101 protein-coding genes and 1 tRNA gene (2 of these 102 only partly in view) are annotated in these 115,343 nt (G+C 72.5%); 66 read left to right on the top strand and 36 right to left on the bottom strand.

Going from position 1 to position 115,343, the window contains the following annotated elements:
• Both HUN58_RS18005 and HUN58_RS18000 read right to left on the bottom strand, forming a co-directional pair.
• Positions 1-509, bottom strand: partial view of a copper resistance CopC family protein gene (locus HUN58_RS18005; protein WP_180225517.1) — the 5' portion only. Its footprint begins 106 nt before the window's first position; 509 of the gene's 615 nt are visible here — the first part of the coding sequence; its start codon is at positions 507-509; the stop codon falls past the left edge of the window.
• Between the two features lie 56 nt (positions 510-565).
• Positions 566-1,279 (bottom strand): YcnI family protein, encoded by a 714-nt coding sequence (locus HUN58_RS18000; RefSeq protein ID WP_141860721.1) that lies wholly within the window; start codon positions 1,277-1,279, stop codon positions 566-568.
• A gap of 180 nt (positions 1,280-1,459) precedes the next feature.
• Here HUN58_RS18000 and clpX point away from each other — a divergent pair, with 180 nt between their 5' ends.
• The gene (clpX, locus tag HUN58_RS17995; protein ID WP_141860723.1) at positions 1,460-2,740 is read left to right on the top strand and encodes an ATP-dependent Clp protease ATP-binding subunit ClpX; all 1,281 of its coding nucleotides are present in this window, start codon (positions 1,460-1,462) and stop codon (positions 2,738-2,740) included.
• Positions 2,741-2,934: 194 nt separating this feature from the next.
• On the opposite strand, the gene HUN58_RS17990 is transcribed toward clpX, so the two are convergent.
• The 4 genes from HUN58_RS17990 to valS all read right to left on the bottom strand — a co-directional run bounded on the left by HUN58_RS17990 (position 2,935) and on the right by valS (position 8,741).
• Positions 2,935-4,962: a M3 family metallopeptidase gene (locus HUN58_RS17990; protein ID WP_180225516.1), complete on the bottom strand. Its 2,028-nt coding sequence runs from the start codon at positions 4,960-4,962 to the stop codon at positions 2,935-2,937.
• Positions 4,963-5,034: 72 nt separating this feature from the next.
• The gene (locus HUN58_RS17985) at positions 5,035-5,613 is read right to left on the bottom strand and encodes a TetR/AcrR family transcriptional regulator (protein ID WP_254631544.1); all 579 of its coding nucleotides are present in this window, start codon (positions 5,611-5,613) and stop codon (positions 5,035-5,037) included.
• Positions 5,614-5,800: 187 nt separating this feature from the next.
• Positions 5,801-6,052 (bottom strand): hypothetical protein, encoded by a 252-nt coding sequence (locus tag HUN58_RS17980; protein WP_114849195.1) that lies wholly within the window; start codon positions 6,050-6,052, stop codon positions 5,801-5,803.
• A 97-nt stretch (positions 6,053-6,149) separates the two neighbouring features.
• The gene (gene valS / locus HUN58_RS17975) at positions 6,150-8,741 is read right to left on the bottom strand and encodes a valine--tRNA ligase (protein ID WP_254631543.1); all 2,592 of its coding nucleotides are present in this window, start codon (positions 8,739-8,741) and stop codon (positions 6,150-6,152) included.
• Between the two features lie 310 nt (positions 8,742-9,051).
• Here valS and proP point away from each other — a divergent pair, with 310 nt between their 5' ends.
• Complete coding sequence (gene proP, locus HUN58_RS17970; protein WP_254631542.1) at positions 9,052-10,629, top strand: glycine betaine/L-proline transporter ProP; 1,578 nt, start codon at positions 9,052-9,054, stop codon at positions 10,627-10,629.
• A gap of 107 nt (positions 10,630-10,736) precedes the next feature.
• Here the strand turns inward: proP and HUN58_RS17965 are convergent, their stop codons facing one another.
• The 4 genes from HUN58_RS17965 to HUN58_RS17950 are packed head-to-tail and all read right to left on the bottom strand — an operon-like array spanning position 10,737 to position 15,959.
• Entirely contained in the window at positions 10,737-12,341 is a 1,605-nt protein-coding gene (locus HUN58_RS17965) for an ABC transporter ATP-binding protein (protein WP_254631541.1), read from the bottom strand.
• Positions 12,342-12,352: 11 nt separating this feature from the next.
• On the bottom strand, positions 12,353-13,243 hold the full coding sequence (locus HUN58_RS17960; protein WP_254631540.1) for an ABC transporter permease: 891 nt from the start codon (positions 13,241-13,243) through the stop codon (positions 12,353-12,355).
• On the bottom strand, positions 13,240-14,268 hold the full coding sequence (locus tag HUN58_RS17955) for an ABC transporter permease (RefSeq protein ID WP_254631539.1): 1,029 nt from the start codon (positions 14,266-14,268) through the stop codon (positions 13,240-13,242). Before HUN58_RS17955 ends, HUN58_RS17960 begins: the two co-directional genes overlap by 4 nt.
• A 23-nt stretch (positions 14,269-14,291) precedes the next feature.
• A complete protein-coding gene (locus HUN58_RS17950; RefSeq protein ID WP_180225515.1) occupies positions 14,292-15,959 on the bottom strand; it encodes an ABC transporter substrate-binding protein in 1,668 nt (555 codons plus the stop codon).
• Positions 15,960-15,990: 31 nt separating this feature from the next.
• On the opposite strand from HUN58_RS17950, the gene HUN58_RS17945 reads away from it, so the two are divergent.
• Together HUN58_RS17945 and HUN58_RS17940 are read left to right on the top strand one after the other, a co-directional pair.
• Positions 15,991-16,590 carry a TetR/AcrR family transcriptional regulator gene (locus HUN58_RS17945; RefSeq protein WP_058742996.1) on the top strand — a complete coding sequence of 200 codons (600 nt, stop codon included), beginning with the start codon at positions 15,991-15,993 and terminating at the stop codon, positions 16,588-16,590.
• A 132-nt stretch (positions 16,591-16,722) separates the two neighbouring features.
• Positions 16,723-18,198 (top strand): phospholipid carrier-dependent glycosyltransferase, encoded by a 1,476-nt coding sequence (locus HUN58_RS17940; RefSeq protein WP_180225514.1) that lies wholly within the window; start codon positions 16,723-16,725, stop codon positions 18,196-18,198.
• A gap of 1 nt (position 18,199) precedes the next feature.
• Here the strand turns inward: HUN58_RS17940 and HUN58_RS17935 are convergent, their stop codons facing one another.
• Positions 18,200-19,234 (bottom strand): cation diffusion facilitator family transporter, encoded by a 1,035-nt coding sequence (locus HUN58_RS17935; RefSeq protein WP_180225513.1) that lies wholly within the window; start codon positions 19,232-19,234, stop codon positions 18,200-18,202.
• Between the two features lie 240 nt (positions 19,235-19,474).
• Between HUN58_RS17935 and ileS the strand changes: the two genes are divergently transcribed.
• Genes ileS through HUN58_RS17910 form a run of 5 tightly spaced genes read left to right on the top strand, consistent with a single transcriptional unit; the run spans position 19,475 to position 25,956 of the window.
• Positions 19,475-22,729 (top strand): isoleucine--tRNA ligase, encoded by a 3,255-nt coding sequence (ileS, locus tag HUN58_RS17930; protein ID WP_180225512.1) that lies wholly within the window; start codon positions 19,475-19,477, stop codon positions 22,727-22,729.
• Positions 22,726-24,207 carry a folylpolyglutamate synthase/dihydrofolate synthase family protein gene (locus tag HUN58_RS17925; protein ID WP_114849066.1) on the top strand — a complete coding sequence of 494 codons (1,482 nt, stop codon included), beginning with the start codon at positions 22,726-22,728 and terminating at the stop codon, positions 24,205-24,207. The genes ileS and HUN58_RS17925 overlap by 4 nt, the downstream gene beginning before the upstream one ends.
• The gene (locus HUN58_RS17920; protein WP_083519912.1) at positions 24,207-24,623 is read left to right on the top strand and encodes a DUF4233 domain-containing protein; all 417 of its coding nucleotides are present in this window, start codon (positions 24,207-24,209) and stop codon (positions 24,621-24,623) included. The genes HUN58_RS17925 and HUN58_RS17920 overlap by 1 nt, the downstream gene beginning before the upstream one ends.
• A gap of 36 nt (positions 24,624-24,659) precedes the next feature.
• A complete protein-coding gene (ndk, locus tag HUN58_RS17915) occupies positions 24,660-25,079 on the top strand; it encodes a nucleoside-diphosphate kinase (protein WP_058741641.1) in 420 nt (139 codons plus the stop codon).
• Positions 25,080-25,107: 28 nt separating this feature from the next.
• Positions 25,108-25,956 (top strand): thioredoxin domain-containing protein, encoded by an 849-nt coding sequence (locus tag HUN58_RS17910; RefSeq protein WP_114849067.1) that lies wholly within the window; start codon positions 25,108-25,110, stop codon positions 25,954-25,956.
• Between the two features lie 445 nt (positions 25,957-26,401).
• Here HUN58_RS17910 and HUN58_RS17905 read toward each other — a convergent pair whose 3' ends face one another.
• Positions 26,402-27,004, bottom strand: a complete 603-nt coding sequence (locus HUN58_RS17905; RefSeq protein ID WP_254631538.1) for a vitamin K epoxide reductase family protein — start codon at positions 27,002-27,004, stop codon at positions 26,402-26,404.
• A gap of 359 nt (positions 27,005-27,363) precedes the next feature.
• Between HUN58_RS17905 and HUN58_RS17900 the strand changes: the two genes are divergently transcribed.
• Positions 27,364-30,261 carry an Rne/Rng family ribonuclease gene (locus HUN58_RS17900; protein ID WP_180225511.1) on the top strand — a complete coding sequence of 966 codons (2,898 nt, stop codon included), beginning with the start codon at positions 27,364-27,366 and terminating at the stop codon, positions 30,259-30,261.
• A gap of 1 nt (position 30,262) precedes the next feature.
• Positions 30,263-31,111 (top strand): hypothetical protein, encoded by an 849-nt coding sequence (locus HUN58_RS17895; protein WP_180225510.1) that lies wholly within the window; start codon positions 30,263-30,265, stop codon positions 31,109-31,111.
• Between the two features lie 147 nt (positions 31,112-31,258).
• On the opposite strand, the gene HUN58_RS17890 is transcribed toward HUN58_RS17895, so the two are convergent.
• Complete coding sequence (locus tag HUN58_RS17890; protein ID WP_058741654.1) at positions 31,259-31,531, bottom strand: DUF4031 domain-containing protein; 273 nt, start codon at positions 31,529-31,531, stop codon at positions 31,259-31,261.
• A 179-nt stretch (positions 31,532-31,710) separates the two neighbouring features.
• Between HUN58_RS17890 and rplU the strand changes: the two genes are divergently transcribed.
• The 15 genes from rplU (at position 31,711) to HUN58_RS17815 (ending at position 47,795) form a co-directional block, all read left to right on the top strand.
• Positions 31,711-32,019, top strand: coding sequence for a 50S ribosomal protein L21 (gene rplU, locus HUN58_RS17885; protein WP_058741645.1), 309 nt, complete (start codon positions 31,711-31,713; stop codon positions 32,017-32,019).
• 14 nt (positions 32,020-32,033) lie between these two features.
• Positions 32,034-32,285, top strand: a complete 252-nt coding sequence (gene rpmA, locus HUN58_RS17880; RefSeq protein ID WP_058741646.1) for a 50S ribosomal protein L27 — start codon at positions 32,034-32,036, stop codon at positions 32,283-32,285.
• A gap of 86 nt (positions 32,286-32,371) precedes the next feature.
• Positions 32,372-33,880 (top strand): GTPase ObgE, encoded by a 1,509-nt coding sequence (obgE, locus tag HUN58_RS17875; protein WP_058741647.1) that lies wholly within the window; start codon positions 32,372-32,374, stop codon positions 33,878-33,880.
• A 7-nt stretch (positions 33,881-33,887) separates the two neighbouring features.
• Positions 33,888-34,706 (top strand): glutamate 5-kinase, encoded by an 819-nt coding sequence (gene proB / locus HUN58_RS17870; RefSeq protein WP_114849071.1) that lies wholly within the window; start codon positions 33,888-33,890, stop codon positions 34,704-34,706.
• Between the two features lie 116 nt (positions 34,707-34,822).
• Entirely contained in the window at positions 34,823-36,088 is a 1,266-nt protein-coding gene (locus HUN58_RS17865; RefSeq protein ID WP_180225509.1) for a glutamate-5-semialdehyde dehydrogenase, read from the top strand.
• A gap of 44 nt (positions 36,089-36,132) precedes the next feature.
• Positions 36,133-36,333 carry a hypothetical protein gene (locus HUN58_RS17860; protein WP_058741649.1) on the top strand — a complete coding sequence of 67 codons (201 nt, stop codon included), beginning with the start codon at positions 36,133-36,135 and terminating at the stop codon, positions 36,331-36,333.
• A gap of 11 nt (positions 36,334-36,344) precedes the next feature.
• Entirely contained in the window at positions 36,345-36,944 is a 600-nt protein-coding gene (nadD, locus tag HUN58_RS17855; protein ID WP_083519913.1) for a nicotinate-nucleotide adenylyltransferase, read from the top strand.
• Positions 36,945-37,237: 293 nt separating this feature from the next.
• The gene (locus HUN58_RS17850) at positions 37,238-38,425 is read left to right on the top strand and encodes a hypothetical protein (RefSeq protein WP_147281387.1); all 1,188 of its coding nucleotides are present in this window, start codon (positions 37,238-37,240) and stop codon (positions 38,423-38,425) included.
• 126 nt (positions 38,426-38,551) lie between these two features.
• Positions 38,552-38,944, top strand: coding sequence for a ribosome silencing factor (gene rsfS / locus HUN58_RS17845; RefSeq protein WP_114849200.1), 393 nt, complete (start codon positions 38,552-38,554; stop codon positions 38,942-38,944).
• Between the two features lie 120 nt (positions 38,945-39,064).
• Positions 39,065-39,137: transfer RNA gene (locus HUN58_RS17840), tRNA-Ala, on the top strand.
• 111 nt (positions 39,138-39,248) lie between these two features.
• Positions 39,249-40,172: an aldose 1-epimerase family protein gene (locus tag HUN58_RS17835; RefSeq protein WP_114849074.1), complete on the top strand. Its 924-nt coding sequence runs from the start codon at positions 39,249-39,251 to the stop codon at positions 40,170-40,172.
• Entirely contained in the window at positions 40,151-41,680 is a 1,530-nt protein-coding gene (locus tag HUN58_RS17830) for an anthranilate synthase component I family protein (RefSeq protein ID WP_180225508.1), read from the top strand. The genes HUN58_RS17835 and HUN58_RS17830 overlap by 22 nt, the downstream gene beginning before the upstream one ends.
• Before the next feature lie 172 nt (positions 41,681-41,852).
• The gene (locus HUN58_RS17825) at positions 41,853-42,680 is read left to right on the top strand and encodes a hypothetical protein (protein ID WP_254631537.1); all 828 of its coding nucleotides are present in this window, start codon (positions 41,853-41,855) and stop codon (positions 42,678-42,680) included.
• 62 nt (positions 42,681-42,742) lie between these two features.
• Positions 42,743-44,371: a DNA polymerase Y family protein gene (locus tag HUN58_RS17820; RefSeq protein ID WP_141860753.1), complete on the top strand. Its 1,629-nt coding sequence runs from the start codon at positions 42,743-42,745 to the stop codon at positions 44,369-44,371.
• Between the two features lie 13 nt (positions 44,372-44,384).
• On the top strand, positions 44,385-47,795 hold the full coding sequence (locus tag HUN58_RS17815; RefSeq protein ID WP_114849076.1) for an error-prone DNA polymerase: 3,411 nt from the start codon (positions 44,385-44,387) through the stop codon (positions 47,793-47,795).
• Positions 47,796-47,813: 18 nt separating this feature from the next.
• On the opposite strand, the gene HUN58_RS17810 is transcribed toward HUN58_RS17815, so the two are convergent.
• Positions 47,814-49,319, bottom strand: a complete 1,506-nt coding sequence (locus HUN58_RS17810) for a cell wall metabolism sensor histidine kinase WalK (protein ID WP_174778597.1) — start codon at positions 49,317-49,319, stop codon at positions 47,814-47,816.
• Positions 49,316-49,993 (bottom strand): response regulator transcription factor, encoded by a 678-nt coding sequence (locus HUN58_RS17805; protein WP_058741664.1) that lies wholly within the window; start codon positions 49,991-49,993, stop codon positions 49,316-49,318. The genes HUN58_RS17810 and HUN58_RS17805 overlap by 4 nt, the downstream gene beginning before the upstream one ends.
• Positions 49,994-50,243: 250 nt before the next feature.
• Between HUN58_RS17805 and HUN58_RS17800 the strand changes: the two genes are divergently transcribed.
• Positions 50,244-50,762 (top strand): hypothetical protein, encoded by a 519-nt coding sequence (locus HUN58_RS17800; RefSeq protein ID WP_114849078.1) that lies wholly within the window; start codon positions 50,244-50,246, stop codon positions 50,760-50,762.
• 119 nt (positions 50,763-50,881) lie between these two features.
• On the opposite strand, the gene HUN58_RS17795 is transcribed toward HUN58_RS17800, so the two are convergent.
• Entirely contained in the window at positions 50,882-51,958 is a 1,077-nt protein-coding gene (locus HUN58_RS17795; protein ID WP_114849203.1) for an aromatic acid exporter family protein, read from the bottom strand.
• A gap of 80 nt (positions 51,959-52,038) precedes the next feature.
• Between HUN58_RS17795 and HUN58_RS17790 the strand changes: the two genes are divergently transcribed.
• A complete protein-coding gene (locus HUN58_RS17790) occupies positions 52,039-53,283 on the top strand; it encodes a phosphotransferase enzyme family protein (RefSeq protein WP_180225507.1) in 1,245 nt (414 codons plus the stop codon).
• Between the two features lie 485 nt (positions 53,284-53,768).
• Complete coding sequence (locus HUN58_RS17785) at positions 53,769-55,895, top strand: DEAD/DEAH box helicase (protein ID WP_208745634.1); 2,127 nt, start codon at positions 53,769-53,771, stop codon at positions 55,893-55,895.
• Positions 55,896-55,994: 99 nt separating this feature from the next.
• Here HUN58_RS17785 and HUN58_RS17780 read toward each other — a convergent pair whose 3' ends face one another.
• A complete protein-coding gene (locus HUN58_RS17780; protein ID WP_058741668.1) occupies positions 55,995-56,267 on the bottom strand; it encodes a mycoredoxin in 273 nt (90 codons plus the stop codon).
• Between the two features lie 59 nt (positions 56,268-56,326).
• Here HUN58_RS17780 and HUN58_RS17775 point away from each other — a divergent pair, with 59 nt between their 5' ends.
• The gene (locus HUN58_RS17775) at positions 56,327-57,859 is read left to right on the top strand and encodes a CYTH domain-containing protein (RefSeq protein ID WP_180225505.1); all 1,533 of its coding nucleotides are present in this window, start codon (positions 56,327-56,329) and stop codon (positions 57,857-57,859) included.
• A gap of 93 nt (positions 57,860-57,952) precedes the next feature.
• On the opposite strand, the gene HUN58_RS17770 is transcribed toward HUN58_RS17775, so the two are convergent.
• Positions 57,953-60,127 (bottom strand): S9 family peptidase, encoded by a 2,175-nt coding sequence (locus HUN58_RS17770; RefSeq protein ID WP_180225504.1) that lies wholly within the window; start codon positions 60,125-60,127, stop codon positions 57,953-57,955.
• A gap of 9 nt (positions 60,128-60,136) precedes the next feature.
• Positions 60,137-61,267 carry a Fic family protein gene (locus tag HUN58_RS17765; protein ID WP_180225503.1) on the bottom strand — a complete coding sequence of 377 codons (1,131 nt, stop codon included), beginning with the start codon at positions 61,265-61,267 and terminating at the stop codon, positions 60,137-60,139.
• Positions 61,268-61,567: 300 nt separating this feature from the next.
• On the opposite strand from HUN58_RS17765, the gene HUN58_RS17760 reads away from it, so the two are divergent.
• Positions 61,568-62,767, top strand: coding sequence for an amidohydrolase (locus tag HUN58_RS17760; protein WP_058741667.1), 1,200 nt, complete (start codon positions 61,568-61,570; stop codon positions 62,765-62,767).
• 163 nt (positions 62,768-62,930) lie between these two features.
• Here the strand turns inward: HUN58_RS17760 and HUN58_RS17755 are convergent, their stop codons facing one another.
• A complete protein-coding gene (locus tag HUN58_RS17755; RefSeq protein ID WP_058742579.1) occupies positions 62,931-63,821 on the bottom strand; it encodes an aminodeoxychorismate lyase in 891 nt (296 codons plus the stop codon).
• A 40-nt stretch (positions 63,822-63,861) separates the two neighbouring features.
• Positions 63,862-64,212 (bottom strand): tryptophan synthase subunit alpha, encoded by a 351-nt coding sequence (locus HUN58_RS17750; RefSeq protein ID WP_180225502.1) that lies wholly within the window; start codon positions 64,210-64,212, stop codon positions 63,862-63,864.
• 64 nt (positions 64,213-64,276) lie between these two features.
• Between HUN58_RS17750 and HUN58_RS17745 the strand changes: the two genes are divergently transcribed.
• The gene (locus HUN58_RS17745) at positions 64,277-64,783 is read left to right on the top strand and encodes an 8-oxo-dGTP diphosphatase (protein ID WP_180225501.1); all 507 of its coding nucleotides are present in this window, start codon (positions 64,277-64,279) and stop codon (positions 64,781-64,783) included.
• A gap of 21 nt (positions 64,784-64,804) precedes the next feature.
• Here the strand turns inward: HUN58_RS17745 and HUN58_RS17740 are convergent, their stop codons facing one another.
• The 3 genes from HUN58_RS17740 to HUN58_RS17730 all read right to left on the bottom strand — a co-directional run bounded on the left by HUN58_RS17740 (position 64,805) and on the right by HUN58_RS17730 (position 68,492).
• Positions 64,805-65,092: a hypothetical protein gene (locus HUN58_RS17740; RefSeq protein WP_058742582.1), complete on the bottom strand. Its 288-nt coding sequence runs from the start codon at positions 65,090-65,092 to the stop codon at positions 64,805-64,807.
• Between the two features lie 30 nt (positions 65,093-65,122).
• A complete protein-coding gene (locus HUN58_RS17735) occupies positions 65,123-66,679 on the bottom strand; it encodes an ABC transporter permease (protein ID WP_180225500.1) in 1,557 nt (518 codons plus the stop codon).
• 124 nt (positions 66,680-66,803) lie between these two features.
• Entirely contained in the window at positions 66,804-68,492 is a 1,689-nt protein-coding gene (locus tag HUN58_RS17730; protein WP_208745633.1) for a sodium:proton antiporter, read from the bottom strand.
• A 116-nt stretch (positions 68,493-68,608) separates the two neighbouring features.
• On the opposite strand from HUN58_RS17730, the gene HUN58_RS17725 reads away from it, so the two are divergent.
• The 3 genes from HUN58_RS17725 to HUN58_RS17715 all read left to right on the top strand — a co-directional run bounded on the left by HUN58_RS17725 (position 68,609) and on the right by HUN58_RS17715 (position 72,033).
• Positions 68,609-69,859, top strand: coding sequence for an inorganic phosphate transporter (locus tag HUN58_RS17725; protein WP_058742584.1), 1,251 nt, complete (start codon positions 68,609-68,611; stop codon positions 69,857-69,859).
• A 167-nt stretch (positions 69,860-70,026) separates the two neighbouring features.
• Positions 70,027-70,323 carry a hypothetical protein gene (locus HUN58_RS17720; RefSeq protein ID WP_058742585.1) on the top strand — a complete coding sequence of 99 codons (297 nt, stop codon included), beginning with the start codon at positions 70,027-70,029 and terminating at the stop codon, positions 70,321-70,323.
• A 225-nt stretch (positions 70,324-70,548) separates the two neighbouring features.
• Complete coding sequence (locus HUN58_RS17715; RefSeq protein WP_141860792.1) at positions 70,549-72,033, top strand: aspartate ammonia-lyase; 1,485 nt, start codon at positions 70,549-70,551, stop codon at positions 72,031-72,033.
• Positions 72,034-72,197: 164 nt separating this feature from the next.
• Here HUN58_RS17715 and HUN58_RS17710 read toward each other — a convergent pair whose 3' ends face one another.
• Positions 72,198-73,283, bottom strand: coding sequence for a YihY/virulence factor BrkB family protein (locus HUN58_RS17710; protein ID WP_180225498.1), 1,086 nt, complete (start codon positions 73,281-73,283; stop codon positions 72,198-72,200).
• Between the two features lie 98 nt (positions 73,284-73,381).
• Entirely contained in the window at positions 73,382-74,698 is a 1,317-nt protein-coding gene (locus HUN58_RS17705) for an MFS transporter (RefSeq protein ID WP_180225497.1), read from the bottom strand.
• A 68-nt stretch (positions 74,699-74,766) separates the two neighbouring features.
• On the opposite strand from HUN58_RS17705, the gene HUN58_RS17700 reads away from it, so the two are divergent.
• The 3 genes from HUN58_RS17700 (at position 74,767) to HUN58_RS17690 (ending at position 78,365) form a co-directional block, all read left to right on the top strand.
• Positions 74,767-75,138 (top strand): FKBP-type peptidyl-prolyl cis-trans isomerase, encoded by a 372-nt coding sequence (locus HUN58_RS17700; protein ID WP_175326216.1) that lies wholly within the window; start codon positions 74,767-74,769, stop codon positions 75,136-75,138.
• Positions 75,138-75,974, top strand: coding sequence for an aldo/keto reductase (locus tag HUN58_RS17695; RefSeq protein ID WP_180225496.1), 837 nt, complete (start codon positions 75,138-75,140; stop codon positions 75,972-75,974). The genes HUN58_RS17700 and HUN58_RS17695 overlap by 1 nt, the downstream gene beginning before the upstream one ends.
• A 144-nt stretch (positions 75,975-76,118) precedes the next feature.
• The gene (locus tag HUN58_RS17690) at positions 76,119-78,365 is read left to right on the top strand and encodes an ATP-binding domain-containing protein (RefSeq protein ID WP_180225495.1); all 2,247 of its coding nucleotides are present in this window, start codon (positions 76,119-76,121) and stop codon (positions 78,363-78,365) included.
• A gap of 60 nt (positions 78,366-78,425) precedes the next feature.
• Here the strand turns inward: HUN58_RS17690 and HUN58_RS17685 are convergent, their stop codons facing one another.
• From HUN58_RS17685 to HUN58_RS17675, 3 genes are read right to left on the bottom strand one after another with little or no spacing between them, the layout of a single operon-like run.
• Positions 78,426-78,698, bottom strand: coding sequence for a protealysin inhibitor emfourin (locus HUN58_RS17685; protein ID WP_141860800.1), 273 nt, complete (start codon positions 78,696-78,698; stop codon positions 78,426-78,428).
• 17 nt (positions 78,699-78,715) lie between these two features.
• Positions 78,716-79,771, bottom strand: coding sequence for a M4 family metallopeptidase (locus HUN58_RS17680; protein WP_180225494.1), 1,056 nt, complete (start codon positions 79,769-79,771; stop codon positions 78,716-78,718).
• Positions 79,772-79,814: 43 nt separating this feature from the next.
• Positions 79,815-80,858, bottom strand: coding sequence for a glycoside hydrolase family 6 protein (locus tag HUN58_RS17675; RefSeq protein WP_114849096.1), 1,044 nt, complete (start codon positions 80,856-80,858; stop codon positions 79,815-79,817).
• 103 nt (positions 80,859-80,961) lie between these two features.
• Between HUN58_RS17675 and HUN58_RS17670 the strand changes: the two genes are divergently transcribed.
• The 5 genes from HUN58_RS17670 (at position 80,962) to HUN58_RS20300 (ending at position 83,952) form a co-directional block, all read left to right on the top strand.
• A complete protein-coding gene (locus tag HUN58_RS17670; RefSeq protein WP_167510032.1) occupies positions 80,962-81,408 on the top strand; it encodes a VanZ family protein in 447 nt (148 codons plus the stop codon).
• Positions 81,409-81,508: 100 nt separating this feature from the next.
• Positions 81,509-81,778 (top strand): 30S ribosomal protein S15, encoded by a 270-nt coding sequence (rpsO, locus tag HUN58_RS17665; RefSeq protein WP_058742593.1) that lies wholly within the window; start codon positions 81,509-81,511, stop codon positions 81,776-81,778.
• A gap of 153 nt (positions 81,779-81,931) precedes the next feature.
• Positions 81,932-82,555, top strand: coding sequence for a CE1759 family FMN reductase (locus HUN58_RS17660; RefSeq protein WP_180225493.1), 624 nt, complete (start codon positions 81,932-81,934; stop codon positions 82,553-82,555).
• A 105-nt stretch (positions 82,556-82,660) separates the two neighbouring features.
• Complete coding sequence (locus HUN58_RS20305; RefSeq protein WP_217488551.1) at positions 82,661-83,005, top strand: hypothetical protein; 345 nt, start codon at positions 82,661-82,663, stop codon at positions 83,003-83,005.
• Positions 83,002-83,952 (top strand): FAD:protein FMN transferase, encoded by a 951-nt coding sequence (locus tag HUN58_RS20300; RefSeq protein WP_217488550.1) that lies wholly within the window; start codon positions 83,002-83,004, stop codon positions 83,950-83,952. Before HUN58_RS20305 ends, HUN58_RS20300 begins: the two co-directional genes overlap by 4 nt.
• Before the next feature lie 42 nt (positions 83,953-83,994).
• Here HUN58_RS20300 and HUN58_RS17650 read toward each other — a convergent pair whose 3' ends face one another.
• A complete protein-coding gene (locus HUN58_RS17650; protein WP_180225491.1) occupies positions 83,995-85,191 on the bottom strand; it encodes a hypothetical protein in 1,197 nt (398 codons plus the stop codon).
• A gap of 290 nt (positions 85,192-85,481) precedes the next feature.
• Between HUN58_RS17650 and HUN58_RS17645 the strand changes: the two genes are divergently transcribed.
• Entirely contained in the window at positions 85,482-87,797 is a 2,316-nt protein-coding gene (locus tag HUN58_RS17645; protein WP_254631536.1) for a polyribonucleotide nucleotidyltransferase, read from the top strand.
• Between the two features lie 30 nt (positions 87,798-87,827).
• On the opposite strand, the gene HUN58_RS17640 is transcribed toward HUN58_RS17645, so the two are convergent.
• Positions 87,828-88,355, bottom strand: coding sequence for a YbhB/YbcL family Raf kinase inhibitor-like protein (locus HUN58_RS17640; RefSeq protein WP_114849101.1), 528 nt, complete (start codon positions 88,353-88,355; stop codon positions 87,828-87,830).
• A gap of 112 nt (positions 88,356-88,467) precedes the next feature.
• The gene (locus HUN58_RS17635; RefSeq protein WP_180225490.1) at positions 88,468-89,115 is read right to left on the bottom strand and encodes a TetR/AcrR family transcriptional regulator; all 648 of its coding nucleotides are present in this window, start codon (positions 89,113-89,115) and stop codon (positions 88,468-88,470) included.
• Positions 89,116-89,361: 246 nt separating this feature from the next.
• Between HUN58_RS17635 and HUN58_RS17630 the strand changes: the two genes are divergently transcribed.
• Both HUN58_RS17630 and HUN58_RS17625 read left to right on the top strand, forming a co-directional pair.
• Positions 89,362-90,696 (top strand): pitrilysin family protein, encoded by a 1,335-nt coding sequence (locus tag HUN58_RS17630; RefSeq protein WP_114849103.1) that lies wholly within the window; start codon positions 89,362-89,364, stop codon positions 90,694-90,696.
• Between the two features lie 5 nt (positions 90,697-90,701).
• Positions 90,702-91,304 carry a histidine phosphatase family protein gene (locus HUN58_RS17625; protein WP_114849207.1) on the top strand — a complete coding sequence of 201 codons (603 nt, stop codon included), beginning with the start codon at positions 90,702-90,704 and terminating at the stop codon, positions 91,302-91,304.
• A gap of 39 nt (positions 91,305-91,343) precedes the next feature.
• Here HUN58_RS17625 and HUN58_RS17620 read toward each other — a convergent pair whose 3' ends face one another.
• On the bottom strand, positions 91,344-91,820 hold the full coding sequence (locus tag HUN58_RS17620; RefSeq protein WP_180225489.1) for a GNAT family N-acetyltransferase: 477 nt from the start codon (positions 91,818-91,820) through the stop codon (positions 91,344-91,346).
• A 23-nt stretch (positions 91,821-91,843) separates the two neighbouring features.
• Here HUN58_RS17620 and HUN58_RS17615 point away from each other — a divergent pair, with 23 nt between their 5' ends.
• Together HUN58_RS17615 and HUN58_RS17610 are read left to right on the top strand one after the other, a co-directional pair.
• Complete coding sequence (locus tag HUN58_RS17615; RefSeq protein WP_141860810.1) at positions 91,844-92,590, top strand: 4-hydroxy-tetrahydrodipicolinate reductase; 747 nt, start codon at positions 91,844-91,846, stop codon at positions 92,588-92,590.
• A gap of 52 nt (positions 92,591-92,642) precedes the next feature.
• Positions 92,643-93,068, top strand: a complete 426-nt coding sequence (locus HUN58_RS17610; RefSeq protein WP_180226034.1) for a tetratricopeptide repeat protein — start codon at positions 92,643-92,645, stop codon at positions 93,066-93,068.
• A gap of 87 nt (positions 93,069-93,155) precedes the next feature.
• Here HUN58_RS17610 and HUN58_RS17605 read toward each other — a convergent pair whose 3' ends face one another.
• Complete coding sequence (locus HUN58_RS17605) at positions 93,156-94,067, bottom strand: TIGR01777 family oxidoreductase (protein ID WP_254631535.1); 912 nt, start codon at positions 94,065-94,067, stop codon at positions 93,156-93,158.
• Positions 94,068-94,103: 36 nt separating this feature from the next.
• Between HUN58_RS17605 and HUN58_RS17600 the strand changes: the two genes are divergently transcribed.
• The 17 genes from HUN58_RS17600 (at position 94,104) to dapF (ending at position 112,158) form a co-directional block, all read left to right on the top strand.
• The gene (locus tag HUN58_RS17600; protein ID WP_180225487.1) at positions 94,104-94,928 is read left to right on the top strand and encodes a thymidylate synthase; all 825 of its coding nucleotides are present in this window, start codon (positions 94,104-94,106) and stop codon (positions 94,926-94,928) included.
• Positions 94,928-95,440, top strand: a complete 513-nt coding sequence (locus tag HUN58_RS17595; RefSeq protein WP_114849108.1) for a dihydrofolate reductase — start codon at positions 94,928-94,930, stop codon at positions 95,438-95,440. Before HUN58_RS17600 ends, HUN58_RS17595 begins: the two co-directional genes overlap by 1 nt.
• A 198-nt stretch (positions 95,441-95,638) precedes the next feature.
• The gene (gene dapA, locus HUN58_RS17590; protein ID WP_114849209.1) at positions 95,639-96,616 is read left to right on the top strand and encodes a 4-hydroxy-tetrahydrodipicolinate synthase; all 978 of its coding nucleotides are present in this window, start codon (positions 95,639-95,641) and stop codon (positions 96,614-96,616) included.
• A gap of 47 nt (positions 96,617-96,663) precedes the next feature.
• On the top strand, positions 96,664-98,340 hold the full coding sequence (locus HUN58_RS17585; RefSeq protein WP_180225486.1) for a ribonuclease J: 1,677 nt from the start codon (positions 96,664-96,666) through the stop codon (positions 98,338-98,340).
• A 195-nt stretch (positions 98,341-98,535) separates the two neighbouring features.
• Positions 98,536-99,576 (top strand): HlyD family efflux transporter periplasmic adaptor subunit, encoded by a 1,041-nt coding sequence (locus tag HUN58_RS17580; RefSeq protein ID WP_180225485.1) that lies wholly within the window; start codon positions 98,536-98,538, stop codon positions 99,574-99,576.
• Complete coding sequence (locus HUN58_RS17575; RefSeq protein ID WP_180225484.1) at positions 99,573-100,331, top strand: ABC transporter ATP-binding protein; 759 nt, start codon at positions 99,573-99,575, stop codon at positions 100,329-100,331. Before HUN58_RS17580 ends, HUN58_RS17575 begins: the two co-directional genes overlap by 4 nt.
• A complete protein-coding gene (locus HUN58_RS17570; protein ID WP_180225483.1) occupies positions 100,328-101,581 on the top strand; it encodes an ABC transporter permease in 1,254 nt (417 codons plus the stop codon). Before HUN58_RS17575 ends, HUN58_RS17570 begins: the two co-directional genes overlap by 4 nt.
• A gap of 48 nt (positions 101,582-101,629) precedes the next feature.
• Positions 101,630-104,584 (top strand): DNA translocase FtsK, encoded by a 2,955-nt coding sequence (locus tag HUN58_RS17565; protein ID WP_180225482.1) that lies wholly within the window; start codon positions 101,630-101,632, stop codon positions 104,582-104,584.
• A gap of 4 nt (positions 104,585-104,588) precedes the next feature.
• On the top strand, positions 104,589-105,227 hold the full coding sequence (gene pgsA, locus HUN58_RS17560; protein WP_114849114.1) for a CDP-diacylglycerol--glycerol-3-phosphate 3-phosphatidyltransferase: 639 nt from the start codon (positions 104,589-104,591) through the stop codon (positions 105,225-105,227).
• The gene (locus tag HUN58_RS17555; protein ID WP_114849115.1) at positions 105,224-105,712 is read left to right on the top strand and encodes a CinA family protein; all 489 of its coding nucleotides are present in this window, start codon (positions 105,224-105,226) and stop codon (positions 105,710-105,712) included. The genes pgsA and HUN58_RS17555 overlap by 4 nt, the downstream gene beginning before the upstream one ends.
• 154 nt (positions 105,713-105,866) lie before the next feature.
• The gene (locus tag HUN58_RS17550; RefSeq protein WP_058742950.1) at positions 105,867-106,175 is read left to right on the top strand and encodes a helix-turn-helix domain-containing protein; all 309 of its coding nucleotides are present in this window, start codon (positions 105,867-105,869) and stop codon (positions 106,173-106,175) included.
• 79 nt (positions 106,176-106,254) lie between these two features.
• Positions 106,255-106,479: a DUF3046 domain-containing protein gene (locus HUN58_RS17545; RefSeq protein ID WP_180225481.1), complete on the top strand. Its 225-nt coding sequence runs from the start codon at positions 106,255-106,257 to the stop codon at positions 106,477-106,479.
• Between the two features lie 264 nt (positions 106,480-106,743).
• Entirely contained in the window at positions 106,744-107,811 is a 1,068-nt protein-coding gene (recA, locus tag HUN58_RS17540) for a recombinase RecA (protein ID WP_114849117.1), read from the top strand.
• 389 nt (positions 107,812-108,200) lie between these two features.
• Positions 108,201-108,770, top strand: coding sequence for a regulatory protein RecX (locus HUN58_RS17535; protein WP_208745632.1), 570 nt, complete (start codon positions 108,201-108,203; stop codon positions 108,768-108,770).
• A gap of 28 nt (positions 108,771-108,798) precedes the next feature.
• Positions 108,799-110,298 carry a tRNA (N6-isopentenyl adenosine(37)-C2)-methylthiotransferase MiaB gene (miaB, locus tag HUN58_RS17530; protein WP_180225479.1) on the top strand — a complete coding sequence of 500 codons (1,500 nt, stop codon included), beginning with the start codon at positions 108,799-108,801 and terminating at the stop codon, positions 110,296-110,298.
• The gene (gene miaA / locus HUN58_RS17525) at positions 110,285-111,271 is read left to right on the top strand and encodes a tRNA (adenosine(37)-N6)-dimethylallyltransferase MiaA (protein WP_306669568.1); all 987 of its coding nucleotides are present in this window, start codon (positions 110,285-110,287) and stop codon (positions 111,269-111,271) included. The genes miaB and miaA overlap by 14 nt, the downstream gene beginning before the upstream one ends.
• Positions 111,268-112,158: a diaminopimelate epimerase gene (gene dapF, locus HUN58_RS17520; protein ID WP_180225478.1), complete on the top strand. Its 891-nt coding sequence runs from the start codon at positions 111,268-111,270 to the stop codon at positions 112,156-112,158. The genes miaA and dapF overlap by 4 nt, the downstream gene beginning before the upstream one ends.
• A gap of 455 nt (positions 112,159-112,613) precedes the next feature.
• Here the strand turns inward: dapF and HUN58_RS17515 are convergent, their stop codons facing one another.
• Positions 112,614-113,246, bottom strand: coding sequence for a class I SAM-dependent methyltransferase (locus HUN58_RS17515; protein ID WP_114849121.1), 633 nt, complete (start codon positions 113,244-113,246; stop codon positions 112,614-112,616).
• A 61-nt stretch (positions 113,247-113,307) separates the two neighbouring features.
• Here HUN58_RS17515 and hflX point away from each other — a divergent pair, with 61 nt between their 5' ends.
• Positions 113,308-114,846, top strand: a complete 1,539-nt coding sequence (gene hflX, locus HUN58_RS17510; protein WP_114849211.1) for a GTPase HflX — start codon at positions 113,308-113,310, stop codon at positions 114,844-114,846.
• A 94-nt stretch (positions 114,847-114,940) separates the two neighbouring features.
• Here hflX and lexA read toward each other — a convergent pair whose 3' ends face one another.
• On the bottom strand, positions 114,941-115,343 hold the 3' portion of the coding sequence (gene lexA, locus HUN58_RS17505; protein WP_058742957.1) for a transcriptional repressor LexA. Its footprint extends 242 nt past the window's final position; the window shows 403 of its 645 coding nt (coding positions 243-645); its start codon lies beyond the right edge, outside the window — the gene reads right to left on this strand; the stop codon is at positions 114,941-114,943.

Genomic DNA, 115,343 nt, shown 5'->3' with positions numbered 1-115,343 from the left:
CACAGCGCGTCGGTCGCCGTCGAGTCGCCCGCGCTGGTCGCGGTGCCGGACTCGTCCGCGCCGGACCCTGCGCTCGCCCGGTCGGTGGCGCAGACCGGCGGGTCGGTCGTGCCGGCTGCGGGGGAGAAGCCCGCGGGGGCGTCCCACGTGAAGTCGTACCGGTCGGACACGGTGTGGCCGTCGGCGGAGACGATCTGCCACTCGACTGCGTACTTCCCGGACTTCCCGAGGGCGGCCTTCGTGGTCATCGACGGGCCGTCCACCGTGACGCAACCGTCCTCGTAGTACCGGCCGTCCGGCCCGAGGACCCGGAACGCGAAGCCGGAGTCCGATCCGCCGATCTCGAGCAGCCGGTCGTTCGTGGTGATGTCGAACCGGCCCGGGAGCGCGGTGAGCGTCCCACCGACCTGCGGCGTCGACGACACCAGGTAGTTGTGCGCGCTGGCGGGGGCGGCGAGCCCGAGGACCGCACCGCCCGCGATCGCGAGGGCCGTGGCGGACGCGGCCACGATCCTCCCGGCCGACCGCCGACCCGGGGCGGACCGACGGCCCGGCGTGGGACGGGTCACTTCGCGGCGTCCCGGCGGCGGGTGGCGGCGACCGCGACGACCAGGCCGACGGCGCCGACGACCAGGCCGCCGAGACCGAGGAAGCGGCCGACCAGGTCGGGCTGGGCGGTGGTGCTCGTCGACGCGGCGGCCGTGGTGGCGGGGGCGTCGTCGTCACCGCTCGTGGCGGTCGCGGCGGTCAGGACGATCGACGGGGCGGGGTGCTCCGGCTCGGCCTTGCCGGTCTGCTGCACCTGGTCCCAGTCGGTCGTGCCACGCTCGCAGGTCTGCACGACCGGGAAGGACACGCGGTCGCCGGGCTTGCCGTCGGGCAGCGAGAACGACAGCGAGAAGGTGTCGCGTTCGTCCGCGGGGAGCGGCGTCTTGGCGGTGTAGATGACGCTCGTGACGCGGACGGCGCCGGCCTCGTCCTCGTCGCTGCTGCTCGACGCCCCGCTCGTGTACGGCTCGGTCGTCTTGGTGATGGTCCAGTTCGGGTTGACCGTCGGCGTGACCTCGATGACGGACTTCGGCACCTGGAACTCGAGCTTCGTGGTGGGGGAGCCGTCGCAGCCGTGCGGCACCGAGAAGGTCGCCGTGGTGTAGGAGTTCGCCGCGGTGGAGGTCGCGTCGGCCTCGACGTGGGCGCTGGCGGCGGCCGCCGTGCCGAGGACGATCGCGGCGGTCACGCCGAGGGTGGCGGTGCCGACGAGGGCGAGGCGCTTGGTCATGGGGTCCTTCCGGTTTCTACAACTTGTAGAGCAGCGGTGCAACGGTACCAGGAGACGACGCCGTGGGCGAACGCCGCGGGACAGGCCGGACGGCGTCGCGGTGGGTGTCGCCGGATGCGGTTAGGCTCGGTCAAACCGGGCGGGTCACCCGCGCGGAGGTCAACCAGGGAGGGCACCGCCATGGCACGCATCGGAGAGAGCGCCGACCTGCTGAAGTGCTCCTTCTGCGGCAAGAGCCAGAAGCAGGTCCAGCAGCTCATCGCCGGGCCGGGCGTCTACATCTGTGACGAGTGCGTCGAGCTCTGCAACGAGATCATCGAGGAGCGTCTGGCCGAGGCGGGCGAGGACACCGCGAGCGGGGACTTCGAGCTCCCGAAGCCGCGCGAGATCTTCGATTTCCTGCAGGAGTACGTCATCGGGCAGGACCCGGCGAAGCGCGCGCTGGCCGTGGCCGTCTACAACCACTACAAGCGCATCCGGGCGCAGGGGCAGATCACCGCGGCGGAAGACCGCGACGACGTCGAGATCGCGAAGTCGAACATCCTGCTCATCGGCCCGACCGGCTGCGGCAAGACCTACCTGGCGCAGACCCTGGCGAAGCGCCTCAACGTGCCGTTCGCGGTCGCCGACGCCACCGCGCTGACCGAGGCCGGCTACGTGGGCGAGGACGTCGAGAACATCCTGCTCAAGCTCATCCAGGCCGCGGACTACGACGTCAAGCGCGCCGAGACCGGGATCATCTACATCGACGAGGTCGACAAGATCGCGCGCAAGGCCGAGAACCCCTCGATCACGCGCGACGTCTCGGGCGAGGGCGTGCAGCAGGCCCTGCTCAAGATCCTCGAGGGTACGACCGCATCGGTCCCGCCGCAGGGCGGTCGGAAGCACCCGCACCAGGAGTTCATCCAGATCGACACGACGAACGTCCTGTTCATCGTGGCGGGGGCGTTCGCCGGGCTCGAGGACATCGTGTCGTCCCGGGTCGGCAAGCGGGGGATCGGCTTCGGCGCTCCGCTGCACAGCCCGCTCGACCAGCAGGACCTGTTCGCCGACGTCCTGCCGGAGGACCTGCACAAGTTCGGGCTCATCCCCGAGTTCATCGGGCGTCTGCCCGTCGTGACCACCGTTTCGCAGCTCGACCAGTCGGCGCTCATGCAGATCCTGACCGAGCCGAAGAACGCCCTCGTGAAGCAGTACCAGCGGATGTTCCAGATCGACGGGGTCGAGCTCGAGTTCGACCGCGGGGCGCTCGAGGCGATCGCGGACCTCGCCGTCCTGCGGCAGACCGGTGCCCGCGGGCTCCGCGCCATCCTCGAGGAGGTGCTCGGGCCGGTCATGTTCGACGTGCCCTCGGACGACGACGTCGCCCGGGTCGTGATCACCCGCGAGTCCGTGCTCGAGAACGCTGCGCCGACGATCGTGCCGCGGCCGCGGGCCAAGCGCGTCGAGAAGTCCGCGTAGGTCGCGTCGCACGACGGCCCGGTCCCCTCGGGGGCCGGGCCGTCGTCGTGTGTGCGGGGCGGGCGTGTGGTTCCCGGGCGGAGGTGCTCCGCACAACCAGAAGCACACCGCACCACGGCGATCCGTGGTGTGATGTGCTTCCGGTTGAGCGGCAGCGCGCCGCACGCGCGCCGCACGCGCGCCGCGCGGCGCCGCTACTCCAGCCCGCGGCGGCGCAGCAGCGGCCCGACTTCGGCGTCGCGGCCCCGGAACGCGCGGTAGGCCTCGAGCGGGTCCTGCGCCCCGCCGACCCCGAGCACCATCGTCGCGAAGCGCTCCCCGGCCGACCGGGAGAGCCCGCCGTGCTCGCGGAACCACTCCACGGTGTCGGCGTCGAGCACCTCGGACCAGATGTACCCGTAGTACCCGGCGTCGTACCCGCCCGAGAACGTGTGCGCGAAGTACGTCGACGAGTACCGCGGCGGGACGGCGGCGACGTCGATCCCGGCGGCCGCGAGGGCGTCCCGCTCGAAGTCCTCGACGGACCGGACCGCGGCGGCCGCCTCAGCCGACAGTCGGTGCCACGCCTGGTCGAGGAGTGCCGCGGAGAGGTACTCCGTCGTGCCGAAGCCCTCGTTGAACCCGGCCGAGTCGCTCAGGCCGAGGACGAGCTCCGGCGGCAGGGGCTCCCCGGTCTCGTGGTGCTTGGCGTAGTTCGCGAGCACGGACGGCCAGGTCACCCACATCTCGTTGACCTGCGAGGGGAACTCCACGAAGTCGCGCTCGACGTTCGTCCCCGAGAACCGCGGGTAGGTCGTCCGGGCGATCAGCCCGTGCAGCGCGTGCCCGAACTCGTGGAAGAGCGTCTCGACCTCGTCCTGGATCAGGAGCGTCGGCGATCCCGGTGCGGGCTTCGCCACGTTGAGGTTGTTCACGACGACCGGGAGCGTGCCGAGCAGGTGCGACTGCTCGACGACGGGGTTCATCCACGCGCCGCCGCGCTTGCCGTCCCGCGTGTAGAGGTCGAGCAGGTACAGGCCGACCTCCTCGCCGTCTTCGGAGCGCACCTCGAAGACACGGACCTCGTCGTTGTAGCCGTGCAGGTCGGGGCGCTCGGTGAAGGTCAGGCCGTACAGGGCCCCGGCGGCGTGGAACACCCCGTCGTGCAGGACCCGGTCGGCCTCCAGGTAGGGGCGGAGCGCCGAGCTGTCGGCCGCGAACTGCTCGCCGCGCAGGACCTCGGTGGCGTACGCCCAGTCCCACGCCTCGACCTCGAAGCCGACCGTGCGGGAACGGACCGCGCGCTCGTCCTCGGCGTTCGCTGCCGCGGCGGGCACGAGCGAGGACAGCAGACCCTCGACGGCCTCGGGCGTCCGTGCGGTCTCGTCCGCCGTCACGACCGCCGCGTGGTTCGGGAAGCCGAGCAGCTCGGCACGCTCGGCTCGGAGCCGGACGATCCGGAGCAGCACGTCGCGGTTGTCGTGCTCGTTGCCGCGACGGCCGCGCGAGAGCGAGGCGCGCATGATCCGCTCACGGAGCCCGCGGTCGGAGAGGGACGCGAGCCACGGGTGGCCCGTGTACAGCGGCAGCGTGATGAGCCAGCCGTCCAGCCCGCGGTCGGCGGCGGCACCCGCAGCGGCCGACTTCGCGCCGTCGTCGAGTCCGTCGAGCTCGCGCTCCTCGGTGACGTGCACCGCGAGGTCGTTCGTGTCCTCGAGCAGGTTGCGCTCGAAGGTCGTCGTCAGGGTGGACAGCTCCTGGTTGATCGTCGTCAGTCGTTCCTTGCCGGCGTCGTCCAGCCCGGCACCGGCGAGGGTCATCTCCGTGTGCACCCGCTCGACCAGGCGACGGTCCTCGTCGGTCAGGTCCGGCCGGTCGTCGAGCGCGGACCGCACGGCGTCGACCCGCGCGTACAGGCGGGAGTCGAGCGTGATCGCGTCCCGGTGCGCGGCGAGGAGCGGGGCGACCTCGGCCTCGAGGTCGTGCAGCTCCGGCGTCGAGTCGGCGGACGACAGCGTGAAGAACACGTGGCTGACGCGGATCAGCAGCTGGCCGGAGCGCTCGAGTGCCACCAGGGTGTTCTCGAACGTCGGCGGCGCCGGGTCGGTGGCGATCGCATCGACCTCGGCGCGCTGCTCGGCGATGCCGGTGTCGAACGCCGGACGGAAGTGCTCGAGCCGGACGTCGTCGAACGGCGGGAGGGCGTAGGGGAGGGTGCTCGGTGCGTCGAACGGGTTGGCCATGGCCCCACCCTACGGACCGCCCACCCGACGGGCAGCCTGGAGGATCGTGGCGCGCCCGCCACGCGCGGACCGTCAGCGTGTCGCTACGTCGACCAGCACGGCGGCCGCGCTGCGCGCGTGCACGGCCGGCGTCGTCTCGCCCGAGATCGCCGCGGTCGTCTGCGCTCCCTCGGCGAGGAGCGCGAGCTGGGCGGCGAGGGACTCTGCCGCGTCCCGGTCCGCCACGACCGTCGCCGCCAGGTCCGCGATGTACCGCTGGAAGGACGCCTTGTGGGCGCGTGCGATCTCGGCCACTGCGGGGGAGGTCGCCCCGAGTTCGCCGAACGCGTTGATGAAGCCGCAGCCCCGGAAGGTCGCGTCGCCGAACCAGTCCTCGAGGAAGTCGTAGACGGCGAGGAGCTTGTCGCGCGGGGTGGTCCCGGCGTCGACGGCACCGCGGACGCCCCGCTCCCAGAGGTCGTGTCGGCTGCTGAGCACCGCGGCGACGAGCTGGTCCTTGCCGGGGAAGGCCGCGTAGAGCTTCTTCAGCGAGACCCCGGCCCCGGTGCGGATCTCGTCCATCCCGACCGACTGGATGCCGCGCGCGTAGAACAGCTCGTCGGCAACGTCGACGATGCGGTCCCGGGTGCCCGGGTCGACGGTGGTGGGCATGACCATCCCCATCCCTGTTCCAGCGCTCCCGGCCCTGCGTCGGGAACGACGGTTCTCACTCTACGCCGCGGCGTCCGACCCTCGGTGGAGCAAGAACGGTCGGGTGCGGGGACGGCACCCGACGACTTCTGCTCCATCGATGTCGATGTCGATGTCGATGTCGATGCCGATGCCGATCGTGCGGCGGCTAGTCCTCTTCCGGGGCGTCGTCCGGGTCGGTCACCTGCGCGTGGCCGGCGGGGTCGAGCCGGATCGACGTGCCGTCGTCGAGCTCGACGACCGGCTTGCCCTCGAGGAACGTGAGCGTCCACCGCCACGACGACGCGTCGACGGACGCGGCGGCGAGCTCGTCCTCGACCCCGCGCACGGCGACGACCATCGCCTCGGGGAGTCGCTCGGGTGGCTGCCCACCCACGTTCCAGCGTGTGCCCAACTGCATCCGTGCCTCCAGTCCGGTGTGGACCGGCCGCATCGGCACGACGCGACCGGAGCGGGGCCGGCCGCGTCGACGACGTGACCGGCCCGGGGAGCCGACGCTACGCCTGCTGCTCGGCGAGCTCGATCTCGGTGACGGCGAGCTCGTCGCCGTCGGTGAACGACAGGTTCTCGATGCGGCCGACGGCCGCCAGGTCGACCGCCGCGCGCTCGATGAGTGCCCGCTGCTCGGCCGGCGCCGCGACGACGGCGCGCGTCACGGGCGTCTTCTGGGACGCCTTGGCGGCGGTCTTCGCCCCCCGGATCCCGATGAGCGCCTGCCCGACCGCACCCAGCAGCCCCGTCGGCTCGGCCTGGGTGGGCAGCTCGGCCCGCGTCGGCCAGGAGGATCGGTGCACGCTGGTCTCGTGGGTCCAGGCCCACACCTCTTCCGTCGCGAACGGCAGGAACGGTGCGAGCAGCCGGAGCAGCGCGTCGATCGCGGCGCGGAGCGCCAGGACGGCGCTCGCCTGCGTCTCGTGCGTCGCGTCGGACGCCGTGCCGTAGGCACGCTCCTTCACGAGCTCGAGGTAGTCGTCGCAGAAGGTCCAGAAGAAGCGCTCGGTGACCTCGAGGGCACGGGCGTGGTCGAAGCCGTCGAAGGCCGCGGTGGCCTGGTCGACGACCGCGCCGAGCTCGGCGAGCATGTCGACGTCGAGCGCCTCGGTGACGCTCGTGGCACCCTCGGGCAGGGGGAAGCCGTAGACGAACTTCGCCGCGTTGAGCACCTTGATCGCCAGACGACGGCCGACCTTGATCTGCTTCGGGTTCTGCGGGTCGAACGCCGCGTCCGTGCCGAGCTTCGACGAGGCCGCCCAGTACCGGACCGCGTCCGCGCCGTGCTGCTCGAGGATCGACAGCGGCGTGACGACGTTGCCCTTCGACTTCGACATCTTCTTGCGGTCCGGGTCGACGATGAAGCCCGAGATGCTGGCGTGCTTCCACGGAGCGACGTCGGCCTCGAGCTGGCTGCGCAGCACGGTCGTGAACAGCCACGTGCGGATGATGTCCTGCGCCTGGGGGCGGACGTCGTACGGGAACACCAGGTCGTACAGCGCCGGGTCGGTCTCCCACTTGCCGGCGAGCTGCGGGGTCAGCGACGAGGTCGCCCAGGTGTCCATGACGTCGAGCTCGCCCTGGAACCCACCGGCGACGCCGCGCTGCGACTCGTCGTAGCCGGGAGCCGGCTCGGACGCGGGGTCGACCGGCAGCTGCGCCTCGGTCGGCACGATCGGCTGGTCGTAGACCGGGTTGCCGTCCGCGTCGAGCGAGTACCAGACCGGCAGCGGCACGCCGAAGAAGCGCTGGCGCGAGATGAGCCAGTCACCGGACAGGCCGCCGACCCAGTTGTCGTAGCGGACCCGCATGAAGTCCGGGTGGAACGCGATCTCCTCGCCGCGCTGGCGGAGCGTGGTCTTGAGATGCTCGTCGCGCGCGCCGTTCACGATGTACCACTGGCGGGTGGAGACGATCTCGAGCGGCTTGTCGCCCTTCTCGAAGAACTTCACCGGGTGGTTGATGGTCTTGACGTCGCCGACCAGCTCACCGGACTCGGTGAGGGCGTCGACGAGGACCTTCTTGGCGGAGAACACCGTCTTGCCGGCCATCTCGGCGTAGAGCTCCTTGCCGCGGGCGCTCTCGATCCAGGTGGGCTCGTCGGAGCGGACGCGACCGTCGAAGCCGATGATCGCGCGGTTCGGCAGCTGCAGCTCGCGCCACCACACGACGTCGGTGGTGTCGCCGAAGGTGCAGACCATCGCGATGCCGGCGCCCTTGTCCTGCTGCGCGAGGTGGTGTGCGAGCACCGGGACCTCGACGTCGAACAGGGGGGAGCGGACGGTCTTGCCGAACAGGTCCTGGAAGCGCTCGTCGTCCGGGTGTGCGACGAGGGCGACGCACGCGGGGAGCAGCTCCGGGCGGGTGGTCTGGATCACGACGTCCTCGCCGCCGTCGGTGCGGTGGAAGGCCAGGCCGTGGTATGCGCCGGGCATCTCCTTGTCCTCGAGCTCGGCCTGCGCGACCGCGGTGCGGAAGGTGACGTCCCAGAGCGTCGGGGCGTCGGCCTGGTAGGCCTCGCCGCGCTCGAGGTTGCGGAGGAAGGCGCGCTGGGCACTCGCACGCGACGTGTCGTCGATCGTCCGGTACGACTGCGTCCAGTCGACCGACAGGCCCAGGGTGCGGAAGAGGTGCTCGAACTGCTGCTCGTCCTGGACGGTCAGGCGCTCGCACAGCTCGATGAAGTTGCGGCGCGAGATCGGCAGCTGGTCGGCGGCCTTCGACGACTTGTCGTCGCCGCCCTCGAACGGCGGGACGAACGCGGGGTCGTAGGGGAGCTGCGGGTCGCAGCGGACGCCGTAGTAGTTCTGCACCCGACGCTCGGTCGGCAGTCCGTTGTCGTCCCAGCCCATCGGGTAGAAGACGTGCTTGCCGCGCATCCGCTCGTACCGGGCCTTGAGGTCGGTGTGCGTGTACGAGAACACGTGGCCGATGTGCAGCGAACCGGAGGCGGTCGGCGGCGGGGTGTCGATCGAGTACACCGCGTCCTTGGTCGCGCTGTCGCGGTCGAACCGGTAGGTGCCGTCCTGCTCCCAGACCGGACCCCAGACCTGCTCGAGTCCGTCGACGGTGGGCTTCTCGGGCATGGGCTTCGACATGGCGGGGCCTCTCGATCGATGTGTGCGGCACCGAGTCCGTGGTGAGGTGCCTGAGTGTCCGCGCGCACTGCGCGGCGAGTCGATGGTATCGCCAGCACGTGCGGCGGCGCACCCGCGGCGGTCGGCACCGGCCGTGGCACCTGCGGCGGTCGGTCCCGACTGCGTGTACCACAGGAGGAGCCGGGACGCGCTGGAGAGCGCCTGGTAGTCTGTCGGAGTTTGTCCGGCGAACGTGGGTTCCGTCGGGACCGCACCGTTGCTCTCCGCCGGACGCCCGAAGGCAAGACTCAGCACTACCGGAGGAACGAACTTGGCACCGCACGAAGCACGGAACCAGCAGGGCGACCGCCCGCTGCGCACGAAGGCCGCCGCGAAGCGCGCGCGACGCAAGCTGACCGAGGACGACGTCACCGTCGTCGAGGAGTCACTGCTCAAGCGCGCGGTCGCCGCCGCCGCACTCGGCAATGCGATGGAGTGGTTCGACTTCGGCATCTTCGCGTACCTCACGGTCACGATCTCGAAGGTGTTCCTGCCCGAGGGCGACCCCACCTCGAACCTCGTCGCGACGTTCGGCTTCTTCGCCGCGGCGTTCATCGTCCGCCCGATCGGTGGCGCGGTGTTCGGCCCGATCGGCGACAAGATCGGCCGGCAGAAGGTCCTCGCGCTGACGATGATCCTGATGGCCGCCGGCACGCTCATGATCGGCCTCATCCCGTCGTACTCGACGATCGGCTTCTGGGCCCCGGTCCTGCTGCTCGTCGCGCGCTTCGTGCAGGGCTTCTCGACCGGTGGTGAGTACGGCGGCGCCGCGACCTTCATCGCCGAGTACTCGCCGGACAAGCGCCGCGGGTTCATGGGCTCGTGGCTGGAGTTCGGCACGCTGGCCGGCTACGTCCTCGGTGCGTCGATCGTCACCGTCCTGCAGTACGCCATGCCCGAGGACGCGCTCCTCAGCTGGGGGTGGCGCATCCCGTTCATCGTCGCCGGCCCGCTCGGCCTGATCGGGCTCTACCTGCGCCTGAAGCTCGAGGAGACCCCGGCTTTCCAGAAGCAGCAGGAGCAGGCCGCCGAACGCGAGTCGCAGAAGACGCCGTTCCTCAAGCTGTTCGCCGAGAACTGGCGCTCGCTCATCGTGTGCATCGGCCTCGTGCTCGTCTTCAACGTGACCGACTACATGCTGCTGTCGTACATGCCGACGTACCTCGAGACGAACCTCGGCCAGAACGCGACGTTCGGCCTGATCCTGATCGTCATCGTGATGATCCTGATGATGGTCGTCATCACGTTCGGCGGTCGGCTGTCCGACAGGTTCGGTCGTCGTCCGGTCCTCGCCGCGGGCTGCATCGGCTTCCTCGTGCTGTCCTGGCCGGCGCTCAAGCTCGTCCAGACCGGCACCGGTGTCGGCGTCTTCACGGGTCTGCTGCTCCTCGGCCTGGTCCTGGTGACCTTCACCTCGACCATGCCGTCGACGCTCCCGGCGCTGTTCCCGACGATCATCCGCTACGGCGCCCTGGCGATCGCGTTCAACGTGTCCGTCTCGCTGTTCGGCGGCACCACCCCGCTCGCGACGCAGGCGCTCATCGCCGGTGCGAAGGACGCGGGCCTGGCGTGGGCCGAGGACATCCCGGCCTTCTACCTGATGGCCGCGGCCGTGATCGGCCTCGTCGCGGTGTACTTCACCAAGGAGACCGCCGCGACCCCGCTGATGGGCTCGGGCCCGACGGTCGCGCACGAGGACGAGATCGCCGACGTCATCAAGGACTACAACGACCCGACCTCGGAGCTCGCGCAGTCCGACTGGGCGAAGGACTTCTCGACGAGCGAGATCCCGATCATCTCGGGTGACGCCCCGAAGCCGGGGAAGGACAAGGAGACGACGGGCGCGTAGGCGCCACGTCCACCGGCCTGGAGGCGCGGTGCGGGTCCGTCCCGCACCGCGCCTCCTGTGTGTGGTCGCGTCGCGTGCGCCGGTTCCTGCTCGCGGGGCGGCGGCGCTCAGGACGGGCCGGCGGCCAGCCGCGCGGCCGCGGCCAGCAGGCGCGCGGTCTCCGGGTGCTCCGGCGCGGCCCACACCCGCGCGGCCGGACCGTGCTCGACGACCCGGCCGCCGTGCACGACGAGCACCTCGTCCGCCGTCCGCCGGACGGCCCGCAGGTCGTGCGACACGAGGACCATCGCGACCCCGGTCTCGTCCCGGAGCCGCTCGAGGAGCGTCAGCACCGCGTCCTGCACGGTCGCGTCGAGGGCGGTGACGGGCTCGTCGAGCACCACCACCTCGGGCGACGTCGCCAGCGCCCGGGCGATCGCGAGCCGCTGCCGCTGCCCGCCGGACAGCGTCCACGGCGACCGTGGCCGCAGCGCCGGGTCGAGTCCGACCTGCCGCAGCGCCTCGTCGACACGTCCGCCCAGTGCCCCGCGCGCGCGGCGCTCGCGGCCGTCGGACAGCGCGTCCGCGAGCACCCGCTCCACCGTCCACCGCTCGTCGAAGGTGGCACCGGGGTCCTGCACGACGGCGGCCACACGGTGCCGGCGTGCTCGACGGTCGCGCTCCGGCAGCGGCACCCACGGCGCGCCGTCGAGCGTGACCGTGCCCGCGTCCGGTTCCTCGAGGCCGAGCAGCATCCGCGCGACCGTGGTTTTGCCCGACCCGGAGGCCCCGATCACGCCGAGGACGCGCCCCGGCCGCACGGACAACGAGACGTCCTGCACCGCTGGAACGCCCGCGAAGGACCGGGAGAGGCCGCGCCCCGCGAGGATCGCCGGGCCGCCCGTGGCCGAGGGCCCGTCACCAGCATCGTCGCCGGCGTCGTCGCGGGACCGGTCGGCCCGGGCCGCGCGCACCAGTGCCTGCGTCGCGGGGTGCTCCGGTGCGGCGAACACCGCCGAGGTCGGACCCTGCTCGACCACCGTGCCGTCGTCCACGACGACGACCCGGTCCGCCCACCCCGCGACGAGCCCGAGGTCGTGCGTGATGACGAGCAGCCCGGCCCCGCGGCGCTGCGCGGCACGCAGCTGCTCCATCACGGTGACGGCGACGGCCGCGTCGAGGGCCGTCGTCGGCTCGTCCGCGACCACGAGGTCCGGAGCGCCGACCGTGGCCGCGGCGATCAGGGCACGCTGCCGCATCCCGCCCGAGAGCGTGCCCGCGAGCCGGCCGTCGTGCGCCAGGTCCGGGTCGAGGTCGACCGCCGCGAGCGCCGTCCGGACGGCGTCGACCCGCTCGGCGGCGGTCATCCGGGTGTGCAGCCGCAGGGCGTCGCCGACCTCGCGGCCGACCGGGCGGAGCGGGTCGAGGGCGCCCAGCGCCTCTTGACCGACGTAGCCGACCGTGGCACCGCGGAGTCGCCGCCACTGCCGCTCCGACAACCCCCGGACGTCTTGTCCGGCCAGCCTGAGTACCTCGGCGTCCACCGAGGTCCCGGCCGCCGAGAGCCCGAGCACCGCCCGCGCGGTGACGGTCTTGCCCGAACCGGAGGCCCCGACGAGCGCGACGCACTCCCCGCGCGCCACCGTGAACGCCACGTCGTGCACGAGCACCGCGTCACCCGCCCGGACGGTCAGGCCGCGCACGTCGAGCACGCTCGCGCCGAGCTCGTCCACGCCGGGCCCGCTCACCGCGGCGCCCCGCTCCGTCGGACGGCACGGCCGAGCACGGTCACGGCGGTCGCGAGCACGACGATCGCCAGCCCGGGGAAGGTGCTCGTCCACGGTGCCGTGAGCAGGTAGGTGCGACCGTCGGCGAGCATCGCGCCCCACTCCGGGGCCGGCGGCGGGGTCCCGACACCGAGGTAGCTCAGGGCCGACGCCCACACGACGGCCTGCCCGACGCCGAGGGTCGCCACCGCGACCACAGGCCAGAGCGCGGCGGGCAGGACGTGCCGCACCAGCACGACGCCGGGGGAGCGGCCCTGCAGCACGGCCGTCTCGACGACCTGCGAGCGCCGGGCCGTGCGGACGAGTCCGCGGACGATCCGTGCGTAGCCCGGCGCGGTCGCCGCCCCGACCGCGAGGGTCGCGGGCACCGGACCTGGTCCGGTCACCGCGATGACCACCAGGGCGACGAGCAGCAGGGGCAGCGCGAACGCCACCTCGGTGATCCGTCCGACGACCGCGTCGACGACCCGGCCACCGAGCCCGGCGACCGTCCCGAGGACGACGCCGGCGGAACCGCCGACGAGGGTCGCGAGCACACCGACCAGGAGCGACGCCCTGGTACCCGCGACGACCCGCCCGAGCACGTCGCGCCCGGACTCGTCGGTGCCGAAGGGGTGCGCCCACGACGGCGCCTGCAGCGCGTCGGTCGGGTGCACGGCGAGCGGGTCCCCGCCGCCGAGCAGCGCGGGGAACACGGCCGCGACCACCGCGAGCACGACGACCGCCGCGGCGACGGTGCCGACCGGCCCGAGCGTCCCCCCACGGGACCGCTCGGACCGGCGGGCACGGTCGCCGGGGCGCTCCACGGCACCACCGGCCGGGAGGCGCGGGTCGACGATGCCGCTCACCGCGCCACCGCCCCGTGGCCCGTCCCGACCCGTCGCCGGGCACCGCTGCGCGCTGCGCCGTCGCCACCGCGGGGGTCGACGGCCCGCTCGACGAGGTCGGCCACCGCGAGCACGACCACGTACGCCACGGCGGACACCATCGCGATGCCGACGACGAGGGGCATGTCGCGCTGCGTCACCGCCGCGACCAGGGCGCGGCCGATCCCGGGCAGCGCGAAGACCGACTCGACGACGACCGCGCCGGACACGAGCGAGCCGAAGGCCCACGCGGACAGCGCGATGCCGGGGAGTGCGGCGTGCCGGAGCAGGTGACGGCCGAACAGCCCGAGGCGGGACTCGCCGCGACCCCGCGCGGCGAGCGCGAACGCCGACCGCTGGGCGTCCACCACGCCGTCCCGGACCGTCTCGGCCAGGTAGCCGGCGACCGGCACCGCCACGGTCAGGACCGGGAGCACCCAGCCCGCCACGCTGCCGTCGGACACGGCGGGGACCCAGCCGAGGCCGCTCGCGAACACCACGATGAGCACGCTGCCGAGCCAGAAGTGCGGCACGACGCTCGCCGTGACCGTGATCGCCCCGGTCAGCGCCGCGGCCACCCGGCCCCGCTGCGTCGACCACCACGCGGCGACGACCGCGAGGACCCAGGCGACGACGAGCCCCGTCACCGCGAGCGTCAGCGTCACGGGGAGCTGCTGCCCGAGGAGCGTCGCCACGGGCGTCCGGAACGCGTACGAGTCCCCGAGGTCGCCCGTCGCGAGCCGACCGAGGAACACCGCGTACTGCACGAGCACGGGGCGGTCGAGCCCGTACTCGGCGCGGACCTGCGCGACCGCCTCGGCGGAGGCCTGCGACCCGGGCCCGCCGAGGATCGCGAGCGCCGGGTCACCCGGGATGAGCCGGATCGCGACGAACACGATCGTGGCGACCGCCCAGAGCACGCCGACCCCGCCGGCGACGCGACGGATTCCCCACAGCGCCCAGCCGGACCAGCCGACGGGCAGGCCGCCGCGCGCACGACGCACCACGGCCCTCCCGTCCGGTGACCGCGTCAGCGGTCGATCCACGCCGTGCCGAACCACGGCGTCGAGACGGCCGTCGTGCGGATGCCGTGGACCGACGAGCGGTACAGGAAGTGGTTCTGCTGGTCGTACAGGGGGAGCACCGTGCCGCTCGCCAGGATCAGCCGCTGCGCCTGCTCGTAGAGCTTCCCGCGTTCGGCCGTGTCGGCGGTCTGCGCGGCCTGCTGCAGGAGCCGGTCGACCTGCGGGTCGTCGAGCTGGGCGAGGTTCGCGAAGTAGCCCGACGGCGCCGGTTCGATGCTCGCGCTGTCGTACAGGATGCGCAGGACGTCCGCGCCGACCTTCGTGTACGGGGCGCTGACGACGTCGTACTCGTTCTTCGCCAGGGCGGCGTACCAGCTCGACAGGTCGAGCTCCTGCAGGCGGACGTCGAACCCGACGGCCTTCTCCGATGCCTGGACCTGCTGGAACAGGCTGCGCTCGGCGGGCACCGACTGGTTCGTCGAGACCGGGAAGGTGACGGTCAGGCGCTGCCCGTCCTTCTCCCGCACGCCGTCGCTGCCGACCTTCCAGCCGGCCTCGTCGAGCAGCTGCTTCGCCTTCGTGGGTGAGTACCGGAACAGGCTCGGGTCGGAGTACCCGAACGGTTCGACGCTCGACAGCACCGAGTACGAGCGCTTCGCGGTCCCGAGGAACAGGCTCTGCAGCCCGGGGTCGATCTCCGCACCGGCGATGAAGGCCTTGCGGACCGCCTCGTCGCGGAAGACGCCGTGGCCGGAGTTGAGCTCGAGCCGGTTCGAGGCGCCGGGCCGCGGGGCGTCGAGGTCGCGGATCGCGCCCTTCGCCGAGGCGGCCTTCAGCTGGTCGGGCTGCGCGTTGTCGATGACGTCCACCTGACCGGACTGCAGCGCCGCGTACCGCGAGGTCGAGTCGGGCAGGAAGCGCCAGGTGATGCCGTCGAGCCGCGGCTTCGTGCTGCCCCAGTAGTCGTCGTTCTTCGCGAGCGTGACCCGGTCGCCGTGCTTCCAGCCGGTGATCGTGAAGGGGCCGGTGCCGACGGGGGACTCGCAGTTCTCGGCCTGCGGGCGCTGCAGGGCCTTCGGGGACTCCATGCCCACCCACGGCTGCGAGAAGGACTCGAGCAGGGCGCTGTCCGGGCGGCTCAGGGTGAGCGTGACGGTGTGGTCGTCCGTCGCGGTGGCCTTCGTGATCGACTGCAGCGCGAGGTAGCCCGTGCTCGACGCCGTCGCCGGGTCCTGCACGTGCTCGATGTTCGCGACGACCGCCGCCGCGTCGAACGCCGTGCCGTCCGAGAACCGCACGTCGTCCCGGAGCCGGAACGTCAGGGTCTTCCCGTCGTCGCTCGTCGTCCAGGACTCCGCGAGGGCGGGGACCGGCTTGCCGTCGTCGAGCGCGGTGAGCTCCTCGATGTACTGCGTCGACAGCAGCGCCTGCGGGTAGTTCCCGCCGACGTGCGGGTCGAGGCAGGTCGGCTCGGCGTCCCCGGACGCGTAGGTCAGGGTGCCGCCGGACACCGGGGTGCTGTTCGACGTCGCCGCGCCGCCGCCCGTGCAGGCGGTCAGTGCCAGCAGGACCGCTGCGGCCCCGGCGACGGCGGTCGTGGTGCTCCGGAGGACGGTGCGACGGGAGCTGGCTCGGCGCGCGCGGGCTGTTTTCTGTACTCGGTCCAAGATCATGGCTGGTCGAGTCTAGCGGTTTACTGTGCGCATGGACGAGACGACCAGGCGCGGTGGCCGCCCCCGACGGTCGAGCGCCGAGGTGCTCGCCGACGCCGCCGCGGAGCTGTTCCTGGAGCAGGGCTACGCGCGGACGACGGTGGACCACATCGCCGCCCGGGCCGGGGTCAGCCGTGCGACGTTCTTCAACTACTTCGCCGCGAAGTCCGACGTGCTCTGGCTCGAGCTCGACGCCGCAGTGGCCGACGTCCCGCGGTTCCTCGCCGCATCGACCGAGGCGAGCCCGGTCCGCGCCGTCGAGGAGGCCCTGCTCGCGGCCGCCCGGGCGCACGACCCGGAGCGCGTGCCGTGGGCGATCGCGCAGGCCGAGGTGATGGACATCGGGTCCGAGCTCGTCGCCAGCGTGGCGGCGCGGGTGATGGCGCAGCACGGGGCGGTCGCGGCGTTCGTCGGGTCGCGGACCGGGGAGCACCCGATGTCGCTGTGGCCGCAGACGGTGTCCGGGGCGATGCTCGGTGCGGCCGCGGCGGCGTTCGGGGTGTGGGTCGCCGACGGCGTCGGACGCCGGGCGCTCGTCGAGTACGTCGGGGCGGCCCTGACACCGGTCGCGGTGGGGCTCGACGCGCACTGACCGACGAGCCGGCGTCGCCGCGGCGCCATGGTGGCCGCCCGCATCGCTGCTGCGGCGTCGTCGTCTGAACGAACCCCGAGGGTGGGGCGTCCGTGCACGGCTCCCGTCCGCATGGCCGTGGGATCATCCGGCGTGACCTCCCGCCGTCCTGCGCTCGCGGTCACGACCCGGACGGCGGTGTTCGTGGTCGTGGCGTCGATCGGGGTCTTCGACGCGCTCTTCCGGATCGGTCGGGCGACCCGCACCACCGACGAGATCACGTACGTCAACGCGGGCTGGGACTACGTCCACGGTGTGGTGACCGCGAACCTCGAGCACCCGCCGACCGCGAAGTACCTGTTCGGAGTCGCTCAGCTGGTGGCAGGCCAGGGCGTCACGGGTCCGCGGACGGTGGTCGCGCTCGCCGGACTCGCGATCGGACTCGTGCTCTTCCTGTTCCTCCGTCGCCCGCTCGGGTACTGGGGTGGCCTCACCGCCGCCGCGCTCTGGTGGCTGACACCGCGCGCCAACGGGGCGACCTGGTACGACGTGGCGAGCGGGACGCCCGCGCGGATCGACCGGCTCGCACTGCTCGACCCCGTGATGACGGCGTTCGCGGTGGTCGCCGTCGCCGCCGCGTGGCAGTGGACGGTCGCCGCGTCGGACGGGCGGTCGTCCCGGTGGTGGTGGGCGGCCCTCGCCGGTACAGCGCTCGCGCTGTCGGCGACGTCGAAGGTGTCGACGGCGGTCCTCGTCCTGCCGCTCCTGCTGCTGCCCGTACTGTTCCGCCGGTGGCGGGACCTCGCACTCGGCGGTGCACTCGCGGCCGTGGTCGCCGTCGTCCTCGCCGCCGTGCTCTACCTGCCGGTCGGCGGCCTCGACGCGATCGCCTACATGGTGCGTTTCCAGTCCGCGCACGACGCGACCGGTCACCTGGTGTCGGTGCTCGGACGGACGTACCTCGTCGCGCCCTGGTGGACGGGACTGCTGTGGGCACTGCAGGGGCTCGGGTGGCCGATGGTCGTCGTGCTCGGTGCCGGGACGCTCGCGGCCTTCGTGGTCCGGCCGGACCGGCTCGTCGCGTACCTCGCGCTCTGCCTCGGGGTCCTCGTGGCGTTCTACTGCACGTCGAACGTCGCACTGCCGCACTACTACTACGTCTGGGTGCCGTTCGTCGTGGCGCTCGCCGCCGTCGGGTTCGCCCGGCTCGCCCGGCTGCGCCCACCGTGGACCACGGTCGTCGCTGCGCTCGTCCTCGCCGTGGCGGTCGTGCCGGCCGGGCAGCTCACCACTGCGGTCGCCGAGGTCCGGCCGACTGGGTACGCGGTGCTGGCCGGTGCGCTGGCCGACCACGAGTCCCGGGGCGGATCGATCCTGTTCGTCGGCGCCGCCCGGCAGACGTACAGCACGGTGTTCCGGGCCGAGGGGCGGATGCAGGGCACCGACGGGCGGTTCGTCGCGATCGTCGAGGACACCGATCCCCGTTTCCCGATGACGAGCGGAGTGGCTGCCGTGCTGCGGGACCACCCGGGCGCCTTCGAGGCGTTCCGCGTGGACCAGCTGCGCGCGTGGGTCGTCCGCAGCGGTGCCGTCGAGGCACGGGGTGACGCCGTGCGACTGGTGCCCTGAATCACTCGGTGCGCAACGTGCCCGCGCCCCCGGCGGCGACGTCCTCCGCCGTCCCGTCCCGCACCGTCGACGGGACCTCGCCGTCGCCGCGCGACCGGAGCGACGCGTCGCCCGGGATGCTCAGCGTGAGCACCGCCTCCTCGATGTACTGACTCGTCTCGAGCGAGGCCTCGACGCGGCGCAGCCGGACCGCGACGTGCTCCTCGTCCTCGTTGCCCTCGAGGTCGACGGCCGCGACGAGGAACACCCGGGACGGTCCGACGAACTCGAGGTGCAGGTACGTGACGCGCTCGACCTCGTCGCGGCGGAGCAGCTCGGTGAGCACCGCGTCCTCGAGCTCCGGCGAGGTGGCCTCGCCGAGCAGGAACCGACGGTTGCGTTCGATGAGCACGATCGCGACGACCCCGAGCAGCACGCCGACCGCGATCGAGCCGATCGCGTCGAAGAGCGCCAGGCCCGTGACCTGGTGCAGGAACACGCCCAGGAAGGCGATCACGAGGCCGATCAGGGCCGCGGCGTCCTCGGCGAAGACGGCGCGGAGCGTGGGGTTCGAGGACTGCAGGACGTGCCGCAGGACGGGGACGCGGCGCTTGGTCGCGGCGCCGTGGGCCTGCCGGAACGCCTGCACGAAGCTCGTGCCCTCGAGGACGAACGCGACCGCGAGCACGAGGTAGTTGAGCAGCAGGTCCTCGGCGGGACCGGTCTCCCCGAGCTGCGTGATGCCGTGCCAGATCGACACGACGGCGCCGGCGGTGAACAGCCCGAACGCTGCGAACATCGACCAGATGTAGGTCTCACGGCCGTAGCCGAGCGGGTGGCGGGTGTCCCGCGGCTTCGCCCCGCGCCGCTCGGCGACGAGCAGGAACACCTCGTTGCCCGTGTCCGCCCACGAGTGCGCCGCCTCGGCGGTCATCGACGCGGAGCCGGACAACAGGGAGGCGACGGTCTTGGCGATCGCGACGAGCAGGTTCGCGGCGAAGGCGATGACGACGGTGAGCAGGGACTCGGGCCGGTCCTGCTTCTCAGACGAGGGCATCGCTCCAGCATGCTCCGGTCTTGTAGACTCGGCCCCACAGGCGTCGAACCGGCCATCACCGGGGAGCCTCCGGCAGAACGCGGCAGCACCACCGCCGTCAGTAGAACCGGGCGGACCGGACCGCACCCCATCCGGCGAACGAGCGGTCGGTCGCAGCGCGAGCAGCGGCCGGCAAGCGAGGTGGTACCGCGGAGCGCGCTCCGTCCTCGTGGAGACGAACCGAACCCACAGGAGCAGCTCGTGGCCTACCCCCTCAACGTCCCCGCAGACGGCGTCGACCCGTCGCCGAGCTTCCCCGCCGTCGAGCAGGGGATCCTCGCGTTCTGGAAGGGCGACGACACCTTCCAGGCCTCGATCGACCAGCGCGACGGGTGCACCGAGTGGACGTTCTACGACGGCCCGCCCTTCGCCAACGGCCTGCCGCACTACGGCCACCTGCTGACCGGGTACGCCAAGGACGTCTTCCCGCGCTACCAGACCATGCGCGGCAAGCAGGTCCACCGCCGCTTCGGCTGGGACACGCACGGCCTGCCCGCCGAGCTCGAGGCGATGCGCCAGCTCGGCATCACCGAGAAGCACGAGATCGACGCGATGGGCGTCGACGTCTTCAACGCCGCCGCCAAGAAGTCCGTGCTGCAGTACACCGACGAGTGGCAGCAGTACGTCACCCGCCAGGCGCGCTGGGTCGACTTCGAGGACGACTACAAGACCCTCGACGTGACCTTCATGGAGAGCGTCCTGTGGGCGTGGAAGCAGCTCTGGGACAAGGGCCTCGCGTACGAGGGCTTCCGCGTCCTGCCGTACTGCTGGAACGACCAGACGCCGCTGTCCAACCACGAGCTCCGCATGGACGACGACGTCTACCAGATGCGCCAGGACCAGTCGGTCACCGTCGCGTTCCCGCTGCGCGGGACCCGCGCGACGGAGCTCGGACTCGACGGCGTCCGCGCCCTCGCCTGGACGACGACCCCCTGGACGCTGCCGACGAACGCGGCGCTCGCGGTCGGACCCGAGATCGCCTACGCGGTCGTGCCGGCAGGGCCTGGAGGCGCGGCTGACGGCGGTCCCGCCGGTTCCGCCCGGTACCTGCTCGCGTCCGACACCGTGGCCGCGCACGCGAAGGACCTCGGCTACGCGAGCGCCGAGGACGCGCTCGCCGCCGTGCTGCACACGGTCGTCGGCGCGGAGCTCGACGGCGTCGAGTACGAGCGGCTGTTCGACTTCCTGGCCGACCAGGAGGGCTACGAGCACGCCTGGCGCATCCTCGTCGCCGAGTACGTCGAGACGGGCGAGGGCACGGGCATCGTGCACCAGGCCCCCGCGTACGGCGCCGACGACCAGGAGGTCTGCGCGGCCGCGGGCATCCCCGTCGTGCTCTCCCTCGACGAGGGCGGCCTGTTCACCGCGCAGTTCGGCGAGGTCGCCGGCATGCTCTGGTCCGACGCGAACAAGCCGCTGACGAAGGCCGTGCGCGAGATGGGGCGCCTGCTCCGCCAGGCGTCGTACGAGCACAGCTACCCGCACTGCTGGCGCTGCCGGAAGCCGCTCATCTACAAGGCGGTCTCGTCGTGGTTCGTCCGGGTCACGGCGTTCCGTGATCGCATGGGCGAGCTGAACCAGGACATCAACTGGGTGCCGGACAACGTCAAGGACGGCCAGTTCGGCAAGTGGGTCGGGAACGCGATCGACTGGTCGGTCTCCCGCAACCGCTACTTCGGCACGCCGATCCCGGTGTGGGTGTCCGACGACCCGGCGTACCCGCGGCAGGACGTCTACGGCTCGCTCGAGGAGCTCGAGCGCGACTTCGGCCGGCTGCCGACGAACGCCGACGGCGAGGTCGACCTGCACCGTCCGTTCATCGACGAGCTCACCCGGCCGAACCCCGACGACCCGACCGGGCGGTCGACCATGCGCCGCATCACCGACGTCTTCGACGTGTGGTTCGACTCCGGCTCGATGCCGTACGCCCAGGTGCACTACCCGTTCGAGAACCGCGAGTGGTTCGACGCGCACAGCCCCGCGGACTTCATCGTCGAGTACATCGGGCAGACCCGCGGCTGGTTCTACGTCATGCACGCGCTGTCCACCGCGCTGTTCGACCGCCCGGCCTTCCGCAACGTCATCAGCCACGGCATCGTGCTCGGCTCGGACGGGCAGAAGATGTCGAAGTCGCTCCGGAACTACCCGGACGTGTCAGAGGTCTTCGACCGCGACGGCGCCGACGCGATGCGCTGGTTCCTCATGTCGTCGTCGGTCATCCGCGGCGGCAACCTCGTCGTGACCGAGGAGGGCATCCGCCAGGGCGTCCGCGAGTTCCTGCTGCCCCTCTGGTCGACGTACTACTTCTTCACGCTGTACGCGAACGCGTCGGGGGAGACGGGGTACCAGGCCTCGCGCAGCACGGCGAGCACCGACGTGCTCGACCGGTACCTGCTCGCGAAGACCCGCGTGCTCGTCGAGGACGTCACGACGCACCTCGACGCGCTCGACACCCCGCTCGCTGCCCAGGCCGTCCGGGACTTCGCCGACGTGCTGACGAACTGGTACGTCCGGCGCTCGCGCGACAAGTTCTGGCTCGGGGCGGACTCGTCGCCCGAGGCCCGCGCCGCGTTCGACACGCTGTACACCGTGCTCGAGACGCTGACCCGCGTCGCCGCACCGCTCGCGCCGCTCGTGACGGAGGAGATCTGGAAGGGCCTGACCGGCGGACGCAGCGTCCACCTGACGGACTTCCCGGCTGCCGGCGAGTTCCCCGCGGACGACGCCCTCGTCGCCGCCATGGACCGCGTCCGCGACGTCGCCTCGAAGGGCCTCGCGCTCCGCAAGGCCACCGGCAAGCGCGTCCGTCTGCCCCTCGCCACCCTGACCCTCGTCGTGCCGGACCCCGCCGCTGTCGAGCCGTTCGCGGACATCCTCCGCGACGAGCTCAACGTCAAGCGGGTCGTGCTCGAGGAGCAGGAGGAGTCCTCGCTCGGCCGGTACGGCATCGAGCGGAAGCTCACCGTGAACGCCCGCGCCGCCGGTCCGCGCATCGGCAAGCAGGTCCAGCAGGTGATCCCGGCCGCCAAGAAGGGCGACTGGGTGGCGACCGAGACCGGCGTCACCGTCGGCGGCGTCGACCTCGTCGAGGGCGAGTACACGCTCGACCTCACGGTCGCGGACGACTCCGTGGCGGTGGCGTTCCTCGACGGCGGCGGCTTCGTGGTGCTCGACACCGTGACGACCCCCGAGCTCGAGGCCGAGGGCCTGGCGCGCGACGTCGTCCGGGCCGTGCAGCAGGCCCGTCGCGACGCCGACCTCGACGTCAGCGACCGGATCTCCCTGACGCTCCGGGTCTCCACCGAGGCCGAGGCGGCGGTCCGCACGCACGAGCAGCTCATCGCGGCGGAGACCCTGTCGACGAGCGTGACCGTGACCCCGACGACGTTCGCGCCCGGTGCGGGCTCGGCCGTCGGCGACGCAGCGACGGTGTCCGTGGAGGTGGCACGCGCATGAGCGACGGCAACCAGTACGACGACGACCGGTACGACGACCACGACGGCGTCGACCACGACGGTGCCGACGGCGTGGAGATCCCGGTCGGACCGGCGGGCGACACGTCCCCGGCCGACGCCCTGCCCTACGGCGGGGACGACGACGAGGTCCGCCGTGTCGAGGCCGCGCTCCTGGCCCGGGTCGGCGAGCAGGCACCCGAACGGCGGCTGCACGCGACCCGCCGCGCCGTCGAGCTCCTCGGCGACCCGCACCTGGCGTACCCGGTGATCCACGTCACGGGCACGAACGGCAAGACCTCGACCGCGCGGATGGCCGAGAGCATCGTCCGCGCGCACGGGCTGCGCACCGGGCTCATGACGAGCCCGCACCTTGTGTCGATCCGCGAGCGCATCGTCGTCGACGGCGAACCGATCGCGGCGGCCCGCTTCGTCGAGAACTGGGACGACATCGTCCCGATCCTCGAGATGACCGATTCCGAGCTCACCGCGAAGGGCGAGCTCCCGCTGACCTTCTTCGAGGCGCTCACCGTCCTCGCCCTGGCGTGCTTCGCCGAGGCGCCGGTGGACGTCGCCGTGATCGAGGTCGGCATGGGCGGCGAGTGGGACTCCACCAACGTCGTGCAGAGCCAGGTCGCGGTGTTCGCCCCGATCGCGATCGACCACGCGAAGCAACTCGGCAACACCGTCGCCGAGATCGCCCGCACCAAGTCGGGCATCATCAAGCCGTCCTCCGCCGTCGTGTCGAGTGCACAGACCCCCGAGGCGCTCGCGGAGCTCGAGCGGGCGGCCGAACTGACCGAGTCGACGCTCGCGGTCGAGGGCACCGGGTTCTCCGTCGTGTCCGACACCCCGGCGGTCGGCGGGCAGCTCGTCACCGTGCAGGGCGTCGCCGGGCGCTACGACGACCTGTTCGTCCCGATGTTCGGCCAGCACCAGGCGCACAACGCGGCGCTCGCGATCGCCGCGGTCGAGCAGTTCCTCGGCCGCGGGTCGCAGGCGCTCGACGAGGACGTGCTGTCCGAGGGCCTGGCCGCCGCGACGAGCCCCGGCCGACTCCAGCCGATCGCGCAGGACCCCACGGTCGTCGTGGACGCCGCGCACAACCCGCACGGCGCCCGTGCACTGGCCGAGGCGCTGCCCGTGGCGTTCCCGTCCGGGCACGTCGTCGGCGTCGTGGGCATCCTCGGCGACAAGGACGCCCGCGGGTTCGTCCGCGCGCTCCGGGACACCGTGCAGACGTTCGTCGTCACGCAGCCGCCGGGGGACCGCGCGCTCGACGCGGACGCCTTCGCGCGGATCGTCGTGGCCGAGGTCGGCGAGGACCGCGTCGTCGTGGAGCCCTCGCTCGAACAGGCGCTGCACGAGGCACGTGACCTCGCGGACGAGGCGGACGCCGAGGACGCGCTCGTGCTCGTCGCCGGCTCCATCGTGATGGTGGGCCGGGTCATGGACCTGGTGCACGCAGAAGGTGAGCGGTGATGACGGACGCACCACGCGCCTCCAGGCCGGGTCGACCGCCCCGGGTGCGGAAGCCGCGTCGCGAACGCGGGGCGCAGGAGAGCCTGCTCTCGATCACCCTCGTGCTCGAGGCGATCATGTTCTTCTTCCCGATGCTCGTCGTGTACGGCAAGGGCACCCTGCCGCCCCTCGCGGCCTTCGGCGGGGGCATCGCGGCGATGATCGTCCTCGCAGCTGCCTCACGCCTGACGGGCAAGTCGGCCGGTGTATGGTTCGGGTGGCTGCTGCAGGCGGCCATCCTCGCCACCGGGCTGATCGAACCGTTCATGTACGCGGTGGGCGTGGTGTTCCTGGCGCTGTGGGTGTTCTGCTTCGTCAAGGGCGGTCAGCTCGACCGGCAGAACGCCGCGCGGCGCGCCGCTCTCGGCGAGGAGTGACCAGCACCCCCGCGACCGAACACTAGGAGCAACTGCGTGTCCGACCTCGAAGAGACCCTCGTCCTCGTCAAGCCCGACGGCGTCGCCCGCCAGCTCACCGGAGAGATCCTCCGGCGCATCGAGGCCAAGGGCTACGAGATCGTCGACCTGAAGATGCTGACCGCGCCGCGCGACCTGCTCGACGCCCACTACGAGGAGCACCAGGGCAAGCCGTTCTTCGAGCCCCTCGTCGAGTTCATGCAGTCCGGGCCGGTCGTCGCCGTGCGCGTCGGCGGCAACGCGGTGATCCAGGGCTTCCGCTCGCTCGCCGGCACCACCGACCCGACGACCGCCGCTCCCGGCACCATCCGTGGCGACCTCGGCCGCGACTGGGGCCTGAAGGTCCAGCAGAACCTGGTGCACGGCTCCGACTCGCCCGAGTCCGCCGCGCGCGAGCTCGCCCTCTGGTTCGCCTGATCCTCCGGCCCGACAGGACATCGAAGCGATGACGAACAACGACCGACCGACCAAGAACGAACGCCGGCAGCACGCCCGCGAGGTCGCCCGGGAGCGCGCCGAGGCCGAGAAGCGCCGCAAGCGCCGGAACAAGTGGTTCCTGCAGGGCGGCATCGGCCTGGGCATCGTGGCCGTCGCGGCGATCATCGCGATCGTCGTGGTGAACGTGAACAGCGGCGGGACCACCTCGGCCGCCGGCCCGAAGAACATGGCGACCGGTGCGATCCAGTTCACCGGGCAGAACGGCGAGGTCACCCCGGTGACCTCGAAGGCCGTCAGCGCCTCGGGGACCGAGTCCGCCGTGCCGACCAAGGGCGTCGACGGCTCCGTGCAGGTCACCGAGTACGTCGACTGGGCCTGCCCGATCTGCAAGCAATTCGAGGGCGCCTACGCCGACCAGATCCTGGACAAGGTGAAGTCCGGCGAGGTCACGCTCGCGATCCACCCCGTGTCGATCCTCGACCACAGTTACGCCGGCTCCCGGTACGCCAGCCGTGCCGCGAACGCCGCGATGTGCGTCGCGAACTACGAGCCGGACAAGTTCCTCGACGTGCAGACGCAGTTCTTCGACAAGCAGCCTGAGGAGGGCACGAAGGGCCTGACGAACACCGAGATCGAGGACCTCGTCAAGGCCGGCGGAGCGACCTCCTCCCAGGTGGCGTCGTGCGTCGCCGACGAGTCCTTCAAGGGCTGGGTCACGAAGACCACGAACGTCGTGCTTGCGGACACCTCCCTGCAAGGTGCCCAGGGCTTCGGCACGCCGACCATCGTGGTGGACGGCAAGCGCCTCGACAACCTGACCGACGTCATGACCGCGATCGAGTCCGCAGCGAAGTAGTCCGCCGCGCAACGCCGCTGACGCCCCGCGTTCCCGTCCCGGGAGCGCGGGGCGTCGTCGTGCGCGCGCGGCTGGGTGCCGTTCCGCGCGCAGGAGGCCGTTCCGCGCGTAGCGTGCCGTTCCGCGCGAAGAAGACCGTTCTTTCCGCCGCCCCACGCGCGTTCCGCCTTCCCAGGTCACGCGCGATGGGATCCTCCGCGTAAGGTCAGCCGTTCCCGTTCCCGTTCCCGTTCCCGTTCCCGTTCCCGTTTACCGAACGCAGGGCGCACCCGCCGAGCACGGGCACGGGCACCCCGTACACACCCGGACGTTCCGGGCGTACCGGGACACTCCGGGCGTACCTGGGCCGCCGTTCCGACCAGCAACGCCCGGTTCCACCCGGTACCGCGCGGAGGAAGACCAGGCAGCCCATTAGGCACCCGGCCCAGCGCCCGGTCTCAGCGAATCAGAACGAGCTGAACAGCCGCGGGAACATGATCAGGATCGACACGACGATCACCGCGTAGTTCGCCAGCACGAAGGCCCACGAGTAGGGCAGCAGCGTCCGACCGACCCGCTGGAGCCCGGCGCCGAAGCGCCCCTGCGCCGCGTTCCAGATCGTGAACACCCAGAACATCGGGATCGTCATCGACCAGACCAGCAGGCACCATGGGCAGAGGTAGCCGATCACCCACACGGTCTGGGTGAACAGCCACGTCACGAAGACCCAGGCGAGGAAGACGCCGGTGTTGAACGCGACCCAGAACCACCGACGACCGTTCTGCGCACCGGCGAGGAGCATCACTCCGACGGCCACCGGGGCCACGAAGCCCATGACGCCGAGCAAGGGGTTCGGGAAGCCGAGGAGGTGACCCTGCCAGCTCGTCATGACCTGGGAGCAGTTGACGAACGGGCTGACGTCACAGCTGAGTGCCTTCGTCGGGTTCTCGTACTTCGCGAACTCGTCGAGGACCAGGGAGAAGGCCGCGTAGAGGCCGACCAGACCGGTCACCAGCAGGAAGATCCCCATGGCGATCGGGCGGCGGGGCGTGGTTGCGCTCGTGCTCACGGCGTCATCTTCGCACGCCGGTTCCGGCCCTTCCCTGGCAGGGCGTGCGACAATGACGAGGTCGCGCGGTCCGCTGCGCGGCGAGCAGAGCTTTCCGGGCCCAGCCCGGACGATCAGGTGCGGTGAGAGCGCACCGTGGTCGGACGTGCGTCACTCCGACGCCGAGCCGCACGGGCCGGGTGCCCGACACGGATCGGTCGCGGACCACCTGAAGACGGCGCACACCGGTCACGAGAGCACGACGACGGGGGCGTGGACGCCGCCCGTCACAACCGAAGAGTTCCCGCGGCCACAGCGGTCGCGGACAGAGTTCCCGCCGCCCGTCAGGGCGCGAGCGGGGTCAAGGAGTGCACCAGGACATGGTGGAGCAGAACACCGACAACACGAACAACGACGACACCACCCCGAAGCGTCGTGGTCGCCTGTTCGGCGGGCGTCGCGCCCGCTCGACCGGCCAGGAGGCCCGTGGTGACGTCGACCAGACGACGGACGTCGATGAGACGGTCGCGCTGACGGACGAGACGGCTGACGCTGCCTCGCCGGTCACCACCGTGGACGTCGACGGCACCGCGGTGCCGGTCGAGGTCGCCCCGGTCGCGGGCGGCTCGGACACCCCGGAGGCCGTCTCGACGGTGACGGGTGACCTGCCCGTGGTCGAGCAGCCCGAGGAGTCGGGCATCGGGGAGACCCGCACCGAGGAGTCGGGCACCGACGCTGCGACGGTCGCGGAGCCGAGCGCCGCCGCGGCGACCGGCGAGACGGATGCGCCCCGTGCCTCCCTGCCGTGGTCCGACGAGCCGGAGGGCGGCGAGCCGACCCCGGAGCCCGCCCCGGAGGTCGTCGTCCCGAAGGCGACGAGCACCCTCAGCCTGATCTTCCACGCGCCGGTCCTGCCGGAGCTGCCCGCGCGGTCCGCCCAGGACGACCGCTCCGACGAGGACGACGACGAGCAGGGCGCCGGCCGGCGCCGGTCGCGTCGCCGCGGCACCAGCGCCGACCGCGAGCAGCGCGGACCGCGCGACCACCTCGAGCCGCGTCGTCGCGAGCCCGAGCTCATCACCGAGCCGCAGCGCATCAAGGGCTCCACCCGACTCGAGGCGAAGAAGCAGCGTCGTCGGGACGGGCGTGACGCAGGCCGACGCCGCACGGTCGTGACCGAGGACGAGTTCCTCGCCCGTCGCGAGAGCGTCGACCGGCAGATGATCGTCCGGTCGAGCTCGTCGAAGATCGAGATCGGCGTGCTCGAGGACGGCATCCTCGCCGAGCACTACGTGACGAAGTCGCACAACGTGTCGCTCATCGGCAACGTGTACCTGGGCAAGGTGCAGAACGTGCTGCCCTCGATGGAGGCGGCCTTCGTCGACATCGGCCGCGGTCGGAACGCCGTGCTCTACGCGGGCGAGGTCGACTGGGCGTCGGTGGACACCGGCAACCACGGCCGTCGCATCGAGGCCGCGCTCAAGCCGGGCGACAAGGTGCTCGTGCAGGTCACGAAGGATCCGGTCGGCCACAAGGGCGCCCGTCTGACGAGCCAGGTCTCGCTGCCGGGTCGCTACCTGGTGTACGTGCCGAACGGCTCGATGAACGGCATCTCCCGCAAGCTCCCGGACACCGAGCGTGCCCGGCTGAAGAAGATCCTCAAGGAGATCCTCCCCGAGCGCGCTGGCGTCATCGTCCGCACCGCGGCCGAGGGCGCGACCGAGGAGCAGCTGACCCGCGACGTGCAGCGTCTGACGAACCAGTGGGAGGCGATCCAGAAGAAGGTCGCCGCCGGCCACGCGCCCGTGATGCTCCACTCGGAGCCGGACCTGCTCGTGAAGATCGTCCGTGACGTCTTCAACGAGGACTTCACGAAGCTGATCATCGACGGCGACGCCGCGCGCGGCACGATCGAGGAGTACCTCGACGCCGTCGCCCCGGACCTCAAGGACCGCGTCGAGGTCTACGACGGCCCGGACTCCTTCGAGGAGTACCGCCTGAACGAGCAGATCGAGAAGGCCCTCGACCGCAAGGTGTGGCTGCCCTCCGGTGGATCGCTCGTGATCGACCGCACCGAGGCCATGACGGTCGTCGACGTCAACACGGGGAAGTTCGTCGGCTCCGGCGGCAACCTCGAGGAGACCGTCACGAAGAACAACCTCGAGGCGGCCGAGGAGATCGTCCGGCAGCTCCGCCTGCGGGACATCGGCGGCATCATCGTCATCGACTTCATCGACATGGTGCTCGAGTCGAACCGGGACCTCGTGCTCCGTCGACTCGTCGAGTGTCTGAGCCGCGACCGGACGAAGCACCAGGTCGCCGAGGTCACGTCGCTCGGCCTCGTGCAGATGACCCGCAAGAAGATCGGCGTCGGGCTCCGCGAGTCCCTCGACGAGGTCAACGCCAAGGTCAACGACAACAACGCCGACCCGGGGCCGACCAAGGGCCGTCGCAAGAGCCGCAGCGGTTCGGGCAACGGCTCCACCGGCGGCAACGGTGGCGGGTCGAACGGCGGCAACGGGTCGAACGGCGGCGGTTCCTCGTCCGGCACCGGCTCGTCGCACGCGTCGCAGGCGCACCAGATCACCGAGGACGTCAAGAACGCCCTCTCGCGGATCGCTGCCTCGACGCTCCCGCACGACGAGCCGCTGACCGGCATCGCCGCCCCGGCGCGCGGTGCCGCGACGCCGGACGCCGCGTCGGAGACCCCGCTGTCGCCCGTCTCGACCGCGACGCCCGCCTCGGCTCCGGAGGAGTCCGAGCAGCGGAACGGCGACCAGCCCTCGGGCAAGCGTCGTCGTCGCCGCGGTGGCCGCGGTGGCAACGGTGGCTCGGCGCAGACCGAGTCGACCACCACCGAGTCGAGCAGCACCGAGTCGAGCAGCACGGACGCCTCCGCCGAGGCGCCCGCTGCAGCCCAGGAGTCGGTCGTGCAGCCAGCCGCTGCACCCGCGGAGTCCGAGCCCGCCGCCACGGAGCCGAAGGCCAAGGCCCCTGCTCGCCGCCGCGTCAGCTCGAGCGCGCCGGTGACCCCGACGGAGAACACCGTCGCGATCCTGGACATCCCGGTCGCGGTGACCCAGCGCACACCCCGCCCGGTCTCCGGCGACGCCGAGTCCCTGCTCGACTCCGTGCTGCAGGCGCTCCCGGAGCCGAAGCAGCCCGGCCAGGGCCGCTCGCGCTCGCGCCGGGTGTCCTCGCCGAGCATCAGCGCACCGGCGACGAAGGACGACGGCACGGACGGCGACGACGACGGCTCCGTGATCGTGGGGAACTGACGTGACGGGACCGGGGGAGCCGAGCGGGCAGCAGGACCGCGGGTACTACGGTGCGGGCTGGCAGCAGCCCGCGCCGTCGGCCCCGGCGCCGCAGGGCGGGTACGTCCCGCCGCTGACGCCCGCCCGGGGACCCCGGGACCGCGCCGAGGCCGACCCGCGTCGGGCCTTCGCCCCAGGGGCCTCGCTCGCGAACACCACGGGCGCGCTCATCGCGGTCGTCTCGATCGTGGTCGTCGAGTTCGTCTCGGGGGTCTTCGGGCTCCTCGGGACGTCGCTCGTCGTGCACCCCTTCACGACGTCCGGCACCGGGGCGAGCCTGATCGGCAGCTTCGTCTCCGGGGTCTTCGCGTCCCCGTTCCCGTTCTACGCCGGGGCCTTCCTGGCGCTGGCGTTCCTCACGCCGATCGCGCGCCGCAGCCCGCTGCCGACCGTGCTCCTGCGGGCCGTGCTCGCCGGGGCGGCCGGCACGGTGGCGCTCGCCCTCGTCGGCGTGTTCACCGGGCTGTACGCGGCGACGCGGACCGGCAGCGGTGTCCGACTCGTCACCGACGTGCTGACGGGGCCGCTGCAGAACGGGGTGCCGTTCACGCTCATGCTGCTCGGGACCGCGACGGTCGCGTGGCTCTGGACCGGTCGTCCCCGCGGCGGCCGTCGGGCCGCGTCGAACTCCGGCGGGCGTCCGGGGACCGTGCGGCCCGCCGACGCGGTACCCCCGGCGACCGTGCAGCCGCCGCCGCAGTACCAGCCGCAGTCGCACCGGCCGCAGGCGCCGCAGTACCAGCCGCCCGTCCAGCAGCAGCCCGGCGCCCAGGCGACGGACGGTCGCTGGGCGCCCCCGGCGCCGCGCTGACGCGACCAGCACTGACCCGACCCACGCTGCTCCGACCAGCGCTGACCCGACCAACGCTGATGCGAGTCGCGCCGGTGGTGCGCCGCGCGTCGGACCGGTGTCGTGCCTCCAGGCCGTCGACCCCGTCGTGCACGCAGCCCGCCGTCGTCAGCGCGCCCGCTTGTCCCGCTGCGCGACCCGCAAGCCGCTCCCGATGAGCCGGAGGACCAGCTCGCGGCCGGTCACGGCCGTCGCCCCCAGCGAGACGAGCTCGTCGTAGCGCGCGAGCGGCACGTCGTAGTGGTCGTGGTCGAACGCGCGGCGCGGGATCCCGGCCCGTTCGGCGAACGCGTGCAACTCGTCGTAGGATGCGTCACTGACGAGGTGCGACCAGACGGTGTCGTGGGCGGGCCACGTCGGCGGGTCGATCAACACGGTCACGCGTGCCATCGTACGTGTGTCGCCGTTTGACCGGACCCGTGGGCATCGAGTAAACTCGATCCCTGGTGTCAGCGGGCCGTTCTGCCTGCGTCGCCGATCGGGCCCGGCCTACCGGGAGCCGCTCGTGCAGAAGTGGGCACCCGAGACTTCCCTCAAGCAGAGTACGTAAGGATTTCCACGTGGTTTACGCAGTAGTGCGCGCCGGCGGCCGTCAGGAGAAGGTCGAGGTCGGCACGATCCTCACGATCGACCGTGCCAAGGCCGACGACAAGGGCAACATCGACCTCGCCCCGGTGCTCCTCGTGGACGGTGACAAGATCACCTCGGCGGCTTCCGAGCTCGCCAACGTGACCGTCACCGCCGAGGTGCTCGAGGACCTCCGCGGTCCGAAGGTCGTCATCCAGAAGTTCAAGAACAAGACCGGGTACAAGAAGCGCCAGGGCTTCCGCGCTGAGCTCACCCGCGTCAAGATCACCTCGATCGCTTAAGGCGGGAGTAGAAGATGGCACACAAGAAGGGTGCGAGCTCCACTCGCAACGGTCGTGACTCGAACGCACAGCGCCTCGGCGTGAAGCGCTTCGGTGGACAGGTCGTCAACGCCGGCGAGATCATCCTGCGCCAGCGCGGCACCCACTTCCACCCGGGCGCCAACGTCGGCCGTGGTGGCGACGACACGCTGTTCGCCCTCTCGGCCGGTGCGGTCGAGTTCGGCACCAAGGGCGGCCGCAAGGTCGTCAACATCGTCAACGCGTAACACCGCGACGATCTGACTCTGCGGGAGGGGCGGGCCACGTGCCCGCCCCTCCCGTTCTTCGTTCTGCAGTACCTAGGAGTGGACCCATGGCGACCTTCGTCGACCGAGTGACCCTGCACCTCAGCGCGGGCAACGGTGGCAACGGCTGCGTGTCGGTCCGCCGTGAGAAGTTCAAGCCCCTCGCCGGACCCGACGGCGGCAACGGTGGTGACGGTGGCGACATCGTCCTCGTCGCCGACCCGCAGGTGACGACCCTGCTCGGCTACCACCGCTCGCCGCACCGTTCCTCGAGGAACGGCCAGCCCGGCATGGGCGACATGCGCAGCGGTGTGAGCGGCGAGACGCTCGAGCTCCCCGTCCCGATCGGCACGGTCGTGCACGACGAGGACGGCGAGGTGCTCGCCGACATGACCGAGCCGGGCATGCGCGTCGTCGTGGCCCCCGGTGGGCAGGGCGGTCTCGGCAACGCCGCGCTCGCGACCACGAAGCGCAAGGCCCCTGGCTTCGCGCTCCTCGGCACCCCCGGGTGGGAGGGCGACGTCAGCCTCGAGTTGAAGACCATCGCCGACGTGGCCCTGGTCGGGTTCCCGAGTGCCGGCAAGTCCTCGCTCATCGCCGCGATCTCCGCCGCGAAGCCGAAGATCGCGGACTACCCGTTCACCACGCTTGTCCCGAACCTCGGCGTCGTCGAGTCGGGGGAGTCGCGCTTCACGGTCGCCGACGTCCCCGGCCTGATCGAGGGTGCCTCGGAGGGCAAGGGCCTCGGTCTCGAGTTCCTCCGTCACGTCGAGCGCTGCGAGGCGCTCCTGCACGTCATCGACTGCGCGACGCTCGACCCGGGTCGCGACCCGATCAGCGACCTCGACGTCATCCTCGGGGAGCTCGAGCGCTACCCGGTGCCCGAGGGGCAGACGCCCCTGCTCGAGCGCCCGCAGCTGGTCGCGCTGAACAAGGTCGACGTGCCCGAGGCCGCCGAGCTCGCGGAGTTCGTCACCGCCGAGCTCGAGTCCCGCGGCTACCGCGTGTTCCCGATCTCCACGGCCTCGCGCGCCGGGCTCCGCGAGCTGACGTTCGCGCTGGCCGACGTCGTCGAGCAGGCCCGTGCCGCCCGTCCGGCCGCGCCCGAGCAGGAGCGCATCGTGCTCCGCCCGAAGGCCGTCGACGAGAAGCCCTTCACCGTGCGTGCGGAGGGCGGTGAGGAGCACCGTTTCTACCGCGTCCGTGGCGCGAAGCCGGAGCGCTGGGTCGTGCAGACGGACTTCACCAACGAAGAGGCGATCGGCTACCTGGCCGACCGGCTCGCGAAGCTCGGTGTCGAGGACGGCCTGTTCAAGGCCGGTGCCGTCGCCGGGTCCACCGTCGTCATCGGTGGCGACGGTGGCATGGTGTTCGACTGGGAGCCGACGCTCACCTCGACCGCGGAGCTCATCACGAGTGCCCGCGGCACCGACGCCCGCGTCGGTGGTTCCTCGCGGCCGACCCGCAACGAACGGCGCGAGGAGTACTTCGAGCGCATGGACGCCAAGGCCGCCGCCCGCGCCGAGCTCGAGCAGGAGCGCGTCTCGGGTCTCTGGGCCGACGACGACGAGGACTGATCCCGGCATGACCGAAACGACCGCGCGCACCGACCTCGGCCCCGTCGCCGGGCGGCAGGACATCCCGCGTGCGCGGCGTCTCGTGGTGAAGGTCGGGTCGTCCTCGGTCAGCGGGGAGAACACGGCGCAGATCGCCGCCCTGGTCGACGCCCTGGCCGCGGCGCACGCCCGCGGGACCGAGGTGGTGCTGGTGTCCTCCGGCGCCATCGCCACCGGCTTCCCGTTCCTCGGGCTCGAAGGACGCCCCGACGACCTCGCGACCCAGCAGGCCGCGGCGGCGACCGGGCAGAACGTGCTGATGTTCCGGTACCAGAAGGAACTCGACCGGCACGGGGTGATCGCGGCGCAGATCCTGCTCACCGCGGGTGACCTGCAGAACCCCACCCACCGGGTGAACGCGCAGCGGGCCGTCGACCGGCTCCTCGCGCTCCGGGTGCTGCCGATCGTGAACGAGAACGACACCGTCGCGACCCACGAGATCCGGTTCGGCGACAACGACCGGCTCGCGGCGCTCGTCGCCCGCCTGCTCGGTGCGGAGGCCCTGGTGCTGCTGTCAGACGTCGAGTCGCTCTACACGCGTCCGCCGGAGCACCCCGACGCCGAGCCGATCGACGAGGTCCCGTTCGGCGACGAACTCGCCGGAGTGACCTTCGGCTCGATCGGCAAGGCCGGCGTGGGCACCGGGGGAGCGGGGACGAAGGTCGCCGCTGCGCGGCTCGCGGCCGAGGCCGGGACCGCCGTCCTCGTGACGGCGACGGCGCTCGTCGACCGGGCGCTGTCCGGCGAGCAGGTCGGCACGTGGTTCCACGCGGGGCCGCGTCCGTAGGTCGGTCCGGCCCGGCGTCGATCGGGCAGACCGGACGGGAGGCGCGGGTCACCCCGCGCGTGACGGGTCGCGTCACCGGCGTGTCACGGGGGCAGGGGCCGCACTACGATCGTCCCATGTCGCTGACCGCAGCCGCCCCGACCCTGACCGACAAGCTCGTCGCCGCCCGCGCCGCGTCGTCGGCGCTCGCGACCGCGACGACCTCGGTCAAGGACCGCGCGCTGCGCGCGGTCGCGGAGGCGCTCCGTGCCGGGACGGCGGACATCGTCGCGGCGAACCACGGCGACCTCGTGGCGGGCGAGGCGGACGGGCTGTCGTCGGGCCTGCTCGACCGGCTCCGGCTCGACCCGGACCGCATCGAGGCGCTGGCCGCCGCGGTCGAGCACGTCGTCGGGCTGACCGACCCGGTGGGGGAGCAGGTCCGCGGGTCGCGGCTCCCGAACGGGCTGCAGCTGTCCCAGGTCCGCGTGCCGTTCGGTGTCGTCGGCGCGATCTACGAGGCCCGACCGAACGTGACGGTCGACATCGCGGCGCTCGCGCTGAAGAGCGGCAACGCGGTCGTGCTCCGTGGCGGTTCGGCGGCGCTCCGGACGAACGCGGTCCTGGTCGAGCGCATCCGGCAGGCCGTGTCGTCGGTGGGGCTGCCCGCCGACCTGGTCCAGACGATCGACGAGTTCGGGCGGCCCGGCGCCACCGAACTGATGCGCGCACGGGGGCTCGTCGACGTGCTCGTGCCCCGGGGCAGCGCGTCGCTCATCCAGACCGTCGTCACCGAGTCGACCGTCCCCGTGATCGAGACCGGCGCCGGGGTGGTGCACGTGTTCCTCGACGCCTCGGCACCCGAGGGCCGCGCGGTGGACATCGTCCTGAACAGCAAGGTGCAGCGCCCCAGCGTGTGCAACGCGCTCGAGACCCTGCTCGTGCACGAGGGAGCGGCCGATCGACTGCTGCCCGTGCTGGCCGACCGACTCCGTGCCGCCGGGGTCACGCTCCGCGGTGACGACGCCACGCGGACGATCGTGCCCGGTGTCCTCCGGGCGACCGAGGCCGACTGGGCGACCGAGTCGATGGACCTCGACCTGTCGATCCGGGTCGTCGCCGACGTCGACGAGGCGATGGCGCACATCGCGCGGTGGTCGACGCACCACACCGAGTCGATCGTGACCGACGACGTCGACACTGCCGAGCGCTTCCTCGCCGAGGTCGACTCGGCCGTGGTGATGGTCAACGCCTCGACGCGGTTCACCGACGGCGGGGAGTTCGGCTTCGGCGCCGAGGTCGGGATCTCCACCCAGAAACTGCACGCTCGCGGGCCGATGGGCCTGCCCGAGCTCACGAGCACCAAGTGGATCGTGCGCGGCCAGGGACAGATCCGCGGCTAGACTGAGCGGCGTCTTCCCACCCGACCGAACGGAGCACCGGACCGATGACCTTCCTCGCTGCAGCTGCAGAGACCTCCTCCGGGGTGCCCGCGTTCGTGTTCCCGCTCTGCGGGGCGCTGTTCTTCACGTTCCTCGGCTTCGTCACCTGGAGCTTCCGCGACGTCGCGTACCGTCACTCGCACAAGTTCGAGGCCACCCGCCACGACGAGACGGGTGTCGACGAGTTCGGTCACACCAAGCACTGACCCCCGGCTCGATGCTCGAGAGCACGGGGCGCCCACGCATCGGCGTGATGGGCGGCACGTTCGACCCGATCCACCACGGGCACCTCGTGGCGGCGTCGGAAGTCGCGCGCGCCTTCGACCTCGACGAGGTCGTCTTCGTCCCGACCGGTCAGCCGTACATGAAGTCCGACGTGACGGACGCCGAGCACCGGTACCTCATGACGGTCGTGGCCACCGCGTCCAACCCGATGTTCACCGTGAGTCGTGTGGACATCGACCGCCCGGGGCCGACGTACACGGTCGACACGCTCCGTGACCTGCACGAACAGCGACCGGACGCGCAGCTCGTCTTCATCTCGGGCGCAGACGCCGTTCAGCAGATCCTCGACTGGAAGGACCACGATGGTCTCTGGGACCTCGCGCACTTCGTCGCGGTCACACGCCCGGGTCACGACCTGAGCATCACCGGGCTGCCGGAACGCGACGTAAGCTTGCTCGAAGTCCCCGCGCTGGCGATATCGTCCACCGACTGCCGCGACCGGGTCAGGCGCGGGTTCCCCGTGTGGTACTTGGTCCCCGACGGCGTCGTCCAGTACATCTCCAAGCACCATCTGTATCGGAGCGTTGCATGAGTTCGTCCGACGCGCAGCCGCCACTGTCGCGACGCCAGGCGCGCGAGCGGGAGCGTGCCGCCGCAGCGGGTTCGCAGCCCGTCACGCCTCCGCCGACCGTCGCCGCCCCCGACCGGACCGAGGAGGCTCGGCGTCGGCCCGGCTCGCACGTGGCCCCGTCGTTGAACGGTCCTGCCCAGCGACCGGTCCCGTCGGCGCCGGACTCGTCCGTTCCGTCCGCGCCGAACTCCTCCGTCCCGTCGGCGCCGATCGCTCCTGCGCCCGGGGGTTCCGCGCCGGTCCCGTCGGTGCCCGTGACCAGCGTGCCCGTGACGTCGGCGCCGGCGTCGGCGACCGAGATCGTCCCCGGGACCGGCGGCATGACCCGCCGGCAGCTCCGGCTCCTGCGCGAGGCCGAGGGCCAGGCCGTCCAGCCCGTCCCGCTCCGTGCACCGACCCCGCAGTCGTCGGACCGGACCGTGCAGGACGTCATCGGGTCGGTCGACACCCTCGACCGCGGTGCCGACGGCGGACGTCCGCCCGGCTCGGCGCCGCAGCCCGCCGTCGTGCCGTCCGACGGCCGCCGTGACGAGGAGTCCGCGACGGATCAGGTCGCCGAACCCGAACCCGAGTCCGACGTCCTGGACGACGCCGCGATCGCGCAGGCGACCGAGGCGGACGGCTCCCCGGACGCGATCGAACCCCTCAGCGAGGCCGCCGCGCACGCCGAGGAACCCCGACGTCACCGGTCCACCTGGGCCGCGCACGACGACGAGACCCCTGCCGAGGACGGGTCGGTCGACGCCGCGCCCACCGCTGCGCCGCTGCCCGGGGCCCCCGCCGTCCCGGTCGTGCCGTCGTCCGCGACCCCCGGGGTCTTCCCGCTGTCGCTCGACGACGACACGAACGAGGTCCCGGTCCAGCAGTCGGCCGCCACGAGCGACCCCGACGACGAGCTCGACGCCCCGGCCGTCCCCGACGCGTTCCGTCGGCCGGTCGAGCCGAAGCCCGTGACGACGGCGTTCGCCCCGCCGACCGGACACTGGTCGCAGCTCGCGCACGACTCGAACGACGCCGAGGTCCACGACGAGGAGACCGGCACCCGCCGCGTCGCCGTGCACAACACGAACTCGATCGTCCTGCCCGACTCGGCCCTCGCGGACCCCACCGGTGCGCTGAACGCCACCGGCGAGGTCATCCTCACCGGGTCGATCGACCTGCCGGCGTCGCTGTCGTCGACCGGGTCGCACCGGCCGATCGACGGGGCCGAGGTCGACCGTCTGCTCGAGCAGCACGACGAGCAGCCCGAGACGGACGCCAGCCCGGTCCGGGCCAGCCGTGCGATCTCCAGCCACACGTCGACGCGCCAGGTCGTCCTCGCGGCCGCGAAGCCCAAGGAGTCCCGCACGCCGGTGATCCTCGGCGTGACCGTGGGGGCCGTCGGCGTCGCAGCGGCGGCCGTGATCATCGTCGCGCTCGTCACCACGCACATGGGCGGCTGACCCGGCCGCCACCGTCCCGATCACCCACCCCGCTGCCCGGCCTGGCCGGTGTCGGCGGGGTGGCCTATGATCGGGTCCCATCACCGGGGCCCGCGCACCGCGGGTCCGACCGACCGGAAGGACTCCGTGACCGCCTCCCCACGCGCACTGGAACTCGTACAGCTCGCGGCCACCGCGGCCGACGACAAGCAGGCAGAGGACCTCGTCGCCCTCGACGTGACCGGACCACTGCAGCTCACCGACGTGTTCCTGCTCGCGACCGGCCGGAACGAGCGCAACGTGCTCGCCATCGCCGACGAGGTCGAGGACCGCCTGATCCAGGCCGGTGCCAAGCCCCTCCGTCGCGAAGGACGGACCGAGGGCCGCTGGGTCCTCATCGACTTCGGCGACATCGTCGTGCACGTCTTCCACGAGGAAGACCGTCAGTACTACTCGCTCGAGCGTCTCTGGTCGGACTGCCCGACCATCCCGCTCGAGCTGTCGGTCGACCAGACCGCGGCCGCCGACCAGTCGGTCTGAGCGCCGCCCGCTCGCGACGCGCCCGGGTGACGAGGCCGATTTCGTCACCCGGCGTTCGCGTGGTGTACGCTTCCATGGTGCCTCCGGGAACGGGGACACGGAACACAGCAACACCCGTACGGGTCTGTGGCGCAGCTGGTAGCGCACCTGCATGGCATGCAGGGGGTCAGGGGTTCGAGTCCCCTCAGATCCACCCGAACACAACACGGAACAACCCCGTCGCTCACGAGCGACGGGGTTGTTCCGTTCCCGCCACCCGTGCCCGTGCCCGAGGGCGTCCGGCGGCCCCACTACGCTGTTGCGCATGAGCAACGACGCGCCCCTGTCCGGATCCGCCCTGACGATCACCGCAGCCGGCTACACGGCCGAGATCGCCTCGGTTGGGGCGTCGCTCCGCACCCTCCGGTACGCGGGCCGCGACCTGGTCGTGCCGTTCGACGCCGACGAGGTCCGCCCGGCCTTCCGCGGCGCCGTCCTCGCACCGTGGCCGAACCGGGTCGTCGACGGTCGCTACACGTTCGGCGGCCAGGAGCACGAGCTCGCCCTGACCGAGCCGAAGCGGCACCACGCCCTGCACGGTCTCGTCGCGTGGACCGACTTCCGCACGGTGTCCCACGAGCCCGACCGGGCCGTCCTCGCCACCACGGTGGCCGCCCAGGAGGGCTACCCCTTCCGCGTGGAGGTCCTCGTCGCGTTCCACCTCGACGCAGACGGGCTCCACACCACGATCACGGGGACGAACACCGGCGGCGCCGCAGCGCCGTGGGGGACCGGACCGCACCCGTACCTGGTCGGTGGGGCCGGCCGGGTGGACGACTGGACCCTGACGCTGCCCGCGGCCCGGGTGCTCGAGGTGACCGAGGACCGCCTCGTCCCGACCGGCCTCGCGGACGTGCACGACGCCTTCGACCTCCGCACCCCCACGCCCATCGGTGACCGGTTCATCGACCACGCCTACACGGACTTCGACCGCGACGACGCCGGCACCGCCACCATCGTGCTCACCGCCGCCGACGGGCACGGGGTCCGCGTCGCGTTCGGTCCGGAGTGCCCGTGGGTCCAGGTCCACACGGCCGACCACGTCGTGCCCGAGTACCACCGCGCCGGCCTGGCCGTCGAGCCGATGACCTGTGCCCCCGACGCGTTCAACGCCGGCGCGGACGCGGGCCTCGTCGTGCTCGAGCCCGGTGCGTCCCACGCCGCCTCGTGGACGATCGCGGCGGTCTGACCGGAGCGCGGATCGTCGTCCGTCGGCTGACCGACGGTACGGGCACCGCGCCGGACCTCGGGGCGATGTGCGCCGCGACCCCGGCGGACGTCGTCTGGCTCGACTCGGCACTGCCGGCCGGTGCGCCGGACACCGCCCACGAGCGCGCCCGCTGGTCGGTGGTCGCGTGCACGGACGGGCCGTTCGCGACGCGCTTCCGGCACGAGGACCGGCTCGCCCGGATCACCGTCAGCCCGGCCGCCGAGCGCTGGTTCGACGGGACCCGGACCGAGGACCGACCCGCCTTCGCGGTGCTCGCCGACCTGCTCGACCGGACGCCGCGGCTCGGCGCCCCGGTGGGCGGCTGCGGCTTCGCGCTCGGCTGGGTCGGGTTCCTCGGCCACGAGCTCGGCCGCGAGGTCGACGGCCCCGACCGGACCGCCGACGGCCACGCCGACGCCGACCTGCGGTTCGTCGACCGGGCGGTCGTCGTCGATGCGCGCGGTGGCGCGTGGGCCCTCGCGCTCGTCGACCTGGCGGAGGCGGCGGCCAGCGCGGCGAACCGGGCGTGGCTCGACGCGGTGCCGGTGCCGGTGCCGGTGCCGGTCCCGACGACCGCAGCGGGACCGGCGGACGCCGCCACGATCCTCCTGTCCGGCACGGCGACCGGCCGCGTCCCGCGCGCCGCGTACGAGACGGCGGTCGAGGTCTGCCGTGCGGAGATCCGCGAGGGCAACGCGTTCCAGGTCTGCCTCACCACCGCCTTCGCGGTCGGCCTGGAGGCGCGGGTCGGGTCCGGCACGGACCCGCACCTGGACGAGTACCTGCGGCTGCGTGCCGTCGACCCCGTCCCGTTCGGCGCCTACCTGCGACTCGGCCCGCTGCGGGTCGCGAGCCGGTCCCCGGAGCGGTTCCTGCGCATCGAGGCGACCGGGCGCGTGGTCGCGGAACCCATCAAGGGGACCCGTCCGCGCGACCCCGACCCGGAGCGGGACCTGGCCGTGCGGACCGGGCTCGCGGCGAGTGCGAAGGACCGCGCCGAGAACGTGATGATCGTCGACCTGCTCCGGAACGACCTGCTGCGTTCGGCGCGGCCGGGGTCGGTCCGGGTGGAGCGCCTGTGCGACGTCGAGACGTACGCGAGCGTGCACCAGCTGGTGTCGACGGTCACGGCGGTGCTGCCGGACGGGACGTCACGGGCCGAGGTCGTGCGCGCGGCCTTCCCGCCTGGGTCGATGACGGGCGCGCCGAAGCCGAGCGCGTCGGCGATCGCGGACCGGCTCGAAGGGGCGCCGCGCGGGGTGTACTCGGGGGCGATCGGGTACTTCTCGGCGGACGGCTCGGTCGACCTGTCGGTGGCCATCCGCACACTGGTGACGGTCCTCGACGACGCGGGCGCGGTGCGGACGAGGACGTTCGGGGCCGGGGGTGCGGTGACGTGGTCCTCGGTGGCGGCGGACGAGGCGGACGAGGTCGAGGCGAAGACGCGGTCGGTGTTCGGCGGGCTGGGGATCGTCGGGCGCTGGTAGGGGCGCGGGCGCGGCGGGCGTGCGCGTACGGGTGCGTACGCGTGTGCCGGGCGGGTGCGTACGCGTGTGCGCGGGCTGGTACGTGCGTGCGCGCAGGTGCACTCGGCGTGTCGAACGGGTGTTCGATCCGGTTGTCCACCGGATGTCGGACCCGGTTGACATTATCGAACACATGTTCGAATATGAGGGCATGCAGACGGCGGCGGCACTCCGGTCGCCCGGGTCCCCGCGGCAACGCCGGCGGGAGTCGACCGGGCCCGCCGGTGCTGCTCGCCCGAGCCGTGTCGACCACCTCGGGGATGCTCGTGCGGCGCTCGACCGCATCACCGCGCTGCGCTCCCGGGTCGCCGAGATGGAAGCCCCCCGGGTCGACGTGCAGGGCCTGCCCACCGCGTCGGCGCTGCAGCCCCTGCTGCCGGGCGGTGCGATCCGTGTCGGCGGTTCCTACGCCGTGCAGGAGTCGGTGCTGCTCGCGATGACCATGCTGCAGGCGGCCTCGGCCGAGGGGGCCTGGTGTGCCGTGGTGGGCGTGCCGTCCCTCGGGGTCGAGGCCGCGGCCGCGATGGGGATCGACCTCGAACGCCTCGTGCTCGTCCCCGACCCGGGTGACCAGTGGCTCACCGTGACCGCAGCGCTCGTCGACGTCGCGCAGGTCGTCCTCACCCGGCCGCTCGGGCGCGTGGTGCCCGGTGACGTCTCCCGGCTGGGTGCCCGGCTCCGCCAGCGCGGCGGGGCGCTCGTCGCGCTGGGGGCCTGGCCGGGCGCGGACGTCACGCTCCGGGTGACCGACTCGGTGTGGAGCGGCATCGGCGACGGACACGGACACCTGACCGAGCGTCGGGCCACCGTCACGGCCTCGGGACGCGCGGGGGCCGGACGTCCGGTCAGCGCCGACCTGCTCCTGCCGGCGGCGGACGGCGCGGTGCGTGCTGCCGATCCGCTGGCGGCGGCCGGGGCGTCCGACACGCGGGTGCTCCGCCCGGTGGCGGTGGCCTCGTGAGTCCGCGCGGCGGCGGGCGCACCCGGACGACCGGACCGCGCGTGGCGGTGCGGGGGAGCGGTGTGCCCGGACCCGCGACCGTCCGGGCCGACGCCGTCGCCCGCGGCGGGGCCCTGCCGGAGCCCCCGCCCACCCGGACGGTCGTGCTGTGGTGCCCGGACTGGCCGGTGATCGCCGCCGCACGGGCAGCGGGGACACCACCGGACCAGCCGTTCGCCCTGGTGGTGCACGGGCAGGTCTTCGCGAGCTCCGCCGCTGCTCGGCAGCAGGGGGTGGTCCGCGGGCTGCGGGTGCGCGAGGCGCAGGCACGCTGCCCGGAGCTCGTGGTGCAGCCGTACGACGACGCGCTCGACCACCGGGCGTTCGAACCGGTGATCCGCGCGATCGAGGCGGCCGTCCCCGGGGTCGAGGTCCTGCGACCAGGCACGGTGGCCCTGCGCTCCCGCGGCCCGGCGCGGTACTACGGCGGCGAACGTGCGGCGGCCGCGACGCTCGCGGGCATCGCGGCCGACCACGGGGCGCCCGGGGTGCGTGCCGGGGTCGCCGACACCCCGTTCGCCGCGGAGCAGGCCGCCCGGGCACGCCCGGTGCGCCCCGGCGAACGCGTGCGGATCGTGCCCGTCGGGGGATCCTCGGACTTCCTGGCCGACCTGCCGCTCGGGGTGCTCGGCGACCCCGACCTGGCGATGGTGCTCGGGCGGCTCGGCATCGCGACGCTCGGGGAGTTCGCGACACTCGGCGACGAGCAGGTGCGTGACCGGTTCGGGGTCGCCGGCGCTTTCCTGCACCGGCTCGCGGGCGGCCGCGACCCGCGCGAGGTCGCCTCGCGCGCGGTGCCCCCCGAGCTCCGGGTCGAGGCGTCGTTCGAACCGCCGCTCGACCGCGCCGACCAGGTCGCGTTCGCGTTCCGACGGTCGGCGGACGACTTCGCCGCGCGGCTGCGGTCCGCGGGGCTCGTGGCGACGACGATCCGGGTCGGCATCGTCGACGAGCGCGACCTGTTGCTCGAGCGGACCTGGGTGCACCCCCGCTGGTTCGACGCGGCCGACGTGGTCGACCGGGTGCGGTGGCAGCTCGCCGGCGGGGTCGACCCCTCGGGACTCGAGGCACCGGTGGTGCAGGTCGTGCTCGAACCGGTCGCGGTGGACGACGCCGCGAACCACGAGCGTGGGCTGTGGGGGACCGGTCCCGACGAACGCGTGCACCACGCCCTGGCCCGCGTGCAGGGGCTCGTCGGGCACGACGGGGTCGTCACACCGCGGATCGGCGGGGGCCGCACGCTGGCCGAGCGCGTCGTGCTCGTGCCGTGGGGCGACGCGCCGGCCGGGGGCGAGCGTGCCCTGGCGACCGTCCGTGACCGTCCCTGGCCCGGCAGGCTCCCGGGACCGCCACCGGCGACCGTGCTCGAACGACCGCGCCCGGTCGACGTCGTCACGGCGGACGGCGGCACCGTCGACGTGGACGACCGCGGGGCGCTGACCGGAGCCCCGGAGCGGTTCCGGGCCGACGGGGAGCGCGGCGGCGGCTTCGCGTCGGTGACGGCGTGGGCGGGACCGTGGCCGCTCGTCGTGCGCTGGTGGGAGTCGGGCGGTCGTCGACTGCACCGTCTGCAGCTCGTCGACGAGGGCGGCCGGGCGTGGTACCTGGTGCTCGCCGACCACCGCTGGTGGGCCGAGGCGGTCGCGACGTGACGGAAGGTACCTGATGGGCTACAGCAACCCACCCATCCCGTGGTCGCAGTTCGAGCGCGCGCTCTCCGACAAGCGCCCGGACGCGGCCCACGCCGGTGACGGCGGCGACAGCCCCGCGTGGTCGCGGAAGCGCTCCCGCTACGTCCCGCCACCGCCGCCGTCCGACGACGGCGACCCCGTCGTGCCGTACGCCGAGCTGCACGCGCACTCGACCTTCAGCTTCCTCGACGGTGCGAGCGGACCGGAGCACCTGGTCGAGGAAGCGGCGCGCCTGCACCTGCACGGGCTGGCGCTGACCGACCACGACGGGTTCTACGGTGCCGCCCGGATGGCCGAGGTGGCCGAGGCGTACCCGACCGTGTCGACGGTCTACGGCACCGAGCTGTCCCTCGGGCTGACCGGGCCGCAGAACGGCGTCCCCGACCCCGAGGGCACGCACCTGCTGCTGCTCGCGGACGGTCAGGACGGCTACCACCGGCTCGCCGGAGCCGTGACGCGCGCGCACCTGGCCGCCGGCGCCGAGAAGGGCCGGCCGCGGTACGACCTGGACGACCTCGCGGCGCAGGCGGACGGGCACTGGCGGGTCCTCACCGGCTGCCGCAAGGGGACGGTGCGGCAGGCCCTCGAACGTGGGGGCGAGTCCGCCGCGGACGAAGCCCTCCGGGCGCTGCTCGACCGGTTCGGCACCGCCGGGGTCGTCGTCGAGCTCACCGACCACGGCGATCCGCTCGACACGGCCCGGAACGACGTCCTGGCCGGGCTCGCAGCGCGGCACGCCCTGCGGGTCGTCGCGACCGGGAACGTGCACTACGCCACCCCCGACCAGTTCCCCGTGGCCACCGCCCTCGCCGCGGTGCGTGCACGGCGCAGCCTCGACGAGATCGACGGGTGGCTGCCGGCTGCCCCGACCGCGCACCTGCGCTCCGGCGCCGAGATGGCCAGGCGCTTCGCCCGGTACCCGGGAGCGGTCGCGACGAGCGTCGAGCTGGCGGACGAACTCGGCTTCCGACTGCGGACGGCGAAGCCCGGGCTGCCCGACGTCGAGGTCCCCGAGGGGCACACCACGATGACGTGGCTCCGGGAGCTCACCTGGCGCGGGGCCCGCCGGTTCTACCCGGGCAGCGCGGACGGCGTCGACCCCGTGAAGCGCGAGCGCATCGAACGCGAGCTCTCCGTGATCGCCGACAAGGACTTCCCGGGCTACTTCCTCATCGTCCGTGACATGGTGCAGTTCGCCCGCGAGCGGGGCATCCTGTGCCAAGGGCGCGGGTCGGCGGCGAACTCGGCGGTCTGCTACCTGCTCGAGATCACCGCGGTGGACTCGATCCGCTACGGGTTGCCGTTCGAACGGTTCCTGTCGGCGATGCGCGACGAGGAGCCGGACATCGACGTCGACTTCGACTCGGACCGCCGCGAGGAGGTCATCCAGTACGTCTACGACAAGTACGGCCGGTTCAACGCCGCGCAGGTCGCGAACGTGATCACCTACCGGCCGAAGGGCGCGGTCCGGGACATGGCGAAGGCCCTCGGGCACAGCCCCGGGCAGCAGGACGCCTGGTCGAAGCAGGTCGAGCGCTGGGGGTCGGTGACCGAGAGCCAGGACCACGACATCCCGGACACGGTCGTCGACATGGCGCAGCAGGTCCTCGGGTTCCCGCGGCACCTCGGCATCCACTCCGGGGGCATGGTGCTGACCGACCGTCCCGTGGGCGAGGTCGTGCCGATCGAGCACGCCCGGATGGACGGTCGCACGGTCCTGCAGTGGGACAAGGACGACTGCGCGTTCATGGGGCTCGTGAAGTTCGACATGCTCGGCCTCGGCATGCTCGCGGCCCTGCAGTACTCGTTCGACCTGGCGGCCGAGCACTGCGGGGAGCGGTGGGACATGCACTCCATCCCGAAGGAAGAGCAGGGCGTCTACGACCAGCTGTGCCGCGCGGACACGATCGGGGTGTTCCAGGTCGAGTCCCGGGCGCAGATGGGCACGCTGCCCCGGCTGCTGCCGCGGCGGTTCTACGACCTGGTGATCGAGGTCGCCCTCGTCCGACCGGGGCCGATCCAGGGCGGCGCGGTGCACCCGTACATCCGTCGACGGACCGGCGAGGAGCCCATCACCTACATCCACCCGTCGCTCGAACCCGTGCTCGAACGGACGCTCGGGGTGCCGCTCTTCCAGGAGCAGCTCATGCAGATGGCGATCGCGGTCGGCGGGTGCTCCGGCGACGACGCTGACCTGCTCCGTCGTGCGATGGGGTCGAAGCGGGGCCTCGAGAAGATCGAGCGACTGCGCGAGAAGCTCTACGCCGGGATGGCGGCGAACGACATCCACGGCGAGGACGCCGACGCCATCTACGCCAAGATCCAGGCGTTCGCGAACTTCGGGTTCGCCGAGAGCCACTCGATCAGCTTCGCCCTCATCGTGTACGCGAGCGCGTGGATGCGTCTGCACTACCCGGGGGCGTTCCTCGCCGCGCTGCTCCGCGCCCAGCCGATGGGGTTCTACTCGCCGCAGACCCTGGTGGCGGACGCCCGGCGCCACGGTGTGCAGGTGCTCCGACCCGACGTGCTGCGCTCCGGGGTCGACGCCACGCTCGAGGCGCTGGGCGACGCCTCCGGGGCGACCGGCGACGATGCGTGCACGGCGGAGGAGCAGCCGCCCGTGCTGCCGTTCGACCCGGCGACGCCCGACGACACCGCACGGCACCGTCGCGACGGCGCGTACGCGGTCCGGCTCGGGCTGGCCGAGGTCGCCTCGCTCGGCAGGCGGAGCGCCGAGACGATCGTCGCCGAGCGCACCGCGCACGGACCCTTCACGGACATGTCCGACCTGGCCCGGCGGGTCCGGCTGACGACCGCGCAGCTCGAGGCCCTGGCTGCCGCCGACGCGTTCGCCGGCCTGGGGATCGACCGGCGGAGCGGGATGTGGTCGGCCGCCCAGGCCGCGGCCGAGCGTCCCGACCAGCTCCCGGGCACGCAGGTCACGGTGCAGCCGCCGCTGTTCGGACAGATGACGAGCGGTGACGTGCTCATCGCCGACATGTGGTCGACGGGCATGACCACCGACGACCACCCGGTCCGGCACGTCCGGGACCGGCTCGTCGCCCGCGGGGTGCTCAGCGTGCAGGACACCGCGACGGCGGAGACCGGGCGCCGGGTGGAGGTCGGCGGCATCGTCACACACCGACAGCGTCCGGCGACGGCGTCCGGCATCACGTTCATGAACGTCGAGGACGAGACCGGTCTCGTGAACGTCATCTGCAGCGTCGGCGTGTGGGGACGGTACCGCCGGGTCGCGCGGGAGTCACCCGCGGTCGTGGTCCGCGGGATCCTCGAGCGGTCGCCGGACGGGGTGGTGAACCTGGTCGCCGACCGGATCGAGCACCTGCCCCTGGCGGTCCGGACGCGCTCGCGCGACTTCCAGTGACCGGCGCCCGGCCGGAGGTCAGCCGCGCGATGCCGGCTCGTGGACGGCGGGGATGCGGATGGTGACCTCGAGCCCACCGGAACGGACGTTGCGGAGGGCGGCCGTGCCTCCCGCCCGTTCCGCGATGGCGCGCACGATCGCGAGCCCGAGGCCGGAGCCGCCCGGCATCGGGACCGCGCCGGTCGCGGGGTCCGGGTCGGGGCGCGAGGTGCGTGCCTCGTCCGGACGCGTGAAGCGGTCGAACGCGACCGGGATGAACGATTCGGGCACACCGGGACCGTCGTCGGTGACCTGCAGGACCCCCTCGGTCCCCTCGGTGCGCCACGAGACGAACACGCCGCCGCCGCGGGGGAGTGCCGCGACGGCGTTGCTCGCAGTGTTCGTCACGAGCTGGGCGATGCCCCCGGTGTCGAGTCGGTAGCGGGGCTCGTCCGTGCCGCCGGCCGTCGACGGGGGCTCGAGCTCGAAGTCGACCGTGACGTCCTTCGTCGACGCGATGAGCCGCACGCGGTCGACGGCGGCCATGACCTCGTCACCGAGGTCCGTCCAGGCGGCGAGCGGTGGCGGTCCGCCGTCCTGTTCGCGGCGCTCGGACTCCTCGATGCGGGACAGGGTGAGCAGGTCGTTCGCCAGGCGGGACAGCCGGGCCACGCTCCGCTTCGCGCGGTCGATGTGCGCCGCGAGCGCCGTGGCGTCGTCCGCATCGAGCGACGCGAGGTCGAGCTGCGTGGTCAGGATCGCGAGGGGCGTCCGGAGCTCGTGGCTCGCGTCGGACACCATCTGCCGCTCGCGCTCGGTCGCCTGGCGGGTGCGCGCGAGGAACGCGTTCAGGGTGGTCGCGAGCGAGGCCAGCTCGTCCTGCGCCGGACCGACCGGCAGCTCCGCGCGCTCGGGCGCGACGGAGAGCCGCTCGGCCTCGCGGCGCATCCGGTTCACGGGGCGGAGCGCCGTCGTCGCCAGCACCCAGGACGCGATGCCGAAGGCGATGAGGATCGCCAGACCGGTGAGCGACAGGGTCGTGGTGAGGTCGTCGACGACGATGGCCTCGGCCTGCGAGTTGCGTGCGGCGACGACGGTCCACCGCCCGGCCTGGTTCACGGGGTGCTCGATGACGACGCGGTACTCGGACCCGGCGACGTCGACGAGCGACGCCCCGGCCGGCCGTGCGGTCAGGCTGCCGAGGGCCCGCTCGACGCTCTCGGGCATCGTCGACAGCCGGATGTCACCGGACGGGGCGACGACCGCGACGAGCTGCAGGTTGCCGGGGGCCGACAGGTCCGGGTCGCTGTCGACCTCGAGGGTGGCCACGTACGGGTCGACGTCGGCGTCGAGCAGCGTCCGCGTGGCGCTCGCGACGACGCTGACGACCTGGAAGCGCATGACGAGCACGAGCAGCAGGATCACCACGGCGGCGATCGCCGTCGAACCGATCGTGATGCGCGCCCGCAGCGAGAGCACCCGGAGGGGCCGGGGCAGGCCGCGCCCGACGCGGCCGACCCCGGAGACGGGTGCCGACCCGGTCACGCCCCGAGCAGGTCGAGCCGGTAGCCGCGGCCCCGGACGGTGGAGATGGCGACCGTCGCCTCGTGCGAGGTCAGCTTCTTGCGGAGGTACGAGATGTACTGCTCGACGACGTTCGGGTCGACGTGCTGCGAGCCGTCCCAGACCTCCTCGAGGATCTTCGGCCGGTCGACCACGGTGCCGACCGAGCGGGCGAGGAGCCGGAGGAGCGCGAACTCCGTCGGGCTCACGGCGACGCGCTGGCCCTTGATCGAGACCCGGCGGGCCTCGGAGTCGATGGAGACGTCCCCGACCTCGATCGTGCGGGGTGCACCCGCGCTCTCACGGCGGCCGAGTGCGCGGAGCCGGGCGGTGAGCTCGGCGAAGGCGAACGGCTTCGTCAGGTAGTCGTCGGCGCCGGCGTCGAGCCCGAACACCCGGTCGTCCACGGCGTCGCGGGCCGTCACGAGCAGGATCCGCACCGGGTCCTCGCGCTCGCGGATGCGGCGGGCCAGCTCGAAGCCGGACATGCCCGGCATCATCACGTCCACGACCGCGAGGTCGAAGCCCTGCTCGCCGAGGGCGATGAGCGCCTCGACCCCGTTCTCGACCGCCGTGACGCGGTACCCCTCTGCCGCGAGCCCACGCTCCATGAGCGCGCGCATCTCGTCGTCGTCCTCGACCACCAACAGGCGCATGATCGACCTCCTCTCGGCCCATCGTGGCATCGAACGGGGCAGTCGGGGCGGTACCGGCCCCGGAGTCGCTGAATCTCGTCACATGATCGCCCCGGAGGCACCTGGGAACGGGGGTCGCGGCGCGCCCCGAGGCCCGCGGACGAGGGCAGAACGGTCTGTCCCGCGGAGTGGGGTGGTGAAACCCCTACAACGCGTTGCTATGGTTCCCCCGGACGCGGCGTACCCGACGCAGCGTCCGAGTGGGGGCACCATGAACGACCAGTCGGACCACCCGGCCTTCGTCCGCCTGCGTGCGGAGCTCGACGCGGCCTGGGACGGCCTCGACGTGCTCGGCGAGCTGGAGGACGGTGGGCGCGAGCGTGTCGTCGCCGACCTGTTGACGAGCGTCCCGGACGCCGCGAGCCGCGCGGCCCGGGAGACCGATCCCGAGGCGGTCGTGGCGGAGGTGCGTCGCCGGCTCGTGCCGGACGCGCCGACGAGCGACCGGGCGCCGGGGGAACCGGGGCTGCGCGACGACCTCGTGCGCGCCGCCCTCGCGGCAGCCACGGCAGCCGAGCCGACGAGCACGGACCTGGCGAACTCCGGGCCGACGAGCGCCGACCTGACGCGCGCCGGGCCGACGGACGCTGAGCCGACGCCTGCCGAGCCGACAGCTGTCGAGCCGACGAGCGACGAGCCGACGAACGCTGGCCCGGTCCGGGCGGACCTGCCCCGCGTCGCGACGAAGCTCGTCGACGAGCCGACGCACGCCGAACGCGCCGACGCCTGACCTGCCCGCGCCGGGACCGATCACCGACGACGCGGCGCGACCAGCTGCCCGAGCGCGCCCCGCGCCCGACCAGCGGCCCGACCAGCGGCCCGACCAGCGCCCAGCACCACGGGCCCGCGTCAGTCGTCCTCGCCGAGCAGCTCCTCGCGGACGCGCCGGATGTCCTCGAGCAGTGCGCCGATGAGCACCCAGTGCTGTGAGTTCGGCCGGACCACCCGCAGCGGCGCCGTGAGCGCCGGCGCCGCGGCCTCGGCGGGGTCCGGTCCCTCGTCGAGCGCCGCCGTGCCGTCCGGGGCGTCGATCCGGGTCGCCTCGACGCGGGCGCTCAGCGCACGGACGTCCGCGCCGATCCGGGCGACCTCGGTGGCGATGCTCCCGACGACCGGGTCGGAGCGGAGTCCCGGCGCGGTGTTGTCCCGGATCGCCCGGGTCATGCCGGTGACCCGCGTCACGAGGACCCGCAGGTGCTCGGCGACCGCGACGTCCCGCTGCAGGATCGTGCGGTGCCGTCCGCCCCGGGGGTTCATGGTGAGCGACTCGCCGGCGGCGGTGAGCGAGGCCTCGGCCCGGGCGTGCTGCTGCCGGAGCGCCCGCGCCTGCAGCAGTGCCTCGTGCCACCGGTCGTCGTCCCACCCCTCGGTGAGCCCGATCGCGATCCGCTCGAACGCCGCGGCGGTGTCGCGTGCGAGCCGGGCGACCGCGAGGTGCGCGGGCTCGAGCAGCACCGGCGGGACGATGAGCGCGTTCACCACGAGCGCGACGACCGCGCCGATCACGGTCTCGAGGATCCGGTCGGCCGAGTAGTTCGGCGTGACCACCCCGGCGGTGAGCACGAGCATGCCGCTGATGCCGACCTGGGTCGCGGACGTCGGGGTCAGCCGGAGCGCCCAGCTGAGCAGGATCGCGAGCACGATCACCACGAGCACGACCCACACGGCGTCGCCGAGCCACAGGTGGAACCCCGTCGCGAGCACCACCCCGAGCACGACGCCGGCACTGCGCTCGAGGCCCTTGACGAAGGACTGGTTGATGCTCGGCTGCACGACGAGCAGCGCGGCGATCGCGGCGAAGGTCGGGAACGGGCCGTCGATCACGAGCCGGCAGAGCAGCACGGCGGCGACCACCGCGACCGCGGTCTTCACGACCTGCAGGAACGGGGTCCGGCTGGAGCTGCGGAGTCGCGAGACCGGGTTCACGTCGACCACGCTAGCCACGAGCCGCACGCCGAGCCGTGCACGATCGCGACGAATCCGCACCGGCACGGTTGACTGGTCCCGTGTGGCCCAACCATGAGCGCGTCATCCCGCAGGCCTTCGCCGGCTCCGGGACCTCGGTCGTGGCCGCACGGGCGCACTCCGTCGAGCCGTCCGGCAACGGATACCTGTACGGCTACGAGGTCGACACGGTCGACCGCGCCGGCCAGCGGTCGACCGTCCTGACCTACGTCGACACCGGCGGGGCCCACGACCAGAACAGCGCCATCGTCACCGACCCGGCGACCGGCGACCCGGTGTCCGTCTGGGCGTACCCGAACGACCCCGGCCTGCCGGTCCTGCCGCAGGTGACCTACCGCGACGCGGTGGCCGAGCTCCTCGCGGGCATCGGCATGCCGGTCACCGACCCGACGCTCTCGGTCGCCGCCTACCGTCCGGGCAAGCGCGCGGTGGTCCGCGTCGACGCCCCCGAACGCACCCTCTTCCTGAAGATCGTCCGCCCGCACCGTGTCGCCCCGATCGTCGAGTCGCACGAGCAGTTCGCGGCGGCCGGGCTCCCGGTCCCGCGCGTGCTGTCGAGCCGCGGCGACGGGCTCCTCGTCCTCGAGCGCATCCGCGGCGTGCCCGCCGGCAGCCGCATCACCGAGATCGCCGACGACCCGCGCTTCGTCGCGTCCCTCGCGGCGCTCACGGGACGGATCGCGACGGTGCCGATGACGCAGCAGGCCCGCGCGGACGCGATGGACCACGCCGACTGGCACCGCCGGACCCTCGTCGCCGCGCTGCCGCAGGACGCGGTCGAGATCGACGCGCTGTACGACGACATCGGTCGCCGCTCGATCGGCTGGGGCAACGCGCCCCGGCAGGTGGTGCACGGGGACCTGCACCTCGAGCAGGTCTTCGTCGACGAGGACGAGCCCTGGCGCATCTCCGGGCTGCTCGACATCGACACCGCCGGCTGGGGGTTCCCGGTCCGGGACATCGGCGCCGTGGTGGCACACCTGGTCGTCACGGGGTTGTGGCACCGGTCGCGCGGCGACGCGGAACGGGGTGCCGCGGCCGAGCGGCTCGCCGACGCGGTCGCCCGCGACTGGGTCGCGCGCAACCCGGCCGAGTCCGACCGCATCGGTCCGGCGATCGGTGCGCAGCTCCTCGCGCACGCCGGTGGGCAGGCGACGACGGGCTCCGCGAACGGCATCGCCACGGCCCAGCAGCTCCTCGCTGCCACGCGTGCGGCGCTCGCCGAGGCGGCTCCCGCGCTGCCGTCGGACGGGCTGGTCCGTCCGCGGTCGGCCCCCCAGGGCTGACCGGCGGCCGGCCCACCGGGCGAGGTCGCGCGGTGACGCGGCGACGGACGGGAGGCACGTGGCGGCGCCGCCACGTGCCTCCCGTCCGGCGCCTGGTCACCCACGCGACGCGCGCGGGTCGCGTGGAGTCGCCGGTGTCGGCGGTGCGGGAGTAAACTGCCCAGAGCACGCACCGCGTGCCCGCGTGCTGCGTCGATTCCGGATGCGGCGGTCGGTCGCTTGACCGACGCGGGGACCGGATCCGTGACCGCCCAGCAGGGCGTCGCGTGCGTGCGACGGCGCCGGATCCCGGCGCGGACCGTCGTGTCCGACACCGAGTGGTGTCACGGCGGAACGGTCCGCGGGACTCCACCGGACGTCCCGAGGCGGGACCGGCGAACGAGCGGGCCAGGGTGGCCCGTGGACCGGAGCCGCGCCAGGCGCCGGTCGATGACTTCCCGCCACGACGGCGGCTCGCCCGGACACGGGCGGAACAAGGAGGAGCGTTGGCTCGATCAGGCACCCGGCGTGCAGCCGGCGGGACGCGGACCGCGTCGCGTCGGACCAGGCCGCTCGACAACGACGGCGTCATCCCGGTCCTCGCGCGTGCCGTGCGCGAGGTCGAGGCGGCTGCCCAGCGCGGCCCGCTGAAGGCGTCGAACCGGTCGAAGTTCCAGGCCGTGGCCCTGCTCATGCGCGAGGAGCGCGCACGGGTGAAGGCCGACCAGGAGCTCACCGACGCGCAGCGCGCGGAGCAGCTCAAGCGGCTCGACGGCGTCGCGACCATCCTCGCGAAGACCGCGGCCCGCGACACGAGCGTGATCCAGCTGCTGACCGAGGAGGCCTCCGTCAGCGAGGCGACGCGGACCGTCAAGCGGGACATGATGATCGCGGGCGGTATGGAGCTGCAGCCCGAGGAGCTCGTCATCGCGGCGGAACCGTCGCCCGTGGTCGAGAGCCCGGTCCGTTCGGTCGTGCCGCAGGCCGTCGTGCAGCGGCAGCTCGCGAACCCCTTCCTGCCGCCGGACTTCGCGCTCGCCGACCAGCCCGTCGCCCACCCGCGACGCCTGGCGAACTGGGAGCTGTTCGGTCCGCTCTTCAAGTCGTTCGAGTACGGCGCGGGCGGGGGCGCGGCGTCGATGCCGCTGCCGGAGCCCTCGACGCTGCACTCGAAGTCGGGCACCACGCTCATGAAGCACCAGGCGGAGCTCGTCGCCGCCGCGTCGCACGGCCACCGCACGTTCCTGCTCGCCGACGAGCCCGGCCTCGGCAAGACCGCGCAGTCGCTGCTCGCCGCCGACGCCGCCGACGCGTTCCCGCTGCTGGTGGTCGTGCCGAACGTCGTCAAGACGAACTGGGCGCGCGAGGCCGAGCGCTGGGTGCCGAACCGACGCGCGACGGTCATCCACGGCGACGGCGGCGACCTGGACGGGTTCGCCGACATCGTCATCGTGAACTACGAGATCCTCGACCGGCACGCCGGCTGGCTCGGGTCGTTCGGGTTCAAGGGCATGGTCGTCGACGAGGCGCACTTCATCAAGAACAAGGACTCGCAGCGCTCGCGGTTCGTGCTGCAGATCGCCGAGAAGATCCGGTCGCGGGTCGCGGCGCCGCTGCTCATGGCCCTGACCGGCACGCCGCTCATCAACTCGGTCGAGGACTTCCGGACGATCTGGGAGTACCTCGGGTGGATCGACGACAAGAAGCCCCGCGCGAAGCTCATGAACGAGCTCGAGGACATCGGTCTGACGCCGGCGGACCCCGGGTTCTTCGTCGAGGCACGGAAGGCCGTCATCGACCAGGGCATCGTCCGGCGCCGCAAGGTCGACGTCGCGGCGGACATCCCCGCTCGACGCATCGCCGACATCCCGGTCGAGCTCGACGGCGAAGAGGGCCGCTCGATCCGCGACGCCGAGCGCGAGCTCACCGCGAAGCTCGTCCGTCGGTACCACCAGGCGATCGACGCCCGGACCGGGCAGGACCCCGTCGTCGGCATCGACCACAAGCTCGTCCGCCAGGTCGCCCGCTGGGAGCTCGAGGACCAGGACGCCTCGTCGACCGGCGAGAACGTGTTCTCGATGGTGCGGCGCATCGGCCGTGCGAAGGCGCAGCTCGCGGCGGACTACGCGGCGCAGCTCGCCTCGAACGTCGGCAAGGTCGTGTTCTTCGCGAAGCACCTCGACGTGATGGACCAGGCGGAGGAGGTCTTCGCCCGCCGGCACCTGAAGACCGCGACCGTCCGCGGCGACCAGACGCCCGCGCAGCGCACGGCCGAGATCGACGCGTTCGTGAACGACCCCGAGGTCGCCGTGATCGTCTGCTCGCTCACCGCGGCCGGTGTCGGCCTGAACCTGCAGGTCTCGTCGAACGTCGTGCTCGCGGAGCTGTCGTGGACGAGCGCCGAGCAGACCCATGCGATCGACCGCGTGCACCGCATCGGGCAAGAGGAACCGGTCACCGCGTGGCGCATCATCGCCGCGCAGACGATCGACACCAAGATCGCCGAGCTCATCGACTCGAAGGCGTCCCTGGCCGCTCGCGCGCTGGACGGCTCGGACGAGGAGCTCGTCGACTCCGGCGACATCCAGCTCGACGCGATGGCGGCGCTGCTCACGGAGGCGCTCTCGCGCTGAGCCCTTCGCGGCGGCGGCGCGGCCCCGCCGATCGCACCCCGGAACGCACAACGCGCCCCGTCACAGCGGGGCGCGTTGTTCGTCTCGGGGTGCGACGTGTCAGATGCGGGACTGGACCTCGGCGAGCGAGGGGTTCGTCGCCGTGCTGCCGTCCGGGAAGACCAGCGTCGGCACGGTCTGGTTGCCGCCGTTGACCTCGGCGACGAGCTCGGCCGTCCCGGGCGTGTGCTCGATGTCGACCTCGCGGAAGGGCACGCCGGCCTTCGTCATCTGGCTCTTCAACCGGGCGCAGTAGCCGCACCAAGTCGTGGTGAACATCGTGACGCCGCCGGCCTCCGGCACGAACGCGTCGCGGGTGATCGTCTCGCTCATGTCCACAGGCTAACCCGGCCGGTTCGGGGAACCCGGTGGCTCCTGGTAGACAGGAGCGCGTGACGGACACGCACCTCGAGATCGAGCGCACCTACGACCTGCCCGAGGGCGGGGACCTGCCGGACCTCATCGGCGTCGGCAGCATCCTGGCGACCGACCACCAGGCGCCGATCGCCCTCGACGCCACCTACTGGGACACCGAGCGCTACGACCTCGTCGCCGCCCGCGTCACCGTCCGCCGACGCACCGGCGGGACCGACGCCGGCTGGCACATCAAGCGCGCGGCGTCCGACACCGTCCGGCACGAGCAGCACTTCCCCCTGACCGAGGACGCCGACGCCGTCCCGGACGCCGTCCTCGCCGCGCTCTTCACCGAGCGTCGCGGGCGCGGACTCCGCCCGGTCGTCCGCATCACGACGGCGCGCACGATCACCCGCCTCCTCGACGAGGACGGCGAGCAGGTCGCCGAGCTCGCGGACGACCGCGTCGCCGCGCAGCGCCTGGACGACGACGCGCCGACCACGCCGCGCACCTGGCGCGAGGTCGAGGTCGAGACCGTCGACGGCGTGGACGAGCAGGTCGCGCACGAGCTGTTCGCGGCCCTCGACGCGCGCTTCGCGGCCGTCGGCGCCGCCCCGGCCGCCGTCGCGTCCAAGCTGGCACGTGGGCTGGCAGGTGCACCGGCACCGCGCCTCCAGACCGCGGACAAGCCGGAGAAGGGGACCGCCGCCCGCGCGCTGACGAAGCGGCTCAAGAAGCTGCGCAGCAGCTGGCTCGAACAGGAGGCGCGGCTCCGCTCCGGCGGGCAGGCGGACCTCCGAGAGACGGCCCGGACCGCCCTCGGCGTCGCCGCGGTGCTCGGCTCGTACCGGCCGGCGTTCGCCGCGACCGAGGCGGCCGACCACGCGGCCGAGGCGGCGGACGGCCTGGCGGCCGTGACGGCGCGGGCCGCCCTCGCCGACTACCTGGTGGAGCGGCTGCCGTACGCGTCGTCCCCGGCGCAGGACCTGCTCGTCGACGCGATGACCCGGGAGCGCGTGCTCGCGGCCACCCGGGAGCGTCGGGCCGTCGCCGTGCGCGAGGTCGTCGCGTTCCTGCACGGCGAGCCGTACCTCGAACTGCTCGACGCCCTCGACGACGCGGTGGAACGGCCGGCGCCGACGGACTGGGCACTCCGGTCGCCGAAGCACGTCGCGCAGGACGTCTCGGCGATCGAGAAGCCGCGGGTGCGGGAACTCGTGCAGCGCGCGGTGTCCGACGACGACGAGAGCGTGGGCCTGGTCGACCGCGAGGCCTCCGAGCGAGCTGCGACCGAGGACGCCTGGCGCGCGGCCACCCGGGCTCGCGCGGCCATGGACGTGCTCGGCGACGACGCGTTCCCGCACGCGCTGTGGAAGCGGATCGGCGACGCGGCGGACGTGCTCACCGAGCGGGTGCGGTCGCTGCACGCGCTCGACGTGCTGCGGGTGCACTCGGGCATCGCCGAGCGCGGAGGCGAGGGCACATTCGGCTACGGCGTGCTCGCGGGGGACCGCGTGCGCCTGGCGGAGGACTCCTACGACCAGGCGGTGCACGCGCTCAACCGCGTGTGACGCCCGGCGCGGCGTCACGACTCCACGCGCTCAGCGACACTCCACGCGGCCGTCAGCCCGTGAGGTGTCGCTGAGCGTGTGCGAGCGGCGGACTCAGCCGGCGGCGATCGGCTCAGCGGACGCGGCGGCCGGGTTCACGTCGGCGAGCCCGAGGACGTCGAGGAGCCAGGCGAGCTCGAACGCCCGCTCCTTCCACGAGTCGTACCGGCCGCTCACCCCGCCGTGGCCCGCCGCCATCTCGGTCTTCAGGAGCACCGGCGCACCGACCTCCCGCAGCTTGGCGGTCCACTTCGCGGGCTCGACGTAGAGCACCCGGGTGTCGTTGATCGACGTCACGGCGAGGATCCGCGGGTACTGCACGTCGTCGCGGACGTTCTCGTACGGCGTGTACTCGCTCATGTACCGGTAGACCTCGGGGTCGTGCAGCGGGTCGCCCCACTCGTCCCACTCGATCACGGTCAGGGGCAGGTCCGGGTCGAGGATGCTCGTCAGGGCGTCGACGAAGGGCACCGCGGCGAGGATCCCGGCGAAGCGCTCCGGCGCCAGGTTCGCGACGGCGCCCATCAGGAGTCCGCCCGCGCTGCCGCCCTCGGCGACGAGCCGGTCGGCGCTCGTGCGCCCGGTGTCGATGAGGTGCTCGGCGACCGCGACGAAGTCGGTGAAGGTGTTCTTCTTCGTGAGGGTCTTGCCGTCCTCGTACCAGTGCCGGCCCATCTCGCCGCCGCCGCGCACGTGCGCCACGGCGAACACGACGCCACGGTCGAGCATCGAGAGCCGCATGACGCTGAAGCCCGGGTCGATGGAGTGCTCGTACGAGCCGTAGCCGTACAGGTGCAGCGGGGCCGGACGGTCCGGGTCGACGGCGTCCCGGCGCCAGACGAGCGAGACCGGGACCTGCGTGCCGTCCGCCGCGGTCGCCCAGTCGCGCTCCTGCACGTAGTCGTCGGGGTCGTAGCCGCCGAGCACCGGCTGCCGCTTGAGCACCGTGACCTCGCCGGTCGCCAGGTCCAGGTCGCTCACCTCGGACGGCGTGACGAAGGACGTGTACCCGATCCGCAGCGTCGGCTGGTCCCACTCGGGGTTGCCGCCGAGCCCCGCGGAGAACAGGGCCTCGTCGAAGGGGACCTCGTGCGCGTCGCCGTAGCCGTCGCCCTCGATGGGGATGACCGCGACGCGCGGGAGCGCCTCGGACCGGTACTCGAGCGCCAGGTGGCCGGCGAAGGCGTCGACCGACTCGATGCGCCGCTCGGGGTGGTGCGCGACGACGACACGGCGGTCCTGCTCGGACGTCGGGTCGTCGGCCGGGACGTCGACGAGCTCGAAGTTCTCGGCGCCGTCGTTGTGCAGGACGAGGAACCGGTCGCTGCCGCCGACGATCGCGTGCTCGATCTCGTACTCGACGCCCTCGCGGCGCGGCCACACGACCTGGAACTCCCCGGTCGGGTCCGCCGCGTCGAGGACGAGTGCCTCGGACGTGATCTTCGACCCGAGCTCGATGACGATGTACTGCGACGACCGGGTGACCCCGACACCGACCCAGTAGCGGTCGTCCGGCTCCTCGAAGACCACGACGTCGTCCGCAGCCGCCGAGCCGACGGCGTGCCGCCAGATGCGGTCGGGTCGCCAGGACTCGTCGACGGTGGGGTAGAAGACGTAGCGGCCGGACGGGTCGAACGTGGCGCCGCCGCCGGTGTTCGGGATCTCGTCGCCGAGGTCCTGCCCGGTGGTCAGGTCGCGGACGTGCAGCGTGTACCGCTCGTCGCCCTCGACGTCGACGCCGTAGACGAGCCGGGTGCCGTCGTCGCTCAGGTCGTAGCTGCCGAGCGAGAAGAAGTCGTGCCCCTCGGCCAGGGCGTTGCCGTCCAGGACGACTTCTTCCCCGGGCAGGGTGCCGTCTCCGTCGCCGACGCTCGGGGGCGTCCAGTCGTCCGGGCCGGCGATCGGGGCTCGGCAGTGCACCCCGTACTGGCTGCCCTCGGCCGTCCGCGTGAAGTACCACCAGCCGCCCATGCGCACGGGCACGGAGAGGTCGGTCTCCTGCACGCGGTTCTTGACCTCGGCGAAGATCCGGTCGCGCAGCGGTCCGAGGTGCTCGGTCGCCGCGTCGGTGTGGGTGTTCTCGGCTTCGAGGTACGCGAGCGTGTCCGGGGACTCCTTGTCGCGCAACCACTCGTAGTCGTCGACGAAGTCGATGCCGTGGTGGCTCCGGGTGACGGGCCGCTTCGCGGCGGACGGAGGGGTGGTGGCCTGGGCGTGCTCGCTGCTCACCGACCCAGCCTATGCGTCGCCCCCGGAGCGCCGCTCGTGCTCGAGTCGGCGCGCCCGTGCCTCGACCCCGTCGCGCACTCGCTCCGTGAAGGCGTCGAGCTCCCGGACGACGGCGGGCGCGACCCACGCCCGCCGTCGCCGCCGCGTGGTGACCGGGCGGAGCGCACCGGCGGCGCACAGGTCCTCGACCACGGCGTCGAGCGCCTCCGGCCCGGCGACCGGGTCCACCGCGGTGAGGAGCCGTTCGGCAGCGTCCTCGGTCAGCACGCCGTCGGTGTCGAGCCCGCGTCCGACCACGGCGTGCAGTCCCGTCGCGCACACCGTCGCCGCACGGTCGGACGCTGCCTCGGCGAGCAGGAGTCCCGTGACGAGGGCTTCGTCGGCGGCGGCCCCGAGGGCGATCGCGAGGTCGCGGACCCACTCGTCCACAGCGCCGTCCCGGTACCGGTCGAGGTGCGCGAAGTAGCGGTCCCGGTCGGCGACGAGCGCGGCCGACACCGGTGCGCTGACGGTCCGGGTCACCCCGCGCCGCCGGAGCACCGCGGCGACGAGCGCCCGGCCGATCCGTCCGTTGCCGTCGGTGAAGGGGTGGATCGACTCGAACTGTGCGTGCGCGAGTGCCGCCTGCGCGACCGGGTGCAGGTCGTCCCGGTCGAGGAACGCGAACAGGTCCGCCATCAGTCCGGGCACGAGGTCGGGCGGCGGCGGCACGTGGATGGCGAGCCGGGGCGTGGCGCCGCCGCCGATCCAGTTCTGCACCGTCCGGTACCGTCCGGCGACCGGACCGTCCACCGGATCGTCGCGCAGCAGCCTGCGGTGCGCCGCGAGCAGGGCGTCCTCGTCGACCCGGCCCGACCCGGCGGCGTCGACGAAGCCCTCGAGGGCCGCAGCGGCGTGCACCATCACGGTGGCGCTCGTGTTCGCCCGGACCCCGACGAGCGCCCGGGCGACGTCCTCGAGCCCCGCGCTCTCGTGCTCGATGCGGGACGAGGCGACGGCATCCGTGCGCAGGAGCATGCGCCGGAGCGGCCCGGTACCGTCCGCGTCGTCGAGCGCGCGGAGCGCGAGGGTGGTCCGGGCGAGCAGCACGGCCGTGCCGTCGTCCGGCGCCCAGTCGAGGTCGGCGATCCGCGGCGGCACGGAGACGGTGACGGTGCGGAGCTCGCGGTCGGCACGGGGACCGCGTCCGGTGCTCCGCCACGGACGCTCCTCGCGCCGGTGCGACGGCCACCGCCGGTCGTCCGGGACAGGGCCAGCCGCAGCACCGGGGACAAGGCCAGCCGCAGCACCGGGGACAGGATCAGGCACGGTCACGAGGGCTCCTCCGGGCTCGTCCGGCCGGGTGCCCCTCGCACCCGGGACCGACGACGTTAGGACCCGCCACCGCTCCACCGCCAGCAATCCACATGTCGCATGCACGGACGGACGTACCGTGGTGACATGCGCAACTCCTTCGTCGTCACCGGGGCGCACGTCGTCCCCGTCACCGCTCCGCAGTTCGACGGCGGTGCCGTCGTCGTCCAGGACGGCCGCATCACCGCGGTCGGTCCGGACGTCACCCCGCCGCCCGGCCTGCCCGTCGTGGACGCCGCCGGCGCCTGGCTCGTCCCCGGCTTCGTCGAGGCGCACGGCCACGTCGGCATCCACGAGGAGGCCAACGGCTGGGCCGGCAACGACACGAACGAGATGACCGACCCGAACACCGCGGCCGTCCGGGCGATCGACGCCGTGGACATCGACGACGAGGGCTTCCGCGACGCCCTGTCCGGCGGGATCACGAGCATCGTCGTGAAGCCCGGCTCCGGCAACCCGATCGGCGGCCAGACCGTCGCGATCAAGACCTGGGGCGGCCGCACGATCGACGAGCAGCTCATCTCCGACGCCGTGAGCGTGAAGAGCGCCCTCGGCGAGAACCCCAAGCGCGTGTACGGCGAGAAGGGGAAGACCCCGTCGACACGCCTCGGCGTCGCGAAGGTCATCCGCGAGGCGTTCGTCGCCGCGCAGGACTACCGCGCCGCACGGGACGCCGCGGCGGCGAAGGGGGAGCCCTTCACCCGCGACCTGACGAAGGAGACCCTGGTCCGCGTGCTCGACGGCGAGCTCGCCTGGGACCAGCACGTGCACCGGCACGACGACATCGCGACCGCGCTGCGCCTGGCCGACGAGTTCGGCTACCGGCTCGTCGTGAACCACGGGACCGAGGCGCACAAGATCGCCGACCTGCTCGCCGAGCGGGACGTCCCGGTGATCTACGGCCCGCTCTTCACGAGCCGCTCGAAGGTCGAGCTCCGCGACCGCGGCATCCCGAACCTCGCGGTCCTCGCAGCCGCGGGTGTCCGGGTGGCGATCACGACCGACGCACCCGTCGTGCCGATCAACATGCTCGTCGACCAGGCCACCGCGGCCGTCAAGGAGGGGCTGCCCTGGCAGACCGCGCTCGAGGCGCTCACGGTCAACCCGGCCGACTTCCTCGGCTTCGGGGACCGCGTCGGTCGCATCGAGACCGGCTTCGACGCCGACCTCGTCCTGTGGGACGGCGACCCGCTCGCCGCGACCAGCCGCGCGACGCGCGTCTGGATCGAGGGCGCGTCCGTCTTCGAGTGGGCCGACGGGACGGGCGTCACCACCCCGCGCTGGTGACCGGGAGGCGGACGGGAGGATCGGGGCGACCCCGCCACGATCCTCCCGTCCGCCTCCCTCCACCCGCAAGACGCAACGTCAGCGGTTCCTCGCAGCGCTGTGACGCTGCGGGAAACCGCCCACGTTGCGTCTTGCGAAACCGACCGGGGGAAAGCAGCGGCGGCTACTGCTCGCGGGACAGCAGGAAGTCGTTGATGCGCTCGGTCATCGCCAGGTCCATCGCCCGGGTGACCCCGTTGACGGACCGGACCGGGGCCGCCTGGCGGACGCTCGAGAGCAGCCACAGGGCGTCCGCCGCCTCGAGGTCCGCGAGCGTGACCAGTTCGTACGACGTGGCGATCCCCTCGCCCTCGGCGAAGCGGAAGACGTCGGCCTGCGTGGTGCCGGCGAGGATGCCGATGTCCGTCCGGGGCGTCACGAAACGCCCGTCGACGGCCATCACGAGGTTGGCGCGCGTGCCCTCGAGCACGTAGCCGTCCGTCGAGACGAAGAGCGCGTCGTCCGCCCCGCGTCGCTCGGCCTCGCGCAGGGCGGCCATGTTCACCGCGTACGACAGCGTCTTCGCGCCCTGCAGCAGCCACGGCGAGGTGCGCTCGACGTCGTGCCGGTAGCCGCGGTCGAGCGTGACGACCGCGATGCCCTCGGTGCGTGCGACGCTCTGGTCGCCGGACGGCGCCGCGTAGACCCAGCCGGTCGGGCGGCCGGAGCCCTCGACGCCCCGGGTCATGACGGTCTTCGCGAACGCCTCGTGCACCGGGTCGAGGCGGGCGCACACGGCCTCGATCGCCTGCCGCCAGGCGTCGACGTCCGGCTCCGGCAGGTCGAGCATTGCGGCGCTCCGGACGAACCGCGCCAGGTGCGGCTCGAGCGCCTGCGGGCGGCCGTCGACGACCGTGATCGTCTCGAAGACCCCGTCGCCGCGGATCGCCCCGAGGTCCTGGACCTGCAGGTGCTCCTCGAGCGGCTTCGCCCACGTGTACGCGTCGGCCGACGGGTCGTGGGGGTCGGCGTGCCGCGAGGGCTGGTTGAGGACGGCGAGGACGGTGTCGGTCATGCCCCCATCCAACCGCAGGTCGGTCGGCCCGGAGCGCAGGTCAGCGGTCGCCGGGCAGCGCGCCCATGAGCTTCCACACCGCGGGGGTCAGCTCGGGGTGCAACAGGGCGATGCGGCGCAGCCGGTGGTACTCCTCGCCGAGCTCGGTGCCGTGCCCGGACGCCGGGTGCACCGCCCAGTGCGCGCTCCGCTGCCCGATCGCGGCGTCGAGCTCGACGGACTCGGCCCGCAGGATCAGTACGACCTGCTCGTCGACGGTGGGCAGGAGCGGCATGAACTCCCACGGGTCCTCGCCCGCGCGGCTGCGGTGCTCGACGAGCACCGCGATCTCCTCGGCAGCCTCGGCGCGCAGCACTTCGAGGCTGCGCCCGGTCCTGCGGGGCTCAGCCATGGTGCCCCCGCAGCACGCCTGCCATGGAATCAGCGTACGGCAGATCGTCCGACAGACTGGACGCGTGACCGAGCGCGACGAGAGCAAGTCCCAGCACGCCCCGGTGGTCGTCGTGTACCTGCTCCGCGACGGCGACGCCGGCCCGGAGGTCCTGCTCGGCGAGAAGCGGCGCGGGCTCGGGACGGGCCGCCTGGTCGGTCCGGGCGGCAAGCGCGAGACCGGCGAGCCACCGGCGGCGGCCGCCGTGCGCGAGGTGCAGGAAGAGGTCGGCCTGCGGCTCGACCCCGCCGACCTGGAGGCTCGTGGCACGTTGGACTACCGGTTCCCGTACCGTCCGTCCTGGTCCCAGGTCTCGGACGTGTTCGTCTGCCGCCGTTGGCACGGCAGCCCGTCGGGGAGCGACGAGCTCGAGCCGCGGTGGATCCCGGTCGACGCCGTCCCGTACGACGCGATGTGGGACGACGCGCGCTACTGGCTGCCGGCTGTGCTCGCAGGGGGAGCAGTGGACGCGCGCTTCACCTTCGCCGAGGACAACGCGACGGTGTCCGGCTTCAGCGGCACCGGGGTCTGACGGCGGGACCCGCCGGCGACGTCAGCGCTGCGCCTGCGTACGGGTGCTGCCGGTCCGGGCCTCTTCCGCGGCGGCGATGACCTCGGCGTCACCGCTCCGGCCGCCGAGCGGGCGCACGAAGAAGTCCACGATGCCGACCGCGATCGCGGCGAGCACGGCGAACATCGCCCAGCCGACGAACAGCCCGGCGACGTTCCGGCCGTCGGCGGGAGCGAGGACCACGCTCGTGACCCAGAGTCCTGCGGCGAGCACGAGGAACACGACGACGGCGGTGACGAGCGTGCGGTGCCAGACGGTGCGGGAGTCCATCGCGCCAGGATACGCCGGAGCAGGCGTCACTCAGCGCTCCGCGTGCCGCCCGTGCTGCGGCTCCGGGGTGCGTGACGCGTCCGTCCGCGGGACGGGACGCGTGCGCGGACCGTTCCCCGCGCCTCCCGGCCGCCCTGGACCGGTCCGGTCCGCCGGACGCACCACGGGGATCCGGCCCGTCTGCGGTGCCTGCCCCTCGAGCCCGTCCCGGCCACCCGTGAAGACGTCGCCGCCGACGCGGTCGTCCTCCCAGTCGTCGTCGCGCAGGACGCTCAGCGTGCCGGTCTCGGTCGAGGTCAGCCCGTGCCGCTCGAGCTCGGCGTCGCGCTGCTTGCCCAGGAACTCGCGGTTGGCGTTCTGGGCGTCCTGGAACATCGTCGTGCGGCCGTTCACGATCGCCGCGATCCGCCGCCGTTCCCAGAGCTTCTTGCCGAAGAACATCAGCACGAGCCCGGCCGCGGCGTAGCAGGCCATCGTGAGCAGGCCGCGGCCGAAGCCCGGGCCGACGCCGTAGATCTCGTGCTTGATCATGTCGACCATGCTCGAGCCGACGACGACGTTGTTCAGCCACGCGAACGGCTCCGGCATGAACCACTTCGGGTACGCACCGCCGGAGGACGGCATCGACAGGAAGACGAAGCAGATCATCGCGGGGGCGGCGATGAACCGTCCGACGAAGTAGCTCAGGCCGTTCACGGCCAGGCCGATCGCGACGATCCAGCCCCAGGCGATCAGGACGAGTTCGATCCAGTGGCCCTGGATCGCGCCGACGACCGGCCCGGCGAGCGTGTTCGTGATGAGCGAGATGACGAGGCCGCCGACGACGATGACCGTCATCCGGGTGCGGTGCCGGAGCGGGCCGCCCATGATGCCGATGAACATCGCGACCATGTAGCCGCCGATGCACCACGCGAGCATGACGTACATCGCGACGGTGCCGTACTCGTCGTACGCGGGCAGGGGTGCCAGTTCGGTGACGGTCGGGGCGGCGGCGCCGGTCGCGGTGAGGACGCTCGTCAGCGTCGCGGGGACGAGCGAGGCCACCTGGAACTGGTGCGCGCTGGCCTTGAAGACCTCGTTGGTCGACGGGTCGTACGCCACCGCCATCGTCCCGGCGAGCACGTCGCGCTTCGCCTGGGCCAGCGAGTCGTACAGGTGGAACACGTACTCGCCCGGCAGTGCCTTGTCGACGGCGGCGACGAGCGTCGGGTCGCTGCCGACGAGCGCCACGGGCACGTCGTGCGGGTGCGGGGCGTGGAACGCGAAGACGTAGCAGAGGCAGAAGCCGACGATGAAGAACAGCGGCATCCAGAGCTGGAGGCCGATGAGCTGCAGCGACGGGTGCAGCGTGCCGTACCAGCGGCGGTAGCGGCTGATCCGCTGCGGCTCCGGCACGGGCGCCTGGCGGACCCGGGTGGCGCGGGCGCCGGTCGACCGGCTCCCGGCGACCGGGGCACCGCGGCGGGGCTTCGAGCCGCCCCGCGTGGAGGGCCGGGTCTGCCGGGGCTTCGGCGCGGCGGTGCGCGGCGCTCCGTCTCGATCAGGGAGGTCGTGGTTCCTGGGGACGTCGTTCCGCGGCTCGCTCACTCGGCGCTGTGCTCCTTCTGCTGGTCGGAGCGTCACGATACGCCCGGTGCACTCACCGTGCGCCGAGAGCGTGCGGTTGCGGTGCCGCGCCCGCGCGTGCACCGCCCGCGTGCCCGGCCGCTCGTCAGGAGCGGCTGCGGGACGCCTGGGCCGAGTCCATCGCGAGTTCCTCGGCGTCGAGCGTCACGAGCACGCGGCGCATGACCTCCTCGTCGAGGTTCCCCTTCTCGCGCTCCTCGAGCACGATCTCCCGCCGTCGGTCGAGCAGCTCGCGCCGGATGTCCTGGATCTGCGCGCCCCGGAGGCGCATCGGGGCGTTGCGTTCCTCGTCCTCTTCTTCCTCGGCGTCGCGGCGGAAGGTCTCGGCCTGGCGCTCGAGCCGGGCCTTGAGGCGGTTCACCACAGAGTCGACGGCCGCGGCCCCGTACTGCTCCGACCACGCCGGCCGACGGCGCTCGAGCAGCGCGATGGCCGCCTCGGTCGTCCGTTGGTTCAGGCGCATCTCGCTGCGGACGTCCTCCTCGCCCTCGCCGGGGTCCTGCACGCGGAGCGCCCGGATCACGAACGGCAGCGTCAGGCCCTGCAGCAGGAGCGTGCCGACGGTCACGACGAACGCGATGATGAAGATCGTGTCCTGCGCCTTGATCTCCACGGGGTCGGCCACGACGGCGACCGCGGCCGCGAGCGTCACCACACCGCGCATGCCGGTCCACGAGATGACGAGCAGCTCCCGCCAGTTGAGCTTCGGTTCCGCGGAGCCCCGCAACCACCGCAGCGACGGGTGTCCACGGGACAGGCGGATGCGCAGCGGCCGGAGCCACCGTCCGTTGAAGCGGTTCCGCACGTACGACTCGAACACGAACAGCGGGCGGACCAGGATCACGACGAGGAGCACGACGGCGGCCGCGGTGAGCGTCTGCGTCAGGCTCCGGTCGCTCTCGAGGAGGTCCTGCACCACGGTCTTCAGCTGCAGGCCGATGAGCGCGAAGACGAACCCCTCGAGGATGACGTCGATGCTCGTCCACAGCGGACGCTCCTGCAGCCGTGTGGCGTAGCCCTCCTTCGGCGAGTTGTAGCCGATGTACAGGCCCGCCGTGACGACCGCGATGACCCCGGACCCGGACAGGTGCTCGGCGAGGACGTACGCGACGAAGGGCAGCAGGATGCTCATGATCGTCTCGACCACGGGGTCGTTGATGCGCATCCGGATCCAGTGCACCGCGACGCCGAGCACGATCCCGACCGCGAAGCCGACGCCGATCGCGAGCCCGAAGATCCCGAGGTCCTGCCAGATCGTCAGCGAGGTGCCCGCGGCGATGAGCGTGAACACCCGCACGAGCGTCAGCGACGCCGCGTCGTTGATCAGGCTCTCGCCGGACAGCACCGTCATCACGCGGCGGGGGAGTCCGAGCTTCCGACCGATGGACGCCGCGGACACCGCGTCCGGCGGGGCGACGACGGCACCGAGCAGGATCGCCGCGGGCCAGTCCATGTCCGGGATGAGCAGGTAGGCGGCGACCGCGACCGCGAGGGCCGTGATGATGACGAGGAAGATCCCGAGGCGGCGGATCTGCTTGATCGACTGCCGGAAGCTCTGCCACGACACGTCGAGCGCCGCCGAGTAGAGCAGCGGGGGCAGGACCACCGTCAGGATCACCTCGGAGTCGATCGTGATCTCCGGCAGGCCGGGGACGAACGACACAGCGAGGGCGACCGCCGTCACGAGCAGCGGCGCGGGGAGGCCCTTCGCCCGCGCGAACCCGGTCACCGCGAGGGAACCGATCAGCAGGATGAGGAGTTCCGCGGTGTCCATGACCCTCATCCTCCCATCCGGGTCGTACCGAACCTGAACGACCCCGCAGGTGTGGTTAACACCGGGTGAACGGCAGGGTTTGTGCTCAGCGGTCCGGCCTGGGACACTTTCCCGCGGTGGACATCACACTCATAGTCGTCCTGGTCATCGCGTTGGCCCTGTTCTTCGACTTCACAAACGGTTTTCACGACACCGCCAACGCGATGGCGACGCCGATCGCCACGGGCGCCATGAAGCCCAAGGTGGCGGTCACGGTCGCCGCGGTGCTCAACCTGATCGGCGCGTTCCTCAGCACCGCCGTCGCGACGTCGATCTCGCACGGGCTGATCAACGAGGGTCCCGGCGGCGTCGCCATCACGCCGGAGATGATCTTCGCCGGGCTCATCGGCGCGGTGGTCTGGAACATGATCACGTGGCTGCGCGGTCTGCCGTCGTCGTCCTCGCACGCGCTGTTCGGCGGGCTCATCGGCGCGGCGATCGTCGGTGCCGGCTTCGGGGCGGTGAACTACGCCGCCCTCCTGACCGTCGTCATCATCCCGGCGTTCCTGTCGCCGGTGATCGCGGCGCTCGTCTCGCTCCTCGCCACCCGCATCGCCTACCGCGTCACGCGCCGTCCGGTCTTCCCGAACGAGCGCGGCGGCTTCCGGATCGGGCAGGTCTTCACGAGTTCGATGGTGTCGCTCGCGCACGGGACGAACGATGCGCAGAAGACGATGGGCGTCATCACGCTGACGCTGATCGCCTCCGGTGCGCAGTCCGCCGACTCCGGCGTCCAGTTCTGGGTCATCGTCGCCTGCGCGCTCGCGATCGCCCTCGGCACGTACACCGGCGGCTGGCGGATCATCCGCACGCTCGGCTCGGGCATCACCGAGATCCGCGCGACGCAGGGCTTCGCGGCCGAGGCGTCCACCGCCGCCACGATCCTGGCGTCGAGCCACCTCGGCTTCGCGCTCTCCACCACGCAGGTGTCGTCCGGCTCGATCATCGGCGCCGGCCTCGGTCGCCGTGGCTCGAAGATCCAGTGGTCGACCGCGGGCAAGATCGTCATCGCCTGGTTCATCACGCTCCCCGCCGCCGCGGCGGTCGGCGCGGTCGCTTCGGGCATCGCGCTCCTCGGCGTCACCGGGCTCGTCATCGACGCGGTCGTCGGTGCCGCAGTGATCCTCGGCCTGTACCTCTGGTCGCTGCGGAAGCCCCACGAGCAGGCGATCGAGGTCGACGTGGCCGCGAACGCGGTGTTCACCCGCAAGGAGCTCCGCGACATGCAGCGCAAGAAGCGCGCCGCCCGGGTCGCCGAGCGCCGTGCGGAACTGAGCCGCGAGCGCACCCTGCGCCGCATGGCGGGACGGAACGGAGGACGCCGCTGATGGGCGTCGCCACTGACTGGCGCTGCTGCGCATTCCTGGACGGAGGACGCCGCTGATGGGCGTCGCCACTGACTGGCGCTGCTGCGCCTTCCTGGACGGAGGACGCCGCTGATGGGCGTCGCCACTGACTGGCGCTGCTGCGCCTTCCTGGACGGAGGACGCCGCTGATGGGCATCGACTGGTTCGCCTTCCTGACCGTCGCGATCGTCGCGGTCGTCTCCGCGTGCTTCGTGGTCCTCGTCTACTCGATCGGCCTGCGCCTCTGGAGCGCCGCCGACACCCGCGCCGGCAAGTACACCGTCAAGGACGACGGCACGGTCGGCCCCGCCACCGCCGGCTTCCCCCAACCGGGCGTGGTGCAGCCCGGCGTCCGCGCGTTCCGCGCGCTCGCCGTCGCCTGCTTCGCGGTCTCCGGCATCGCCGTGCTCTACGGGATCTACCTGATCGTCCCGCAGTTCCACTGACGCGGGTCGCGGTCGCGACCACCAGACGGACGGACGGGAGGCGCGTGGCGACGCCGCCACGGGCCTCCCGTCCGTCCGTCTGGTGGCGTTCTGGGCCCGCGGGAGATCCGTGGAGCAGGTCTCGTCGGGTCTGCGGATCGGACCCGACGTGAACTGCTCCATCGATGTGACTCGCGCACACCAGCCTGCCGGACCCGACCGGCCGGACGGGCTAGCCTCGGACGGGTGACCGGCAACGAAGCACCACGAACGCGCACCGAGACCGACTCCCTGGGGTCCCGCGAGGTCCCCGCCGACGCCTACTGGGGCATCAACACCCTGCGGGCGAAGGAGAACTTCCCGATCACCTCGGTGCCGATCGCGGTGTACCCGGACCTGGTCGAGGCGCTCGCGACCGTCAAGCAGGCGGCGGCACGGGCGAACAAGGCGATCGGCGTGCTCGACGCGGAGCGTGCCGACGCGATCGACCGGGCCGCGCAGGAGGTCCGCGACGGTGCCCTCCGAGACCAGTTCGTCGTCGACATCGTCCAGGGCGGTGCCGGGACCTCGACGAACATGAACACGAACGAGGTGCTCGCGAACCGGGCCCTCGAGCTCCTCGGTCGCGAGAAGGGCGACTACGGGTACCTGCACCCGATCGACCACGTCAACCGCAGCCAGTCGACGAACGACACCTACCCGACGAGCATCAAGCTCGCGATGATCCTCGGCGTGCAGCGGCTCGTCGAGCAGCTCACCCTGCTGTCCGACGCCTTCGCCGAGCGCGGCCACGCGTTCGCCGACGTCCTGAAGATCGGGCGCACCCAGCTGCAGGACGCCGTGCCGATGACCCTCGGGCAGGAGTTCACCGGCTTCGCGCACACCATCCAGGAGGACGTGCTCCTGCTGCGCACCGTGATGCCGCTGCTCGCGGAGACGAACCTCGGGGCGACGGCGATCGGCACGGGCATCACCGCCGACCCGCAGTACCGGGACGAGGTGCGCCGGCAGCTCCAGGTCGCGAGCGGGCTGGACATCGTCACGGCCCCGGACCTCATCGAGGCGACGAGCGACGCCGGGGCGTTCATGACGCTGTCCGGCACCGTGAAGCGCAGCGCCGCCAAGCTCTCGAAGATCTGCAACGACCTGCGGCTGCTCGCCTCGGGACCGCAGGCCGGCCTGGGCGAGATCACGCTCCCGGCACGCCAGGCGGGGTCGTCGATCATGCCCGGCAAGGTCAACCCGGTCATCCCCGAGGTCGTGAACCAGATCGCGTTCGCCGTCGCCGGGGCGGACACCACCGTGACGATGGCGGCCGAGGGCGGGCAGCTGCAGCTCAACGCCTTCGAGCCGATCATCGCGCACTCGATCCTGCAGTCGCTGCAGTGGATGGCGAGCGGGTGCGCGACGCTCCGGATCAACTGCGTCACCGGGATCCAGGCGAACGAGGCGAAGCTCGCGGCGCAGGTCGACACGAACGTCGGCGTCGTCACCGCGCTGACGCCGTACATCGGCTACGCGGCGGCGGCGTCGATCGCGCACACGGCGCTGACCACGTCGACGCCGATCGCGACGCTCGTCACCGCGGCGGGGCTGATGGACGAGGACCAGGTCCAGCGCGTCCTGAGCCCGGCGCGCCTGTCGGGCATCGAGCTGGCGACCGGCGCCATCCCGGTCGTCACCGAGGAGATGTTGGACGCCGAGGCCGCCCGGGTGCACCGCGAGCGCTGAGCCGTTCCCCGTTCCCCGTTCCCCGTTCCGCGTTCTCCGTTCCGCGGAACGCAAGGACGGCGGTTCCTCGCAGCGACGTTCCGCTGCGAGGAACCGCCCACGTTGCGTTCTGCGGGCAGCCCCACCCCGCCAGGCCCGGCCGAGCCCGTCTCCGCCGCTCCGCGCTACGGCAGGGGACGCTCCCCGGCCCGGACCTGCCGGGACATCGCCCGCAGGTGCTCGGCGACGGGGTCGGGCTCGTCGTCCTCGGCCGCCCGCTCGAGCGCCGCGGTCCGCACGTCCTGGGCGGCCCGGATGTCCTGGTCCCGCCACCGTGCGAGCGTGAAGTTCCGCGTGACGTCCCGGAGCGGCAGCCGGATCGACTCGTCCGCCTCGATGCCGGCGAGCAGCTGGCGCATCCGGATCACCTCGGAGTCGAGTTCCCCGCCGACGACGAGCACGAAGTTCGAGATGTACAGGTAGACGAGCAGCAGGATCGCGCCACCGAGCCACCCGTACGCCCGGTTCCCACCCCCGCCGATCGTCTCGACGTAGACCGAGAAGCCCAGGGTCGCGAGCGCCCACGTCACGATCGCGAACCCGGCGCCGGCGGACACCCAGCGCAACTGCGGCGTCCTCACGTTCGGTGTCGCGTAGTACAGCACCGCGACCATCACGACGAGGTCGACCGCGAGGACCGGCCACTTCGCCACATTCCACACGTCGTCGATCCAGGGCGCCCACCCGAGCTGCCGGATGATCGCCGCGGAGATCGTGGGGGTGCCGAGCAGGATGACGATCGCGATCGCCCCGCCGACCATCACGAGCAGCGTGACGAGGAGCATCATCGACCGGAACTTCCAGATCCGCCGCCCCTCCTCGACCTCGTACGCGGTGTTCATCGCCCGGCCGAACGCGGTCGCGTACCCGGACAGCGACCACAGCGTCAGCACGACCCCGATCGAGAAGCCGAGCCACGGGTTGTCGAGCGTCAGCAGCTGCCGGAGCGGTCCCTCGAGGTGCTGCGCGGTCTCCGGACGCACGATGAACCCGAGCACCTGCACGACGTCGGTCAGGCTGTCACCCTGCCGGTCCACGACGGACAGTGCGGACACCACCGCGAGGGCGGTCGGGAACACCGTCAGCAGGGCGAAGAACGTCAGCGAGGCGGCGGCGTCCACGACGCGGTGCCGGATGACCGAGTGGTAGGTGCGCCGGACGACCGCGCGGACCCCGGTCCGCTGCAGGTCGCGCGAGGCGCTGTCGGGCATGCGACGTACGGTACCCGACCCCGTACCGGCCGGGAGGATCGTGGCGACCCCGCCACGCGCCTCCCGTCCGCCCCTGGTCGCGCCCGAGGGCGGCGCGCTCAGTTCGCGTGCGGGTCCAGCGCGTCGTAGCGGCGGAAGGACGGCACGAGCCGGAGCAGCAGCGCGACCAGGCCGATGATGAGCACGCCGCCGATGACCGGCGGGTACGCGATCCCTGCCGCGACGACCAGTCCGGCGTACAGGTCACCGAGCCGCGGACCACCGGTGACGACCACGATGAAGATGCCCTGCAGACGACCGCGCATCCCGTCCGGCGACGCCGCCTGCAGGATCGTGTTGCGGAAGACCGAGCTGACGTTGTCCGCCCCGCCCGCCAGCGCCAGGAACAGCGCGGCCAGCCCGAGCGCCGGCAGGATCTCGACGCCGAACGCCTCGCCCGACCGGCCGCCGAGGACGTGCGCCAGCGCGATGACCACGCCGAACGCGGCGATCGCGCCGCCGTAGGCCGTGATGGCCCAGCCGACGGCCTCGCCCTGGCGGCGCACGTGCCCGAGCGGGCCGGAGAACACGCTCGACAGCAACGCGCCGACGGCGTACGCGGCGGTGAGCGTGCCGACCGTGATCGACCCGCCGCCGATGACCAGCGCGCCAGTCGCGGGGAAGAGCACGCGGGGCTGCCCGAACGTCATCGCGACGATGTCGAGCACGAACGTCATGGTGATGTTGCGGGAGCGTCGGAGGAACCGCGCACCTTCGATCAGCGAGCCGAGCCCGGGCTTCAGGGCACCGTGCTCCGCCGCCATCCGGGGCAGCGTGAAGACCCCGAGGAACGCGAACGTGAACAGGACGACGTCGATCGTGTAGGTCGGCGCGAACCCGACACTCGCGATGAGGACGCCGGCGATCGCTGGCCCGACGGTGACCTGGAAGCCGGACGCGATGCCGCCGAGGGCGCTCGCCGCGGGGAGCAGGTCGGTGCCGACGAGCCGCGGGACGATCGCGGACCGGGACGCGTTGCTGACCGTGGCCGCGACGGCGTTCACGGTCGCGAGGACGTAGAGGAGCGCGACGCTGTGCAGTCCGAGCCAGGCGTGCGTCGCGATGAGGGCGACCGCGGCCCACGCGACGATCGCGGACACCAGGGCGACGAGCCGCCGGTCGAACGCGTCCGCGAGCATGCCGCCGTAGAGTCCCGCGACGATCATCGGGACGAGGGCGATGACGCCGACGAGGGCCACCGCGAAGGTGGAGTGGGTGATCTCGTAGACCTCGAGCCCGACCGCGACGGTGGTCATCTGCGTGCCGATGCCGGCGATCGCCGTGCCGGTCCACAGCCGCGCGAACGCGGGGGAGCGGCGGAGCGGGGTGAGGTCGGCGAGCAGGCGGCGGCGCGGGGCGGTGTCGGATCGTGTCACGGTGGAACCATTCTGGGGCCTCGGCGGGCTGGACGGCGTTGCCCGCGCGAACTGGTTGACTGGCGGGCATGACTGACCTGAACAGCAAGCCCGAGTTCGACGCCCCCGAGGGTCCGGCCCCCACCGAGCTCGTGATCACCGACATCGTCGAGGGCTCCGGCGACGAGGCCACCGCCGGCTCGACCGTCAAGGTGCACTACGCCGGCGTCGAGTACGAGACCGGCGAGGAGTTCGACAGCTCCTGGAACCGTGGCGAGCCCATCGACTTCCCGCTCGCGGCGCTCGTGCGCGGCTGGCAGGAGGGCATCCCCGGCATGAAGGTCGGCGGTCGCCGGAAGCTCGTCGTCCCGCCGGAGCTCGCCTACGGCCCCGCCGGTGGCGGCCACTTCCTGTCCGGCAAGACCCTGATCTTCGTGATCGACCTGCTCGGGGTCCGCTGATGCAGGTCGGCGCCCCGACGATCGAGCTGAACGACGGCCACCGTCTCCCGGAGCTCGGTCTCGGCACGTACGGACTGAACGGCGACGAGGGTGCCGCCGCGGTCGGCGCGGCGATCGCGGGCGGCTACCGGCTGCTCGACACCGCGCTGAACTACGGCAACGAGGACGCCGTCGGCCGCGCCGTCCGGGACGCCGAGGTCGACCGCGAGGACATCGTGGTCACCTCGAAGCTCCCCGGACGGCACCACGGCTACGACGAGGCGCACCGCTCGGTGGACGAGACGCTCGCGAACCTGGGCCTCGAGCGGGTGGACCTGTACCTGATCCACTGGCCGAACCCGTCCGTCGACAAGTTCGTCGAGACGTGGAAGGCGTTCGTCGACCTGCGGGACAGCGGTAAGGTCCGCTCGATCGGTGTCTCGAACTTCACGCCGGAGCACCTCACGCGGATCATCGACGCGACCGGTGTGGCCCCGGCCGTCAACCAGGTCGAGCTGCACCCGTACTTCCCGCAGGCGACGCTCCGGAAGGTGCACGCCGACCACGGGATCGTCACGGAGAGCTGGAGTCCGCTCGCGAAGCGCTCCGAGCTGCTCACCGAGCGCCCGGTCACCGACGCGGCCGCGGCGCACGGGGTCACCCCTGGCCAGGTCGTGCTCCGCTGGCACGTCCAGCTCGGCGCGGTGCCGGTGCCGAAGTCGGGCGACGCCGACCGGCAGCGCGAGAACCTCGACGTCTTCGGCTTCGCGCTGACCGACGACGAGGTCGCCGCGATCTCCGGCCTCGAGCGCGGGCGCCTGTGGGACGGCGACCCGGACACGCACGAGGAGATGTAGGGGCTGACGCCCCAGCGGACGGGAGGCACGTGGCGGGTCCGCCACGTGCCTCCCGTCCGTCGCGGTCCGGACCGCTGCTGCGCGGCACGGAGTGTCGGTCCGGCGGGACTACACTGGACACCCCTGTTTCCCGAAGGGTGGCGTGTGTCCGAACCGACCGAGATCGACCGCGAGCGCGGCTACGTGGACGGGCTGTTCGCGCGGCTCGACGAGCTGACGGCGGAGGCCGAGCAGCGGCTCGCCGAGACCCGCCGACAGGCGGTCGGTGGCAACCACCAAAGCCGCAGCGAGCGTGACGCGTACGCGCGACTGTACGAGGACACCATCGCGACGCTCGACCGGGTCGGCGACCGCCTGGTGTTCGGTCGGCTCGAGGTCTCCGAGCCGGACGACGACGAGGACACGTTCCGCTACATCGGCCGTGTCGGCCTGCGGGACGACGAGCACCGCCCGCTCCTGCTCGACTGGCGCGTCCCCGGTGCGAGCGCCTTCTACCAGGCGACCGCGGCGCACCCGATGGGCATGCGCGCCCGCCGACACCTGACCCTCGACGGCCGCACCGTCGTCGGCGTCGAGGACGAGGTCTTCGACGCGACGCTCTACGACGACGAGCGCACGCACCTGCAGGGCGAGGGCGCGCTGCTCGCGGCGGTCACGGCGGAGCGCACCGGCCGGATGACCGACATCGTCGCGACGATCCAGGGCGAGCAGGACCGCATCATCCGCTCGCCGCTCGAGGGCGTCCTCATCGTGCAGGGCGGCCCCGGCACGGGCAAGACCGCCGTGGCGCTGCACCGTGCCGCGTACCTGCTCTACTCGCACCGGGAGCGCCTGCGCGGTTCCGGGGTGCTCATGGTCGGGCCGTCGTCGGCGTTCCTCACGTACATCGAGCAGGTGCTCCCGTCGCTCGGCGAGACGGGCGTCGTGATGGCGTCGCTCGGGTCGCTGTACCCGGGCCTGCACGCGACCACGCACGACCACGGCGACGTCGCCGCTGTGAAGGGCTCGGCGCAGATGGCCGCCCTGCTCCGCCGGGCGGTCCGCTCGCGCCAGGTCGTGCCGACCGCGTCCGTGACGCTCGACGTCGAGGGCGAGCGGCTCACCGTCCCGCCGCAGCTCGTGGCCGACGCCATGAAGCGCGCGCAGGACCGGGGGAAGCCGCACAACGTCGCCCGGGTGACGTTCAACAAGATCGCCCTGGACGCGATGACCCGCCTGCTCGCCGACCAGCTCCGGGAGCGGGGCACCACGGTCGACGAAGCCGACGAGAAGGTCCTCCGCGAGGACATCCGCAGCTCGTACGACGCCCGCGTGCTGCTCAACACCGCGTGGCTGCCGCTGCCTCCGGAGAAGTTCCTCGAGGACCTCTACGCCCGGCCGAACTGGCTCGCGTCGCTCACGCCGGACTGGACCCCGGCGAAGCGCGCACTGCTCGAACGCCCGCGCGGCTCGGGCTTCACGGTCGAGGACGTTCCGCTCCTCGACGAGGCGGCAGAGCTCCTCGGCCCGTTCGACCCGACGGGCGGGGCCGCGAAGCGCCGTGCGAAGGCGAGCCACGCCCGCGACGTCGAGAACGCGCGGCAGGCGATCGAGAACATGGGCGTCGAGGGCATCGTCACCGCGGAGCAGGTCGCCGGCTCCTTCGCCGAGGGCGGGGACCCCCGCACCACGGCAGAGCGCGCCGCCGAGGACCGCGAGTGGACCTACGGGCACATCGTGGTCGACGAGGCGCAGGAGCTCTCGCCGATGCAGTGGCGCGTCCTCGCCCGCCGCAACCCGCTCCGGTCGTTCACGATCGTCGGCGACATGGCGCAGGCGTCGTCGCCGGCCGCGGCCCGCTCGTGGGACGACGTCGTCGGCGCGCTCGCCCGTCGTCGCCGGGGTCGTGCGCCGCTCGTGCCGATCGAGCACCGCATCGCGGAGCTCACCGTGAACTACCGCACGCCGCGGTCGATCGTCCAGGCCGCCGGCGCGTTCGCGGACGCCGCCGGGCTCGCCGTCACCCGGACCGAGGCCGTGCGGGACGGCGACCCGGTGGACCGCGTTTCGGTGTCCCGGGAGGCGCTGCTCGACAGGGTCGCAGAACTCGTGCTGTCCGAGCGCGACCGGATCGGCTCCGGCACCGTCGGCGTGATCGTGCCCGAGGCGTCGGTGTCTGCGGTCCGGGAACGGCTCGCGGCGACGCAGGCCGACGTCCGGGGGCTCGGCTCGCCGCGTCCGGGGTCGGTCACGGTGCTCACGGGTGCCGACGCGAAGGGCCTGGAGTTCGACGGCGTGCTGCTCGTCGACCCCGAGCGGGTCGGGGCCGACGCGGCACGTGCGGCCGCGGCCGTCTACGTCGCGATGACCCGGCCGACCCGGCGGCTCGTGGTCGTCGACGTCACCGACTGACGACCGCGCCCGTCCGGGTCGACCGACCGGACGGGCGGGACGCGGTCAGGCGGGACGCGGTCAGGCGGGGTCGCCTTCGTTCCGCACCCGTGAGACGAGCGCGGCCCATGGTCCGTCGAGCTGGCTGCCCGGGATCTCGACGGTCGTCCGCGCGACCGTGACGGTCCACGTGAAGTCGTCCGGCACCGTGCGGCGACGCGCGCCGGGCGACTCGTGGGGGAGCGCGCCGACGAGCTCGTGCCAGGCGTCCGGGTCGGCACACGACTCCGTGTCGACCCGCCAGCCCCGCGTCAGGCCGGCGAGTCCACCGCTGCGACGGACGACGATCTGCATGCCCCGGTTGTACGCCGTCACGACGCGGTGTGGACGCCCACCGTCCGCCAGGCGTCGCGGACCGCCGTCCACTCGGTCGACCCGGCACCGAAGCGGGCCGACGCGGCGTCGAGCGTGACGCCCGCGAAGCCCGCGAAGTCGATCCCCGCGGTGGTCGACGGCGAGACCAGCGCGTCCCACCAGACCGCGCCGGCACCCTCCCACGCCCGACCCCCGATGGCCGTGGCGGCGAGGAAGAAGGCGTGGTTCGGGATGCCCGAGTTGACGTGCACGCCGCCGGAGTCCTCGGTGGTCTGCACGTACCCGGCCATCGTCGCCGGCTGCGGGTCCTTGCCGAGCACCGGGTCGTCGTACGCGGTCCCCGGCGCCCGCATCGAGCGGAGCGCGACCCCGTGCACCGCGTCCGTGAAGAGCCCCTCGCCGATGAGCCAGCTCGCCTGGTCGACGGTCTGCCCGGCGGTGTACTGCGCGACGAGCGAGCCGAAGACGTCCGACACCGACTCGTTGAGCGCGCCGGACTGCCCCTCGTACGTCAGGTCGGCGGTGTACTGCGTGACGCCGTGCGCGAGCTCGTGGCCGATCACGTCGAGGGCGATCGTGAAGCGGTTGAACACCTCGCCGTCACCGTCGCCGAAGACCATCCGCTGCCCGTCCCAGTACGCGTTGTCGTAGTCCTGCCCGTAGTGCACCGTGGCGTCGAGGGGGAGTCCCGCGCCGTCGACCGAGGCCCGCCCGAGCACGTCGAGCCAGAAGGCGTGCGTCGCGCCGAGGCCCGCGTACGCCTCGTCCGTCGCGGCGTCGTCGGTGTCCGGCTCGCCCTCGCGGCGGACCACCCGCCCGGGCAGGGTCGTGCCGCCGGCCGCGTCGGCGATCGTCCGCTGCGGGGAGCGGTCGACGGTGCCGACGACGCCCTGGGGACGGATGCGGTGCTCCCGCTTCGGCGCCGCGACCGCGGTCATCTCGCCCAGGGCCGTCCGGGCGGCCGCGGCGGCGCGGGGGTGCTCGGCGGCGTCGGCGACGGCGCGGAGCAGGTAGGGCGGGACGACGGAGCGGATGCGGTCGGGCGCGGTCATGGCGTCATGCAACCACCGACCCCCGACCGGTGGCCGACGGAACTCAGTCCTGCTTGCGGTTCTCGACCAGCGCGAGCGCGTACGACTCCCACCACTGCCCGGCCGGTGGTCCGCCGTGGCAGGTGCCGTCGCTCAGCCCGGGGGTCTTCACCCAGAGCAGGGCGTCGAGCCGCGTCGTGCCACCGGTGACGTGCGGTGCCTGCCCGAGTCCGGCGCCCGGCGGGTTGCACCACGTGCCCTTCCAGCCCTGACCGTTGCGCGAGACGTCGATGACGAAGTGCGGGTCGTCCCCGATCGCGTCGGCGAGCCGATCCGCGTACGCGCGTTCCTGGTCGACGCGGTAGAAGTTCGAGACGTTCGTGGCGAACCCCTGCACCCGGTCCACGCCGGCCTGCCGGAGCCACCCCGCCATCGTCGTGACGGGGACGCGGTTCTCGTTGCCGCCGTCCAGGTACACCGTCAGGCCGTGTCCGGTCAGCTCGCCGACGGCCTTCCGCAGCAGGTGCAGCCGGTCCTCGCCGAGTCGCTTGCACACGTGGATCTGCGCGATCGAGTCGGGTTCGACGAGCACCACGGCGTGCGACCCGGCCATCGCCCGCACGGCCGAGCGCACCCACGGCAGGTAGTCGCGCTCGGTCGTCCCGCCGGCGGAGTAGCTGCCGCAGTCGCGGTCGGGGATCGCGTACAGGACGAACACCGGTGTGCGGTCCTGCTGCTCGGCGTCCCGCACGACACGACGGACGACCTGGCGGGTGGCGTCCTGCGACGGGTCGGTCAGCCAGGTCGCGACGGGCTGGTCCGCGATGACGTCGAGCCGGGACGCGGTGGTGGTGTCACCGGCGGCCCGGGCGTCCGACTCCCGGCGCAGCGCCTGGTTGTCGGTCGCGGGCTGCTGGGCGAGGCCACCCGGGAACGCCTGCGCCGCCGTGCGTCGGTCGGTCACGTCCCGACCGTCCGGGTGGTCGCCCGCGGGCAGAACGAGGAGGAGCGTCGTGACGAGGGCCGCGACCACGACGGCGGCACCCCCGATCCACGCCCACTGGCGCCGACCGGCACCCCGGCGACTGCGGTTCCCCTGCTCCGGCATGCGTCCATGCTGGCAGGTCCGGCCCGCTCCGGGGAACCGCGACCCGGCGTCCGCCCAGCCGGCCCGCCGGGATCTGCCAGCCGCGTGCACCGATACTGACCGGATGTTCCGGAAGACCCTGCTCCTCGCCGTCACCGTCGGCTACGCCTGGGTGATCTGGCGGATGACCCTCACCCCGCAGGTCTTCACGCACGCCCAGAGCGAGCTCGTCCTGCACGCCATCGCCTGGCTCCAGCAGCTGCCGCACGGCGCCTGGTTCGGCTACGACCGCGTCGAGTTCCTCGCGAACATCGCGATGTTCGTGCCGGTCGGGATGCTCGCGGCGCTGTGGTTGCCCCGCCGGTGGTGGTTCCTCGGCGCCGTCGTCGGCGTCGGCCTGTCCGTCGGCATCGAGGCAGCGCAGGCCGCCTGGCTGCCCTACCGCGTCGCGGACCCGCGGGACGTCCTGTCGAACGGCCTCGGTGGCCTGCTCGGCGCGACGCTCGTCGGACTCGTCCGGAGCCTGCTGCCGGCCCCGCGACGCCGCCGCCTGCGTGCCCGCACGGTCTGATCTCTGGTAGTCTCGACCGGTTGCCGTCGAACGGCCGCGGACGAAGAGCGCTCGTGCATCAGGCACGGGCACCGCGCAACGGACAGAAAGGGGATCATCCATGGCACTTGACGCGAAGGTCAAGCAGGAGATCATCGAAGAGTACGCGACCCACCCGGGCGACACCGGATCCCCCGAGGTCCAGGTCGCTGTTCTGACGCGTCGCATCAACGACCTGAACGAGCACCTCAAGGAGCACAAGCACGACCACCACTCGCGTCGTGGTCTGCTGCTCATGGTCGGCCAGCGTCGCCGCCTCCTCGGGTACCTCTCCGACGTCGACATCAGCCGCTACCGTGCGCTCATCGAGCGCCTCGGCCTGCGTCGCTAGTCGTCTCGCAGACACTGCTCGACCGAAGGCCCCGGTCCTCCTCGTGAGGACCGGGGCCTTCTCCGTTCCCGCGCACGACGGCGGGGAATGGTTGCGCCCGTCCGCCGGTTCGGTACGATGTTCATGCAAACGCATCGAAAGTCGGGAATCGCCATGACCACCATCGCCGTCGTCTCCGCCGGGCTCTCCGAGCCCAGCTCCACTCGCCTGCTCGCGGATCGCCTCGCCGGGTCGGCCGTCGCCGCGATCACGGCGGACCAGCCGGGAGGCTCGGTGGACGTCCGCCACGTCGAGTTGCGTCCGATCGCCCACGAGATCGTCGACGCGATGCTCACGGGGTTCGCGGCGCCCGGGCTCGCGGCCGCGCAGGCGACGGTCCTCGAGGCCGACGCCGTCGTGTTCGTCACACCGATCTTCACCGCCGGGGTGAGCGGGCTCGCGAAGTCCTTCCTCGACGTGCTCGACAAGGACGCGATGACCGACGTGCCGGTGCTGCTCGCCGCCACGGGCGGCACGGCGCGCCACTCGCTCGCGATCGACCACGCGCTCCGTCCGGTCTTCGCGTACCTCCGCGCCGCGGTCGTGCCGACGGGTGTCTTCGCCGCGACCGACGACTGGGGGAGCCCGGAGGACGCGGCCGCCCTGGACGCACGCATCCGCCGGGCCGGGGTCGACCTGGCATGGGCGATCCGATCCTCCCGGCGGACCCCGCAGCGGACCGACGCCCTCCCCGAGACGGTGGACTTCGCGTCCCTGCTCGGCGGACTCGGTCACTGATCCCTTCTTACAGTCCTCATCGGATCCGCGGGGCGCGAGCGCAGCGCACGCTCCGGGGACACCCGGGGCCGTCCGCGAGCCTCGTCCTGACGACGAGGAGGACCCATGGACGGCAACCGCAGGAACGGGCGACGCACCACCAGCGCGATCGTGAGCACGGCGGGACTGGTGGTCGCCGGCCTCGCCGGCGCCGGGGTGTGGATCGGGCACGAGGTCACGACCGCGACCGGCACGAGCGCGACGGGCTCCAGCACGACGGGCACGAGCACGTCCGGCTCGAGCACGACGGGCTCGGGCGGCACCAGCTCGGGCAGCACCAGCTCGGGCAGCACCAGCTCGGGCGGCACCAGCTCGGGCAGCTCGAGCGACAGCGGCACCTCGGACCAGGGCGTCTCGCAGGGGACCACCGGTGGTTCCGGCGCCACCGACGCGACGACGACGGGATCGTGACCGTGCGCGCCGCCGCCGAGTGGGACCTCTGGACCACCACCGCCCGGGTCGTCCTCGACCGCCGGGACCGTCGGCACCTCCCCGCAGCCGAGGCCTGCGTGCGCGAGGTGACCGCGGCGGTCGACGCCGCGTGCAGTCGGTTCCGCGCCGACTCCGAGCTCCTCGCCCGCGCCGACGCACTCGTCCGCGGCACCAAGGTCTCCCCGCTCCTCGCGTCGCTCGTGCACCAGGCCGTCGACGCCGCGCGCCTGACGGACGGCGACGTCGACCCGACGCTCGGCCGCCGCATGGTGCGCCTGGGCTACGACGCTGCGTTCGTCGACGGTGCCCTCGTGACCGCGGGGCCCGGCCCCGAGGTGTCGCCGGACCTGCTCGCCCGGGCGTTCGACGTCCGTCCGGCGTGGCAGCGGATCCTGCTCTCCGGCACCTTCCTGCGCGTCCCCGAGGGCGTCACGCTCGACCTCGGCGCGACCGCGAAGGCCGCCGCGGCCGACATGGCCGCGGCGAGCATCACCGCCCGCCTGGGCATCGGTGCGCTGGTCTCGCTCGGCGGCGACGTCGCGACCGCCGGCCCGGACCCGTCCGGCGGCTGGCAGGTGCGCGTGCAGGACCTCGACGACGATCCCGCGGACCACGTGCGGATCGCCTCCGGCTGGTCCGTCGCGACGTCGAGCACGCAGAAGCGACGCTGGGAGCAGGACGGCCACGCGCGGCACCACATCCTCGACCCCCGGTGGGGCCTGCCGGTCGACCCGGTCTGGCGCTCCGTGACGGTCGTGGCGCCGTCGTGTGTCACGGCGAACACGATGACGACCGCCGCCGTGGTGCGGGGGCACGCCGCCGTCGACTGGCTGCGGCAGAGCGGGCGGGCGGCGCGGCTGGTCGCAGCGGACGGCTCGGTCGTGCGCCTCGGCGGCTGGCCGGCAGAGGACGCGGTCGCCGCCTGACCGGGCCGGGGGCGTCCCGCCGTCACCCGGACGCGCACCCGCTCAGTACCAGTGCGGGTTCTCGCTCATCTCGTGGTTCCACGCGGCACAGGGCGAGCCGTACGCGTCGTGGATGTACGCCAGGCCCCAGTTGATCTGCGTCGCCGCGTTCGTCCGCCAGTCCGCTCCTGCCACGCCCATCTTGCTCGCCGGCAGGGACTGCGGGATCCCGTACGCCCCGCTCGACACGTTCAGGGCGTTCGCACGCCAGCCGGACTCCTGCGTCCAGAGCGACACGAGGCACGAGAACTGGTCGGAGCCCCAGCCGTACGCACCGATGGCGCCGCGGGCGTAGGCCTGTGCGCCGGCCGGGTCGACCACGACGCCGTCGGTGCTCGGGTACGCGTTGCCGGAGGACGCCGCACTCGAGCTCCCCGGCGTGGCCTGGGCCTTCGCCGCTGCCGCTGCCTGCGCCGCAGCCTGCGCCGCGCGTGCCTGCGCCGCCGCCTGCGCGGCCACCGCCTGCCCGACGGCGTACTGCTGCTCGGTCGCCGCGGTCGTGTCCTTCAACGAGGCGAGCTGCGCGTACAGCTCGTCGCTGTGCTGCTGGGTGCTCGCGACCGCCTGCGCCGCGGTCTTCGCCGCCGCCGTCGCCGCGTCGGACTTCCGCTCGGCAGCCGACGCGAGGGACGCCCGCTCGTCCTCGGCGCGGGTCGCCTGCTCGTGCAGCGACGACGCGGTGTGGGCGGCGACCGAGGCGTCGTCCAGGACGTCCGTCCACGTGCCCGTCAGCTGGTCGAGCGCGCCGAGTTGGTAGAGCAGGTCGTCCGGGTCCTCGGCGGTCGCGATCCGGGTGGCCATCGCGTTCTCGCTGCCGTCCCGGTACAGGCTCGCGGCGAGCTGACCGGCCCGGGCCTGAGCACGGTCGGCCGTCCGCTGGGCGTCGTCGGCCTGGGCCTGGAGGCTCGTGGCGGCCTGCGTGGCGGCGCTGAGGTCCGCCTCGGCGGCGTCCGCGGCGGCCGACGCGTCGAGCGCGGTCTGCGACTTGGCGGCGGCGTCGGCCTGGGCGGCGTGCAGGGCGTCCTGCACGGAGCCGATCTCGGCCTGCTTGGCCTGCTCGTTGCCCTTCGCGGCCTGCACGTCCGCCCACGTGGGGTAGTCGGTGGCGCTCGCGGGCGCGGCGGTCAGAGCGGGCACGACGAGCGCGCCGACGACCACGGCGGCCGCGACGAGCACGCTCCGGGACGGAGAGAGACGCATGTCGGCAGGCTAGCGGGGACACGCCCGCGTCCCCGGCGCCTCGCCGCCGTGGTGCCTGAGGGCTGGTAAAGTCCTCACCGTGCGGGGACCGTTCCCCGGACGTCACACTCGCTGTGACACCAAAACACTGCGCAGACCCGGCACGGAGCTGGTCATCGGTGGTGGCTCGCGGGCCGTTCGGAGTCCCGAGTGCTTCTACTGCTGGCCAGACATGCGCCCCGACCCCTCGGCGTGCACGCACCACGGGTGCCGTCGCCCCGGTCTGCCGAACACGTCAAGGAGGCACCCTTTTGGAGGGTCCCGAGATCAAGTTCGCCGAAGCCGTCATCGACAACGGAAAGTTCGGCAAGCGCGTCGTCCGGTTCGAGACCGGCCGCCTCGCACAGCAGGCGCAGGGCGCGGTCGCCGCGTACCTCGACGAGGAGACCATGCTCCTCTCGGCCACCAGCGCCGGCAAGCACCCGCGGGAGGGCTTCGACTTCTTCCCGCTGACCGTCGACGTCGAGGAGCGCTCGTACGCCGCCGGCAAGATCCCCGGTTCGTTCTTCCGTCGCGAAGGCCGTCCCAGCACCGAGGCGATCCTCGTCTGCCGCCTCATCGACCGGCCGCTGCGCCCGTCGTTCGTCGACGGCCTCCGCAACGAGGTCCAGATCGTCATCACCGTCCTGAGCATCGCGCCGGACGAGTTCTACGACGCGCTGGCGATCAACGCCGCGTCCGCGTCGACGCAGATCTCCGGTCTGCCGTTCTCCGGCCCGATCGCCGGCGTGCGCCTCGCCCTCATCGGCGACCAGTGGGTCGCGTTCCCGAAGGCGTCGCAGCTCGCCGAGGCCGTCTTCGACCTCACCGTCGCCGGTCGCGTCGTCACCGACGACCAGGGCAACGAGGACGTCGCGATCATGATGGTCGAGGCCGAGGCCACCGAGCACAGCTGGGACCTCATCCAGGGCGGCGCGACCAAGCCGGACGAGGCCGTCGTCGCGCAGGGCCTCGAGGCGGCGAAGCCGTTCCTCAAGGTCCTCGTCGAGGCGCAGGCGAAGATGGCCGCCCAGTCGGCCAAGGAGATCCAGGACTACCCGGTCTTCCCGCCGTACGCCCCCGAGGTCTACGACGCGGTCGAGTCCATCGCGCTCGACGAGCTCAAGGACGTCTACCAGATCGCCGGCAAGCTCGAGCGTCAGGACAAGGACGACGCCCTCAAGGCGAAGGTCAAGGAGGCCATCGCGGCCAAGGTCGAGGCCGGGGAGCTCCCCGAGTCCGCCAACGGCCAGGTCAGCGGCGCGTACAAGTCGGTCACGAAGAAGGTCGTCCGCGGCCGCATCCTGACCGAGCAGGTCCGCATGGACGGCCGCGGCCTCGCGGACATCCGTCCGCTCGACGCCGAGGTCGCCGTGATCCCGCGCGTCCATGGTTCCGCGATCTTCCAGCGCGGCGAGACGCAGATCCTCGGCGTCACCACGCTGAACATGCTCAAGATGGAGCAGCAGATCGACTCGCTGTCGCCCGTCACGAAGAAGCGCTACCTGCACCACTACAACTTCCCGCCCTACTCGACCGGTGAGACCGGCCGCGTGGGCTCGCCCAAGCGTCGCGAGATCGGGCACGGCTTCCTCGCCGAGCGCGCCCTCGTGCCGGTGCTGCCGTCGCGCGAGGAGTTCCCCTACGCCATCCGTCAGGTGTCCGAGGCCCTCGGCTCCAACGGTTCGACGTCGATGGGCTCCGTCTGCGCCTCGACCCTGTCGCTCCTCAACGCCGGTGTGCCCCTCAAGGCGCCGGTCGCGGGCATCGCGATGGGCCTCGTCTCCGACACCGTCGACGGCCAGACCCGCTACGCGGCGCTGACCGACATCCTCGGTGCCGAGGACGCCCTCGGCGACATGGACTTCAAGGTCGCCGGCACGTCCGACTTCGTCACGGCGATCCAGCTCGACACGAAGCTCGACGGCATCCCCTCGTCGGTCCTCGACGCCGCGCTCAAGCAGGCAAAGGAAGCGCGCTCCGCCATCCTCGGCGTGCTGACCGAGGCGATCGACGCCCCCGACGAGATGGCCGACACCGCCCCGCGCGTCATCTCGGTGCAGATCCCCGTCGACAAGATCGGCGAGCTGATCGGCCCGAAGGGCAAGACGATCAACGGCATCCAGGACGAGACCGGTGCCGACATCTCGATCGAGGACGACGGCACCGTCTACATCGGCGCCGTCGACGGTCCCTCGGCCGAGGCCGCCCGTGCGCAGGTCAACGCGATCGCGAACCCGACGAACCCGGAGATCGGCGACCAGTTCCTCGGCACGGTCGTCAAGATCGCGACCTTCGGTGCCTTCGTGTCGCTGCTCCCGGGCCGCGACGGGCTGCTGCACGTCTCCGAGGTCCGCAAGCTCGCCGGTGGCAAGCGCGTGGAGAACGTCGAGGACGTCCTGGGCGTCGGCCAGAAGATCCTGGTCGAGGTCACCAAGGTGGACGACCGCGGCAAGCTGTCGCTCGCGCCGGTCGTCGCCGACGAGGTGGACACCGAGGGCCGCGAGGGCCACGAGAAGCACACCGAGGACAACGCCGAGGGTTGGTCCCCGGCTGACCCACGACGGCCGTCACTCCCGCGGGAGTGACGGCCGTCGTCGTCTTCGTGGCGCGGGGCGTCAGGACGCCGGGGTCTCCTGCGTGCCGGTGAGCTGCGCGCGCCCGAGCAGGTGCTCGCGGAGCAGGAAGCCGACCACGGCGGGGGTGGCGTCGGCGGGTGCCTCGAGCACGGGTACGTCGAGCGCGCTCAGCGTGAACACGTACCGGTGCGGGCCGTGGCCGGCGGGCGGTGCGGCACCCAGGAAGGTGTCGGTCCCGTACTCGTTGCGGCGGCGGAGCGCCTCGGCGGGGAGCAGCGCGTCGTCGGTCCCGGCACCCTGGGGCAGCGAGGTCGTCGACGCCGGCAGGTCGGTCAGGCTCCAGTGCCAGAAGCCCGAGCCGGTCGGGGCGTCGGGGTCGTACACGGTGAGGACGTAGCTCTGCGTGCCCTCGGGCGCCCCGGACCACTCGAGCGCGGGGGAGCGGTCCTCGCCACCGGCGTCGGCGCCGCGCGCCCAGTCGGGCAGCGCGTCGCCGTCGGAGAAGTCGGGGCTCGTCAGGGTGAACGTGGGGACCTCGGGGAGGTTCCAGTTGGGGTCGTTGGCCATGCCGCCAGCAAACACCCTGCTCCTGTCGCACAGGTGGGACGGGTCGGCCCGGAGGATCGTGGCGGGCCCCGCCACGCGCCTCCCGTCCGCCGGTCGGGTCGGAGGCGAGGCGTCAGGCCGCGATGACGCGGTCGACCACGCGGCCGAGCGCCGCGGTCGCGGCGATCGCGTCGCCGGCGTACGCGCCGGCCATCGCGCCGTCGCGCGCGAGCATGAGCTCGTCGGCCCCGTCGCCGGGCAGCGGGTGCCCTGCGCGCTGCAGGAGCGAGGCGAGCTGGTCCGTGTACCAGTCGCGGTGGGTGGCGACGACCTCGCGCACGGGGTCGCGCGGGTCGTGGTACTCGGCGGCGGCGTTGAGGAACGCGCAGCCGCGGAACTCGGCACGACCGACCTCGTCCGAGACGGCGGCGACCCAGGCGCGCACCGCGGCCTCGGGGCTGGCGGCGTCGGAGACGAGCTGCTCGAAGCCGGCGCGGACGCGCTCGTGCTGGGTGCGCACGTAGGCGAGGATCAGGTTGTCCTTCGAGCCGTAGTGCTTGTAGAAGGTGGCCTTCGTCACGCTCGCCTCCGAGATGAGCCGGTCGACGCCGACCCCGCGGATGCCCTCTTCGTAGAACAGGCGTGTCGCGGTCTCGAGGATCCGGACCTTCGCGCCGCCGGAACGGGGAGCCGGGGGGACGCTCGACCCGTCCGGCGACGCGAGGTTCGTGCTCGGGCCGGGGAGACGCTGGACGGCCGGTTGGGGGGAATCGACCGTCACAGCGTTGCTCCTCGGACTCATCGGCTCCGCGGGGGAGTGGGGGGACTCCGCCGCGCGAGGACTGATGTCCCGAGCCATCGGGTCGGAATCTAGGGGGGCTTCCGACCCGATGCAAGAACTGTACCACGCGGAGGACAGACAGACGAGTCTTTCTATCCTCATCCGATGTACCCCAGTTCGAGGCACGTGCTGTGGGCCTGGGGAAACTGGGCGGTCGGCGCCCGCGGGTCAGTAGGCTCGTCTGCGATGAACCAGCCAGTACCGTTGCCGCTCGAGGCCCCGGACACGTCCTTCCTGACGTCCGGTGGTGCCTTCGTCCGTCGGACCGTGCTGCCCTCCGGAGTCCGGGTCCTCACCGAGTCGGTCCCCGGAGCCAGTTCCACGAGCCTCGGCTTCTGGGTCGGCGTCGGGTCCCGCGACGAACGCGAGGGCCAGTTCGGCTCCACGCACTTCCTCGAACACCTGCTCTTCAAGGGCACCGAGCGCCGCAGTGCGCTCGACATCGCGATCTCCTTCGACTCGGTCGGCGGCGAGCACAACGCCGCGACCGCGAAGGAGTACACCTGCTACTACGCCCGCGTCCGGGACACCGACGTCCCGATGGCGGTCGAGGTGATCGGGGACATGGTCACCGGTTCGGTGCTCGAGGCCGAGGCGTTCGACGTCGAACGCGGCGTGATCCTCGAGGAGCTCGCGATGGCCGCGGACGACCCGGCCGACGTCGCGGGCGAGGCGTTCTTCGCCGCGGCCTTCGACGGGCACCCGCTCGGTCGGCCGATCGGCGGGACGCCCGAGAGCATCCGCGCGGTCGGGCGCGCCGAGGTCCTGGACCACTACCGCGAGCACTACGCACCGAACGGCATCGTGGTGACCGCCGCCGGTGCCGTGGACCACGACCGCTTCCGCGAACTGGTCGAGCACGTCTTCCGGGACGCCCCGCACGCGTCGCCGCTGGCCCGGCGGACGCCGCAGCCCGTGGCGGACCCGGCCGTGCCGAAGCTCGCCGTCGCGCACCGTCCGACCGAGCAGGTCAGCATGCTCCGCGGATCGCAGGGTCTCGACCTCCGTGACGAGCGCCGTCCGGTGCTCAGCGTCCTGAACGCCGTCCTCGGCGGCGGGATGAGCTCGCGGCTGTTCCAAGAGGTCCGTGAGCGCCGGGGCCTCGCCTACGCGGTGTCGTCGTTCGCGCCGGCGTACCTGGACAACGGGGCCTTCGGGGTCTACGCGGGCTGCGCCCCCGACAACGTCGCCGGGGTCGTCGAGATCATCGACGCCGAGTTCCGGCGCATGGTCGACGACGGCATCACCGACGACGAGCTCCGTCGCGCGAAGGGCCAGATCGAGGGCGCGCTGACGCTCTCGCTCGAGGACAGCGACGCACGGATGACCCGGCTGGGCCGGTCCGAGCTCGGCACCGGCGAGTTCACCGACCTCGGCACCGCCCTGCAGCGGGTCGACCGGGTGACCCCGGCGGACGTCCTCGACCTCGCCCGCGACCTGCTCACCCGCCCGACCATCACCTCGGTCGTGGGGGCCGTCCAGCGCGACGAGCTCGCGGCCGCCATCGGCGCCGAGGGGTGACCGACGTGTCGCACTACCTGTACCTCGTCCGGCACGGTGAGCACCAGGACGCCGAGCACGGCCTGCGGGACGGCAAGCTCTCGGAGCGCGGGAAGCGCCAGGCGATGCTCGTCGCCGACCGGCTCGGCGGGGTCCCGTTCGACGGCGTGTACCACTCGCCGCTCGACGCCCCGAGCGAGACCGCGGCGTTCCTCGCGCAGCGCCTGCCGTCGATCCAGCCGGAGCCCTCGACCCTGCTCTTCGACTGCATCCCCTCCGGTCCGACCCCGGACATGCCGCACGCCTACCACGGCTGGTACGGCGGCGTCACGGAAGAGGAGATCGTCGCGGGCCAGGCGCAGATGGGCGATGCCGTCGCGGAGTGGTTCACGCCGGCGCGCGAGGACCGCCACGACCTGCTCATCACGCACAACGCCGTCATCGGGTGGTTCGTGCGCGAGGCGTTCCAGGCGCCGGAGTGGCGGTGGATGGGGACGAACGTCGCGCACACGGCGTTGACGATCATCCGGATCCGCTCCGCCAAGCCGGCCGAGGTCGTCACCCTGAACGACCTCGCGCACCTGCCGGTCGAGCTCCGCACGGGGCTGCCGGTCGACCAGCCGGTCTAGGCGCTCCGACCGTCCCGCTCCGAGGACACCGCGCAGGGCTCACCCGACCGGCCGCCGGTACCAGGCGGTCGCGTTCGGGTTCTCGTTGAACGGCGCGACCCGCTCGTAGCCGCGGCCGCGGTACATCGCGCCGGCTGCGACGAGCGAGTCGTTCGTGTCGAGGACGACGCTCGTCGCCCCGAAGCCGCGAGCAGCGTCCTCGAGCGAGTCCATCACCGCGGTCGCCACGCCCCGTCCGCGACCGGCCGGCGTGACGTACACGTGCTTGACCTCGAAGCGGACGTCGTCCCCGTCGTCGGCGATCCGGCGGAGCCCACCGCACCCGACGGGCCGGTCGCCGTCGTACGCCACGACGAAGGTGCCGTTCGGCGGCACGAACTCCGCCGCCGGGGTGCGCTTGCGCGAGTACGACCCCTGCGCGCTCGGGAACGTGGCCTCGCGCTCGTCGAGGTACGCGTCGAGCAGGGCGTCGACCTCGGGCGCGTCGGCGGGCACGGACCTGACCTGGAGCGGCATGGTCCGATCCTAGGATGGGAGCCATGGTCACTCCCGTCGCCGTCGTCGGCGCCACCGGTCGTCTCGGGGGCCTCGTGGCCTCCGTGGTCGAGTCCCTCGACGGCTTCGAGCTCGTCGCCTCCCTGTCGTCGCGGGACGGCGCACACGAGGCACCGCCGTCGGTGTTCGGCGGCGCCGCACTCGTCGTCGACGTGACCGTCCCGGCGCTCAGCCCGGCGATCGTCGACAACGCCCTCGCGAGCGGCGCGAACGTGCTCGTGGGCACCTCCGGCTGGTCGTCCGACCGGCTCGCGACGCTCCGCGCCGGGCTCGAGGCACGACCAGACCAGGGGGTCCTCGTCGTGCCGAACTTCTCGATCGGCTCGGTACTCGCGACGCACCTCGCCACGATCGCGGCGCCGTGGTTCCCCGCGGTCGAGATCGTCGAGACGCACCACGCCGGCAAGGTCGACTCGCCGTCGGGGACCGCCGTGCGGACCGCGGAGCTCATCGCGGACGCCCGGCGCGAGGTCGGCCCCGTCGACGCCCCGCACGTCGACCAGCGCGCCCGCGGGCAGCAGGTCGCGAGCGTCCCGATCCACTCGCTCCGGCTCCCCGGGGTCAAGGCCGTCCAGGACGTGCACCTGAGCGGCCCCGGCGAGACCGTCACGATCCGCCACGACACGAACGACGACGTCGCGTACGTCGCCGGCATCCGGGCAGCGCTCGCCCACGTGGTCGACGCCCGTGGCCTGACGGTCGGGCTCGGCAGCGTCCTCGGCGTCGGCTGAGCGGCACGCCGTGCTCCGCTCGTTCCGCTCGCCGTTCTGGCCCGCCGCCCTGATGGCCGCCCTGCTCCTGCTCTACATCGTCGTCGTGGGGCAGCGCGCCGTCGCGTTCATGGCGACGGGGCAGCCGATCGGCATCGGCATCGGCATCGCGCTCGTCGTGGTCGCCCTGATCGGCGCGCTCCTGCTCGTGCTCGAGTTCCGCTTCGGGATCCGCATCACCCGGCTCGGCCGTCGCCTCGAGCGCGAGGGCGGCACCCCGCAGGACGTCGTGCCGCTCATGCCGAGCGGCCGCCCCGACCGTGCGGCGGCCGACGAGGTCTTCCCGCGCTACAAGGACGCGGTCGAGGCCGACCCCGACGACTGGCGGGCCTGGTTCCGGCTCGGTGTCGTCTACGACGCCGCGGGTGACCGCAAGCGCGCGCGGGCCGCGATGCGGACGGCGCTCGCCACCGCGCGCACCGACCGACGGGTGGACTGACGGCTTGACGGACGGGAGGCTCGTGGCGGGCCCGCCACGAGCCTCCCGTCCGGTCGACGGTCGCGACCGCCGCGACGTCCGTGCGGATCAGAAGGCGGCGTCGACCGCGCTCTCGGCGTACCGGTGGCGGAACGTGTAGCCGGACTCCTCGAGCTTCCGCGGCACCATCTGCTGGTTCGACAGGAGCATCTCGTCGGCCGCCTGGCGCAGCACCAGCCGCAGCGCGAAGGCCGGCACGCCGAGCAGGTACGGACGGTGCAGGTCCTGCGCGACGCGCTTCGTGATCCGGTCCGCGACCGACGGCTCCGGACCCGCGAGGTTCACCGGGCCGGACACCTGCGCGGCGTCCGGGCTCGTGGCGAGGTGGACGATCGCGCCGACCTCGTCCTCGAGCGCGATCCACGGCCAGAACTGACCGCCCGTGCCGAGCTTGCTGCCGAGGCCGGCCTTCGTCAGCGGGACGAGGGGCGCGAGCGCACCGCCGCCCTGGCCGACGACGATGCCGGTGCGGAGCAGCACGACCCGGACGCCCTCGGGGGCGGCGGTCGCGGCGGCCTCCCACTTCGTGCAGACGTCGGCGAGGAACCCGCTGCCGGCCGCGTCGTCGTCGTCGAGCACGTCCGTCGGGCGGTCCCCGTAGACGCCGGAGGCCGACCCGGACAGGAAGAGCGCCGGGGGGTTCGCAGCCCGGCGCATGGCCTCGACCAGGGTGTCCGTCGCCTGCACCCGCGAGTCGAGGATCTGCTGCTTGTAGGAGTCGGTCCACGGGAGCTTGCCGATGTTCGCACCGGCGAGGTTGATCACGACGTCGGCACCGTCGAGCACCGCCGGGTCGAGCGGGCGGGTGCCGGGGGACCAGCGGAACGCGCTCGCGGTGCGGGGTTCGCTGCGGGTGAGCGTGGTGACGTGGTGCCCGGCCTCGCGCAGGGCGTGGACGAGGGGGGTCCCGATGAAGCCGGACGCGCCGGCGACGAGGATCGAGAGGGGCTCTGTCGACATGCTCGCAACGCTACTCATCGGACGTAGGCTCTTGTCGTGACCGAGACCGTGCAGCCCGACCCCACCGTCCCGACCCCTTACGAGGATCTGCTGCGCCGGGTGCTCGAGGAAGGCACGCCGAAGGGCGACCGCACCGGCACCGGCACGCGCAGCATCTTCGGGGCGCAGCTGCGCTACGACCTGTCGCAGGGCTTCCCGCTCGTCACGACGAAGCGCGTGCACTTCAAGTCCGTCGCGTACGAGCTGCTCTGGTTCCTGCGCGGCGACGGCAACGCACGGTGGCTGCAGGAGCACGGCGTCCGCATCTGGAACGAGTGGGCCGACGAGGACGGCGACCTCGGCCCGGTGTACGGCGTGCAGTGGCGCTCGTGGCCGACGCCGTCGGGGGAGCACGTCGACCAGATCGCCCAGGTCATCGAGCAGATCCGCACGAACCCGGACTCCCGCCGGCTGATCGTGTCGGCCTGGAACGTCGCGGACGTGCCGGACATGGCGCTCGCGCCGTGCCACGCGTTCTTCCAGTTCTTCGTCAACGACGGCAAACTGTCGTGCCAGCTCTACCAGCGCAGCGCGGACATGTTCCTCGGCGTCCCCTTCAACATCGCGTCCTACGCGCTGCTCACGCACATGATCGCGGCGCAGACCGGGCTCGAGGTCGGCGACTTCGTGTGGACCGGCGGTGACTGCCACGTCTACGACAACCACGTCGACCAGGTGCGTGAGCAGCTGTCCCGCACGGCCTACCCCTACCCGACGCTCGAGCTCGCCCCGCGTGACTCGATCGACGACTACGAGTACGAGGACTTCACGGTCGTCGGGTACGAGCACCACCCGGCGATCAAGGCCGCGGTCGCCGTCTGATGGCGTGGACCGAGCCCGTCCGCGGCGTCGGCATGGTGTGGGCGCGGACCGCCTCAGGGGTGATCGGCGCCGACGGTGGCATCCCGTGGCACGTGCCGGAGGACCTCGCGCACTTCCGGCAGGTCACCGGCGACGGTGTCGTGGTGATGGGCCGACGGACGTGGGAGTCGCTGCCGCCGCGCTTCCGGCCGCTGCCGGGACGCCGGAACGTCGTGCTGACGCGCGAGCCGACGTGGACGGCCGAGGGTGCCGAGGTGGCGCACGACCTGGGGGCCGCCCTCGACACCGACGAGCCCGTGTGGGTGATGGGCGGGGGTGCCGTGTACGCCGAGGCGCTGCCGTTCGCCGACCGGGTGTCGGAGACGATCGTCGACCTGGACGTCCCGGGTGACACCCGGGCGCCGGAGCTCGGCGACGGGTGGACCCTCGTCGAGGACGGACCGTGGCAGGAGTCCCGCGTGGACGCCACCCGCTACCGCTTCCGGGAGTGGCGCCGCGCCGAGCGGGCCTGACGGCCGCCGCGCTCGGACCCGCCGGGCTGCGCCGAGCGACCCTCGCGTCGCACCCCGCTGCCGGCACCGCAACCCGCTGTGCCCGGGTGCCACGTCCGTACCGGGGTGCGACGTGCGCGAGACCGGGCGACGTCCGTCCGCCGCGCACCGTCCGGGCGGACTGCCGGCCGGACGCACCGGGCCGGTACGCTGGTTCGCGTGTCCCCGCGTGAGAATCCCTTCGGTCAGGTCCTCGTCGCCCTCGTGACGCCGTTCACGGCCGACGGCGAGGTCGACTGGCCCGGCGTCGAGCAGCACATCGACGACTGCATCACCGCCGGCGCCGACGGCGTCGTCGTCACCGGGACGACCGGTGAGACGTCGACGCTGACCGACCCGGAGAAGCTCCGCCTGGTCGAGGTCGGCAAGTCCGTCGCCGCCGGCCGCGCGAAGATCATCACCGGTGGTGGCTCGAACGAGACCGCGCACGCCATCCACCTGTACAAGCAGAGCGAGAAGGCCGGCGCCGACGGCGTGATGATCGTCACGCCGTACTACAACAAGCCGACGCAGGCCGGTGTCCTCACGCACTTCCGGATGATCGCCGACGCGACCGACCTGCCGGTCATCCTGTACGACATCCCCGGCCGCACGGGCATCCCGATCACCTACGAGACCATCGTGCGCGCCTCGCACCACCCCAACATCCTCGCGGTGAAGGACGCCAAGGGCGACTTCGCCGAGGTGTCCCGCGTGCTCAACAACACCGACCTCATGTACTTCTCGGGCGACGACACGAACGTCCTGCCGCACCTGTCGATCGGCGCGACCGGGCTGATCGGCGTCACCGCGAACATCACGAGCACGCCGTACCGCACCATCGTCGACGCCGTGAACCGTGGCGACCTGGCGACCGCGACCGCCGAGCACAAGCGCGTCGAACCCCTGGTGCGTGCGATCATGACCCACGTCCCCGGGACCGTCGCGGCGAAGTACGTGCTGCACGGACTCGGCCGCATCGGCAGCCCGCGCGTCCGGCTGCCGCTCGTCGGACCCGAGGACACCGAGGCCTACGCCATCGAGACCTCCCTCGAAGCGGTCCGGGACATCCCGGGTGCCGACTTCTCGAACTTCCGCCCGGACCGCAACGCAGCGGCGGGCGGCGCACTGCCGAAGGTGCCAGGCACCACACGTTAGGAAGACCGCGGCGCAGCACCAGCGCGTCGCACGACAGTCAGGACCGAATGCCCACCCAGATCTCCACACCGCAGCCGCTCGAACCCGGCACCCTCCGCGTGATCCCCGTCGGGGGTCTCGGCGAGATCGGTCGCAACATGACCGTGTACGAGTTCGACGGCAAGCTGCTCGTCGTCGACGCCGGCGTGCTCTTCCCCGAGGAGCACCAGCCCGGCGTCGACCTCATCCTGCCGGACTTCGGGCCGATCCGGGACCGCCTCGACGACGTCCTCGGTGTCGTGCTGACGCACGGGCACGAGGACCACATCGGCGCCGTGCCGTACCTGCTCAAGCTCAAGGCCGACATCCCCCTGATCGGTTCCACGCTGACCCTCGCGCTCGTCGAGGCGAAGCTCAAGGAACACCGGATCAAGCCGTACACGCTCGTCGCGGCCGAGGACCAGACCGAGCAGCTCGGCCCGTTCCACCTCGAGTTCGTCGCCGTGAACCACTCCATCCCGGACGCGCTCGCCGTCGCGATCACGACCGGCGCCGGCCGTGTGCTGCACACCGGCGACTTCAAGATGGACCAGCTGCCGCTCGACGACCGGATCACCGACCTCCGCGCGTTCGCCCGCCTCGGCGAAGCGGGCGTCGACCTGTTCCTGCCGGACTCCACGAACGCCGACGTCCCGGGCTTCACCGCGCCCGAGCGCGACATCGGACCCGTGCTCGAGAACGTCATCACGCGCGCCCGCAAGAAGGTCGTCGTCGCGAGCTTCTCGTCGCACGTGCACCGCGTGCAGCAGGTCCTCGACGCTGCCGCGGCCGCGAACCGCAAGGTCGCGTTCATGGGCCGCTCGATGATCCGCAACATGACGATCGCCGCCGAGCTCGGGTACCTGCGTGTGCCGGAGGACGTGCTGATCGACACGAAGAAGGCGAAGAACGTCCCGGACGACCAGATCGTCTACATGTCGACCGGGTCCCAGGGCGAGCCGATGGCCGTCCTCGCGCGCATGGCGAACCTCGAGCACCAGATCGAGATCGGCGAGGGCGACACGGTGATCCTGGCGTCGAGCCTGATCCCCGGCAACGAGAACGCCGTCTACCGCGTGATCGACGGCCTGACGAAGCTCGGCGCGAAGGTCGTCCACAAGGGCAACGCGAAGGTGCACGTCTCCGGGCACGCCTCGGCCGGCGAGCTCCTGTACTGCTACAACATCCTGCGCCCGAAGAACGTGCTCCCCGTGCACGGCGAGCACCGGCACCTGTACGCGAACGCCGACCTGGCGATCCAGACGGGTGTCCCGCCGCGGAACGTCATCCTCGGCCAGGACGGCATCGTCGTCGACCTCAAGGACGGAAGCGTCACGGTCGCCGGCCAGCTGGACATCGGCTACGTCTACGTCGACGGCTCCACCGTCGGCGAGATCACCGACGCCGACCTCAAGGACCGCCGGGTCCTCGCGGAGGAGGGCTTCATCTCCGTCTTCTGCGCGGTCGACTTCACGACCGGTCAGTGCGTCGTCGGTCCGGAGATCCAGTCGCGCGGCTTCGCCGAGGACGACTCGGTCTTCGACAGCGTCCGCCCGCAGATCACCAAGGCACTCGCCGAGGCGGCCGCCAACGGCACGCGCGACTCGCACGCGTTCAGCCAGGTGGTGCGGCGCACGGTCGGCCGCTGGGTCAACACCAAGCACCGCCGCCGTCCGATGATCGTCCCGGTGGTCATCGAGGCGTAGGCAACGCGCAGCGCTGCTGCGAGAACCGGCCTGGAGGCACGGCGCGGGTCCGTCACGGACCCCGCCCCGTGCCTCCAGGCCGTTCCGCACCCCGTGGCGGGCCGGCGGGGTCGGGACGGTCCCGGCCCGGCGGCCAACCTGTTTCATCCCACAGGATGACGCGCATCTGGAATACCAGTCGCTACCGTCCGGAGCGTGACCGTCCTGCGTCGCTGGGTGTGGCCCGGCCTGAAGTTCCTCGTGTTCGCCGTCATCGCGGTGTCCCTCGTCCGTCTCGCGTTCTTCGCCGCGCAGCCCGAGGGGCAGGAGACCACGCCGACGGCGCAGCTCGAGGACCCGACCGTCACCGTCACCACGGGGGACGTCGTCAACGACGTCGAGGCGAAGGGGACCATCGAGTCCGTCGCCGCGACCCCGGTCCGCGCCACCGCCGAGGGCACGATCAACAAGGTGTTCGTCGGGAACGGCACCGCGGTCGAGCAGGGCGCCCCGATCGTCGACGTCCGCGTCGAGACCCCGTCGACCGGCACGACGGAGGACGGGCAGCCGCTGCCCGCGAAGGTGACCTTCGCCACCGTCGTCGCGCCCGCAGCCGGAGTGGTCTCGGGGCTGGACCTCGTCGCGAAGCAGCCCGTCGCGATCGGTGACGTGGTGGCCCGCGTCGCACCGGAGGCCTACCGGGCGACCGCGACGCTCGGTGCCGCGCAGCTGTACCGGCTGACCTCGCGGCCGTCCGAGGCCACCGTCACCATCACCGACGGCCCGGCCCCGTTCACGTGCACGAACCTGTCGCTCACGAGCGCCGGGGCCGACGGCTCCGGGGCCGGCTCGTCCGGGGCCGGCTCGTCCGGCACGGGCTCCGACGGCTCGGACGGCACCGGCGCGGACGGTGCCGGGGGCGGCACCGGCGGCACCCAGCTCCGGTGCGACGTCCCCGGCGGCGTGACCGTGTTCCCCGGGCTCGAGGTCACCCTCGCGGTGTCCGCCGGGTCGGCGCAGGGAGTCCTGACGCTCCCGACCACCGCGGTCGAGGGCACCGCCCAGAAGGGCGTCGTGACCGTCGTCGACGGCGACGGCGGGCGCTCCGAGAAGACCGTCGAACTCGGCCTGAACGACGGCGAGACCGTCGAGGTCAAGGCCGGGCTCGCCGAGGGCGACACGGTCCTGCAGTTCGTCCCCGGCAAGCAGGAGCAGTCCGACGAGGGCACGGACGAGGGCGGGGTGTTCGTCGGATGAGCCTGGTGCACGTCCGGGACCTCCGGAAGTCCGTGCCGCTGCCGGACGGGTCGACGCTCGAGATCCTGCGCGGGGTCGACCTCGACGTCGAGGCGGACAGCCGGGTCGCCATCGTCGGGCGGTCCGGATCGGGCAAGTCGACGCTCCTCAACGTCATCGGGCTGCTCGACACCCCGACCGACGGGCTGCACGAGTTCGACGGACGCGACGTCGGCCGCGCCGGGTCCGTCCGCCGCGACCGGATCCGCGGCGCCGACGTCGGCTTCGTCTTCCAGCAGTTCAACCTGCTGCAGGGTCGCACCGCGGTCGAGAACGTCGAGGTGCCCCTGCTCTACGCGAGCGGCCGCGCGTTCTGGTCGCGCCGCCGACTCGCGCTCGAGATGCTCGACCGGGTGGGGCTCGCCGACAAGGCGGACACGCAGCCGCACCGGCTCTCGGGCGGTGAGCAACAGCGCGTGGCGATCGCCCGCGCGCTCGTCCGCGCCCCGCGCCTGATCCTGGCCGACGAGCCGACCGGGGCGCTCGACGTCGACACCGGGCGGGTCGTGATGGAGCTGCTCGAGACCGTCGCGGCCGAGACGCGTGCGGCCCTGGTGACGATCACGCACGACCCCGCGGTCGCCGCCCGTGCGGACGTGGTGCACCGGATCGACCACGGGCTCGTGGCCGAGGGCGGTGCGCTCGTCCGTGCTGATCCGTCCGGTGCTGATCTGTCCGGTGCTGCTGCGTCCGCGATCGTCGGGGGCGTCGCGTGAACCGGCTGTTCACCACGGTCGTCGGCACGTTCGTCGAGTCGTGGCAGGAGCTCCGCGTGCACCGCGGCCGCGTCGTCCTCAGCCTGGTCGGCGTGACGATCGCCGTGGCGTCCCTCGCGGTCGTCGTCGGCTTCGGGTCGCTCGCCGAACGGGTCACCGCCGCGTTCAACGAGCAGTACGGCGGCCGACCCGCGACGTACTCGTTCAACGGTTCCACCACCGGCTCCGGATCCGCGGACCCCGCGGGGACGGCGGCCGTCGCGGACGCCGCTGCGCTCGACCGCGAGCTGCGCGCCGGAGCCGAGCGCTACGACGTCCGGTACACGTCCGAGGCCACGTTCGTGCAGCGCGACGTGCAGTTCCCGGACGGGGTCGCGCTCGTGCAGGGCACGACGGTCGACCCCGCGTACGCCGAGATGCACCGCGTGCGGCTCGCGTCGGGGGCGTGGTTCACCGAGCGGGACCGGGACCGCCTGGCCCCCGCGATCGTCGTCAACCGGGCGTTCCTCGAGCGGATCGGCAGCCCGGACATCGTGACCCACCCGGTCGTGCGACTGCCGGGGACGCCCGACGTCACCGCCGTCGTGATCGGCCAGGTGGTGTCGTCGGAGTACGACACCGATCCGTCCTTCTACCAGCTGGCGAACTCCGTCGCGACCGCGAACGCCGCGGTGTCGCCGGACCTCGGGGCGGGCCGGACCTTCCAGGCGTGGGTCCCGGCGGCCTCCGGCAAGGCCGTCGCCGAACGCATCGCCGCCGACGCCGAGCGTGCCCTCGGCCCCGGGTGGACCGTCTCCGCGGACCGGTCCGACGCGGCCGGTCAGGTGGACGGCGACCCGCTCGGCCCGCTCCGCTGGGTGATCGCGGGCGTCGCGGTCCTGGTCCTGGTGCTCGGTGGGCTCGGCCTGCTCAACGTGTCGCTCGTCAGCGTCCGCCAGCGCATCCGCGAGATCGGGGTGCGACGGGGCGTCGGTGCGACCGCCGGACGGATCTTCGTCGCGGTCCTGCTCGAGAACGTGCTCGGCACGCTCGTCGCGGGCGGCGTCGGCGTGATGGTCGGTGCCGCGCTGCTCGGGAACGACACCGTCCGCGGCCTCATCACGCAGGGCGTCGACGTGGGCGGGGCACCGTTCCCGGTCGAGGCCGCGCTCGTCGGGGTCGGGTCGGCCGTGCTCGTCGGGGCGCTCGCCGGGTTCCTGCCGGCGATCGTCGCGGTCCGCGTCAAGGTCATCGACGCGATCCGGTACTGATGGCGGGGCGACCGCGGAATGTCCCGAGCGGGGATTAGGGTCGTCCCCATGGCCGGAGGCACCAAGTCGACCACGCGTTCGCGCGCGTCATCGTCGTCCCGCGGGAGCGGGTCGCGTGGGACGTCGCGCACGCAGGCGACCACGAAGAAGCTGCCGCAGGCCGCACCGACGCCGGTGTTCCGCGAGCAGAACCCGATCGTGAGCGCCTGGCTCGGCATGGCCCACGGGGTCGGCGCGCTCTTCCGGCTGCTCGGCAAGGAGTCCCTCGAGAAGGACCAGCGCCGCGACGGCTTCCCGTTCCTGCTGTTCGTGCTCGCGATCGCGGGCGGCGTGGTCGAGTGGCTCAACCCGACGAACCCGGTGTCGGTCGCGCTCGACGCGTACACGTTCGGCGGGCTCTTCGGCCGGCTGGCAGTCGCGCTCCCGGTGATCATGATCGTCTTCGCCGGGTGGCTGTTCCGGCACCCCGCTTCGGTGCACGACAACACCCGGATCGGGATCGGGCTCGGGCTGATGCTCGTGTCGATCGCCTCGCTCTGCCACGTGTTCGGCGGACAGCCGAGCGCCGCGGACGGCATGGTCGCCCTCGCCGCGGCGGGCGGCGTGCTCGGCTGGGTCGTCATCAGCTGGCTCGTCGCGGTCGCCACGGTCTGGGTTGCGGTACCCGTCGCCGTGCTGCTGCTCGTGCTCTCCCTCTTCATCATCACCAAGACGCCGCCGAACAAGACCGGTCGACGGCTGCACGAGCTCTACGCCTACCTGTTCGGCGCCCCGGCGCCCGAGGCCGACCCGGCCGCCGACGCCGACGCTCCTGCTCCGCGGCCCCGCGGTCGCAAGCGCCAGCAGGGCGGCGAGGGCGACTTCCAGCTCTTCGACGACCTCGGCTTCGAGGGCGACCAGAAGTCCGGCGGCGACCAGCCCGAGGGCGGCACCGTCCCGTGGTGGCGGCGCAACGGCTCCGGTCGCGAGGAAGACCCCGCGTACGACACCCCGGTGCTGCCCGCGGCCGCGCCCGCGCCGACGTCCGAGCGCCCGAACGCGGGTGCCGCGGCCGGCCTGGTCGACCACACGCCGACCGAGCCCGGATCGGTGAACCTCAACGACTCCATCGAGCACGACCTCGAGGTCGCGGAGCGCGTGCTCCGCGACGCCGGGGTCGCCGTGCCCGACCACGCGGCGGCTGCGTCGGTCGTGGCTCCGGCTGCCACGCCGGCCGTCGCACCGGTCGCGCGCCCGGACGCCGGCGTCTCGCCGGTCGTGTCCGCCTCGGCACCCGCGTCGGTGCCGGACGCCGAACCGGCCGAGGACGACCTGCAGGGGCTCCCCGCCGCGGGCGCAGCGGACGAGGACCCGTCCGCGCCGTACCGACTGCCCGCAGCGACGACACTGAGCGCCGGGACGCCGTCGGTCGCCCGCAGCCAGGCGAACGACGACATCGTCGCCGCGATCACGGGCGTCCTCACGGAGTTCAAGGTCGACGCGAAGGTCACCGGCTTCTCCCGGGGCCCGACGGTCACGCGCTACGAGATCGAGCTCGGTCCGGGCGTCAAGGTCGAGCGGGTCACGGCGCTGTCGAAGAACCTGTCGTACGCGGTCGCGTCGAACGAGGTCCGCATCCTCTCGCCCATCCCCGGCAAGAGCGCGATCGGCGTCGAGATCCCGAACACCGACCGCGAGGTCGTCTCGCTCGGCGACGTCCTGCGCTCGAACGCGGCGCGGAAGTCCAAGCACCCGATGACGATCGGCGTCGGCAAGGACGTCGAGGGAGGCTTCGTCGTCGCGAACCTCGCGAAGATGCCGCACATGCTCGTCGCGGGCTCGACGGGCTCCGGCAAGTCGGTGTTCATCAACTCGATGATCACGTCGCTCCTCATGCGCGCGAAGCCGTCCGAGGTCCGGATGGTCCTCGTCGACCCGAAGCGCGTCGAGCTGTCGATCTACGCGGGGGTCCCGCACCTCATCACGCCCATCATCACGAACCCCAAGAAGGCGGCCGAGGCGCTGCAGTGGGTCGTGAAGGAGATGGACATGCGGTACGACGACCTGGCGTCGTTCGGCTTCCGCCACGTCGACGACTTCAACAAGGCCATCGAGAACAACGAGATCGTCCTGCCGGCCGGGAGCGAGCGGAAGCTCAAGCCCTACCCGTACCTGCTCGTCGTCGTCGACGAGCTCGCCGACCTCATGCTCGTCGCGCCCCGCGACGTCGAGGAGTCGATCGTCCGCATCACCCAGCTCGCCCGCGCTGCCGGCATCCACCTCGTGCTCGCGACGCAGCGCCCGTCGGTCGACGTCATCACCGGTCTTATCAAGGCGAACGTGCCGTCGCGCATCGCGTTCGCGGTGACGAGCGTCACCGACTCGCGCGTCATCCTCGACCAGCCCGGCGCCGACAAGCTCATCGGTCAGGGCGACGCGCTGTTCCTGCCGATGGGGTCCTCGAAGGCCGTCCGCGTGCAGGGCGCCTGGGTCCAGGAGAGCGAGGTCGCCGAGGTCGTCCAGCACGTCACCCGGCAGGCCCAGCCCGAGTACCGGCAGGACGTCGCCGCCGTGGTCGAGCGCAAGGAGATCGACGCGGACATCGGCGACGACCTCGAGCTGCTGCTCGCCGCGGTCGAGCAGGTCGTGTCGACGCAGTTCGGCTCGACGTCGATGCTCCAGCGCAAGCTCCGCGTCGGGTTCGCGAAGGCCGGTCGCCTGATGGACCTCATGGAGTCGCGGGACATCGTCGGCCCGTCCGAGGGGTCGAAGGCCCGCGACGTGCTCGTCACGCCGGACCAGCTGCCCGCCGTCCTCGCGAAGCTCCGCGGTGAGGAGCCGCCCGCCGAGCCGGCAGCGGCTCCCGCACCGGGCCCGGCGGCACCGGTCGCATCCGCGCCGACGTCGACGCCGCCGGACGAGGACCGCTACGGTACCGACCCGGTCGCCGACATGACGCGCGGGTACCCTGAGGAAGAGGACGGTCCGGACGAGGACGCCTGGGGACTGACGGGCAGGGAGTGACGACGTGACCAGCTCGCAGCACACCCGCTCGGCGGCCCGGTTCCCGTGGCGGGGCCGGTTGCTCCGCAAGGGCGAGGGACCGGCGTCGACCGCGAACGTCGCCAACGTCATCACCGTCGTGCGCATCCTGATGGCGCCGTTGTTCTTCGTGATGCTGCTCGCCGACGGCGGGCAGGACACGTCGCTGCGGGTGTGGGCCGCGGTCGTCTTCGTCGTGGCGATCGTCACCGACAGCGCGGACGGCATCATCGCCCGCCGCCAGAACCTGGTCACGGACTTCGGGAAGCTCGTCGACCCGATCGCCGACAAGGTGCTCATCGGCGGCGCCCTGGTCGCGCTGTCGATCCTCGGTGAGCTGCCCTGGATCGTGACCGTGCTGATCATGCTCCGCGAGATCGGCATCACCGTCTTCCGGTTCGCCGTCCTGTCGGACCGGGTGATCCCGGCGAGCCGCGGCGGCAAGGTCAAGACCGTGCTGCAGGCCGTCGCGATCACGCTCGCGCTGTTCCCGTGGTGGAACGTCGTCGGCGACCTCGCGCACTGGGTGAACGGCATCCTGATGACCGCCGCGCTCCTCGCCACCGTGATCAGCGGGGCCGACTACCTCTGGCAGGCCTGGAAGCACAACCGGACCGCCGCGTGACCGACGTCGCAGCGCTCGTCGCCGTGCTGACCGCCCGTGGCGAGACCGTGGCTGTGGCCGAGTCGCTCACGGGCGGCCTCGTCGTGGCGACCCTCGTCGGGGTCCCCGGGGCCAGCGTCGTCGTCCGCGGTGGTGTCGTGGCGTACGCGACGCCCGTCAAGCACACCGTGCTCGGCGTCTCGGCGGACCTCCTCGCCGAGCACGGGGCGGTCGACCCCGAGGTCGCCCGGCAGATGGCGAGCGGCGTCCGCACCGCACTCGCGGTCGACGGCGAGCCCGCCACGTGGGGGATCAGCACGACCGGTGTCGCCGGCCCGGACCCGCAGGACGGCAAGCCCGTGGGCACGGTGTTCGTCGGCATCGCGTCCGCGTCGGGCGCCGAGGCGTACGAACTCCACCTGGAGGGCGACCGCGAGGCAATCCGACAGGGCACGGTCTCCGAACTCCTGGCACGGATGTCGGCGACGGTGCGCAGCGGGGAATAGGCCCCGTTACCGCTGGGTTACATCCCACGCAATCTCCAGCAGGACGGCAGCCGGCGTCGCTAGCATGCTGCAACCGGCAACGTCACCGTTGCTGAACCCGACCACGGTCACCGGGACCAGGCGGGCGCGGAGACGACAGAGAGGAGGAGTTCTCATGGTTCTCGTTCGTCAGGAGATCGGCGACGTGCTGCGGGACTTCCGCTTGCAGAAGGGCCGGACCCTCCGTCAGGTCGCGTCCAAGGCCAGCGTTGCTCTCGGGTACCTGAGCGAGGTGGAGCGCGGTCAGAAGGAGGCCAGCTCCGAGATCCTCGCCTCCGTGGCCGACGCGCTCGACACGCCCATCTCGACCATCATGCGCGAGGTCGGCGACCGACTCGCGGTCGTCGAGGGACTCACCCCGGTCCCCGACACCCTGCCCGACGACCTCGTCGCCGAGTTCGACAACGACCTCGCGGTGCGCTGACCCCGTACCGCCCCACGGACGCCCCCGCCGATGCAGGCGGGGGCGCTCTGCTGTCCGGGGCGCTCGTTACGCTGGTCGGATGCGGGTGAGTGAGTTCTGGCGTGCCGTCGACCAGGTGTTCGGGGCGGCCTACGGCGCAGTGGTGACGCGGGACGTCGTGCTCGAGGAGCTGGGCGGGCGGTCCGCGGCGGACGCGCTCGACGCCGGGATCGATGCGCGTCGTGTGTGGGAGGCGCTGTGCGACTCGCAGGACGTGCCGCTCGACAAGCGGCACGGCAAGGGGCTCGCGGAACCGCGGGACTGACCCGGTCCGCACGACCCGAAACTATGTTCGGCGTGTTGCTCGAACGCGTGTTCGATCGGTGCTACGTTCCTCCACATCGGAGTTGCTCCGGATGTCCGTCCACAGGTGGCGCGTCGACCGGCAGTGATGTCGGTGGCCGGCCCTAGGTTCGAGTCATCGGGAACAGCCCGAAGCCTTGTCGCTCAAGTCCCGGCCCTGCAGCACCGGCCGGGGTGGACGCGACAGCCTACAGGCGGCCGACACCGAGCACGAAGGAGCACCACCATGCCATCACCCGCAGACCGCGAGAAGGCCCTCGAGACCGCACTCGCCCAGATCGACCGCCAGTTCGGCAAGGGCACCGTGATGCGCCTCGGGTCGGACGACCGCGCTCCGGTCGCCATCATCCCGACCGGTTCGGTCGCGCTCGACGTCGCGCTCGGCATCGGCGGACTGCCGCGCGGCCGCATCATCGAGATCTACGGCCCGGAGTCCTCCGGTAAGACGACCCTGACGCTGCACGCCATCGCGAATGCGCAGCGCGCCGGTGGCATCGCGGCCTTCATCGATGCGGAGCACGCGCTCGACCCCGAGTACGCGAAGAAGCTCGGCGTCGACATCGACGCGCTGCTCGTGTCCCAGCCCGACACCGGTGAGCAGGCGCTCGAGATCGCCGACATGCTCGTCCGTTCGGGTTCGATCGACCTGATCGTGGTCGACTCCGTCGCGGCGCTCGTGCCCCGCGCCGAGATCGAGGGCGAGATGGGTGACTCGCACGTGGGTCTGCAGGCACGTCTCATGTCGCAGGCGCTCCGCAAGCTCGCGGGTGGGCTGAACCAGACGCAGACGACGATGATCTTCATCAACCAGCTGCGCGAGAAGATCGGTGTGTTCTTCGGCAGCCCCGAGACCACCGCGGGTGGCAAGGCGCTCAAGTTCTACGCGTCGGTCCGTCTCGACATCCGTCGCATCGAGACCCTGAAGAGCGGCACGGACGCGGTCGGCAACCGCACGCGCGTCAAGGTCGTCAAGAACAAGATGGCGCCGCCCTTCAAGCAGGCGGAGTTCGACATCCTGTACGGCACGGGCATCTCGCGCGAGGGCTCGCTGCTCGACTTCGGTGTCGACCACGGCATCGTCAAGAAGTCGGGCGCCTGGTACACCTACGACGGCGACCAGCTGGGGCAGGGCAAGGAGAACTCGCGTTCGTTCCTGATCCAGAACGCCGACATCGCCGCCGAGATCGAGGGCAAGATCCTCGCGAAGCTCGGTGTTGGTGGCGCCAAGGCCGACGCCGACGACGCCAAGGTCGAGTCCATCGCGCCGAAGATCGCGGAGCGCAAGGGCGCGTGACGGACGAGCACGACCACGACGCAGACCTCGCGCCGGTGACCGACCTGTTCGGTGCGCGGTCGCGTCGTGGTCGCTCGGTTCCGCCGGTCGAGCGGCCCGACGGTCTCCCGCGCACCGCTGCGCCCTCCTGTGACGACGAGCGCTGGTCCGAGTCCGAGTCTGAGCACGAGGCCGGGGTCGGCGTGGGCGTGGGCGCCGAGAGCGACACGGCGTCAACGGGTGCGGCTGATGCCGATGCTCCCGTGCCGCCGCACGGTGCTCGTCCACGGGCGGAGTGGCTGTCACCCGTCGTCGGAGACGGCAGCGGCCGGAGTGCACGGTCGGAGCGGACCGGGTACGAGGCTCAGCGTGGGTACGACACCGAGACTGCGGACGCTGCGGCGGCGTCGGTGTTCTCGATCCGCGGGGGACAGGAGCTCGAACCCGACGAGGTTCCGCGACCGCTCGACGAGCAGCGTGCTGATGCCGAACGGGTGAGCATGCGGGCGCTCGGGCGGAAGGGGGTCAGCGAGTCCGAGATGCGTCAGGTGCTGACCAAGCAGGACCTCGACCCGGACGTCGTCGAACACGAGGTCGCACGGCTCGTCCGGGTCGGACTGCTCGACGACGTGGCACTGGCGACGGACCTGGTCGACCGGCTCCACGAGCGGAAGGGCCTCGGGCGCCAGGGGGTCGTCGCGGAGCTCCGTCGGCGCGGGATCGACCAGACGGCGATCGACGCTGCGCTCGAGGCGGCGGCGGACGACGCGGACGACGAGTTCGTCCGCGCGATCGAGCTCGCTCAGAAGCGGGCCGGGCAGCTCCGTGGGCTCGACCGCGCGACCGCCGAGCGACGTCTCAGCGGGTTCCTCATGCGCAAGGGCTACGGCTCCGGCGTGGTGCGGATCGCGGTCGAGCGCGCCCTCGATGGCGGCGGACGGCGACCACCCTCCGGGGGCGGGTCCGTCCGTTTCGAGTAGTCCCGCACCGACCTACACTGGGACGATCATGGCCACCGTCGACGCCCGCCCCCGCACCTACGAAGTCCGCACCTACGGGTGCCAGATGAACGTGCACGACTCCGAGCGCCTCAGCGGTTCGCTGCAGTCGGCCGGGTACGTCGCCGCCGACGACGAGCAGGCCGACGTCGTCGTGATCAACACCTGCGCGGTGCGCGAGAACGCGGACAATCGGCTCTACGGCAACCTCGGGCACCTGGCGGGTGTGAAGCGTGAGCACCCCGGCATGCAGATCGCCGTCGGCGGGTGCCTGGCGCAGAAGGACAAGAACGTCATCCTCGAGAAGGCGCCGTGGGTCGACGTCGTGTTCGGGACGCACAACATGGGGTCGCTCCCGACCCTGCTCGAGCGCGCACGGCACAACGACGAGGCGCAGATCGAGATCCTCGAGTCGCTCGACGTGTTCCCGTCGACGCTGCCGACGAAGCGCGACTCGACCTACAGCGGGTGGGTGTCGATCTCCGTCGGCTGCAACAACACCTGCACGTTCTGCATCGTGCCCTCGCTCCGCGGCAAGGAGAAGGACCGACGACCCGGGGACGTCCTCGCCGAGATCCAGGCGCTGGTCGACGACGGCGCGATCGAGGTCACGCTCCTCGGGCAGAACGTCAACTCGTACGGCGTCGAGTTCGGGGACCGCCAGGCGTTCAGCAAGCTCCTCCGTGCCGCCGGTGCGATCGAGGGGCTCGAGCGGATCCGCTTCACGAGCCCGCACCCGGCGGCGTTCACCGACGACGTCATCGACGCGATGGCCGAGACGCCGAACGTCATGCCGCAGCTGCACATGCCGCTGCAGTCCGGCTCCGACCGCGTGCTCAAGGCGATGCGTCGGAGCTACCGGAGCGAGCGCTTCCTCGGCATCCTGGACCGCGTCCGGGCGAAGATCCCGAACGCGGCGATCTCCACGGACATCATCGTCGGGTTCCCGGGCGAGACCGAGGAGGACTTCGCGGACACCCTGCGCGTCGTCGAGCAGTCCCGGTTCGCGTCGGCCTTCACCTTCCAGTACTCGATCCGTCCCGGCACCCCGGCGGCGACGATGCCGGACCAGCTGCCGAAGGCCGTCGTGCAGGAACGCTACGAGCGACTCATCGCGCTGCAGGACCGGATCACCGCCGAGGAGCACGCGAAGCAGGTCGGTCGCACCGTGCAGGTGCTCGTCGCCACGGGCGAGGGCAAGAAGGACGACGCCGCCCACCGGCTGTCCGGGCGCGCGGAGGACTCCCGGCTCGTGCACTTCTCGGTCCCGGCCGACTCCGCCGTGCCGCGTCCCGGTGACGTCGTCACGGTCGAGGTCACCCGTGCGGCCCCGCATTTCCTGATCGCCGACAACGACGGGCCCCTGCAGATCCGTCGCACCCGTGCGGGCGACGCCTGGGACCGTGCGCAGGCGGAGAGCTGCGGCGTCCCGACCCCGGCGACCGCCGGTGCGGCCGCGGGACCGCGGCCGGTCTCGCTCGGTCTGCCGTCGCTCCGTGTCGGGCGCTGAGCCCCAGTTGCTCGAGGGCCTGGCGCTCGACGGCCGGTCGTCGGACCCTGCCGCGGTCGACCTGATCGCGGTCGTCGGCGCGACGGGGACCGGCAAGTCCGAGTTCGCCCTGGCGATCGCCGAACAGCTCGCCCGGTCGGGACGTCCTGCGGAGATCGTCAACGCCGACGCGATGCAGCTCTACCGCGGCATGGACATCGGCACGGCGAAGCTCAGCGTCGCGGAACGCCGAGGGGTCCCGCACCACCAGCTCGACGTGCTCGACGTGACCGACGAGGCGAGCGTCGCGGCGTACCAGGGCGACGCCCGAGCCGACGTCGAACGGGTCACGGGCTCCGGTGCCGTGGCGCTCCTCGTCGGCGGCAGCGGACTCTACGTGTCGTCGGTGCTCTTCGACCTCGCGTTCCCGGGCACGGACCCCGAACTGCGCGCGCGGCTCGAGCACGAGCACGCCGAACTCGGACCCGGTGTCCTCGTCGAGCGGCTCCGGGCGCTCGACCCCGCCGCTGCAGCCGGCGTCGACCAACGCAACCCGCGGCGCCTGATCCGCGCACTCGAGATCGCGAGCCGATCCGAGGCCGTGACCCCGAGCCTCCCGTCCGCGCCCCGCGCCTGGCGACCCGCCCGGATCCTGCACCTGCACCGCGAACGCACCGGACTCGTCGCGTCACTGCACGAGCGTGCCGCGCGGATGTTCGACCGGGGGCTCGTCGACGAGGTCGCGGCGCTCCGCGACCACGGGTTGGAGCAGGGGAAGACCGCCCGCGCCGCGATCGGGTACGCGCAGGCGCTCGACGTGCTGCACGGGCGGGCGACTCGGGACGACGCCGTCGAGGCAACCGCGGTGGCGACCCGCAAGTACGCCCGGCGGCAGATCTCGTGGTTCAAGCGGTACGCCGACGCCGAGGTGCTCGACGTGACCGGGACGGACCTCGCGGGCCTCCGGGAGGCGGCCCGTAGGATCGTCCCGTGACCGAACTGCACTTCACCAAGGGCCAGGGCACCGGCAACGACTTCGTCCTGTTCGCCGACCCCGATGCGACGGTCGACCTGACCCCCGAGCGGATCCGGGCCATCGCGGACCGTCGGTTCGGCGTCGGCGGCGACGGCGTGATCCGGGCCGTCCGGTCCGAGGCGCTGCCGGAGGGACGGGCGCTCGTCGCGGTCGCGCCCGAGGCGACCTGGTTCATGGACTACCACAATGCCGACGGCTCGGTCGCGGAGATGTGCGGCAACGGCATCCGGGTGTTCGCGCGGTACCTGACCGAGTCGGGGCTCGTCGACCTCGCACCGGGGGAGACGCTGACCGTCGGCAGCCGCAAGGGCCTGGTCGACATCCAGCGGACCACGAACGGGTTCTCGGCGGACCTGGGCCGGTGGGGGCTCGGCATCGAGGGCGGCGGCGCGAACGACGTCATGGTCCGGGCGCGGGAGCTCGACGGCGCACGACCCGGCCTCGGCATCGACGTGGGGAACCCGCACGTCGTCGTCGCGGTCGCGACCGAGGACGAGCTCGCCGGACTCGACCTGACCTGGATCCCCGTGCTCGACCCGGCACCGGCGGCCGGGGCGAACGTCGAGTTCGTGCTTCCCGGCGACCCGCTGGTCAAGGACGGCGTCGGCGAGATCACGATGCGGGTGCACGAGCGCGGGAGCGGCGAGACGCTGTCGTGCGGGACCGGTGCGGTCGCGGCAGCGCTGGCGACCCGGTACTGGGCGGGGCCCTCGGCGCCGGACACCTGGCGTGTCCGGGTCCCAGGCGGGGTCGTCACGGTACGGATGTTCGCGGCCGAGGACGGGGAGCACGTGGCGCTCGCGGGGCCGGCAGAGCTGGTGTTCTCGGGGGACCTGACGGTCTGAGGCTGTCGGCGCCGTGGTCGGGCGCGGCGCGGCGCGGGGCGGGCTGGGGCTCGGCGCCGGGGTTCGGCGCCGGGGTCGTTCTGCGCGAGGGAGGCCGATCTGCTCGACGGAGACGGTTCCGCGCGTCGGAGGTCGTTCGTCCTGACCGAGTACGCGCGATTCGTCCTCCCATGTCGGGCGTGATGGGAACGATCGACCACGCCCATGAGGCACCGCAGCGCCCGCGAGACGCCGCGTTGCTCGCGAGACGCCGCGCCACGGTCGAGACGCCGCGCCACGGTCGAGACGCCACGGCTTCGCCGGGCGTCTCGCGTGATCGGAGGCGTCTCGAGCACGCCGGGGTGTCACCGGCGCAACGAGCACCGAGCCGGGCGGGCAGCCCGGACCACCGAGCCGGTGTGCCGGCACCCCGGAACAGCACGATCGGCCAGCGAGCAGGACGGACCAGCCCCGCCTCACTCCGCCGCGGCTGTGTCCTCTGCCACGCGGTGCACCCGGATCACCCGGAAGCCCTTGTCCGTCGTCGCCCGGGCGACCCGGAACCCGGCACCGAGCGTGTCCCCGAGCCAGCGCTGCAGCGAGTCGCCACCGAGGTCCTTCGACACGACGAGCCACGCGTCGCCCTCGACCTCGAGCCGGGGGAGCCAGGTGAGCAGGATCTCGTGCAGCTCGTCCTTCCCGACGCGGATCGGCGGGTTGGACCAGATCGTCCGGAAGCGCAGGTCGGCGGGGATCTCCGACGGCAGGCCGACCGTCACGTTCGCGACGCCGGCCGCGGCGGCGTTGTCGCGCGCCAGCCCGAGCACCCGCTCGTTGACGTCCACGCCCCACACGTGCGCGTCCGGCGACTCGAGCGCCATCGTGATCGCGATGGGTCCCCAGCCGCAGCCGACGTCGAGCAGGGCGCCCGACGACGCGGGCGGCGGCACCGACCCGAGCAGGACGCGTGTGCCGCGGTCGACGCCGTCCGGGCTGAACACCCCGGCAGCGGTGGTCAGGGTCAGCGGCTTGCCGGCGAGCGTGACGTGCACCTGGCGCGCACGGGTCTCCGACGACGGGTTCGCGGAGAAGTAGTGCTCGTTCGCCATGGAAGAACCGTACCGGGACCCCCGTGTGTCCCGGGCGTGGCGGCGGTACCCTGTGGAGAAGATGACGGAAACCACCATGAACGACGGACGATCCGACGACAGCGCCGAAGGTGTCGTGGAACGCGTCCTCCGCAACGCGGACTCGAAGGCATCGTCTGCGATCTTCGCCCCAGCGCAGGCGATCCAGACCCGATCGGTCGACGAGCACGGCTGGGCCGGCGACGGCGACCAGTACGAACGCGAGGACCGGGCGGCCCTGCGCCGTGTCACCGGCCTCTCCACCGAACTCCAGGACGTCACCGAGGTCGAGTACCGGCAGCTCCGGCTCGAGCAGGTCGTCCTCATCGGCGTGTACCCCCAGGGCAGCGCGCAGGACGCCGAGAACTCCCTCCGCGAGCTCGCCGCCCTGGCCGAGACCGCGGGTGCCGTGGTGCTCGACGGGCTCCTGCAGCGCCGTCCGACCCCCGACCCCTCCACGTACCTCGGCAAGGGCAAGGCCGAGGAACTCGCGATGGTCGTCAAGGCCACCGGCGCGGACACGGTTATCGCCGACACCGAGCTCGCACCCTCGCAGCGTCGCGCGCTCGAGGACGTCGTCAAGGTCAAGGTGATCGACCGAACGGCCGTGATCCTCGACATCTTCAGCCAGCACGCCTCCACCCGCGAGGGCAAGGCGCAGGTCGAACTCGCGCAACTGCAGTACCTGCTCCCGCGCCTGCGCGGTTGGGGTGAGTCGATGTCCCGGCAGGCCGGTGGACAGGTCTCCGGCGGTGCGGGCATGGGTTCCCGTGGCCCCGGTGAGACGAAGATGGAGCTCGACCGCCGGAAGATCCACACCCGGATGGCGAAGCTCCGGCGCCAGATCGCCGGCTTCACCCCGGCCCGCGAGGCGAAGCGTGCCGACCGAGCCCGGAACGAGGTGCCGAGCGTCGCGATCGCCGGGTACACCAACGCCGGCAAGTCGTCGTTGCTCAACCGCCTGACGAGCGCCGGCGTGCTGGTGCAGAACCAGCTGTTCGCCACGCTCGACGCGACCGTCCGCCGCACCGAGAGCACCAAGGGGCGCGAGTTCACGTTCGTCGACACCGTCGGCTTCGTGCGCAACCTGCCGCACCAGCTGGTCGAGGCGTTCCGGTCCACACTCGAGGAGGTCGGCCAGGCCGACGTCATCGTGCACGTCGTGGACGGCTCGCACCCGGACCCGGCCGCGCAGCTCGCCACGGTCCGCGACGTGATCGGCGACGTCGGCGCGCGCGACATCCCCGAGGTCGTCGCCTTCAACAAGGCGGACCTGATCGACGACGCGCAGCGCCTCGTGCTCGTCGGCCTGGTCCCGGACGCCGTCTTCGTCTCGGCGCGCACGGGCGAGGGCGTCGCCGAGCTCCTGGCGGCGATCGAGGACCGTCTGCCGGAACCGGACGTCGACCTCACGGTCGTCATCCCCTACGACCGTGGCGACCTGGTGTCCGCCCTGCACGACGCGGGCGCGGTCGAGACGACCGACTACGTCGAGGACGGCACCCGACTGCGCGTCCGCGTCTTCCAGCGGCAGGTCGCGGAGCTCGACCCCTACGTGGTGGCGCCCGTCACCACGGCCTAGTCGCCGGACCCACACCGGGACGGACAGGAGGCACGGTGCCAGCTGGCACCGTGCCTCCTGTCCGTCTGCGGGTTGCGATCAGAGCGGGTCGCGGTCAGAGCGAGCGGAGCACCGCGACGACCTTGCCGAGGACCGTCGCCGCGTCACCGAGGATCGGCTCGAACGCCGAGTTCCGGGGGAGCAGCCAGGTGTGGCCGTCGCGCTGGCGGAAGACCTTGACGGTGGCTTCCTCGTCGAGCATCGCCGCGACGACGTCACCGTTCTCTGCGGTCTGCTGCGACCGGACGACGACCCAGTCGCCGTCGCAGATGGCGGCGTCGATCATCGACTCGCCCACGACCTTGAGCATGAACAGGTCACCCGTGCCGACGAGCTGACGGGGGAGCGGCACGATCTCGTCGACGTGCTGCTCGGCCGTGATCGGCACACCGGCGGCGATCCGGCCGACGAGGGGCACGAGCGTCGTGGCGTCGACGTCCGGGGTCTGGACGTCCGGG

The organism is Curtobacterium sp. Csp1 (assembly GCF_013347185.1).
This window is presented reverse-complemented; position numbering and strand designations above follow the sequence as displayed.

Excerpts from the sequence above, each read along its gene's own strand:
- HUN58_RS17620 (WP_180225489.1), bottom strand. The coding sequence starts at position 91,820 with ATGCCGCTCCAGGTCAGGTCCGTGCCCGCCGACGCGCCCGAGGTCGAC.
- HUN58_RS17755 (WP_058742579.1), bottom strand. The coding sequence starts at position 63,821 with ATGACCGACACCGTCCTCGCCGTCCTCAACCAGCCCTCGCGGCACGCC.
- HUN58_RS17700 (WP_175326216.1), top strand. The coding sequence starts at position 74,767 with ATGACTGACCTGAACAGCAAGCCCGAGTTCGACGCCCCCGAGGGTCCG.
- HUN58_RS17985 (WP_254631544.1), bottom strand. The coding sequence starts at position 5,613 with ATGCCCACCACCGTCGACCCGGGCACCCGGGACCGCATCGTCGACGTT.
- HUN58_RS17615 (WP_141860810.1), top strand. The coding sequence starts at position 91,844 with ATGGTCACTCCCGTCGCCGTCGTCGGCGCCACCGGTCGTCTCGGGGGC.
- HUN58_RS17945 (WP_058742996.1), top strand. The coding sequence starts at position 15,991 with ATGGACGAGACGACCAGGCGCGGTGGCCGCCCCCGACGGTCGAGCGCC.
- rpmA (WP_058741646.1), top strand. The coding sequence starts at position 32,034 with ATGGCACACAAGAAGGGTGCGAGCTCCACTCGCAACGGTCGTGACTCG.
- HUN58_RS17950 (WP_180225515.1), bottom strand. The coding sequence starts at position 15,959 with ATGATCTTGGACCGAGTACAGAAAACAGCCCGCGCGCGCCGAGCCAGC.
- HUN58_RS17515 (WP_114849121.1), bottom strand. The coding sequence starts at position 113,246 with ATGGCGAACGAGCACTACTTCTCCGCGAACCCGTCGTCGGAGACCCGT.
- HUN58_RS17980 (WP_114849195.1), bottom strand. The coding sequence starts at position 6,052 with ATGCAGTTGGGCACACGCTGGAACGTGGGTGGGCAGCCACCCGAGCGA.
- HUN58_RS18000 (WP_141860721.1), bottom strand. The coding sequence starts at position 1,279 with ATGACCAAGCGCCTCGCCCTCGTCGGCACCGCCACCCTCGGCGTGACC.
- recA (WP_114849117.1), top strand. The coding sequence starts at position 106,744 with ATGCCATCACCCGCAGACCGCGAGAAGGCCCTCGAGACCGCACTCGCC.
- valS (WP_254631543.1), bottom strand. The coding sequence starts at position 8,741 with ATGTCGAAGCCCATGCCCGAGAAGCCCACCGTCGACGGACTCGAGCAG.
- HUN58_RS17710 (WP_180225498.1), bottom strand. The coding sequence starts at position 73,283 with ATGCCCGACAGCGCCTCGCGCGACCTGCAGCGGACCGGGGTCCGCGCG.
- obgE (WP_058741647.1), top strand. The coding sequence starts at position 32,372 with ATGGCGACCTTCGTCGACCGAGTGACCCTGCACCTCAGCGCGGGCAAC.
- miaB (WP_180225479.1), top strand. The coding sequence starts at position 108,799 with ATGGCCACCGTCGACGCCCGCCCCCGCACCTACGAAGTCCGCACCTAC.
- HUN58_RS17610 (WP_180226034.1), top strand. The coding sequence starts at position 92,643 with ATGGCCGCCCTGCTCCTGCTCTACATCGTCGTCGTGGGGCAGCGCGCC.
- HUN58_RS17835 (WP_114849074.1), top strand. The coding sequence starts at position 39,249 with ATGAGCAACGACGCGCCCCTGTCCGGATCCGCCCTGACGATCACCGCA.
- HUN58_RS17680 (WP_180225494.1), bottom strand. The coding sequence starts at position 79,771 with ATGACCGCGCCCGACCGCATCCGCTCCGTCGTCCCGCCCTACCTGCTC.
- HUN58_RS17815 (WP_114849076.1), top strand. The coding sequence starts at position 44,385 with ATGGGCTACAGCAACCCACCCATCCCGTGGTCGCAGTTCGAGCGCGCG.
- HUN58_RS17660 (WP_180225493.1), top strand. The coding sequence starts at position 81,932 with ATGACCACCATCGCCGTCGTCTCCGCCGGGCTCTCCGAGCCCAGCTCC.
- HUN58_RS17805 (WP_058741664.1), bottom strand. The coding sequence starts at position 49,993 with ATGCGCCTGTTGGTGGTCGAGGACGACGACGAGATGCGCGCGCTCATG.
- HUN58_RS17650 (WP_180225491.1), bottom strand. The coding sequence starts at position 85,191 with ATGCGTCTCTCTCCGTCCCGGAGCGTGCTCGTCGCGGCCGCCGTGGTC.
- HUN58_RS17595 (WP_114849108.1), top strand. The coding sequence starts at position 94,928 with ATGGCGTGGACCGAGCCCGTCCGCGGCGTCGGCATGGTGTGGGCGCGG.
- hflX (WP_114849211.1), top strand. The coding sequence starts at position 113,308 with ATGACGGAAACCACCATGAACGACGGACGATCCGACGACAGCGCCGAA.
- proB (WP_114849071.1), top strand. The coding sequence starts at position 33,888 with ATGACCGAAACGACCGCGCGCACCGACCTCGGCCCCGTCGCCGGGCGG.
- HUN58_RS17935 (WP_180225513.1), bottom strand. The coding sequence starts at position 19,234 with ATGCCCTCGTCTGAGAAGCAGGACCGGCCCGAGTCCCTGCTCACCGTC.
- HUN58_RS17760 (WP_058741667.1), top strand. The coding sequence starts at position 61,568 with ATGCGCAACTCCTTCGTCGTCACCGGGGCGCACGTCGTCCCCGTCACC.
- HUN58_RS17860 (WP_058741649.1), top strand. The coding sequence starts at position 36,133 with ATGACCTTCCTCGCTGCAGCTGCAGAGACCTCCTCCGGGGTGCCCGCG.
- HUN58_RS17630 (WP_114849103.1), top strand. The coding sequence starts at position 89,362 with ATGAACCAGCCAGTACCGTTGCCGCTCGAGGCCCCGGACACGTCCTTC.
- HUN58_RS17545 (WP_180225481.1), top strand. The coding sequence starts at position 106,255 with ATGCGGGTGAGTGAGTTCTGGCGTGCCGTCGACCAGGTGTTCGGGGCG.
- clpX (WP_141860723.1), top strand. The coding sequence starts at position 1,460 with ATGGCACGCATCGGAGAGAGCGCCGACCTGCTGAAGTGCTCCTTCTGC.
- HUN58_RS17730 (WP_208745633.1), bottom strand. The coding sequence starts at position 68,492 with ATGGACACCGCGGAACTCCTCATCCTGCTGATCGGTTCCCTCGCGGTG.
- HUN58_RS17670 (WP_167510032.1), top strand. The coding sequence starts at position 80,962 with ATGTTCCGGAAGACCCTGCTCCTCGCCGTCACCGTCGGCTACGCCTGG.
- HUN58_RS20305 (WP_217488551.1), top strand. The coding sequence starts at position 82,661 with ATGGACGGCAACCGCAGGAACGGGCGACGCACCACCAGCGCGATCGTG.
- HUN58_RS17920 (WP_083519912.1), top strand. The coding sequence starts at position 24,207 with ATGACGGACGCACCACGCGCCTCCAGGCCGGGTCGACCGCCCCGGGTG.
- nadD (WP_083519913.1), top strand. The coding sequence starts at position 36,345 with ATGCTCGAGAGCACGGGGCGCCCACGCATCGGCGTGATGGGCGGCACG.
- HUN58_RS17800 (WP_114849078.1), top strand. The coding sequence starts at position 50,244 with ATGAACGACCAGTCGGACCACCCGGCCTTCGTCCGCCTGCGTGCGGAG.
- HUN58_RS17925 (WP_114849066.1), top strand. The coding sequence starts at position 22,726 with ATGAGCGACGGCAACCAGTACGACGACGACCGGTACGACGACCACGAC.
- HUN58_RS17720 (WP_058742585.1), top strand. The coding sequence starts at position 70,027 with ATGGGCATCGACTGGTTCGCCTTCCTGACCGTCGCGATCGTCGCGGTC.
- HUN58_RS17605 (WP_254631535.1), bottom strand. The coding sequence starts at position 94,067 with ATGTCGACAGAGCCCCTCTCGATCCTCGTCGCCGGCGCGTCCGGCTTC.
- rpsO (WP_058742593.1), top strand. The coding sequence starts at position 81,509 with ATGGCACTTGACGCGAAGGTCAAGCAGGAGATCATCGAAGAGTACGCG.
- HUN58_RS17910 (WP_114849067.1), top strand. The coding sequence starts at position 25,108 with ATGACGAACAACGACCGACCGACCAAGAACGAACGCCGGCAGCACGCC.
- HUN58_RS17780 (WP_058741668.1), bottom strand. The coding sequence starts at position 56,267 with ATGAGCGAGACGATCACCCGCGACGCGTTCGTGCCGGAGGCCGGCGGC.
- HUN58_RS17585 (WP_180225486.1), top strand. The coding sequence starts at position 96,664 with ATGCCCACCCAGATCTCCACACCGCAGCCGCTCGAACCCGGCACCCTC.
- HUN58_RS17575 (WP_180225484.1), top strand. The coding sequence starts at position 99,573 with ATGAGCCTGGTGCACGTCCGGGACCTCCGGAAGTCCGTGCCGCTGCCG.
- HUN58_RS17865 (WP_180225509.1), top strand. The coding sequence starts at position 34,823 with ATGTCGCTGACCGCAGCCGCCCCGACCCTGACCGACAAGCTCGTCGCC.
- HUN58_RS17990 (WP_180225516.1), bottom strand. The coding sequence starts at position 4,962 with ATGGCCAACCCGTTCGACGCACCGAGCACCCTCCCCTACGCCCTCCCG.
- HUN58_RS17565 (WP_180225482.1), top strand. The coding sequence starts at position 101,630 with ATGGCCGGAGGCACCAAGTCGACCACGCGTTCGCGCGCGTCATCGTCG.
- HUN58_RS17825 (WP_254631537.1), top strand. The coding sequence starts at position 41,853 with ATGTTCGAATATGAGGGCATGCAGACGGCGGCGGCACTCCGGTCGCCC.
- HUN58_RS17640 (WP_114849101.1), bottom strand. The coding sequence starts at position 88,355 with ATGGCCAACGACCCCAACTGGAACCTCCCCGAGGTCCCCACGTTCACC.
- HUN58_RS17550 (WP_058742950.1), top strand. The coding sequence starts at position 105,867 with ATGGTTCTCGTTCGTCAGGAGATCGGCGACGTGCTGCGGGACTTCCGC.
- HUN58_RS17740 (WP_058742582.1), bottom strand. The coding sequence starts at position 65,092 with ATGGACTCCCGCACCGTCTGGCACCGCACGCTCGTCACCGCCGTCGTC.
- HUN58_RS17695 (WP_180225496.1), top strand. The coding sequence starts at position 75,138 with ATGCAGGTCGGCGCCCCGACGATCGAGCTGAACGACGGCCACCGTCTC.
- HUN58_RS17675 (WP_114849096.1), bottom strand. The coding sequence starts at position 80,858 with ATGCCGGAGCAGGGGAACCGCAGTCGCCGGGGTGCCGGTCGGCGCCAG.
- HUN58_RS17750 (WP_180225502.1), bottom strand. The coding sequence starts at position 64,212 with ATGGCTGAGCCCCGCAGGACCGGGCGCAGCCTCGAAGTGCTGCGCGCC.
- HUN58_RS17900 (WP_180225511.1), top strand. The coding sequence starts at position 27,364 with ATGGTGGAGCAGAACACCGACAACACGAACAACGACGACACCACCCCG.
- HUN58_RS17685 (WP_141860800.1), bottom strand. The coding sequence starts at position 78,698 with ATGCAGATCGTCGTCCGTCGCAGCGGTGGACTCGCCGGCCTGACGCGG.